General features: G+C 51.0%; 129 protein-coding genes, 1 tRNA gene and 2 pseudogenes (1 of these 132 running past the window's edge). 20 read left to right on the forward strand and 112 right to left on the reverse strand.

Annotated features, from left to right (window positions below; translation table 11 throughout):
• Entirely contained in the window at positions 1-1056 is a 1056-nt protein-coding gene (repA, locus tag HV229_RS25135; protein ID WP_181547765.1) for a replication protein RepA, read from the forward strand.
• A gap of 607 nt (positions 1057-1663) precedes the next feature.
• Here repA and HV229_RS25140 read toward each other — a convergent pair.
• From HV229_RS25140 to HV229_RS25200, 13 genes are all read right to left on the reverse strand, one after another.
• Positions 1664-1876: a hypothetical protein gene (locus HV229_RS25140; RefSeq protein WP_006812558.1), complete on the reverse strand. Its 213-nt coding sequence runs from the start codon at positions 1874-1876 to the stop codon at positions 1664-1666.
• The gene (locus HV229_RS25145) at positions 1876-2211 is read right to left on the reverse strand and encodes a hypothetical protein (RefSeq protein WP_016051670.1); all 336 of its coding nucleotides are present in this window, start codon (positions 2209-2211) and stop codon (positions 1876-1878) included. Before HV229_RS25145 ends, HV229_RS25140 begins: the two co-directional genes overlap by 1 nt.
• Positions 2208-2387 carry a hypothetical protein gene (locus HV229_RS25150; RefSeq protein ID WP_004110036.1) on the reverse strand — a complete coding sequence of 60 codons (180 nt, stop codon included), beginning with the start codon at positions 2385-2387 and terminating at the stop codon, positions 2208-2210. The genes HV229_RS25145 and HV229_RS25150 overlap by 4 nt, the downstream gene beginning before the upstream one ends.
• 40 nt (positions 2388-2427) lie before the next feature.
• Positions 2428-2703 (reverse strand): hypothetical protein, encoded by a 276-nt coding sequence (locus HV229_RS25155; protein WP_004110038.1) that lies wholly within the window; start codon positions 2701-2703, stop codon positions 2428-2430.
• A 67-nt stretch (positions 2704-2770) separates the two neighbouring features.
• The gene (locus tag HV229_RS25160; RefSeq protein WP_032655922.1) at positions 2771-3181 is read right to left on the reverse strand and encodes a hypothetical protein; all 411 of its coding nucleotides are present in this window, start codon (positions 3179-3181) and stop codon (positions 2771-2773) included.
• Positions 3165-3536, reverse strand: a complete 372-nt coding sequence (locus tag HV229_RS25165) for a DUF2591 domain-containing protein (protein WP_000801005.1) — start codon at positions 3534-3536, stop codon at positions 3165-3167. Before HV229_RS25165 ends, HV229_RS25160 begins: the two co-directional genes overlap by 17 nt.
• A 162-nt stretch (positions 3537-3698) precedes the next feature.
• A complete protein-coding gene (locus HV229_RS25170) occupies positions 3699-4529 on the reverse strand; it encodes an SPFH domain-containing protein (protein ID WP_004110049.1) in 831 nt (276 codons plus the stop codon).
• 3 nt (positions 4530-4532) lie between these two features.
• Positions 4533-4733, reverse strand: coding sequence for a hypothetical protein (locus HV229_RS25175; protein ID WP_000589750.1), 201 nt, complete (start codon positions 4731-4733; stop codon positions 4533-4535).
• A 90-nt stretch (positions 4734-4823) separates the two neighbouring features.
• Positions 4824-5900 (reverse strand): recombinase, encoded by a 1077-nt coding sequence (locus HV229_RS25180; protein WP_130715026.1) that lies wholly within the window; start codon positions 5898-5900, stop codon positions 4824-4826.
• A 2-nt stretch (positions 5901-5902) separates the two neighbouring features.
• Positions 5903-6169, reverse strand: a complete 267-nt coding sequence (locus HV229_RS25185; RefSeq protein WP_130715027.1) for a hypothetical protein — start codon at positions 6167-6169, stop codon at positions 5903-5905.
• Positions 6169-7113, reverse strand: coding sequence for a 5'-3' exonuclease H3TH domain-containing protein (locus tag HV229_RS25190; RefSeq protein ID WP_181547767.1), 945 nt, complete (start codon positions 7111-7113; stop codon positions 6169-6171). The genes HV229_RS25185 and HV229_RS25190 overlap by 1 nt, the downstream gene beginning before the upstream one ends.
• 60 nt (positions 7114-7173) lie before the next feature.
• Entirely contained in the window at positions 7174-8202 is a 1029-nt protein-coding gene (locus HV229_RS25195; RefSeq protein ID WP_131405952.1) for a regulator, read from the reverse strand.
• 119 nt (positions 8203-8321) lie between these two features.
• Positions 8322-8753, reverse strand: a complete 432-nt coding sequence (locus HV229_RS25200) for a hypothetical protein (protein WP_000102109.1) — start codon at positions 8751-8753, stop codon at positions 8322-8324.
• A gap of 158 nt (positions 8754-8911) precedes the next feature.
• On the opposite strand from HV229_RS25200, the gene HV229_RS25205 reads away from it, so the two are divergent.
• Positions 8912-9586: a hypothetical protein gene (locus tag HV229_RS25205; protein WP_047722227.1), complete on the forward strand. Its 675-nt coding sequence runs from the start codon at positions 8912-8914 to the stop codon at positions 9584-9586.
• Between the two features lie 41 nt (positions 9587-9627).
• On the opposite strand, the gene HV229_RS25210 is transcribed toward HV229_RS25205, so the two are convergent.
• Together HV229_RS25210 and HV229_RS25215 are read right to left on the reverse strand one after the other, a co-directional pair.
• Positions 9628-9927 (reverse strand): hypothetical protein, encoded by a 300-nt coding sequence (locus tag HV229_RS25210; RefSeq protein WP_181547769.1) that lies wholly within the window; start codon positions 9925-9927, stop codon positions 9628-9630.
• Positions 9928-9937: 10 nt separating this feature from the next.
• Positions 9938-10363, reverse strand: coding sequence for a hypothetical protein (locus HV229_RS25215; RefSeq protein ID WP_131405953.1), 426 nt, complete (start codon positions 10361-10363; stop codon positions 9938-9940).
• Positions 10364-10739: 376 nt separating this feature from the next.
• Between HV229_RS25215 and cspG the strand changes: the two genes are divergently transcribed.
• Positions 10740-10955 (forward strand): cold shock protein CspG, encoded by a 216-nt coding sequence (gene cspG / locus HV229_RS25220; RefSeq protein WP_130224581.1) that lies wholly within the window; start codon positions 10740-10742, stop codon positions 10953-10955.
• Between the two features lie 157 nt (positions 10956-11112).
• Here cspG and HV229_RS25225 read toward each other — a convergent pair whose 3' ends face one another.
• The 5 genes from HV229_RS25225 to HV229_RS25245 all read right to left on the reverse strand — a co-directional run bounded on the left by HV229_RS25225 (position 11113) and on the right by HV229_RS25245 (position 19290).
• A complete protein-coding gene (locus HV229_RS25225; protein WP_130715028.1) occupies positions 11113-11556 on the reverse strand; it encodes a hypothetical protein in 444 nt (147 codons plus the stop codon).
• Positions 11553-15071 (reverse strand): DNA polymerase III subunit alpha, encoded by a 3519-nt coding sequence (gene dnaE, locus HV229_RS25230; protein WP_181547771.1) that lies wholly within the window; start codon positions 15069-15071, stop codon positions 11553-11555. Before dnaE ends, HV229_RS25225 begins: the two co-directional genes overlap by 4 nt.
• Before the next feature lie 180 nt (positions 15072-15251).
• Positions 15252-16487: an AAA family ATPase gene (locus HV229_RS25235; protein WP_022649894.1), complete on the reverse strand. Its 1236-nt coding sequence runs from the start codon at positions 16485-16487 to the stop codon at positions 15252-15254.
• A gap of 96 nt (positions 16488-16583) precedes the next feature.
• Positions 16584-18968, reverse strand: a complete 2385-nt coding sequence (locus HV229_RS25240) for a porphyrin biosynthesis protein (RefSeq protein ID WP_181547773.1) — start codon at positions 18966-18968, stop codon at positions 16584-16586.
• 109 nt (positions 18969-19077) lie between these two features.
• Entirely contained in the window at positions 19078-19290 is a 213-nt protein-coding gene (locus HV229_RS25245; RefSeq protein ID WP_004110118.1) for a hypothetical protein, read from the reverse strand.
• Between the two features lie 264 nt (positions 19291-19554).
• On the opposite strand from HV229_RS25245, the gene HV229_RS25250 reads away from it, so the two are divergent.
• Positions 19555-19941, forward strand: a complete 387-nt coding sequence (locus HV229_RS25250) for a transcriptional regulator (RefSeq protein WP_000224608.1) — start codon at positions 19555-19557, stop codon at positions 19939-19941.
• Here HV229_RS25250 and HV229_RS25255 read toward each other — a convergent pair.
• Entirely contained in the window at positions 19933-21039 is a 1107-nt protein-coding gene (locus HV229_RS25255) for a site-specific integrase (RefSeq protein WP_181547776.1), read from the reverse strand. The genes HV229_RS25250 and HV229_RS25255 overlap by 9 nt on opposite strands.
• Positions 21040-21306: 267 nt before the next feature.
• Between HV229_RS25255 and HV229_RS25260 the strand changes: the two genes are divergently transcribed.
• A complete protein-coding gene (locus HV229_RS25260) occupies positions 21307-21852 on the forward strand; it encodes a hypothetical protein (RefSeq protein ID WP_061588876.1) in 546 nt (181 codons plus the stop codon).
• Entirely contained in the window at positions 21815-21961 is a 147-nt protein-coding gene (locus tag HV229_RS25265; RefSeq protein WP_167351074.1) for a hypothetical protein, read from the forward strand. Before HV229_RS25260 ends, HV229_RS25265 begins: the two co-directional genes overlap by 38 nt.
• Positions 21962-22007: 46 nt before the next feature.
• On the opposite strand, the gene HV229_RS25270 is transcribed toward HV229_RS25265, so the two are convergent.
• From HV229_RS25270 to phoH, 4 genes are read right to left on the reverse strand one after another with little or no spacing between them, the layout of a single operon-like run.
• Positions 22008-22253 carry a GrxA family glutaredoxin gene (locus tag HV229_RS25270; RefSeq protein ID WP_138656995.1) on the reverse strand — a complete coding sequence of 82 codons (246 nt, stop codon included), beginning with the start codon at positions 22251-22253 and terminating at the stop codon, positions 22008-22010.
• The gene (locus HV229_RS25275; protein ID WP_058672023.1) at positions 22253-22633 is read right to left on the reverse strand and encodes a Gp49 family protein; all 381 of its coding nucleotides are present in this window, start codon (positions 22631-22633) and stop codon (positions 22253-22255) included. The genes HV229_RS25270 and HV229_RS25275 overlap by 1 nt, the downstream gene beginning before the upstream one ends.
• A gap of 15 nt (positions 22634-22648) precedes the next feature.
• Positions 22649-22852, reverse strand: a complete 204-nt coding sequence (locus tag HV229_RS25280; protein ID WP_138656994.1) for a hypothetical protein — start codon at positions 22850-22852, stop codon at positions 22649-22651.
• A gap of 10 nt (positions 22853-22862) precedes the next feature.
• On the reverse strand, positions 22863-23636 hold the full coding sequence (gene phoH / locus HV229_RS25285) for a phosphate starvation-inducible protein PhoH (RefSeq protein WP_181547778.1): 774 nt from the start codon (positions 23634-23636) through the stop codon (positions 22863-22865).
• Between the two features lie 161 nt (positions 23637-23797).
• Here phoH and HV229_RS25290 point away from each other — a divergent pair, with 161 nt between their 5' ends.
• Together HV229_RS25290 and HV229_RS25295 are read left to right on the forward strand one after the other, a co-directional pair.
• Positions 23798-24136 (forward strand): hypothetical protein, encoded by a 339-nt coding sequence (locus HV229_RS25290; RefSeq protein WP_131087327.1) that lies wholly within the window; start codon positions 23798-23800, stop codon positions 24134-24136.
• A 31-nt stretch (positions 24137-24167) separates the two neighbouring features.
• Positions 24168-24815, forward strand: coding sequence for a hypothetical protein (locus HV229_RS25295; RefSeq protein WP_046340566.1), 648 nt, complete (start codon positions 24168-24170; stop codon positions 24813-24815).
• Positions 24816-25488: 673 nt separating this feature from the next.
• On the opposite strand, the gene HV229_RS25300 is transcribed toward HV229_RS25295, so the two are convergent.
• From HV229_RS25300 to HV229_RS25325, 7 genes are all read right to left on the reverse strand, one after another.
• Positions 25489-25563, reverse strand: a tRNA-Asn gene (locus HV229_RS25300).
• Positions 25564-26303: 740 nt separating this feature from the next.
• A complete protein-coding gene (locus HV229_RS25305; protein WP_130715035.1) occupies positions 26304-26609 on the reverse strand; it encodes a C-type natriuretic protein in 306 nt (101 codons plus the stop codon).
• 148 nt (positions 26610-26757) lie between these two features.
• Positions 26758-26970 (reverse strand): hypothetical protein, encoded by a 213-nt coding sequence (locus HV229_RS25310; protein ID WP_004110177.1) that lies wholly within the window; start codon positions 26968-26970, stop codon positions 26758-26760.
• On the reverse strand, positions 26954-27130 hold the full coding sequence (locus HV229_RS26415; RefSeq protein ID WP_100229812.1) for a hypothetical protein: 177 nt from the start codon (positions 27128-27130) through the stop codon (positions 26954-26956). Before HV229_RS26415 ends, HV229_RS25310 begins: the two co-directional genes overlap by 17 nt.
• A complete protein-coding gene (locus HV229_RS25315; protein ID WP_131405957.1) occupies positions 27130-28452 on the reverse strand; it encodes a DNA ligase in 1323 nt (440 codons plus the stop codon). The genes HV229_RS26415 and HV229_RS25315 overlap by 1 nt, the downstream gene beginning before the upstream one ends.
• Before the next feature lie 34 nt (positions 28453-28486).
• Positions 28487-28963 carry a hypothetical protein gene (locus HV229_RS25320; RefSeq protein ID WP_176691752.1) on the reverse strand — a complete coding sequence of 159 codons (477 nt, stop codon included), beginning with the start codon at positions 28961-28963 and terminating at the stop codon, positions 28487-28489.
• An 81-nt stretch (positions 28964-29044) separates the two neighbouring features.
• Positions 29045-29839, reverse strand: coding sequence for a hypothetical protein (locus tag HV229_RS25325; RefSeq protein WP_130715037.1), 795 nt, complete (start codon positions 29837-29839; stop codon positions 29045-29047).
• A 183-nt stretch (positions 29840-30022) separates the two neighbouring features.
• Between HV229_RS25325 and HV229_RS25330 the strand changes: the two genes are divergently transcribed.
• Positions 30023-31093, forward strand: a complete 1071-nt coding sequence (locus HV229_RS25330) for a hypothetical protein (protein WP_130715038.1) — start codon at positions 30023-30025, stop codon at positions 31091-31093.
• Here the strand turns inward: HV229_RS25330 and HV229_RS25335 are convergent.
• From HV229_RS25335 to HV229_RS25360, 6 genes are all read right to left on the reverse strand, one after another.
• A complete protein-coding gene (locus HV229_RS25335; RefSeq protein ID WP_233622553.1) occupies positions 31077-32261 on the reverse strand; it encodes a DNA primase in 1185 nt (394 codons plus the stop codon). The two genes, HV229_RS25330 and HV229_RS25335, sit on opposite strands and share 17 nt — an antisense overlap.
• 91 nt (positions 32262-32352) lie before the next feature.
• Positions 32353-33693 (reverse strand): DnaB-like helicase C-terminal domain-containing protein, encoded by a 1341-nt coding sequence (locus tag HV229_RS25340; RefSeq protein ID WP_181547780.1) that lies wholly within the window; start codon positions 33691-33693, stop codon positions 32353-32355.
• A 60-nt stretch (positions 33694-33753) separates the two neighbouring features.
• Positions 33754-34479, reverse strand: coding sequence for a hypothetical protein (locus HV229_RS25345; protein WP_130715040.1), 726 nt, complete (start codon positions 34477-34479; stop codon positions 33754-33756).
• Positions 34480-34670: 191 nt separating this feature from the next.
• Positions 34671-36374 carry a P-loop NTPase fold protein gene (locus tag HV229_RS25350; RefSeq protein WP_131405960.1) on the reverse strand — a complete coding sequence of 568 codons (1704 nt, stop codon included), beginning with the start codon at positions 36372-36374 and terminating at the stop codon, positions 34671-34673.
• 48 nt (positions 36375-36422) lie between these two features.
• Positions 36423-36776: a hypothetical protein gene (locus HV229_RS25355; RefSeq protein WP_160859104.1), complete on the reverse strand. Its 354-nt coding sequence runs from the start codon at positions 36774-36776 to the stop codon at positions 36423-36425.
• Between the two features lie 5 nt (positions 36777-36781).
• Positions 36782-37447 (reverse strand): AAA family ATPase, encoded by a 666-nt coding sequence (locus HV229_RS25360; protein ID WP_023315962.1) that lies wholly within the window; start codon positions 37445-37447, stop codon positions 36782-36784.
• Between the two features lie 420 nt (positions 37448-37867).
• Between HV229_RS25360 and HV229_RS25365 the strand changes: the two genes are divergently transcribed.
• Both HV229_RS25365 and HV229_RS25370 read left to right on the forward strand, forming a co-directional pair.
• Complete coding sequence (locus HV229_RS25365; RefSeq protein ID WP_016582626.1) at positions 37868-38137, forward strand: DUF1778 domain-containing protein; 270 nt, start codon at positions 37868-37870, stop codon at positions 38135-38137.
• 24 nt (positions 38138-38161) lie between these two features.
• Positions 38162-38665, forward strand: coding sequence for a GNAT family N-acetyltransferase (locus HV229_RS25370; protein WP_172754447.1), 504 nt, complete (start codon positions 38162-38164; stop codon positions 38663-38665).
• A 27-nt stretch (positions 38666-38692) separates the two neighbouring features.
• Here HV229_RS25370 and HV229_RS25375 read toward each other — a convergent pair whose 3' ends face one another.
• From HV229_RS25375 to HV229_RS25530, 32 genes and pseudogenes are all read right to left on the reverse strand, one after another.
• The gene (locus tag HV229_RS25375; protein ID WP_006812499.1) at positions 38693-38857 is read right to left on the reverse strand and encodes a hypothetical protein; all 165 of its coding nucleotides are present in this window, start codon (positions 38855-38857) and stop codon (positions 38693-38695) included.
• Positions 38850-39101: a hypothetical protein gene (locus HV229_RS25380; RefSeq protein WP_000147960.1), complete on the reverse strand. Its 252-nt coding sequence runs from the start codon at positions 39099-39101 to the stop codon at positions 38850-38852. Before HV229_RS25380 ends, HV229_RS25375 begins: the two co-directional genes overlap by 8 nt.
• Before the next feature lies 1 nt (position 39102).
• Complete coding sequence (locus tag HV229_RS25385) at positions 39103-39795, reverse strand: membrane protein (protein WP_006812500.1); 693 nt, start codon at positions 39793-39795, stop codon at positions 39103-39105.
• 13 nt (positions 39796-39808) lie between these two features.
• Positions 39809-40132, reverse strand: a complete 324-nt coding sequence (locus tag HV229_RS25390) for a hypothetical protein (protein ID WP_000064173.1) — start codon at positions 40130-40132, stop codon at positions 39809-39811.
• 74 nt (positions 40133-40206) lie between these two features.
• On the reverse strand, positions 40207-40995 hold the full coding sequence (locus HV229_RS25395) for a receptor-recognizing protein (RefSeq protein WP_181547782.1): 789 nt from the start codon (positions 40993-40995) through the stop codon (positions 40207-40209).
• Between the two features lie 64 nt (positions 40996-41059).
• The gene (locus HV229_RS25400) at positions 41060-45136 is read right to left on the reverse strand and encodes a tail fiber domain-containing protein (protein WP_181547784.1); all 4077 of its coding nucleotides are present in this window, start codon (positions 45134-45136) and stop codon (positions 41060-41062) included.
• A gap of 114 nt (positions 45137-45250) precedes the next feature.
• The gene (locus HV229_RS25405; RefSeq protein WP_233622554.1) at positions 45251-49966 is read right to left on the reverse strand and encodes a phage tail protein; all 4716 of its coding nucleotides are present in this window, start codon (positions 49964-49966) and stop codon (positions 45251-45253) included.
• A 21-nt stretch (positions 49967-49987) separates the two neighbouring features.
• Complete coding sequence (locus tag HV229_RS25410) at positions 49988-50575, reverse strand: tail assembly protein (RefSeq protein WP_023316017.1); 588 nt, start codon at positions 50573-50575, stop codon at positions 49988-49990.
• Complete coding sequence (locus HV229_RS25415; protein ID WP_071692144.1) at positions 50563-51360, reverse strand: C40 family peptidase; 798 nt, start codon at positions 51358-51360, stop codon at positions 50563-50565. Before HV229_RS25415 ends, HV229_RS25410 begins: the two co-directional genes overlap by 13 nt.
• Complete coding sequence (locus HV229_RS25420; protein WP_016051624.1) at positions 51353-52051, reverse strand: phage minor tail protein L; 699 nt, start codon at positions 52049-52051, stop codon at positions 51353-51355. Before HV229_RS25420 ends, HV229_RS25415 begins: the two co-directional genes overlap by 8 nt.
• Positions 52052-52140: 89 nt before the next feature.
• Positions 52141-52476, reverse strand: coding sequence for a phage tail protein (locus HV229_RS25425; RefSeq protein WP_000440566.1), 336 nt, complete (start codon positions 52474-52476; stop codon positions 52141-52143).
• 41 nt (positions 52477-52517) lie between these two features.
• Positions 52518-57101, reverse strand: a complete 4584-nt coding sequence (locus HV229_RS25430) for a tape measure protein (RefSeq protein ID WP_131405964.1) — start codon at positions 57099-57101, stop codon at positions 52518-52520.
• A 7-nt stretch (positions 57102-57108) separates the two neighbouring features.
• Complete coding sequence (locus HV229_RS25435) at positions 57109-57333, reverse strand: hypothetical protein (protein ID WP_000952684.1); 225 nt, start codon at positions 57331-57333, stop codon at positions 57109-57111.
• A 125-nt stretch (positions 57334-57458) separates the two neighbouring features.
• Complete coding sequence (locus HV229_RS25440; RefSeq protein WP_000163862.1) at positions 57459-57776, reverse strand: hypothetical protein; 318 nt, start codon at positions 57774-57776, stop codon at positions 57459-57461.
• 59 nt (positions 57777-57835) lie between these two features.
• On the reverse strand, positions 57836-58582 hold the full coding sequence (locus tag HV229_RS25445) for an Ig domain-containing protein (protein WP_131405965.1): 747 nt from the start codon (positions 58580-58582) through the stop codon (positions 57836-57838).
• Between the two features lie 74 nt (positions 58583-58656).
• Entirely contained in the window at positions 58657-59040 is a 384-nt protein-coding gene (locus HV229_RS25450) for a minor capsid protein (RefSeq protein ID WP_057102242.1), read from the reverse strand.
• 1 nt (position 59041) lies between these two features.
• A complete protein-coding gene (locus HV229_RS25455) occupies positions 59042-59515 on the reverse strand; it encodes a hypothetical protein (RefSeq protein ID WP_131405966.1) in 474 nt (157 codons plus the stop codon).
• Positions 59506-59850: a hypothetical protein gene (locus HV229_RS25460; protein ID WP_131405967.1), complete on the reverse strand. Its 345-nt coding sequence runs from the start codon at positions 59848-59850 to the stop codon at positions 59506-59508. The genes HV229_RS25455 and HV229_RS25460 overlap by 10 nt, the downstream gene beginning before the upstream one ends.
• 97 nt (positions 59851-59947) lie before the next feature.
• On the reverse strand, positions 59948-60781 hold the full coding sequence (locus tag HV229_RS25465; protein ID WP_000057119.1) for a hypothetical protein: 834 nt from the start codon (positions 60779-60781) through the stop codon (positions 59948-59950).
• Positions 60781-61215, reverse strand: a complete 435-nt coding sequence (locus tag HV229_RS25470) for a hypothetical protein (protein ID WP_000801184.1) — start codon at positions 61213-61215, stop codon at positions 60781-60783. The genes HV229_RS25465 and HV229_RS25470 overlap by 1 nt, the downstream gene beginning before the upstream one ends.
• Positions 61216-61258: 43 nt before the next feature.
• Complete coding sequence (locus HV229_RS25475; protein WP_131405968.1) at positions 61259-62182, reverse strand: Ig domain-containing protein; 924 nt, start codon at positions 62180-62182, stop codon at positions 61259-61261.
• 74 nt (positions 62183-62256) lie between these two features.
• Positions 62257-63132 (reverse strand): major capsid protein, encoded by an 876-nt coding sequence (locus HV229_RS25480; protein WP_006812514.1) that lies wholly within the window; start codon positions 63130-63132, stop codon positions 62257-62259.
• Between the two features lie 26 nt (positions 63133-63158).
• Positions 63159-64055, reverse strand: coding sequence for a DUF6651 domain-containing protein (locus HV229_RS25485; protein ID WP_045339224.1), 897 nt, complete (start codon positions 64053-64055; stop codon positions 63159-63161).
• Positions 64056-64077: 22 nt separating this feature from the next.
• Positions 64078-65652: a hypothetical protein gene (locus HV229_RS25490; RefSeq protein WP_131381285.1), complete on the reverse strand. Its 1575-nt coding sequence runs from the start codon at positions 65650-65652 to the stop codon at positions 64078-64080.
• 33 nt (positions 65653-65685) lie between these two features.
• Complete coding sequence (locus HV229_RS25495; RefSeq protein WP_002211787.1) at positions 65686-66942, reverse strand: phage terminase large subunit; 1257 nt, start codon at positions 66940-66942, stop codon at positions 65686-65688.
• A gap of 2 nt (positions 66943-66944) precedes the next feature.
• Positions 66945-67586 (reverse strand): hypothetical protein, encoded by a 642-nt coding sequence (locus tag HV229_RS25500; RefSeq protein ID WP_023180879.1) that lies wholly within the window; start codon positions 67584-67586, stop codon positions 66945-66947.
• Positions 67587-67781: 195 nt separating this feature from the next.
• The gene (locus tag HV229_RS25505) at positions 67782-68048 is read right to left on the reverse strand and encodes a hypothetical protein (protein WP_000176291.1); all 267 of its coding nucleotides are present in this window, start codon (positions 68046-68048) and stop codon (positions 67782-67784) included.
• A 9-nt stretch (positions 68049-68057) separates the two neighbouring features.
• The gene (locus HV229_RS25510; protein WP_002211789.1) at positions 68058-68948 is read right to left on the reverse strand and encodes a hypothetical protein; all 891 of its coding nucleotides are present in this window, start codon (positions 68946-68948) and stop codon (positions 68058-68060) included.
• A gap of 5 nt (positions 68949-68953) precedes the next feature.
• Positions 68954-69208 (reverse strand): hypothetical protein, encoded by a 255-nt coding sequence (locus HV229_RS25515; protein ID WP_131405969.1) that lies wholly within the window; start codon positions 69206-69208, stop codon positions 68954-68956.
• Complete coding sequence (locus HV229_RS25520; protein ID WP_006812519.1) at positions 69201-69839, reverse strand: ATP-binding cassette domain-containing protein; 639 nt, start codon at positions 69837-69839, stop codon at positions 69201-69203. Before HV229_RS25520 ends, HV229_RS25515 begins: the two co-directional genes overlap by 8 nt.
• The gene (locus HV229_RS25525; protein ID WP_000164561.1) at positions 69836-70504 is read right to left on the reverse strand and encodes a ParB/Srx family N-terminal domain-containing protein; all 669 of its coding nucleotides are present in this window, start codon (positions 70502-70504) and stop codon (positions 69836-69838) included. The genes HV229_RS25520 and HV229_RS25525 overlap by 4 nt, the downstream gene beginning before the upstream one ends.
• Positions 70504-71207 (reverse strand): annotated as a pseudogene (locus tag HV229_RS25530) (ParB N-terminal domain-containing protein). Before HV229_RS25530 ends, HV229_RS25525 begins: the two are co-directional and overlap by 1 nt.
• A gap of 59 nt (positions 71208-71266) precedes the next feature.
• On the opposite strand from HV229_RS25530, the gene HV229_RS25535 reads away from it, so the two are divergent.
• From HV229_RS25535 to HV229_RS25560, 6 genes are all read left to right on the forward strand, one after another.
• Positions 71267-72826, forward strand: coding sequence for a DEAD/DEAH box helicase (locus tag HV229_RS25535; protein WP_006812522.1), 1560 nt, complete (start codon positions 71267-71269; stop codon positions 72824-72826).
• Positions 72827-72828: 2 nt separating this feature from the next.
• The gene (locus HV229_RS25540; RefSeq protein WP_001291547.1) at positions 72829-73107 is read left to right on the forward strand and encodes a hypothetical protein; all 279 of its coding nucleotides are present in this window, start codon (positions 72829-72831) and stop codon (positions 73105-73107) included.
• Positions 73108-73165: 58 nt separating this feature from the next.
• Positions 73166-73588, forward strand: a complete 423-nt coding sequence (locus HV229_RS25545) for a hypothetical protein (RefSeq protein WP_131405970.1) — start codon at positions 73166-73168, stop codon at positions 73586-73588.
• A 4-nt stretch (positions 73589-73592) separates the two neighbouring features.
• Entirely contained in the window at positions 73593-74120 is a 528-nt protein-coding gene (locus HV229_RS25550; RefSeq protein ID WP_131405971.1) for a transcriptional regulator, read from the forward strand.
• 322 nt (positions 74121-74442) lie between these two features.
• Complete coding sequence (locus tag HV229_RS25555; RefSeq protein WP_000072873.1) at positions 74443-75093, forward strand: hypothetical protein; 651 nt, start codon at positions 74443-74445, stop codon at positions 75091-75093.
• 50 nt (positions 75094-75143) lie between these two features.
• A complete protein-coding gene (locus HV229_RS25560; protein ID WP_016051712.1) occupies positions 75144-75347 on the forward strand; it encodes a hypothetical protein in 204 nt (67 codons plus the stop codon).
• Here the strand turns inward: HV229_RS25560 and HV229_RS26455 are convergent.
• From HV229_RS26455 to HV229_RS26175, 7 genes are all read right to left on the reverse strand, one after another.
• Positions 75344-75466, reverse strand: a complete 123-nt coding sequence (locus tag HV229_RS26455; protein ID WP_256435245.1) for a hypothetical protein — start codon at positions 75464-75466, stop codon at positions 75344-75346. The genes HV229_RS25560 and HV229_RS26455 overlap by 4 nt on opposite strands.
• Positions 75467-75992: 526 nt before the next feature.
• Positions 75993-76475, reverse strand: a complete 483-nt coding sequence (locus HV229_RS25565; protein WP_130715053.1) for a hypothetical protein — start codon at positions 76473-76475, stop codon at positions 75993-75995.
• A gap of 205 nt (positions 76476-76680) precedes the next feature.
• Positions 76681-76962 carry a hypothetical protein gene (locus HV229_RS25570; RefSeq protein WP_023180884.1) on the reverse strand — a complete coding sequence of 94 codons (282 nt, stop codon included), beginning with the start codon at positions 76960-76962 and terminating at the stop codon, positions 76681-76683.
• 126 nt (positions 76963-77088) lie between these two features.
• Positions 77089-77484 (reverse strand): hypothetical protein, encoded by a 396-nt coding sequence (locus HV229_RS25575; protein ID WP_130715055.1) that lies wholly within the window; start codon positions 77482-77484, stop codon positions 77089-77091.
• Between the two features lie 128 nt (positions 77485-77612).
• Positions 77613-77924 carry a hypothetical protein gene (locus HV229_RS25580; RefSeq protein WP_047722183.1) on the reverse strand — a complete coding sequence of 104 codons (312 nt, stop codon included), beginning with the start codon at positions 77922-77924 and terminating at the stop codon, positions 77613-77615.
• 140 nt (positions 77925-78064) lie between these two features.
• The gene (locus tag HV229_RS25585; protein ID WP_165501443.1) at positions 78065-78280 is read right to left on the reverse strand and encodes a hypothetical protein; all 216 of its coding nucleotides are present in this window, start codon (positions 78278-78280) and stop codon (positions 78065-78067) included.
• Positions 78281-78293: 13 nt separating this feature from the next.
• On the reverse strand, positions 78294-78509 hold the full coding sequence (locus tag HV229_RS26175) for a hypothetical protein (protein ID WP_023180886.1): 216 nt from the start codon (positions 78507-78509) through the stop codon (positions 78294-78296).
• Positions 78510-78654: 145 nt separating this feature from the next.
• On the opposite strand from HV229_RS26175, the gene HV229_RS25595 reads away from it, so the two are divergent.
• Positions 78655-78897 carry a hypothetical protein gene (locus tag HV229_RS25595; protein WP_165501436.1) on the forward strand — a complete coding sequence of 81 codons (243 nt, stop codon included), beginning with the start codon at positions 78655-78657 and terminating at the stop codon, positions 78895-78897.
• A gap of 1372 nt (positions 78898-80269) precedes the next feature.
• Here HV229_RS25595 and HV229_RS25600 read toward each other — a convergent pair.
• The 4 genes from HV229_RS25600 to HV229_RS25615 all read right to left on the reverse strand — a co-directional run bounded on the left by HV229_RS25600 (position 80270) and on the right by HV229_RS25615 (position 81822).
• Complete coding sequence (locus HV229_RS25600; protein ID WP_071684153.1) at positions 80270-80830, reverse strand: hypothetical protein; 561 nt, start codon at positions 80828-80830, stop codon at positions 80270-80272.
• An 86-nt stretch (positions 80831-80916) separates the two neighbouring features.
• Positions 80917-81237 carry a hypothetical protein gene (locus HV229_RS25605; protein WP_165501437.1) on the reverse strand — a complete coding sequence of 107 codons (321 nt, stop codon included), beginning with the start codon at positions 81235-81237 and terminating at the stop codon, positions 80917-80919.
• Positions 81234-81470, reverse strand: coding sequence for a DUF1380 domain-containing protein (locus HV229_RS25610; RefSeq protein ID WP_130715059.1), 237 nt, complete (start codon positions 81468-81470; stop codon positions 81234-81236). Before HV229_RS25610 ends, HV229_RS25605 begins: the two co-directional genes overlap by 4 nt.
• 85 nt (positions 81471-81555) lie before the next feature.
• Positions 81556-81822: a hypothetical protein gene (locus HV229_RS25615; RefSeq protein WP_024144955.1), complete on the reverse strand. Its 267-nt coding sequence runs from the start codon at positions 81820-81822 to the stop codon at positions 81556-81558.
• Between the two features lie 187 nt (positions 81823-82009).
• Between HV229_RS25615 and ydfZ the strand changes: the two genes are divergently transcribed.
• Positions 82010-82213, forward strand: coding sequence for a putative selenium delivery protein YdfZ (ydfZ, locus tag HV229_RS25620; protein WP_006812537.1), 204 nt, complete (start codon positions 82010-82012; stop codon positions 82211-82213).
• A gap of 50 nt (positions 82214-82263) precedes the next feature.
• Here the strand turns inward: ydfZ and HV229_RS25625 are convergent, their stop codons facing one another.
• From HV229_RS25625 to HV229_RS25655, 7 genes are all read right to left on the reverse strand, one after another.
• Complete coding sequence (locus tag HV229_RS25625) at positions 82264-82635, reverse strand: hypothetical protein (RefSeq protein WP_000766011.1); 372 nt, start codon at positions 82633-82635, stop codon at positions 82264-82266.
• A 2-nt stretch (positions 82636-82637) separates the two neighbouring features.
• Positions 82638-82919 (reverse strand): hypothetical protein, encoded by a 282-nt coding sequence (locus HV229_RS25630; protein ID WP_023315997.1) that lies wholly within the window; start codon positions 82917-82919, stop codon positions 82638-82640.
• Entirely contained in the window at positions 82916-83605 is a 690-nt protein-coding gene (locus HV229_RS25635; RefSeq protein ID WP_130715060.1) for a hypothetical protein, read from the reverse strand. Before HV229_RS25635 ends, HV229_RS25630 begins: the two co-directional genes overlap by 4 nt.
• Positions 83606-83663: 58 nt before the next feature.
• The gene (locus HV229_RS25640) at positions 83664-85349 is read right to left on the reverse strand and encodes a class I SAM-dependent methyltransferase (RefSeq protein WP_181547763.1); all 1686 of its coding nucleotides are present in this window, start codon (positions 85347-85349) and stop codon (positions 83664-83666) included.
• 142 nt (positions 85350-85491) lie between these two features.
• A complete protein-coding gene (locus tag HV229_RS25645) occupies positions 85492-86064 on the reverse strand; it encodes a hypothetical protein (RefSeq protein WP_071692168.1) in 573 nt (190 codons plus the stop codon).
• Positions 86065-86181: 117 nt separating this feature from the next.
• Positions 86182-86370: a hypothetical protein gene (locus HV229_RS25650; protein ID WP_047055012.1), complete on the reverse strand. Its 189-nt coding sequence runs from the start codon at positions 86368-86370 to the stop codon at positions 86182-86184.
• 9 nt (positions 86371-86379) lie between these two features.
• The gene (locus tag HV229_RS25655; RefSeq protein WP_047055014.1) at positions 86380-86874 is read right to left on the reverse strand and encodes a hypothetical protein; all 495 of its coding nucleotides are present in this window, start codon (positions 86872-86874) and stop codon (positions 86380-86382) included.
• Positions 86875-87268: 394 nt separating this feature from the next.
• On the opposite strand from HV229_RS25655, the gene HV229_RS25660 reads away from it, so the two are divergent.
• Positions 87269-87871 carry a hypothetical protein gene (locus HV229_RS25660; protein ID WP_052768126.1) on the forward strand — a complete coding sequence of 201 codons (603 nt, stop codon included), beginning with the start codon at positions 87269-87271 and terminating at the stop codon, positions 87869-87871.
• A gap of 173 nt (positions 87872-88044) precedes the next feature.
• Here the strand turns inward: HV229_RS25660 and HV229_RS25665 are convergent, their stop codons facing one another.
• From HV229_RS25665 to HV229_RS25780, 24 genes and pseudogenes are all read right to left on the reverse strand, one after another.
• Positions 88045-89580: an IS66 family transposase gene (locus HV229_RS25665; protein WP_016239903.1), complete on the reverse strand. Its 1536-nt coding sequence runs from the start codon at positions 89578-89580 to the stop codon at positions 88045-88047.
• Between the two features lie 49 nt (positions 89581-89629).
• Positions 89630-89977 (reverse strand): IS66 family insertion sequence element accessory protein TnpB, encoded by a 348-nt coding sequence (gene tnpB / locus HV229_RS25670; protein ID WP_000609174.1) that lies wholly within the window; start codon positions 89975-89977, stop codon positions 89630-89632.
• A 672-nt stretch (positions 89978-90649) separates the two neighbouring features.
• Positions 90650-90793, reverse strand: a pseudogene (locus HV229_RS26535) (morphinone reductase); the annotation flags it as partial.
• A gap of 275 nt (positions 90794-91068) precedes the next feature.
• Positions 91069-92346 carry a DUF2254 domain-containing protein gene (locus tag HV229_RS25685; RefSeq protein WP_003036928.1) on the reverse strand — a complete coding sequence of 426 codons (1278 nt, stop codon included), beginning with the start codon at positions 92344-92346 and terminating at the stop codon, positions 91069-91071.
• Between the two features lie 64 nt (positions 92347-92410).
• Complete coding sequence (gene betT, locus HV229_RS25690; protein ID WP_032939120.1) at positions 92411-94408, reverse strand: choline BCCT transporter BetT; 1998 nt, start codon at positions 94406-94408, stop codon at positions 92411-92413.
• 839 nt (positions 94409-95247) lie between these two features.
• Entirely contained in the window at positions 95248-95478 is a 231-nt protein-coding gene (locus tag HV229_RS25695; RefSeq protein WP_058671987.1) for a hypothetical protein, read from the reverse strand.
• A 202-nt stretch (positions 95479-95680) separates the two neighbouring features.
• Complete coding sequence (locus tag HV229_RS25700; RefSeq protein WP_004109976.1) at positions 95681-96274, reverse strand: phage N-6-adenine-methyltransferase; 594 nt, start codon at positions 96272-96274, stop codon at positions 95681-95683.
• Positions 96275-96459: 185 nt separating this feature from the next.
• Positions 96460-97302: a hypothetical protein gene (locus tag HV229_RS25705; protein ID WP_049002214.1), complete on the reverse strand. Its 843-nt coding sequence runs from the start codon at positions 97300-97302 to the stop codon at positions 96460-96462.
• Positions 97303-97430: 128 nt separating this feature from the next.
• Complete coding sequence (locus HV229_RS25710) at positions 97431-97988, reverse strand: 3'-5' exonuclease (RefSeq protein ID WP_000208226.1); 558 nt, start codon at positions 97986-97988, stop codon at positions 97431-97433.
• A gap of 9 nt (positions 97989-97997) precedes the next feature.
• The gene (locus HV229_RS25715) at positions 97998-98417 is read right to left on the reverse strand and encodes a hypothetical protein (protein WP_004109992.1); all 420 of its coding nucleotides are present in this window, start codon (positions 98415-98417) and stop codon (positions 97998-98000) included.
• Between the two features lie 63 nt (positions 98418-98480).
• Complete coding sequence (locus HV229_RS25720) at positions 98481-99125, reverse strand: AAA family ATPase (RefSeq protein WP_000386471.1); 645 nt, start codon at positions 99123-99125, stop codon at positions 98481-98483.
• Positions 99125-99601: a dihydrofolate reductase gene (locus HV229_RS25725; RefSeq protein ID WP_048665155.1), complete on the reverse strand. Its 477-nt coding sequence runs from the start codon at positions 99599-99601 to the stop codon at positions 99125-99127. Before HV229_RS25725 ends, HV229_RS25720 begins: the two co-directional genes overlap by 1 nt.
• Positions 99598-99993: a hypothetical protein gene (locus tag HV229_RS25730; protein ID WP_160956520.1), complete on the reverse strand. Its 396-nt coding sequence runs from the start codon at positions 99991-99993 to the stop codon at positions 99598-99600. Before HV229_RS25730 ends, HV229_RS25725 begins: the two co-directional genes overlap by 4 nt.
• A 19-nt stretch (positions 99994-100012) precedes the next feature.
• Complete coding sequence (locus HV229_RS25735) at positions 100013-101116, reverse strand: thymidylate synthase (RefSeq protein ID WP_022649915.1); 1104 nt, start codon at positions 101114-101116, stop codon at positions 100013-100015.
• A gap of 189 nt (positions 101117-101305) precedes the next feature.
• The gene (locus HV229_RS25740) at positions 101306-102175 is read right to left on the reverse strand and encodes a phosphoribosyl-ATP pyrophosphohydrolase family protein (protein ID WP_047722242.1); all 870 of its coding nucleotides are present in this window, start codon (positions 102173-102175) and stop codon (positions 101306-101308) included.
• Between the two features lie 82 nt (positions 102176-102257).
• Positions 102258-103400 carry a class Ia ribonucleoside-diphosphate reductase subunit beta gene (nrdB, locus tag HV229_RS25745; RefSeq protein ID WP_058671986.1) on the reverse strand — a complete coding sequence of 381 codons (1143 nt, stop codon included), beginning with the start codon at positions 103398-103400 and terminating at the stop codon, positions 102258-102260.
• A gap of 107 nt (positions 103401-103507) precedes the next feature.
• On the reverse strand, positions 103508-105823 hold the full coding sequence (gene nrdA / locus HV229_RS25750) for a class 1a ribonucleoside-diphosphate reductase subunit alpha (protein ID WP_058671985.1): 2316 nt from the start codon (positions 105821-105823) through the stop codon (positions 103508-103510).
• Positions 105824-105900: 77 nt separating this feature from the next.
• On the reverse strand, positions 105901-106470 hold the full coding sequence (locus HV229_RS25755) for a hypothetical protein (RefSeq protein WP_002214145.1): 570 nt from the start codon (positions 106468-106470) through the stop codon (positions 105901-105903).
• Positions 106471-106481: 11 nt separating this feature from the next.
• Positions 106482-107228 carry a hypothetical protein gene (locus HV229_RS25760; RefSeq protein ID WP_006812552.1) on the reverse strand — a complete coding sequence of 249 codons (747 nt, stop codon included), beginning with the start codon at positions 107226-107228 and terminating at the stop codon, positions 106482-106484.
• Positions 107218-109134 (reverse strand): AAA family ATPase, encoded by a 1917-nt coding sequence (locus HV229_RS25765; RefSeq protein WP_058671984.1) that lies wholly within the window; start codon positions 109132-109134, stop codon positions 107218-107220. Before HV229_RS25765 ends, HV229_RS25760 begins: the two co-directional genes overlap by 11 nt.
• Positions 109131-109409: a hypothetical protein gene (locus HV229_RS26420; protein WP_230202116.1), complete on the reverse strand. Its 279-nt coding sequence runs from the start codon at positions 109407-109409 to the stop codon at positions 109131-109133. The genes HV229_RS25765 and HV229_RS26420 overlap by 4 nt, the downstream gene beginning before the upstream one ends.
• The gene (locus tag HV229_RS25770; protein ID WP_058671983.1) at positions 109364-110449 is read right to left on the reverse strand and encodes a metallophosphoesterase; all 1086 of its coding nucleotides are present in this window, start codon (positions 110447-110449) and stop codon (positions 109364-109366) included. The genes HV229_RS26420 and HV229_RS25770 overlap by 46 nt, the downstream gene beginning before the upstream one ends.
• A 175-nt stretch (positions 110450-110624) precedes the next feature.
• The gene (locus HV229_RS25775; RefSeq protein WP_058671982.1) at positions 110625-111119 is read right to left on the reverse strand and encodes a hypothetical protein; all 495 of its coding nucleotides are present in this window, start codon (positions 111117-111119) and stop codon (positions 110625-110627) included.
• 75 nt (positions 111120-111194) lie between these two features.
• Positions 111195-111830: the 3' portion of a hypothetical protein gene (locus HV229_RS25780; RefSeq protein ID WP_022649908.1), read on the reverse strand. The gene runs 9 nt beyond the window's last position; 636 of the gene's 645 nt are visible here — the last part of the coding sequence; its start codon lies off the right edge, out of view; it ends in the stop codon at positions 111195-111197.

Genomic DNA, 111830 nt, shown 5'->3' on the forward strand with positions numbered 1-111830 from the left:
ATGAGCGAAAACGGCAATAAAAACATAGCGATCGTTGAAGCATTCTCAGAAACAGACAAAAAGACAGGCGAAGTTGTTACGTTAGTTCCTAACACCAACAACACAGTTCAGCCCGTTGCTCTGATGCGTCTTGGTCTCTTCGTTCCAACGCTGAAATCGACCGCCAGGGGCAGAAAGGGGCAAATGGTCTCTATGGACGCCTCTGCTGAACTCAAACAGCTGTCTCTGGCCAAAGCTGAAGGGTACGAGGACATAAGGATCTCCGGTGTTCGTCTGGATATGGATAACGACTTCAAAACGTGGGTTGGCATCATCCACGCGTTCGCTAAGCACAAGGTTGTTGGCGACACTGTCACGTTACCGTTCGTCGAGTTCGTCAGGCTCTGTGGTATACCAACGGCCAGATCGTCAGCGAAGTTACGTAAGCGCCTGGACAGTTCTCTAACTCGTATCGCCACAAACACGATCTCATTCCGCAGTAAAGGCTCTGATGAGTATTACGTGACGCACCTTGTGCAGACAGCAAAGTACAGCACCAAGAACGACACGGTCTCTCTGCAGGCTGATCCTAAGATTTTCGAACTCTACCAGTTCGACAAAAAGGTTCTTCTGCAACTCCGGGCAATCAACGAACTCTCCAGAAAAGAATCCGCGCAGGCGCTCTACACCTTCATCGAAAGTTTGCCTCCTGACCCGGCACCAATCTCGTTGGCTCGCTTACGCGCCAGACTTAACTTAACCAGCCGCACCAACACCCAGAACGCGACAGTCAGGAAGGCGATGGAGCAGCTGCGGGAGATCGGCTATCTCGATTACACCGAAGTGAAGCGCGGCAGCTCGGTCTACTTCATCATCCACTATAGGCGGCCGAAATTACGCCCAGCACTGCCACCAACTAAAGCTGCGCCTGAAGAACCAGAAGACATCTTGCCTGGTGATGATCAGGAGGACATTATCGATGTTGTTCCTGAAGAAAAAGAGGGTGAGATGGTCATGTTGAGCAAGGAAGAACTGGCGATTCTCGAAGAGCTGCGCAAGGCAAAGGCTCGCAAATAGCCCAACCACTGTAGAGAGTAGAAAGGCTCACTATCCGCTGTAGTGAGCCTTTTGTTTATCTGAAATCCGCTAACCACTGTAGTGAGTAACAACTACCGAATAGTAACCACTGTAGGCAGTAGCGCTCAAATAACGAAATAAATGTTAGTGGTTACAAACCTAGATGAAACAAGGGCTGCGAGGTTAGTGGTCACTGGGTGACTTGTTAAATCCACTCTCTATAGTGGTTATCGTTGCTCCCTTCGCTATTGGCTATCCACTGTGGAGAGCAGAACCGGTTGGCTGGATTTACTATCCACTGTGGAGAGCAGAACCGGTTGGCTGGATTTACTATCCACTGTGGAGAGTAGATATCTGCTGAAAACAGTGAAGGTTTACTCTCCATAGTGGATACCCGCTGGAGAGCGCATTCCATCACTCTCTATAGTGGTTGTTTGCTGCGAATGAACGCCTGTTTACTCCCTACAGTGGATAGCGACGTCGATAATCTCCACTTTACTCACTACAGTGGATACCGGATGTCACGGCAGGCGTTTTACTCACTACAGTGGTTATGGGCCGGATACGCACGCGGTGAGCTGGCTACTCACCGCAGTGGTTAGGGTTATCAGTGGATTTTCTTCAGCAGACCCCAGAGTGTCCCGGCCTTCGTCGTGAGCTTACCTGTTTCCGGATCGTACATGCGCCATTCGCGACGCTGGTGGACAATGACACCGTCCTCACGTTCCAGACGTTCCAGCACGCCAGGTTGCTTAAACCCTTTGGCACGCCAGTAGCCGCTTGTTTTTTCGATTTCCAGACCTGCCAGTGTAACCGCCATCAACCAACCTCCTTGCAGTCATCGAAAAGATAGCTGGCGTTCTTCGCGTGAACGCCGTAGACATCACCTGATTTGTTGTAAACGAACTTATCTTCACCCACGCCAGACAGTTTGCCGTTACGTTTGGTGAGATAGGGGGAAGACAGGACGCGATCATCGCGCACAACATAAAACTGTTCGCCGCTGTCCACAACCATCGCGCCGTAGCTGGCTTTGACGACATTGCGGATCACGTCGTTCTTCACTTCGGCCACTGACATCTCACACTCATAGACGTGCGTGTCCGCGTAGACAGGGAGGGAGAGCAGCGCCAGAGCCAGGGCTATTTTCTTCATGCCACGACTCCTTTGATAACGCCGAATGCTGAGTCGAATACCAGCACTACGGCCAGCGCATTAACCATCGCGCCATTAACAGGCGCCAGCGCTTTACGGATTGCTCCGGTGAAGATGCAATCGAGCACAAAAGCTATCGAGACAATAAGTAATAAAGTGTCTAATACAGTTTTCATGATAGGTAGATACTAACTTATATATTTTTTGCTGTAAATATCACTCAAAAGTGCTGATGCCTAAGATACGCTCAAGATGAGCCGCGTCTTCATCGCTTACCGGCATCGTGTCGTCGACGTACCAGCAACTACCGTTGTGCCAACAAACACCGTCATCATCGACATACACAGAATCCGCATCCATGCCTGTGTACTCAACGAGATTGCGCTCAATTGCCGCTTGAATTTCTTCATCGTTCAGCCCATCACACTTGACCATGAACAACGGGTAAACGTCATAGTCGGTGCTGGCTGAAATGCGAACCAAAATCTTCATGTGTTTCTACTTGTTGGTAAGTACTTATTTATATTAATGTGCGCCATGCGGCGCACAATCATTGTGTTCAGGCTGGAGGAAAGAACTTCTCCAGCGTGCGGTCTACAGCTTTATCAATGTGCATCAGATGCCAGACGACCATATCTTTGCTTCCCAGACCGCGGGTGTAGATCACGTCGAACTTACGCCAGGCGGCGTGAAACCAGTGCGGTGTATCATCAACCGGCAGATTCTCTCCAGCCTCCTTGAAGTACTTGAGCAGCATGGCCTGTTCAGCGGTGGGCGTCGGGCCAATCTCTTCCGCGTACATTCTGATGAAACGCTGCCAGTCGGCTTCATCTTCTGAAGGTTCCGGTGCGTTCATCTCTGCAATCGCCTCACGCAGCTGCGTCGCCCATTCTGGCTCCGGGAAGCCCTGGGCAATTTCGGTATCCACTACATCCAGCGCAGCGTTGGCCGCGTCATACAGTTTCTTCATGCTTTTTCTCCTGCATTAAAAGGAACACGGTCATTGCCGCTCTGAAAGGGTTAGGGTTCTGGATCAGATGTTGTGGCGTTGAGCTATCCACCTTTCTGTGGGCCGCTCTCCACTCACCGGGCTGTCTGGCAGGAATTACACCGATTCTGTGTCGGTAAATAATGTCCCACGCATCTTCCGGATCGTTACACCAGTCGAAGGTTCCGGCTCCGTTCGGGCCGATGGCGACCACTGCTGTGTAATCGCCTTCCTGTGAGCCTTTCCAGCCATATTGTGAAATGAGCGGTCGGTGGCCGGTGGCTTCCGCGACCAGGCAGTTAATCTCAAAGTCCGTCATCTCGCTGTAATTTTTCATTCCCGATCTCCTTCTCATCCGTTGCCGAACAACTATGTGGCGTTGTCACTTTGTACTTCTACGGATGGTAATTCCGTATTAGTAACCAATTTGTTTTCTTGTTGGTGATAATACGGAAATAAAAAAGGCGTCCAAGTGGACGCCGTATCTTTGAAAAGGCTGTTACTTCAACGCGATAAACGGAGTATTAGCCCCTTCAGTCATGTACTGAGGCAACTGGCCATTCCATTTGTTGATGGCTTCCAGCTCCATGACGTTCGGGTTCTGACGCAATGCTTCACCGCGCAACTTGATGGCATCAGCTTCTGCTTGAGCACGCTTGCGGATAGCGTCGGCTTCACCTTCGGCTTGTTCACGCAGCATGTTCGCTTCTGCCTTGCGCTGCTCAACTTCCTGCTGGCGCTGGAGCGTTTTCTGGTTCGCGGTCACTTTGGCATTGATAGATTCGATGACAGTGTCCGGGTAGTCTGGTTTGCCCACCCATGACAGGCTAATAACCTCAATACCTACCGGTGACATTTCTGCCTGAATGTCTTTCAGCGCATTGTCGAGCAGAGACGCCTTGCCGCCGTCGATGAACGTGTCGGTAGTCATGCGGCTGGCCAGACGGTTCAGTGAGTCCGCAATCTTCTGGCGCAGATCAGTGTCGGTAATGTCATCAACACCTTTGCGATAGGTCTGGAATACGGTAGTTACTTTGTCGCGATTAACCAGATATGCCACACCAATTTTGTGGCCGATAGCTGTACCGTCGCTCATCTGGAATGTGAACGGCTCATCGTAGGTTTTCATCTGTTTGAAAGTGGGGAAGGTGTACAGCTCGGTATTCAGACCAGTCCACTGACGGCCAACGCCGACAACTTCACCGATACCTTTGTCTTCACCCAATTTGTTTACCTTAATGCCAACGTACCCCGGTTCCACGCGATCGCAGCCGGTCAGACCCATTGTGCAAATAGCAGCCAAAGCCACCGCCAGTAAACCTTTCTTCATTACTTACTTCTCCTTAGTTTTATTGAGTGAGTTGATATACCTTCGGCCAGCTTTTAACAAGGCAACCGGGAAGACTACAGCGATGGCAAGTCCGATAAATAAGGCCAGATCGCTTTTAGCTGAGATAAGCGATGGAACCAGTAAACCGTAGATAAAGCAGACTGATATCACCGCTGAAACAGCCATGAGATAACCCTTGATCATGTGTTTCCTTTTGTCGTTTTGGTGTAGAAATGATAAGTAAGTACTTATATATTTTCAAGTATAAAAAGGCGTCCATTGGACGCCTTGTGATTACGCTTCTTCTGTCTCTGCTGGGGACGACTCTTTCGCTCGCCGTTCGTCTATCGCCTGGAGTGCTGCGATGATTTCCGGGAGTGGCTTCTCGCGGTACATCTCGACGATCTGCGATTTGGTGTATTTCTTATCGCTAATTTCCACACGCCCGCTGGCGTTCTTGGGCAGGTATCCTTCTTCCAGCATGTACTCAACCAGCGATTCGATGACGTCCAGCCCGCGAGTCGGGTCGAAGTAGAATTTCCATGAGCATTTGCCAAACGGAGGCGCGACTTTGTTTTTAATGCACTCGGCGCCAACGTCCTGTCCGATCTTCTCTTTGCCATCCTTCATGACGGATGCACCCAGACGGATGCGCACCGACGCGTAGAACTTCGGAGAGTCGCCACCCGGAGACGTAGTCGGATCGCCAAACATCACACCAATTTTGGTACGCACCTGGTTCAAGAAGATGATGCACGCGTTGTACTTACGCGCCCAGAGCGCCAGAGTAGGGAAGTTCGCACTCGTCGCGCGCGCCAGCGCCGTGTTGTCGTTCATGTTCAGCTGATCTTTGTCCTTCGCAGTGCCTTCTGCCATCTTGTCGAACTTCTCAGCCTTCGAGTTCGGAACCATCGACGCCAGAGAGTCGGCAACGATGCAGATAGGGGCTGTTTCCGGGATAAGCTCTTCGTCGCGCACCAGCTTGAGGATTGTGCCGATCAGCTCGACGGAGTCTTCGAAGGTATCCGGCTGTTTGTAAACCCACTGGCCGTCATCTTCGTCGGCGTTCAAGCCATTCGCCACCGCAAGACCAACGTCGAAACTGTTTTCGTGGTCAAGGAACACGGCCAGACCATCCTGTTTCTGTGCTGACACCATTGCAGCCGTCGCCAAAAAGGTTTTACCGGCGCTTGGTGGCCCGAAGACTTCAACGATACGCCCACACGGAAAACCGCCGTCGTAACGTCCGGAAATGGCTTTGTTCAGTGGAGGGAAACCGGAGTCAATCCAGTGGGAGACCTTCTGGATCTCGTCATTGCTGCCGATTTTCTTTTTCAGCGCCAGTGCCAGTGCGGATTTGCCTTTTGCCATGATTAGGCTCCTTTTGATTCGTTGATTCGCTTCGAAGCAGCGGCTTCGTCAAACTTGATTGCGTCGTGGTTCAGGTGTTTGGCGACGCGAGCGATGATCTTCACGACCTGCTCGCTGACCAGCGCGAACTCGCGCTCAGTTGCAGAAATGCCAGCAGCGCCCAGAATGTTCGGCAGCGCCATCACAGCGTGCTCGCCGTGGCAGAAGACAATCTCTTTAGCCAGCATGGTTGGCGTAGTTGCCCCGCCATTAATGATGGATTTCAGCATCAGCAGTACCTCTCAAATGGCAGAACAAACACTTCCAGATCTTCCAGAAACGACCGGAAATTCAGCTCGTAACACATCTGTTCGAAGGCATTCATGTCGCGTGCGCCTTTAATCGACTCGATTTCGCTGGGTGGGAATTTTGTGTCGATAAGGTTCATCAGCATCATGTTGCGCTTAAAGGCTTCGAGCATCCGGCAGCCCGTCTTCTCGTTGAAGGCGTTCTTTGCCAGCTTGTTGAATGCCGTCTTATAGCGACCCTTATTGATGACAATGGAACCGTCGTTAATGCCGCGTACCATTGCGGCCACGCTTCCCCACTCATGAAGCAGCTCTTTCGCGCCACCATCACCAATGCCGCCGACGCCTTTGATGTTGTCCGAGTTATCGCCCTGCAACGCTTTCGCTTCCAGAAACGCGCGTGGTGTTGGCAGACCTGTCAGCTCTGCGAACTGTTCGAAGTTCATCTGCTTGTGCTTGGCATCTTCACGCAGGCTTACCCAGCTCACATTCTCGCGAACCAACTGGAGCCAGTCGCCATCGCCCGTCAGCAGGTAGATGTGATCGACGGTCGGCTGCGGAGCCAGGCGAGAGACCAGCATTCCAGCCAGGTCGTCCGCTTCTGCGTCCTTTGCAATGAGTTGGTTAACGCCCAGCGCGGTCATCATTTTCAAGATGTACGGCTTCTGGATGGCAAAGCCTTCTTTCATCTTCTTCATATCCGGGTCGTCATCGCGATTCGCTTTGTACTCCGGGTAGAAGTCGCGACGTTTGTCGCTGAATCCATCCCACAAGATCATTGGCCGGGCATGGAGAATTGAGGCGTAACGACGAACGTTCTTCACGAAGCCAAAAGCCGCCTGAACTTCCATCTCGCCGTTGTGTAATTTGTCGGATTGCTGGTGGTAATAGCCCAGGCTGTTACCGTCCACAAAGAGATAATTCACCGGTACACTCCTTCCAAAAAGTAAGGCGTCCGTAGACGCCTTACTGGTCACGTTATGGGATTACAGAGCGTCCAGTTCAGCCAGCAGGTCGTCGAGACCTTCGTCAGCTGGTGCAGATGCAGCGGCAGAAGATGCTGAAGCACTTGCAGCTGCGGCGGCTTCCGGAGCTTTAACTTCTTCCGGTTTAGTTTCCGGTTTGAACTCAGCTTCAGCGGCACGCAGGATCTCTTCATCAACCAGGCTGGTGGACTCTGGAGCCGGAGTGTGTGCTGTAGCGACAGCAGCTGCACCTTCCGTATGACCAGTGATAGAGCCAAAGCCTGGCAGTTCAGCAGCGGCTGATTTTGCAGCGGAAGAAATGGCCGGAGACGACATTGTTGCTGCCGGAGCCGCGATACCAATCAGACGACCCATAGTGCGAGCTGTAGACAGCAGACGGGTTTCGTCAGCCTGGTTCGCGTATGCGATCAGATCGTGTTGAGTAGTCCATAGCTTCTCAGGAATGTCGCCTTTGTAGACTTTACGTTTCGGGGATACGTCGTACTTGGTGTCACGACCGGAACCGGTACGCTTAATCAGGAACGCATAGCCTTCTTCTTTGCTCAGTGGGTTGCCGATATCATCCGCAATATCTTCGGACATCACTTTGCAGATATCGTCGAAGACCGTAGACGGCAGCTCAATCAGCTGGCATTTCTCTGCATCCGCAAAGTCTTCACGCGCAGACAGAACACCGTTGACCAGATAACGCGGTGTGGCACGCATACTGTTAATGCGCTCTTCCATCGCTTTATTGCCCTTAAAGCGAGCACGACCTTCCATAACCATCTCACACAGCTGGCAAGCGTGGCCGTGGGTGTGCTGTTCGCAGATGTAGGCGGTGGTTACATCTTTGCCTTCCTCATTCTGATGCTTAACGTAGTGCATACCGAAAGTCTGGAAGAACACGCCATTCGGGTCGTCCTTGTTCGGAAAAATGCGCAGATAGTTATTGCCGTCTTTCAGACGGGTCAAATCAACGTTATTGCCACGTTTAGAAGCAATATCGCCACGGGTCTTGTTAAGCAGATCAAGTAATGACTTAGACATGTATTTCTCCTTGTTGTGATTGTGGCCATTGGCGCTATGCGCGTTGGGCGTTCGTTTATTCGTGGCTCTTTCGAGCGAGAAGAATGATAGATCAGTACTTACTTACGATCTAGCATAAATTAACGGGGAGAGTGGAAACGTTCGGCGCCCAAACGTTCAATCTCCACGATAGCCATTTTGGACGCCTGGACAATCATGTCGCGGCGGTGAGAGAAGGCGGCTACAGCGTGCTTGTACAGATCTGCAATGTGCCGGGCATCGTCGAGTTTCTGGCGCTTTGCGAGGTATTGCGGGTTGGTTCTAACCTTCGCCTCCAGTACGGACTCATTAAACTTAATGCCGTTCATACTCAGGTTCTTACGCTCATTGTCGTAGATTTTCGCCTCAATCGCATCGAGAGAGAGTTTTGCATCTGCGACCTCGCGTTCTGCCCGCGCCAGCTTAGAGCCGTATTCCATCAACAGGCGCGGTTGCTGACGCCAGACTTCTTCAAGATTGTCGCGGTCGAACTCCAGATCGGACATGATTTTTTCGTAGATATCGGTGCTCATGGTATTAAGTTTCCACTTACATTGATGTGTTAATTTTATCATGAGTAATGCAGGGTGTTGCATGTTGGGGCAAAAAATGGAGGTTATACAGATCTCCTGTTTGGTACTATTGTCGCTATACAAAAATGGTGGATACCGTCCCCAAATAAGAGGCTCAAATGGCAAAGGACACGAAACCCGGCCGCGCATTAATCAGCGCCATAAAATCCGAATCTGTAGTCGAGCTTGGAAAAGAGTATGTCGAACTAGGTCTTGATGCCTTGCTTGAATCTAAGGCTCTTGAATCCATCCCCTTCGTGAATACGCTGGTCGGTGTATATAAAACGGCAGGCCATATCCGCGACCAAATCTTCACGGATAAATTAGTTCACTTTCTGAACCCTTTGTCGGAGATGACTGAATCTGAGCGTATTGAAATGACTGACCGTCTGAATGATGACGACAAGTTCGCCGGTAAAGCAGGTGCCAGTCTGATCGAAATAATTGACCGTATGGAAAGTGAGAAAAAACCAGAGTTGGTGGCATCTTTCCTCAAGGCTTTTGCCAGGGAAGATATTGATTTCAACACTTTGAGACGCTTGCTTTATGCTCTTGAAAGAGTACCTGCCTTCGATATTGAACAATTGGCTGAATTTTGCCTAAGAGGAGGGTTTAGCTCTAGATCTAATGATGACCCACTCTTGGTAGGTTATGTTAATGCTGGTTTGGCAATAAACAACGGCGCAACTGATGGTGGTTATATTATTCCGACCAAGTTATGCAAAACTTTCGTTCAGGCTGGGGCGTTAAAAGCGAAAAAACCAGAAAATGACCTTGAACAGTTTTTTCAATAAACATTAACGGAGGCCGCAATGCCTCCGTTAACTGGTTATTGTTAGTTGTTGCCCAATGAACCGGCCATTGCTGCATATTTGATTTCATCAGCAGGGATCTCCGGGTGAAGTTTGATTTGCCTGATGACATAGGCTGGGACTTCATCTCCCCAAAATTTGGCGGCGTCTTTGCAAACTTTATATGCGAAATCTCTGTGTTCAAATGCGTAGGATTTGCCGTAAGCATACTGCTGGCAGTTATAGACGTAAGCGCCGTAATCTCCATCCTTATCCGGGAAAGCACAACCTGACAGTGTGAGAATCGTAGCGGTCAGAGTCAGAGTTTTGATCATGCTTTTCATCGTTTTATCCTTAAAACTCAGGTTTCATTTGATCAGGGAATTTCTTGTATGCCGCGTAATAGCTTCCCAGCGTGTAGGCTTTCAACTGCTGCTCAGTATCAACACGACATGAGGCGTCGTAACAAGCTCCACTGATTATTCCGTATCCCGCAGCCTTCTTGTTCAGATCGGACTTTGCTTCCTCAACACTATTTTTGCCCATCGTCACTACGCATCCGGAAACAATGGCCTGGGCCTTGTGGTCGTCCATTGTTAGGATCACCGTGTTGGCCAGTTTGCTGTAACCATTGTTCTTGTACACATCGGCAGCGAACTCGCGGCATTCTGAGTAGTACGGGCTTGTTTTTATCTCGGCATAATCAGGTACCTTCATGCCGGCACAACCAACCATTCCGAAGCACATCGCTGTTATCAGCGTGTTTTTTATTCTATCCATAACCCAGGGACTCCATTTTGAAAACCAAATGATTTAATTCAGTACCATCGTTGGTGGGTGGTATGTTCCCAAATTTTCCAAAATAAACAAGATCATCCCTACAAAAACTGTGGGTCTGGAAAGGTGTTCAGTTGGAGGGAGATTGTGAGAATGGAAAAATAAATATTGCACAAAGTTTAAGGTCATGACTTAATAGTGGCGTCGGTTTGCAAGACAGACCTTATGAAAGCAGTTTTAGTAAAGCAGTCCGTAGTTCAGGTGTTATCCAACAGATTTCCCTTCTTCGTGAGTCTCCTCCTAAGTGCCCAAGTAAGTCCCACTCTATCAGACCAAATTCGCCGCGTTGTGTGGCTCTCGAATCAAGAAGGTAATATCTATGTCTAACAAAATGACTGGTTTAGTAAAATGGTTTAACGCTGATAAAGGCTTCGGCTTTATCACTCCTGCTGATGGTAGCAAAGATGTGTTCGTTCACTTCTCTGCAATCCAGAGCAATGACTTCCGTACCCTGGATGAAGGCCAGAAAGTTGAGTTCTCTATCGAGAATGGCGCTAAAGGCCCGGCAGCAGCAAACGTTGTAGCCTTAAGCTAATACACTCTGGTAATCCATTTGCTGCGATAACGAAGACGGCTTTAGCCTGAGTAGACAGAACGATGTGATTATCAGACGGTGAAAGGCTGATCTGGCGGCATTCGCCCGACCAACACGCCACCAATAAATGAAACCCGCCAATCGGCGGGTTTTTTGTTTATGCGACTTTCGTACCAAAAATGTTGGATAGCGTGACTCTGGTCTGGCGTTTCAGCCTGTACTGTCTCACATCGCCAATCTTGTTCACTTCCATAAACTCTTTGGCCACCTTCAGCACCAGCCGATTGCGGAACACTTTGAACGCCTCCAGCTGTTCCTCTGGATTATCCGATTCGTAAATCTCCAGCAGATACTGGCACGCCTTCGGATCTTGCGTTTTAAGCGCCAGCGCTCTGGCACATTTACGCAGACGACTGACTTTATCGGCACCATCCAGCCAGGCGAACGCCAGCGCCAGATCTAACGTGACCGGGCAGTCGATGATCTCCCAGAACTGCGACCGCATGGTGGCCGCAACTGCTTTATCCTGAAAATCCGCTGGGATAGCCGCCAGCGCTTGTGCAATCTTCTGTGCCTCGTTCATGGTGTTCTCTTTATTCATTTGCTAATAGTCTCCGCTACCTCTGCCAGAATTGCTTCCAGCTTTTCGCCTTCCTCTGGGCGAAAGTACAAAATGTTCGGGTTAAATCCGTAGAAAACGGTCACATCCAGCTCTGGCAGGTACTCTTTGCGTCCAACCAGGTCGGATGGTTTGCTCTTGTTGTTGAAGAGTGACGTCGCCCGGCTGCCACACGTCAGCACATAGGTCGGACGCACCAGATTGATCTCTTCACGCATAAAGTCGGTGAACTGGCCGATCTCGTCTTTGGTGTAGTCCTTTTCTTTGTCTTTCACCTTTTTGCACACGCCGGTGACGTAGAGATCGCCCATGCGCAGATCGCCTGCAGTAAGCAACTTCGCCTTAAAGTCGTCGTAGCCGTTCTCCATGAAGTAGCCGGTACGCCCATCATTGCCGTTCGCGTTGTCCAGAATGACCATGATTTTCGGCTTAATGCCAATGCTTGGGCGAATCAGGTCGTCTCCCAGACCCATTTCGGCCGCCATGCGAGTCATCAGTACATTCACTTCAGCAGAGCGCTTAGGGTTCATCTCGAACGGTCGAGAGGCTTTTACAGCGTCGATCACCAGATTGCCCATCAACTCTGCCTGGTCGCGCAGCCGTTCCGGATCTGTCGCTGGCAGACTGCCAGGCTCAATCGATGCGAACGCACCTACTTTTTGCAGTGACTCGCGTACCCGGCTGTTACACGCACGCTTCTCGACCGCCTCCTCAAATTGCTCAAGTGACTCGAATTTGCCGCCAACTTTCTCACGCGCTCTCATGATGGCTTGGCAACCATTCTCAGAACAGCCTTTCACAGCAGAGAATGGCGCATACAGAACCTGGCTGCCGTCTTCCAGCGTGCGGATCTCAATTCGGTTAGATGACACGTTAACGTCTGGTGGCAATACGCGAATGCCATAGGTCAGCGCATCCTTAACCAGCCCCTGGTGTTTATCCTCGCCCAGAATGGTGAGCGCAGCAGCGAAGAACTCAGCAGGGTAATGTGTCTTTAACCACATAGACTGATAGCTGATCAGCGAGTAGGCAACGGAGTGTGATTTGTTGAACTGATACGCACCGTTCTTCTCGAAGGCATCCCAGATCTCCTTAGCTTTCGTCTCAGACAAGCCCGGTTGTGACCCTGTAACGCGTACAGCAGCCATAGGCAATTTCACACCTGCCTCCAGCGCTTCTTCGACCGTCCGCAGTGCGCCGTCCTCACATTTGAAGTGTTCCGCGCGGTGAATACGCTGCGTGGTGCCGTCTTCCATCTCAACATCGATCCAACCACCTTGAGCCTGAACGACGAACTTCTCGCCCATGCTCTTCATCTTTTCCATATCCTTTTTACCGATCGCTTTACGCACACCATCAGCTTCGGCCATCGTGAAGCCGGCCAGCAATCGTGTCGCGTTCATCGTCTGTTCCTGATACAGAATCACGCCGTTGGTTTCCGCGGTAAGTTCGTCCAGTACCGGGTGCAGCGACTGTGGAGCCATGAAGCCTTTGGCCACGGAGACATAGTCGTCCAACATGCCTGATTGAATCGGGCCAGGTCGGAAGAGTGCGGTCGTGGCGACAACGGTTTTGAAGCTCATTGGCTCAATGCCACCGCCCAGATCTTTAAGCAGCTTGCGCATGGGGCCGGACTCCAGCTGGAATACTCCCTGCGTGTACCCTGCAGCGAACCCATCCAGAACCTTGCGATCGTCCAGTGGGATAGCATCGAGATTGATGTCTTCCCCGGTACTCTCTTTGATGTAGCGTTTCGCGCTATCCAGTAGATCGAGCGTTGCCAGACCGAGAACGTCCAGCTTAATCAACCCCATCGCCTCGCAGTAACGTTTATCGAACGCAATACAGCGAGCGTTGCCACGCAGCTCGACGGGCGTGCGCTCTACCAGTGGAACGCCAGCGACGATCATCCCCGCAGCGTGACGGCCAAAGCCACGCATCAGGCTTTGCAGCTTACACGCCGCTTTGAACGCTTCCGGGTTTTTCGTGGCGTATTTGTCCAGGCTGGCCAGTTGTTCGCGCAGCTCTTCCAGAGATAGGCTATCGTCTTCCAGGTTCTTGAACTCTTTGGATACCGCCATATCCGCAGCGTCGACACCGTAAATACGCGCAGTGTCACGCAGCGCAGAAGCGGCGCCCAGATAGGTGAAGTTCGGAATACCGGCAACGTAATCTTCGCCATAGCGTTCATTCAGATACTCGATCACCTCATGACGACGTGCCTGGCTGAAGTCCAGATCCGCATCCGGCAAGTCTAGACGTTCAGGGTTGATGAAACGCTCAAACAGAAGACCGTGACGGATAGGATCTACGTTGGTTATGCCTATGCACCACGCCACCAGAGAACCGGCAGAGGAACCACGACCAGGCCCGACAGGAATGCCAGTTTCACGGCTGTGATTCATCAGGTCGCGCACCATCAGGAAGTAGCCACAGAAGCCCAGGCGGGTCAGCGTGTCCATTTCGTACTTCAGGCGATCAACATACACACGGTGCTCAGAAGCCGGTGGGGTGTAGCCAAACTCTTTGGTAGTAAGACGCTTGCGCAGCCCCGCGACAGCCAGCTTCATCAGCGTTGCAGGTTCGTCGTCTGCCATCTTGGGCAGTGCTGGTGGCAATTCATGCCAGCGCCATGTGCAGGCTTCAATAATAGTGTCCTGCGTTGTTGAGGCCATTGCAGCTATTACCGGCACATCCATTCGAACGGAGAAGGCTTTCAGTGCTTCAAGGAGATGGCGGCGACCATTAACGGCGTTATCTCGCTGGTGGGGAATACGCAGACGATGCGGCTGGTCGATTTTGATGTTGTTCGTAACCATGTGCGCAATGTCTTTAATGTCAGCGTCGTCGACCGCTTCGTAATAAGCGGGATAGAATGCCACTGGCTCTATTTTCAGTGCGCTCGCCACTTTCATCGCCCGGACGTTAATCTGGTCGTAGAATGGGGTAGGGTGCGGATAAACCACGCTGTAGAAGTTATCGCGTCCTCCAGCTGTCACCAGCGTCCCGATAATCTTTGCGAAGTCCCGGCGCTGGAATACACTGCCAATGTCAGACGTCAGCAGGATGATGTTGCCTTTGGCATATGCGGCCGCCAGCTGGTCAAGCGCCAGACGCGGGACAAAGTAGAATTGCTCGCGCTTGTTGGCTAAGGTCATCAGTTCGCACACGTCGCGATAACCTTGCTCATTCTTTATCAGTGCCGTGAAGCAGTAGCTGCGATCACGTACCAATGATTCCATACATCCACCTGACTCTTTCGCCAGGCGGGCGCGGTGCTCGTATGTCGGATCGTCGACCACATTCAGCTTAACACCACAAATAACCGCCATGTCGTCGCCAGCGGCACGCTGCAAGGGGATCACACTGGCAATGTTCATGCTGTCAGCGGAAATGACAGCGGTGTAGCCAGCTTCTCTCGCGATTTTCACCGCGTTTTCTGCTTTTAGAGCCGACTCTCCCAGGGAGAAGTCAGTTCTGACCATCAGAGCCTTCATGTGTTTTTACCTTTCTGGTTTTCTTGATTTTGTCATTGGGGAAGCCAACGAACTTCCCATACATCGAAATCGCAACCTCTTTGGCTGACTGGTGGCACTCGGGCCTATCCGGACACGCCAGACAAGCCCGGCCAGTTTCAGACGCTGCGATAAGAGAGCCGAAACATCCTTTACGCACGATTAACCGAAGATCTTCTGAACCACTTCACGCGCTGCCTGTGCAGACGTGGATGGAAGTTTATTGATAAACGACTTTTCGATGCCGGCAGAGAAATCACCGCGCATCATTCCGATTTTTGCGGACAGCAGCAGCTCGCGAGGGCCGATTGGCTGGCTGATCAGATGCTGTTCATAACCTTCACGGACAAGATTCGCGAATTTCACCATCTTCTCGGCGTATTCGCGGATGACACCAGCCTCAGCCAGCATGTTGACTTCAGCCTTAGTGCTCATGTACTTCACGTTCGAAACAATGCCGAAGCGCGAGAAGTTCGCCGCGTTCTGGATGTTCGTACCTTGATAGAGACCCGTTTCGTCGCCAGAGCCGTTAGTGTTGCCAGTGCCAATGAAGGCAAAGCGTTTATGCGGAGTGATACGGCGCCAGTCCGGAGTTGCCTCTTTGATGATCAGCGGCTCTCCTTCAAGAACTGGCTGGTACACACCCAGAATCTGCGGGAACGCGAAGTCATATTCATCAGCGAGGTACACCCAGCCATTTTTCATAGCCAGTGCCAGCAAACCAGGCTCGAAATAGGTGGAGCCATCGCGAGCGAGGATCTGGCCTGTAACGTGCGCTTCTTCCATAGACGCCGTATGCTGGGCGCGGATCAGTGGTCGATTCAGCAGGGCGCATAGCTGCGTAGGAAGAGAAGATTTACCGGTTCCTGCATGACCCCAGAGATAGCCTGGGATTCCGATTTCCAGCATCATGAAGATGTCTTTAATCAGGTCGAAGTCGCCATACACATAGTTCTTCTTCGCTTCCGGTACGAACTCCGGATATGGCGTGTTGACGTTGACTGTCACCTGTAGTGGCTTTCCGCGTGGCGTTCCCAGCTCTTTGATCGTTACGCCAAGCAGCTCGTGCGCGGCCACCAGTTCGGTCTTGTATTCGACCGTTCCTGCGTAGCCTGGATGTGCGCTAATCTCCGCTACTTTTCCTTCGCCTGAATGCTTTTCGGCACGCTTCTCATTGAGTTTGGCCAGTGCCGTGCGAGAGATCGTTGGTTCATCCGGAAACGCAGAGGTGTACATTTTCACCACTTCGTCCACGTCCAGACCCTTCGCGGACTCAGGAATGTTCTCGCAACGGCCCATAGAGATATGGGATTTCAGGTAATGAAAGGATTTGCCACACCACTTGCAGACGATGGCTTCCGGCAAATGTTCTTCTTGCTGTAGTGCAGTAGCGGTCATGTGTTTTTCCTTACTGTTTGTCGTTCGTGGGGTATATCTTATATAAATATATTAGGCTGTATAGTAAGTGATTACTTATTTTTACAGGTAAAGCTATTACCCAAGAATGATACGAGATAGCTCAGTGACGACTGACGACCCTAACTCTTCTACGCTGTTTACCAGTGCGTAATTTTTGTAGTAACGCCGTGGTGCGTCGGTCAGAACGCCGATAGCCATCAAATCGATGTCACTCAACGTCTCAATTTCTTTGGTGACGGTTCGCAAATGCTGATGGAACCCATCGCCTGCAGCACATGGCGCCCCGTCGCTCATAACCAGCATGATCTTCTTGTCCTCCATTCGCCCTGCAAACAGAGTCGCCAGCTGCGCGACGCTCTCACCATCGACGTTATTGAGCAGGGGGAACGTCTCACACACGCAGCCCATGCGGGCGCGGATCTCTGGAGAGTTAGCTTTCTCATTCCAGTTTTTGATAATGGGCAGCATTAGCGCCTCGAAACGAGTAAACCCGCGCTTCGACATGGTTTCATAATCCGGACTACCAAACGTGGTAAAGCCGGTGATGATGTTAGGCACATTGATACGATCCAGAGCATCCGCAATGGTGTAGGCGCTGGCGAGTGCCAGTTGAATCTTCCTGCCGCCCATTGAGCCGGACAAGTCGATCACCTGCTGGACGCACGCGTTCACGGCTCTGTGGTCTTCTTTCTTGCGGAATACGCGGTCGTCGTTCATTGCCAGACGATACAGGTTCGCGCCATGTATCCGCCCACGTCTCTGGCCTGGGATAAACTGAACTCGGTTGCGGCTGGCGATAGCTCGCTCTAGGTCTTTGGCCAGAGTCGAAGAAACGCCTGCTGACAGATGTTTTTCGATTTTCAGTTCAAAGAGTTTTCTACCTTCCGGAACCATGCGGTAGCGATCGACCGGTGAGTGCATTGGGATTGCGCCGAACGTCTTTCTGGTGCGCTTTACATGCTCTTCAGCCTCATCAATCAACCCGATAAAGTCGTATGAACGATCGTATGGGCGATACTCAGAAAGTGAGGTACTCATAAGCTCTTTGCTGATGGTGGCCGACAGCGCGTCTTCGGTCATTTCGCCTGTTCCGTCTTCCATCTCGTCGAGCGCCTTGAGTGCTTCCTCCAGAGTCATTTCATCCGGAGCGGGAACAAAACCTGACTCACTGTCTTCAGGCGCTTCCGCGGCATCTTCATTTTCTTTGCCTTCGCCGTCTGTGTGATCGGCTGCGTCATCTTCCTCTTCTCCTTCTCCTTCTCCTTCTCCTTCTCCTTCGGACTCCCCGTGACCAGCATCAGAGTCTTCGCCGTCATCACTATCACCATCGCCAGCGGCGCCAGAGCCATAACCATCGGAGTCATCGGCGTCTTCGCGAATGCCATCACCAAGCGTTGGAGAGCCAGTGTCATCACTACTACCTTCGTCATCAGAATCACCTGATTCCATGCCGGCATCATCGGATTCTGGGGTGTCTCCTGATTCCTCTTCGCCTGCTTCTGTATATTTACTTTCTGTATCACTAATTTCTTTATCTTCTGTAGGTAAGTCCCTATCTACTGATTCAGGCAAATCAGAATCCCCAGACTCTTCCTCTTCTGAGGCATCATCTTCTTGTTCTTCCTTGTCGTCGTCTTCGCCTTTGGTACGCTTTGGTGCTGATTCACTATGAGTCGGTTCATCACCGGCTTCTGGGGTTTCCTCTGACTCGTCCTCACTCTTCGACGGCTTCCTAGCAGACGATTTCAGCTCTGGTAATTTGCCCTCTGGCTTGTCTTTCATATCCTGCATGATTTGGGCGATAGCAGCTGCGACCTTCACACAGTCTTCTGTGTTCGACATATTGCGAACGGCCACGTCGATCCCATGTTCTTTGAGCAAGGCTACAGGCTTATCGATGAGGTGCCAGTGTTCTTCCATAAAGTCGATGAAAGGGCTTTGGCCATCCCAGGCGCGGACGACCGGGCAAAGGAAGAATTTCAGGAACAATTCACGCTGGTTGCCGTGGCAGATTGAAACCGCCTCTGACACTTTGCCCTTGAAGTATTTGTCGATCACCAGGTTCTGTGTGGCCAGCAAATTGCGACGAGTTCCGTTGAATACCTGTCCCATTCTGCGTTCAATAAAAACGTCTTCCAGCGCGTTCCAAAGACCGGTAGACGGAGCCTTTCCTTTCTCGCGCATCTTCATTGCGACTTTCGGATCAGTAAAGAGGATATGGGCTACCTCATGGTCGAGAAAACCACGCACTGCGTTCATGAGGGTTGGCGATGCGTCGTCAGGTATAGATGGGATATTTACCAGCACTGGTTCGCCGCGCCGGTTGTAGCGGACATATGCTTCATTGCCTCGCTCTGCAACAGGTATCTGTTTACCTGAAAGCATCGCTACAACTCGTTTTACGCAGTCGCGGAAGTCCTGTACCTCTTTCAGCACAGATCTGGTCATGGCTTTGGACATGAGAATTTCCTTGTTATTAAAACAATTTGTTTTCTGATATGCGTAATTTATCACTGTACGAACAGGCGACTAAGCTGTTCGTACAGGCTTCTATCGGCAGGAATGTGTTTTAAATGGTTCTCACGGCTAGAGAGCCGCAACCAGTATTGATGAGAGTGAAATGTTTATTTTTTAGCTCAAAAGTGAAAACCGTCGTATCAACCATCTCCACGGGAAGCTCTTCGGATTCCAATTCCGTCAGGATCGTCGCCACGCCATCCAGTCCAATCGCATACGCGTGTCCAACCTCAAGGGCGGTCAATTTAGAAGTTATATTTTTCATTTCATATCATCCAACTGAACACATTTGAAAGTTTGGCAATACTACTACCTATTGTATCAATATGGAATGCGTCTATATCAGATACGTCTTACTTTTGCCTGTAAGCTAATAGTGACAAATTGCCTAAAAAACATAGTATAATAGCGGTGTTCCAGGGGCTTAGTACCTATCGAAATTAAATAGATAAGTCTTTACAACCCTGGCCTTTGCTGTAATATCAGTAAGCACTTACCAGAGATAAACAAAACACGCAAGGTTCACTACATGGCTACCAACGAAACAGAGATCAAACAAGGTCGCTACGCAGCTTACATTGACTCGTTAATCACAATCTCGCCTAAAAGTCAGGCCACCATTGCCAAAGAGGTTGGGTACAAGAACGCCAACAACCTCTCTCTCATTAAAAGTGGCAAAATCCCTCTGCCGGTAGATAAAGTTCGAGCTTTAGCTAAAGCGCTGGATGCGGACCCGGTTCGACTGATGCTGATGGTTCTGGAGGAACGCCACCCTGAGTTACTCGAATTTTTTCGCGAAGAGGGAACTGCGCCTCTCTCCGCTGATGAAAAACTTGTTCTAGAAGCGTTCCGTAACCGTTTTAACGGTCAGCAGGGCGCATCAGAAAAGGTGGTCGAGGCCATCAAGTCACTGTGAGAAATTTACACGAATAAGCTCGGTGGCTAGACGATCTCCCTTGAATTTGTGGTCTATCTCGTCTAAGTCTGTTTGATTAACGATAGATGCGATGTACGCTGAGAAATTGTTCAAGGCGTCTCGCATCTCATCCATATAATCGTGGCGATCATAGACGCGATCTATCCCTTCAAGGCTGTGGTTCATAATCTTACGAGCAACTTCCTGATTGATCCCCAGCGCGGGGAAATAACTACGCGCTGTACGTCTCAGGTCGCGTGGAGTAAATGACTCAACCTCCATCAACTCAGGTCGTTCTAGTATCCTTCTCAGTGCCTGGGCGATGGCCACCTTAGACATTGGCGTATCCACGCCCTTCTTCTTATTCGAAGGAACGAGCCACTGGCTGCCTTTCCCGTACTCGAACAACTCTTCCACGCATTGACGCATCAATGGGCTTAACGGCAGCGCGTGCTGTCTGGCTGATTTGTTTCGCGTACCTTGATTCCATACATCACGTTGAAGGTTGAACTCATCCTTTCTGGCCCGGAGCACTTCATCGGGTCGTCTGGCAGCAACAAGACAGAGCCTGGCCGCCCACTTTGTGCCTTCGCACACATTGAAGTAATCCCAGACGTTCCAGAATACCCAGACCTCGGCGTCGGTCAGCTTACGTTCGCGCGGTACTGGCTTTGCGCCACCGGCAACTCTGTTGAGCGACATATCATTCAACGGTGATGTATCAATCAGCCCCTGAAAGGCGCACCAGCTCAGGAACTGTTTCATCAGGGAGAACACACGTCTGCCTTGGACGATCTTGCCTTCCAGTATCAGCGGGTTCACCAGCTGGTTGACCAAGACCCTACTTATATCACTTACCTTTACTTCAGAGATATGCGGCATTACATGTATCAAAACACAATGAACAGCTATTTCAGGTCGACGCCTCGTTATCAGTAAAGATAAGCGAGTGAATAACATGAAGGCGGAAGAAAACGACATGTCTCCGTCGAATTTGGCGGTCGACATTGCCGACAAACCGGAAGCGCGTTCGAGGTACTCGATGGCTTCCCGAGAGGTGTTTTCTGTTGCGCGTGCTTTATCAAAGGTGTTTTTCATCGTCCACTCACTGAGTGAAGCCCTTTTACTGTATGTATAAACAGTATATTAGGCATAAGTTTTTGTATGATCAACCATAAAATAGCCTGTTTTGTACAATGATTCCATACTTAATAGGTATGGAATCATTAGAGGGCGATTTCTTTAAATCTGGAAATATTGGGGGTATCATTTTGGCCAGACCTAAAAAGAGGCATAACCATGCATATGACGGTGGGTTAGGGTACAATACGCCGACTTATACTAATAATGAGGGATTCAAGGTAGATGCACTCGCATAAGTTAGTAACCCCAGGCTTGGCTTCGCTCCCTGGCGATCTGTCCTACCTAGATATAGAGTTTGTTTTTTCAGGCAATGAAGATCGTAAAGCCCAGTACCGTTTAGTCTTCTGCCCACCTTCATTAGATCCTGTTGCCGCGGAAACCATGCACGGCATGTTGGGGGCCGATGTTTATACATTATGTGTATCCGTTGTTAGCTTTGTCGACATGATTCAACTTGACAGGGAGCAGGAACAATTACAGAATCCAGTTGTTGGCGAAGAACCAATTAACGTGTTTGCCAAACCTGAAGGTTCTTTTAGCCTTACTCTTAGTGAACTACAGTATCTTTACGGTACATTAGTTGACTTCATGATCAAAGTTGCCGACAATGAAGGCATACAAATTTTGTTCTTTGCAGCAGAACGCGAAGAACTGATAGCCACATATGAAAGATATGTGAAGAGGCTTACACGACAGCGTGGCCTAACTTACTTAAATGACGGAGCTTCCTATGCGATACGAACACAACACTACCCAAAACAAGGGTAAGATTGATTTCAAAGCGATCCATGCTAGCAAAGTCGAAATGATGAAACAGTTCATGACCGCTAAAGCTGAAGCTGAACGTAAGGGTGAAGTGGTCTTTAAACCACTGTAATCATTCGCTAGCAGTTATGAAAAGGCCCATTCGGGCCTTTTTTGTTTTATAGTGTACTCACCAACGCCGCAAATTCCTCATAACCCCCGATAGACTCACCATTTACGAACACCTGCGGTATGGTTTCCACCGGCTTGCCAACCAGGTCGCTTAACTTCTCTTTGTCGATCCCAGCAGACACAATATCGATGTATTCGTAATCACCAAAGCCGCGGCCGTGCAGCTGCTTCGCCAGCTCGACCGCACGTTTGCAGTATGAGCAATTATCCCGTCCGTAGATAACGACCTTCATCACTTCACCTCGTGCAGCTGCTGCTTGAGAAGATAGCCTTCCAGGGGCCAGATTTTGGCAATCGCGTTCTGGCGTGCAATTTTACGTCCAATCTCCGGATCAAAGTTCTCCGGGCTGGCGCACGCAGACTCGCCGGTGACGACAAAGCCGTTGCGCAGCACCAGAACGCAGAAAGTTAGAAGAGATAGCACCTCATATTCTTTTCCCAGATCGTCTTTGTTGTGCCAGATTTGCTCAACTTCTTCACCCCCCGATTTAGCTCCATCATACGCGCTAAAATAATGCTCGCTTTGAATAATGCCCTCAATGCGTTCCGGGGTAACACGCGCGGCCGTTTTGCCTTTGGCCACAATCTCTTTTTCGATATCCATATCGGTCATTTTGGTTTCCTTACGTTAAAAACGAGCGATCCGGGCACGAAGAATCAGGTCATACGCCTTCATCGTGTCCATCTGCTTAATGAGGATGATGCGGTCGACATACAGCAGGCGAGCAAACTCGTCGCCGGCAATGTACGCCTCCAGTTCTTTTATGCGGCCACACAGTTCTTCGTGTTCATCCATGACACGTTTCTGTTGTGGCAGGTACTCTTTGGTCACTGGCTTTCCCTTACTGATAGGCTTCCAGTGCGACTTTGCATAGCTCAGAACGCACGCAGTCTTCGGTCGCAAACTCAATAAGGCCAACATGGGAGGAAGATTTAAAACGCTCCAGTGCATCTTCCAGACCAGACTTAACATTGCCTGGCAGGTCGCATTGCGTCACATCTCCGTTCACAATGACGGTTACGTTCTCGCCCATACGGGTCAGGAACATTTTCATTTGTGACGCTGTAACGTTTTGCGCCTCATCCAGAATGACTACAGCGTTCTCGAACGTGCGCCCACGCATGTAAGCGAAGGGAGCAATCTCTACTTTGGCCACCTCTGGCTTTAAGCAATATTCAAGGAACGAGCCACCCAAACGCTTCTGTAACACGTCATAGACGGGACGGAAGAACGGAGCGAACTTCTCGCTCATGTCGCCCGGAAGGAAGCCCAGATCTTCTTCTGCTTGCAATACCGGACGCGTCACGATGATCTTCCCGACTTCCTTATCCAGCAGACGCTGCGCTGCGACGGCAGCAGCCAGGTAGGTCTTACCGCAACCGGCTTCACCAGTGGCGAACGTCAGAGGTTTGGTATCGAGGGAGATAAGATAGTGGGCCTGGGCCTCGTTACGAGCTTCGATGGGAGAGTTGTCGCGCTTAGGTTTTGGTGGCAGAGCAGGGGCGGCAGCCAGCTCGTCAACGATGATTGTGTCAATTTCGTAGCCGTGTATGCGTGGTTTTGACTTCAGAGCCTGACGAGCTGCGCGACGCGCCTGTTTACGTTTGTTTCCCATATTGAGTCCTTTCAAGTGAGTCACTGAAAGAACTATACCTGCAAAAATGGCATAAGGTAAGTATGTAGTTACCTATTTTTTGCGGGTGAACATTTTTGCTTTAGATTTTGATCGTTTGTAGTGTGATAATGTCTCAATTCACCACGTGCTCGGTTAACAACATGAAAATCTTGGCGACGTTAATGTCCGCTTGTGCTCTTGTCTCGCTACCAGTTGTCGCAGCCCCTATCAAATTCAATTGTGAAGGTGTATCTGTCGTTTATTCACCCCTTCAGATCCCAGTTGAAGGCGCAGAGTACAGACCTATTGGCCTAGTTGTTCGTGGGATCTCGGCTACAAATATCAGCACAGCAGTGGATTGGTCTGGAAGTGATGATGACAGTATGCAGATTATTGGGACGATAAATAATGAACCGGTCAACCTGATGTACAGACCTCTCAAGAAAAGAGTTGATTTGTATTCGGGGGCTGCCCGCTTCAAATGTGAGCAATTAGATTAACTTCGACTAGTGTGCCTGCGCTGGAGAGTTTATGTGGGATTTGTTGAGCGGATTGCCAAAGGAAACATGGGCCTTAATAGGGGCTGCGTCAGCCGTTATTGCTCCACCAATTATAGTTGGAATAAAAGAGAGCATCTTTGAATCAAAGAAGGCAAATAAGGAACGGCTCTACATGAGCGTTCAGTTAATTTTTGTGCTTGATAAATTTACCGCTGACTGTGCTCATGTCGCCTATGACGATGGTTATCCAGATGGATGCCCACCGGTAGGACATGCAGTTGCCCAAGTCCAAACCCCAACCTTCGATTTGTCGAACGTTAAAGGCGAAGCGAAGCACCTCAATGCCAATTTTATTTACAAACTCCACAAAATTGAAATTAAAAAGATACAAATAGCAGGACGACTCAGTGATGAGGCATTGTTCGACGACCCTCCTTATATGACAGCCTACTTCGAATTGAGACGACAGTTGTATGGTGAATTAGGGCTTTATACCGCGAAACTTATAAAAGAAATCTGCCGAGAATATAAAATCAAGCATGACACCTGGGGTGATGGTTGGAATCCAGAAGAAGCCATTAAACAAACCCTCGCCGCAATGAAGACCAGACGTTCAAAGGCAATAATCCGCAGTAAGCAGAGGAAGGCCCAGATGGTCATGAAAGAAATCAATAAGTGATTTTTTCATACAAAAAAGGGGCCGAAGCCCCTATCTAACAACTACTTGTTTCGTTGGCATCTCGCGAATAAAGCAAGGGCCAAAATGGTTAGAATCTGGCTCTGTAGTGGAGCCTGTAAAAACACAGTAAACATGTCAGCCATCGAAAGATTCCTCGTTTCGATTTAAGAAGCACGTTACGAGACCAAATTGACGTAGATTCATCTTAGTTGTAAGATGAACTTGTATTGACGTATCCGTTCTCGTAACGCGATATGAGGTTTTTAACGATGGCAGTCGTTAAAAACCAGAAAGAACTCCCGTTCGGGGGTTCTTTTTTTTTTGCGTAGTAGTCACTTTCCCATTGCACTTCCCTCTCGTTGTATGAAAACTCGGATTGTAGCATTTCCAATAGCTTGTTTAGAATTTGCATAGCATAGCACAACCCACATGCGCATGTAGGACTGACAGGAATTGCCCCACAACGTATAAAAAAGTTTGTGATTATCAAAGAAAAAAGGGGCCGAAGCCCCTTTGGATTATGGTTTGCGCTAAAAAAGTGTTGCTACGATGCTAAAAAGCAATGGTTAAGAACGTCTGCCGTGTCTATCACAGCGCTGAACGGTTTGGCGACATTTGCGGAGTCTTTCCGTTCGGACGGTGGTGGCGAACTCCAAACCGTTCAGCGCTGTGTTGGCGATGGTGGGTGGACTCGAACCACCGACCAGTTGATTAACAGTCAACCGCTCTACCACTGAGCTACACCATCATATTTCGCGGCGGTACTTGTTGATGGACAACCAGGAACTTTCCCGCAACTTGCACTTTACGTTAGTGCCAGACGAGGCTTGTGGCTCGCTCACATAGAGCAAAGATCTGGAATCCTTCTCGGTGGTTGACGGCCGCCAGATTCTTCGATCTTATTGGATGTATGGAATCATCCATGTTGTGGAACCAGGGGCTACATAGGCAACAATGATTTCACCAGAGGGTTAAAGAATCCTGCTTTCACAACGTTGAGGCCACTGAACCGATTTATGTTCGACCCAACATATTGATCAGTCACTACAGCTCTGTGGAATCACCTGTATGATTAAAAGAAAAACAGTGACCTCAACGTTGTGCGCTGGCTAACCAAGCCAGCCGGGTTACGTCGCCGCTTTTAACCCAAGATTAAACGACATAAGTAATGGAAATGACGTAACAGGATGGACGGTCAGCTGGCTGAAACCGGGATGATGGAATGGAATGAGGAAACCAACCGCCCATCCTGTTACTTCATCGAATAGGGCATGGGTGGTGCAACATGCCCTATCCTGCGTTCTACAATCACACTCGCTCAGTGTGTCCCATTTCGGTGACGAGGCTGGAAACTGACCTCGCTGGTGTTTGGCTTCTTAGGCTACTGCCAGGTACGTATCTTCGTTTGCAGTTATATTTAACGTTCAAACAGTCGCGTCTCAACGAAAACAAATGAATCTTATACATAACAGATAAGTAAGTAAATACTTATTTTTCTGTGACTCGTTCAGTTGCTATCTTTTTGACCAAGCTCACCTTCTGTTCCGGCGTTCTAGTGATGATGGCCGTAAAACGCTTCGCTTGAATAGTGATAGTTTCGTTCTCCTTCAGTTCGCCGTAGTGAGTCTCCAGCAGAGAACCCAGGCGCCACAGACCGTCATCTATGCGTTTATGGCTGGCAAATCTGATCAGCAGTAGCTTTACGATTAACTGACCAGTGTAAAAGGCATATCCGAAGCCGGCCGCCACAAGGTAGGTTGCCAGCCACCAGTCGAAAGAGGTCAAATTGCTCATTTCCGCACTCCCGTCTCGTGAACAACCCGATACAGACGCTTACCGATGCGAAGCGTTTTGGTTTTCAGTTCCTGCCTGACCAGGTCGCGACAGATACTGAAGCCGAGGGCCACGCCCCCAGCAAAAGATAATAGGATGTATGGAATCATTAGAACGCCCCCGCCTCAGTCAATTGCTGCAACAGTGAGTGTCCTTTTTCAGTGAGTTGATAGTTCTCCACACATCCCTTTGGCGAAACGTTAGCGACAAGATTCATGCGTTCCAGTTTGGCGCGGGTCTTTGGCTTCCAGTTAGCGTAGAACTCCTTCCACTGGCTGATTTCACGCAGAGTTTCTTTCTCCCGTTTACTTAGCATGATCATCCTTAATATCCTTCAGTGTGTACGTGATATCTACAATGCGGTAAATGCGGCCACGTCTCTGCATGACACCGGCTTTTACGTAATCGTTGATGCAGCTGGACGTAACCAGACTGCCGATAACAATGCCGACGACCAAAATTACAATCATCCAGCCGAGCATCAGTCTTTATCTCCAATACGGTCTTCGGTATCTCGCAGACATTTCGGCCACTTCAGACGTGGGTGGCGTAAGCTACCGTCTGGCGTTTTCTCATGGCAGTGAACCTCAACGATGCGTCCACGATACTTCTCCTGATTGTTCCAGATCTCGTCCAGGTACTTATGCTTGATACCGCTGGCACGAACGATGACGCCGTTCTCCAGACGAATCACTATCTTGCCCAGCGTATGCGCAAAGCCAGAGTCCGGGTCGCCTGGCTCGAAGTCGATGATTTCACCGTCTTCGGAATCCTCGTCTTTCAGCTTCCACCAGCTGCGGGTGCGTTTGAACTCGTAAACAGAATCCGGATCTTTGCCCATCTCCCCCTCTTCGTTCTCGTCCAGGCGCTTCATAAAGCGTTCGATAAAGTCTTCATGGCTATGGATGATGTAGAACGGATGCAGGTGGATATCTTGCGCGTAATCTTCCCCGCAAGTGTTGCGGAATAACGCCACCAGCATAGCCAGGCGCTCTTTCAGCTTCATGCCGGTCTTCAGGTACTCTTTGCTTTTTGCCTGAGCACGCCACTCCGGTAAGAAGAAATCGAAGATGTGGTAAACGGCACCAATGGCTGTCACGTTCTTCTTGCGAAGCGCCGACACGGACTGGTTGAACGTACCTGCAGTACCCTCACCATCGAAAAAGATGTGCTTGAAACCGGAGAGTCTGCCTCGCTCCAGCATGGCCGGTTTAAGGTGATCGAGTGACGTAATCGGATTGCCGGTACGCGTCAGGAAGTTCACCTCTTCCTCGTCAACGATGACTTCGCAGATAACCCGGAGACCATCGAGTTTGAGGCTGCCGATCATTGGCCACTTGGCCTTTGGATTTGGTTTAAATGGGTATTTGTCGCCTTTCTCCTTGTACGGAGACGCCAGCTGTACCTCAAACTTCGGAATTGGGTTTTCGAACACCTTGTTGCACAGACTGATACCGACACCGGCTTTCGGATCTTTCAGCAGGAAGCGACGAAACACGTCCTGCCCGTCAGCGCACATTGAGGCAACGAGTGATTCGACAGCAGTAACGGCCGCGTTCCCGGTCAGTTCGCGCGCCGCCAGCTTCTCCAGCAGCTCTACTACCTTCTGGTCGCTGGGTACGGACGTATCGAGTGGCTCGGCCACTTTGTACTTCTTCACACCGAATCGAATGAATGGGTTGAGCATTAGCGAGACCATGCTCTGCTCAAATCCATCAAGATTGGCCAGCGCCTCTTTCTTGGCGTTTGTTCCCATCGTTTTTATGGCATCCAGCTTGTGCTTTAGGGCGATCAGTTTTTCCATTAGTGTTTAACCTCCATCGGTCGCTCGGGAGTTTTCATGTGTTTTCTTTGGTTGCTTCTTCAATGAGTGCCGCGTACACGTCAGTGACGGGCGCCAGTGAATCGGTGGACGTGGTTTTGGGTTTGGCTGGTTCTGTTTTCTTCGTGCGTTTAACCAGACTGTTAATCGTCATGGTGTTGCGCTTCCGGGTGAGCGTTCTGGCATGGTCGTTTTGCTCTTCCACTTCTTTGATAAGCGCAGTCATATCGATGAAGTAGAGCTGTTCGCCTTTGCGGATCTCTTCGACCATCATCTTCAGCGCCTGGCATTTGCCGGCAGCAATGGCCGCAGCGCAGGACTGGAACGATGTAGCCGGGAGACGCTTCTCTTTGTAGGCGAGGATGGTGTGCTGGCAGACTGTATAGCTGCAATGAGCCTCATGGCCGTTGATCTTCACTTCCGGACAGCGCAGCGAATAACCGTTGTTTCCGGAGATAGACGGGATTTTCGACAAATCTGTTCTTGTGGACATGCTTATAACCGTAGTCGTGTACTTACTTATTGAGCGCAGTTTAAAAAAGCCCCACCAGGGGGCTAAATGGTTTATCAAGGCTTACCAGGTCGCCCAGCCAGTCATTTTGTCCTGAGCGGCTTCGAACCGGTATGGCTCCAGTAAATCGTTGGCATGGTGGACGGCGTATGATTTTGCCTCCTGTTTAATCATCGGCAGCTCGTTGGCCAGGCGTGCCACCTGCCCTGCAAAACTGGCGAGTACACCGTCACATGCCTGACCCGCGTCGACAATGATACGCACCAGGTCTAAGTCGCTACGGCACATATCGCAGATGATGCCGTATTCCACCTCACGAATGCGCTCAACGGCCTTTTTGGTATCGCCACTGACCACCAATTCCAGCAAACCAGGTGGGGTTGTCAGATCTGTTACGCGTTCGGTAACTTCAGGCAGTTCGACAATGCTCAGGAACGCCGCGATAGACGGATCATCCTCTACACCAGCCCTGCCTTTGATCGCGCGAAGAGTTGCGTCGACAATTTCCTCAAATCGTTCACCTTCATCACACACCGCCTGATTGGTGTAGACAACGCGGCCGTCGTACCATGCACCGGCACGTACTTCGACCGTTGCGTCCTTCATTTTGCGAGTGAACGCCACGAGTGCCGCGCGTTTCTGTTTAACACCAGGCAGCTCCGGGGACTCTCCAAAACGAACCCATACCCGCATGTATTTCGAGCCTTCCCCAAGAGGTGCGGTGCCCACAGACGTGGCGATGTGCTCCAGCGCAGTTTGGATCGCCTCATCGATAATCTTCTGGCGCTCTTCTGTATCAATTTCTACGCCTGATTTGTCGATAATTACGGTAACGGACTTCTGAATATCTGCTTTCATAAAGGTTCCTCAATTCCTTCGTCGCGCATATTCTTACAAAAAAATAAGTATGTATCTACTTAACAATATAGGCATTTTGTTTCGTTTATAAAAGATGCTCTTAATCCTGCCCAGTTGTAGCAGTCACGTCACTTCTATATGATTTCACTTAACTAATACGTTAAACACACAAGGCTTAGGTCTATGACAACGTTGTCCAAAAACGTGATGCAACACAGGAAGGTATTGAAAGAAACCGGTTTGGCATTTGCCAAATCTATACCGCTTGTTGGGCCTCATATTGAGGCAGCGGAAAAAATGTTCACGTTGTTCTCAGAGATAAATGCTACGACTTGTCGTGATCGATTCAACCGTTACATTATGGGCATTGGTGAAATTTGCGACGATGAGGTCGATATCTCAAGAGAACACTTTTCGGCGTTAGTCAAAAAGCTCGTGCTTGATGATGAAGACAAGAAAACAGAATACTACATCCGCTTGACGGTAAGCCTAGCCCGCAGCAGCCTTAACGACGATGAACGACTACTTTTTATTCATATATTAAGTGAATTAACCTGCTCTGATATCGATTATGCCCGCAAGCTCTACATTGCAACGAATGCTTCCATCAAAGGTTTTAAAACATCAGCATCAGCTCAAGCCAGCATCACATCACAAAAAAAAGCACTGTCTCTGCGCTCACTCAATAAGCTCATTTCTTCAGGACTTGTTTACGAGGATAGAACAGGTGAGATCAAGGCCAATCCGGGCTACAAACTAACAAGCGATTTAGAGCGTCTTTTGGGATTCATTTTCCATAGTGACGATCTACAACCTACGGCATTGTCCATTGAATCGAAAGAAGAATATGACGTCATTATTATTGACAGCGACAAGATTTACCGAGGCTCATATCCAAACATTATCTATCGTCAGCTTCGGGCTGCTGGAGTTAAAGTTTGCATAGAGAAAAGTGAAGACTGTATTGCCTACAAGCTAGCAACGCTCTTCATTTCCGTCAAAACAGGTAGCGGGTTGAACGGTCTTGGCGAGTGGATAAATTATGGCGATATTAGCGTCCTCACACATTTAGATAACAGCACTAATCGCTTTTATGAAAGTGCATTCAGGGAGACAGTCGACCGCGAGCATTTTTCACCTGGAGACGACGATTCGTCATTCGATGCAAGTAAGCTAAATAACGCACTAAATAAGGTAGCTGCGTTTGTTTTAGACCGACTATCTCCATCTATAGGAACTAAATTAAAGCCTTAATTCCCCGTACCTTGCTTTGTAGCTCCAACTGTCTGGAGTACGGCTTGGCACGATAATAGGCTTTTAGTATCTGCTCTGGCGTCGCGTCGCCGGGGTCGAGACCTTCTTCGCCCAGACAGGCCACTTTGACATTCAGTCCGATGCTGGTGAGACGTTTGGCCGCTGACATGGTGTTGCGGATCGCTTGCTTTTCGCTGTCCCACATCATGATGACGTTGCGTAATCCACGCGCCTTGAGCGTCAGGAACGCGCCTAACTGATCTTCAGCGTCCTCATTCATATTTCCGGACAAGTGCATCCCGAACGTGCCAATTGGCTCTACATAATCCCGCAGCGTCTCTTCGTCGAAGATGGCTCGCTTCACGCCCATTACGTCAAATGCCCCTTCACACACAACGACCGTTTGTTTTCCGACTGCATTGTGGCCGTTGTAGAGAAACTTACCCGACGCCGGCAGCTGCATCGGAAAGAGGTAACGGCGTTCTGCTGCACCGGTAATGTCACGCCCTTGGAAGGTCTTCATCACGCCATCCAGATCGTAAACCGGTATCAGGATGCGCATATCAAACACCTGCCCTTTGACCTGGTCTGTGTACGGATCGACGTATGCGTGCTTGCCTTCGACGCAGTAACGCAGATCAAAGTATTTGGCCAGATCCGGGGAGATATGGCGCTCCACCAGATAATCAGGAAGACGACCGTCAATGGGGAGTTCGTAATGTCGCGGGAGAGCTACTGGCCCTTCGAGTTCAACCTTGCTGGCCAGCACGACCTCTTCCTTCTTCGGCGCCCATCCTTGTGAGATCAGCGCGTTCTGGACGTACTCTTCAAAATCGCGACGGGATTTGCCGCTGTAGTGCTTGAGGAAGACCAGCTTGTTGAACTGAATCTCTTCGGGATGATCACCAGCAAAGCATTTGCCGACGCCATTGGTCAGGTTGAAATAAACCTTCCAGTTTGAGCTGCCGCATACCGGACACTCCTTGATATTCACCTCACGTCCACGAGTACTGACGCCACCACGACGGTAGATGATTCCTTCCATATCGAGCCATTGTTCAAAATCCAGCTCGGTCAGTAATTCTTTCAAGTCGCTCACGTTCTTAACCCTACTTTTTGCAGGTAATATCTCGATAAGCCTCGGTATTTGAATACCATAAAGGCTCATGTGTTTTTTCTTTTGTGGCTTTGGCAAAAGAGAAAATTTGTTCTCTTATGGAGACCGGCGTGGAGAGCGTTTCTCCACGCCTTCTTTTTTTTTAGAGGACGTCCATAATGCGTTCGATGAATCGCATTTGTTCGAGGTTCTGCTTAACGCGGATGCTTACGCCGCCTTTCTGGTTACGTGAACCAGCGAAGTACAGACGCGCTTCGCCTTTCGCTTCTTCCTCTTCCGTTTTGTTGATCGTGATAACGAGGTCAGCGATACGCACCTTCTCGATGTTGTCCGCTGCGTGCATCATTGTGGCCACCTCTGAAGCACCACCTTCCCTGTTAGTCTGCGATGCAGTGATGCCGGCAACGTTGTGTTTGTCGTACAGCGCACGCAGGTCAGTGTAGATGCTGCGAATGTTGGCGCGGTCGTCGCGGAGGTCGTAGCTGGCACGCATCAGGTCGGCGTAGTCGACCACGACCATGTCGAGGATCATGCCATTGGCTTTCATGCTGCCCAACATACGATCCAGATCTGCAGGCGACATGCTTCCGGACGGTCGTTCAACAATCCACAAGCTCCCCACGCCTTTCGTCGCGCCCAGCTCTGCCAGTTTGCGATGGACGTCGTCGCGGCGCTCCACCAGCTTGGACATTTCGGTCTCAGACAGACGGGCGTCAAAGCGATCTGACAGAATGGAGGTGTGAACTTCCAGCGACAGATACAGGACGTTGTAACCGGCAAGCGTGGCGTTGATGGAGAACTCACCCATCGCTGTCGATTTACCAGACTTCGCGAAGCCCATGAACAGCACCATTTCACGCTTTGCCCAGCCTTTCTGGTAAAGCAGCTTGTCGAGCAGCGGTAGACCCGTCGTGATGCTGTTTGGCACGTAATCGTCGGATGCTTCATACTCACGCGCCTTGTAACGCTCTGCTGATTCAGAGAAGTAATCGTAAATGCCGGTCGCTTCGTTAGAGCCGATTTGCTGGACTTTGGCCATGATTGCCATTGCGCCCTGGAAATCGCCCTTCTCTTTCATCTCAGCCGCTTTAATCAGCGCGTCGTCGAACGCTACGCTTTTGGCAAACGTCGCGACCTGGTCGACCATGTACGCCGTATCTGACAGCTTCTCCGCGAGAATCCGCTTAAACGCCTCAACGACGTCGGGGAACAGCTCTTCGCGGATCGTCTTATCGCGTTTGGCGCGTTTGAGCATGTCGAGGATGGCCGACGATGATGGTGCGCTCTTATACATTCTGTAGTAGCCCGACACCATGTTCACCAGAATGGCGTTGGCCGCATTGGAGAACTGGTTTGGCGCAACCAGATCACCGGCGCGAGTGAGAAATTCATGGTCGCGACAGAAGTAGGCTGCGAGTCGATTCTGGAAATCGTCGTCGAACTCTTCAGACAACCCTCGTCCTGTGTGGCAAAGTTCGGTCATGTGCTTTCCTTTGGTGCTTAAACAATTTGTTTTCTAATACTAAAAAAGCCAAATAGGGGATCAACAGAATCGCCGTGCTTCTTCCAGTTCTTCCGGGAAGTGCGCGTAAATCACACGCTCAGGCACGATTTCCATCAACCAGACAGCGGAGAAGATGATGCGGACGCGTTTGTCTCGGGTAATGCCACGCAGACGCTCCAGAACCCACTCAAAATAGCGTTCTTGAATCGGGTCGTCCTGCATGTCTCCCAGATGCTTAAAACTCACCAGAGAGTCATCCAGACGGGTTACAGCGCGTTTGGCTAACTTCTCTTCGAAAATCTCGATCAGCTCGGGCTGCCAGAGATGCTGGGGGCGAGGTAATTTGTCCCACAGACGGCGTGCAGCTGCGGAAAGAACGGTAGAAATAAAGTAGTCATAAGAGCAGCAGTACTGGTCGGCAAACTGGCGTGCTTTCCAGAGAGACGTTTTGTTGGCCGTCGACAGCTCCTGATACGGCACACGTTTCAAACCGGTAGTGAATTGGGCCGTCTCATAGTGCTCGCGGCCATGCGACAGCATGATGTATGAGTACTGGCGCTTGTATGCCTCAGTGAAGAGGCATGTGGCCATAAGCGGGTGCATGTCGCGGTAATCGAACCACTTTGTCTCGAACAGCTCTGCCTCATCCTTACAGCGTGACAGCCCAATATTCTCGGCCACCCACTTGTCCATGACTGTGGTGTCCCACTCGGTCATGAAGTCGTACTGGTCGTTGTTAATAGTGTTAAAGAAGATCTGGCTCATGTGCTTTGCTCGATAGGTAGTTACTTACTTATCATAATGAGCGAATCATAGCGACTGGAGACTGTTTTTGGAAGTGGAAACGGAAGGGAATGTGTCTGGGAAGTTGGCATAGAAAAAGACCTGCTCCCGTATAAATAATAATAAGTAACTTAGTATTTATATACGAAAACAGGTTCACAGAAGTATAATTTTTAAATTGTTTTAATAATATACCTTACCCTAAATTCATTTAAAGAAGACAATTTAGAAATCCTTACAAGTGCATCTTTGGCCTTTCTGGTTATCTGCTCTTGCTCACTGGTGGGATTAGTTAAGTTGTCAAATTTTAACAGACCATTTTTGACTAGATTCATCACATCTCGTTCACATGTTGTCATCCAATTGAAATAGTCATCCTCACTAAAATTATTCAAAGCATCAACATCTCTTGGGTTATAAGAATTGCCTGCACTTAGCTTAATTAGTATATCTTCTAAAGAAATCCCTTCATATTTAAGTGCAACGATTCGATTTTTAATGACACTTGACAATTTTTCAAAATTTATATGTGCATCTATTAAATCTGAATACGCTAAATTTATATCACATCTTTCGAAAAATGCATCAGTATATTTCGTAATGTAGTCGTCACAATCTTCCCCTAGAGATTCCAACATTTCCATTAAACTGGATACCCTACCCAATGGAAGATCACAAAGATTTTCTTCAAATAGCTTTTTAATTTCAGAAATAAAAACAAAATCATTCTTTGCAAAGGACCCAGTATAAATAGCCCAAACATCATTAACTTTATTATTCAATGTGATATTAGTATAATCTTTATTCTTCTTTTGGATTACTTCACCAAGATTACTTGCAGCGATTTTATAACCATGTTTTAGATGAAAGTCAATATCATCATCAAACACACCATCGCATCTATTAAAAACATCTTCGACATTACCTACAAATAGATGCACAGGTGTTTTGTTATCTACTTCATCGTCTGGAATGTAGTATGCATTTGTATTAATGAGAGTTTTGAACTCTTCGTAATCGACGTCATGAACCCCAGAATAGTAGACAAATGAAAATAAAGCTACTCTATTGACAAAGTCAGCTCTAACCTGTTCATGTGCTTCGCAAAGGTCTTTTTCATATTCTGCAAGCATATTTTTAATTTTAATTAATATCCGAATGTTTTTAATATCCAAATGCAATACAATTTCTTTTAAATATTTATAGTTTTTATCATTTTTAAAAAAAACTTTATCCAGGTTATCAATGGCCATTGGGGAAAACATAATATCTAGATCTACAATTTTCTCTCTGTACTCTGAGAATTGTTTTTCCTCTTTTGTCCCCTTGAGATTGTTTTCATTATAAACCAGTATTATTTTACAGTTTTTCTTTCGGGCTAACTCATCAATCAACCCCATGATATCCTTTATCTCTAAAGAGTTACCTTTTCTTTCTAAATCGTCAAAACAAATTACATAATCCTTTACAAACGAATATTCAACAGCCGAAACAAAATTTCCCGCTCTAAAACCTATAGACGTATTGTCGAAATATTTTATAATGAACTTAGATAATCTATTATATTTTAAACAATAACAAATTTTGGAAAGGAATTTCCCATTCACTATTTTATCTTGTTCAACAAGTGTCTGCCTATACTTTTTTTCATTTATTGGAGTCGCCAAATGAAATATTTCTTTCTTAATTTCATTTATTGAGTTTTTTCCAAAAAGAGAAATATATGAGTAAGCACTTTTATTTAGCGAATTAACATTTTTGTGATAGTACCCATTCCAAAAATGTGTTTTCCCTATCCCCCAATCACCTTTTATTACAGCAACCTTATTGTCTGAATTGAAAAAAGTGTTTAAGACTTCATCCAAATTTATCATCATTTATGCTCTATTTGACAAATGTAAAAGGCGCCTCTCAGCGCCTTTTACTTAACCTTTCTTCATCAGCTCACGCTTGATTTCATCGGTGCGCATCGTGACGTCGGCAGCGGTGATCGCCTCGTTCAGTTTCACGATGTCTTCGATTTCCTGCGGCGACTTCTCTGCCAGATGGAAAATGGCTGCGCGAATCACGTCAGAACGGGTGAACTTCTCGAAACGAGGGATGAACTTCATCATCTCCAGCAGATCGAAGTACTCGTCTTCCAGCGACATTGTGCGGCTCTTAATCTTCTCTTTCCCACGAGTCGGACGCCCCTGCGGTCTGACTGGCTGGCGCATTGGGGTGCTGCTTTTTACCGGTTCTTCCGGATCTTTGCGCTTTGCAAGGTCTCCCATTCTCATGGACATTATTCTTCCTCCAGACTCATGATGTAATCTACAAACTCTTCAAACTCGGCTTCTGCCTTCTTATCGCGTTCGGCGCCAGTCATTTCAAAGATAGAACGACCTGCCTCTTCCGCATCGTCATAAACGTTACGGTTGTACAGGTTAACCGGCGCAGCCTCGATGCCGAATGTCTCGACAATTTCTTTCGCCGCCAGAATACGTGACGCCTGGGAAGGCAGTGACGGACACTGGTTCACTACCGCGCGGATCTTCACAGTCTCGTTCACGTTGCGAACGTTGTCGATAATCGGGTCGATATCACGCAGGGATTTCAAATCACGACGCTTAGGGCGAAGCGGGATAATGATGAAGTCTGCCAGCAGCATCGCTTGTCGCTGAATTTCGGAGTCAAAACCACCCGCATCAATGACGACGTAATCGTAGCGTCCCTTCAGCGATTTGATGTGTTTGACGATGTCGTCCTGAACGTATGCGAACGGGATTAGCTCAAGATCTTCGTTCTGGCGACGGTCTTCGCACCAGCTCGTTGTGGTGCGCTGAATATCAATGTCGGTGACGTGAGTCTTCTTTTTCTTTTTAACTTTGAGGCATACCGCAATTTGCTGGGCAACGGTAGATTTGCCTGGGCCGCCTTTTGTGCCGCCAACCACAATGATCCTGGTCATTGGTGAGTTCCCTTTGCGTGAATTATTGTCGTATGAAACAACTTGTTTTCTTATATGCGATATAGCCTAAATGCCTACGGCTACGGTGTAAAGGTGAAATGATAGGCAATGCAGGGTGTTAGCTCACAGAGCAAACTAACAGTTGAATGTTTGGCCAATCAGCCTTATAGTGAATGTACGGAAAGACGCCGTACATATGACGGGTTTGACCGATAATATTATTGATGCTTGAAATGACTATATAAATACTGATCTTACTGAATAAATACCGTTTAAATTACTGTTACTAATCGCTTATATACTGACATTAAATTATTGAGTTGATACTGAAATAGCTTATATATCTGACACTTATATCATTTAATTATATCTAGACAAAGAAGTGCCTCACAGCTTGGGAAGTGAGGCCAGGAGTAAAGCATGTCAGCACTGAAAAAACAGCGCATCGATCTAAGATTAACTGACGACGACAAGAGCATGATCGAAGAAGCTGCGGCAATGACCAACCAGACTATTACTCAGTTTATGGTTGCCAGCGCCTCTGAACGTGCTGCGGAAGTGATAGAGCAACATCGCCGCTTGATTCTCAGTGAAGAGTCCTGGAATCTGGTAATGGATGCCATCAGTAACCCGCCTGCACCGAACGATAGGCTGAAACGAGCTGCCAAACGTCTACAAAGCATGGAGTAAGACGTGGCCGACCTGACCATAGAGATGTTTTCAGCACAAGCCGTATACGATTTTTCTGGCTTCGACTGCGGCGAACCATCTCTGAATGATTTCCTGCAAAACCGCCTAGTACAGCAACACAACGGGCGTATATTACGCGGCTACCTGCTTCTTACCAAAGATCCGGTGCCGAAAGTTAAGGGTTTTTACACGCTATCCGGGAGCTGTTTTGCAAGACAGACGCTACCATCGAACACCCAGAAGCGGAAAATCCCCTACGCAGATGCACCCAGCGTTACGCTTGGCCGCCTGGCAATAGATATCAGCCTACAGAAACAAGGCTACGGTGAGGTTCTCGTAACGCACGCGTTGAAGGTTGTTTATCAGGCTTCTCGCGCAGTAGGCATATACGCTTTGTTTGTGGATGCACTAAACCAAAGCGCAATGCAGTTCTATCAGAAGTTTGGATTCATCCCTTTGACGGGGGCGAATGCGAACTCGCTTTTCTACCCCACGAAAAGCATTGAAGAGCTGTTTGAAACAGAGTAAACGAAGCCCCTCAATCGAGGGGCTTTTTTAATTCAAGGCTTGTCTGTCCTGCCAGTTACACAATCGCTCTCCCATCGTGTTATGGAAGAGGATCTCACGTTCCGTCTCTTCGGTCATAAAGTCGTCGTTACTGACATAAATAGGGTTTGCTGCATCGCAGAACAGCACGCCGGAAGTCTGTGTCTTAATCACGCAGCCACTTATCATGCAGCTCGCGATGAACAGCAGAAGCATCTTTCCGCCGCACTTCATTAAGTGTCTCATTTTTGACGTCCACTGTGCTTTGAAGCCTTTTCCTGTCCTCCTGTCTGGCCTTCTCTTCGATTGCTTGCCGGGCCGCACGACCTCCCATCGTATAAGCACCGACAAGCACGAAAAGAACGGCAGCCAGAGTCATCAGAGCAAACTTCAGCTTTGAAAATAGGCTGCCGGTCATATCAGACCATCCCGTTCTGGTGTTTTCGCACCTGTGACCAGGCGATAAAGCCAGCCACCACAATGGTCGCGATACCGAAGATGATCCGAACCGTATCACCACTGGTGATGTGTCCCTGCGCCTTGTCCATTGCCGCAGAGACCTGTGGCATGACGTCGGCCAGCTGTGCCAGACCAATTCCCGCCGTAACGGTCGCACCGGCAGTTTCTTTGGTTACAGGAACAGCCTTCACGGTTTTCACCGGCTTAACGACACCAGCGCGACGTAGACCTTCCTCAATAACTTCTGCCGCATACCAGGTGTTCGGCGTTTTGAGCGGGCCACGGCCATTTTCATGACGGATAATCGCCTCCACCAGCGGACGCAGAGTGTCGTAGTCGTGCAGATCGATAATCATGTCCGGGGTCACGCCAACGGCTTTAGATACCTCGTTCACGTAAGCTACGGTGTTGTTTTCATGCGGAGGCGCCCAGCGTTCGATGACTTCGCGGATCGTATCGATGCTGGAGCCATCCTTCGCGCGGCGCTTGTCGTGGTAGGTAATGAGCGTTACTGCCAGCGCTCGAATGCCCCATACGGGATCTTTGAACGTGCAGAAACGCGGTTCGGCAGGGTTGTCAATTAACCCCTGCCACGGCGAACCTTTGTCGAGGTTGCCAGGGTTGTTATTACGAATGCCTCTCGGAGTTTTCATCCTTGATCTCCTGTTATTGCAGTCCATTCTTCACGCCATAAGCGGCCAGACCCAGCAGCAGCGCGGTAATCAGGAACGACGTTATCTTTGAGATAATGCCGCCAAAGAACCCGCTGGAGATGGCGTCTAGTCGATTAAGTAGTTTGTCCAGGTTGGAGTGCTGAATGCTGTGTTGCGAAGGCGTCATATCGCCAAAGTAGGTTTTGAGCTGGTCGTTGACCTCCTGGCCAATTTCCTCACGTAACTCCTTACCTAATTTGCCGACAACTTCACGCGCAACGATAGCGGCAATGCGCTCTACCTGCTCTGGCGTTACGCCTGCCATCTCGTTCGACATTATTTCCTCCATGAATCGTCAAATCGGGATGGCTGTTTTATACCACAAATCACCCTTACATGGTAGGTAAGTACTTACACACGAGCACCATAAATTGCACCGACTTTAGTCCATGTAGGCACGTTCCCCGTGACAGCCTTACCCGCCGCGCCACCTCCGTACATTGTCCCCAATCGTCCAGTGGCAGCGGCACCAGCAGCCCCCACATTACCTCCACTACCGCATGTGTATTGGACAGCAGTAGAGCCGATCAAATATTGAGCGCCAATCCCGGCAGCGGTTAGAGTGCCAGAAGTTGCCGCACGCGAATTTGAAGCTGGTGGCCTTGTAGTGTTTGCAACACCAAACGGGCGACCGCCCCCACCCATACCACCATCGGCTGAGTTACCGCCACCGCCACCGCCACCACCGGCAATAGCGCCGTTATTGGTTATTCTTAAACGGGTCCCAATTCCGTTGTTAATAGCAGTGCCACCGGCAGCACCGCCACCTTTAACGCCACCATTACCGCCACGGCCATAGACAGTTACACCTGCGTTGATTACCAGGCTGATATAAGAGTTGGTAAGCGAACTTGGGAAATCTAAACATGGCACGCCGCTACTGTACGACACCAGATCCCCTGTAATGGTAACAACGACTGGTGTCGCCCCCTGTGATTTTAAATAGTTGATCAGTGTGTCTTTGTTGTAGTTATGATTCGCACCGATGCTGTAATGAATTTCCGTAGAACGACCTGCTAACTGAGACATATTCCCAGCAGCAGACAATTGCACCGCAGTTCGAGCCGCGCTCATCCATCTCTGGCCGGTAACACTAACAGCCGAAGATCCAATCCAACCGGGAACACCGACAATTGGCACACCTAATCTCCTTATTCGATGTGAAAATAGATGATTGGTGGGGAAGCCCCACCAATCGCCTTGATTACATTCTCGCCTTCAGTTCACGCACTTCCTTGCGCAGCTCCTTGACGGCCTCAACCAGCATACCGATAACGCCGTTATAGTTCAGACGCAGACGAGGCTCTCCGGACTGATCGTTATGATCAACCGTTACCAGTTCAGGCTGAACATTCTGGACGTCCTGAGCGATGAGGCCGCCAGACTGCTCATACCGGTCACAGACCTGAATCTCGTACAGAACACCTTCGATCCGATCCAGCTTGTCGAGCGCTCGTTCAATCTTGCGAATATTGCGTTTGCTACGACGGTCAGAGCGGATATAAACGTCATTAAAGCTGCCATTACCGCCACAAACCCAAGTACCATCATTCTGGAGGTATGCGTTCGCATCCGTGCCGTTTGCGGTACGTGAGTTGTTGATCATGTAAAAACCAAACTGACTGTTTCCCAAGCCACCCAAGAAGAATTTGCGATCCGCGTGGTCTTGTCTCAACAACGCTTGTGCAGAGCTTGTACTTACAGCGTTCCTCCCGAAGATGACGTTCTGGTTACGCATATCTATCCACGCGCCAGAACTGCTGTTGATGGAAAAACGGTTGGCGTAAACCCACGCACTTGACGTGATGTCACCCGTTACACTCAACGGCTTAAGGCTTTGCAGCGTGCTATTAACGAACCTAAAAACATGGGCGCTATTGGCGTAAACATCCAGAATGCCATCTCCGTTCTGTTTAAAGCCGGTATCATTATCGCCAAGAACGATTGAATTACCGCCTAACCCGTTTGCAACCCCCAACCCCACACTTCCGTTGATGGTTGCCCCACCACCGATATCAATTCCGTTTGATATTGAAGCACGGCCAGTGGCATTGTTGATGGTTAAAGGACGTAAGCCATTCCAACCGCCATATGCACTGCCAGAATTGGTAAGAAGAAAATAGGTATTTGCACCGTCGTTACGGATAAAGAAACCGTAGTTTCCACTTACAGCCCTGAATTGGCCTCCATCTGTTTTTGCCGAAGTGACCTGGAGTTCCCCGGATGCAGTGATTCCGCCAGAGAGTGAACCGCCAGAAATCGGCAATGCACCGACATCAGCCGCAGTAGGTTTGAGAGCAGTGTTGTAATCTCTGCGCCAGGCAGGGGCATACGCGCTACCGTGATTAATATAGGTGAACTGAGCACAGGCAATCCCACCACCGGTCGTCGTTGTAGGCGTAGTTACTCGGATGGTCATTGCGCCTTCGGTACCTAAAACCTCGATAACTGCACCAGCAAGACAGATATTGCCGACACCTGTATCAGTGATAATTTTATTGTCGGCATATGACCAGGAACCCTTCATCATCCAGTACGGCACTTCGAAAGCACCACGCTCCTTCAGCCATGCGATAAATTCAGCGGTAGTCCAATTACCAGCCCCTGTGCTGTACGACGCGCTAAATGCTTGCGCGGCCCCAACGTCTTTCGCTGTGGGTTTGTGTGCTGTGGTGTAAACCTGTGCCCAATCAGACCAGTTTGCGTCACCGGCATCACGTCGAGATCGCACATATACCGGGGCATGAGCGCCGCTTGTTCCACTCCAACCAACTAAAAGTTCGCCCTCACCAGACGCATAAGCACCTTTCAAGTGAATAACGTTGCCGTAAGCCGTTGGATAGCTATTGTTATAGGCTTCATACATCTGAATGCCAGGCATGGCACCTTGAGTGTTCGAAGCCAGCGCATTAACTCGCCCGCGGGAAACCAACGTCGGGATAGTAATGTTGGCAGAGCCATCGAACATTACGCTGTTGATTGTCCGCGGTGTTTGCAGTTTGGTTGCAGTAGCGGCATTACCAGTGGTGTTCTGATCACCCTGAATATTCACACCAGGTAGGTTGATATCAGCCGAACCGTCAAATCTCACTCCACCGATCTGGCGTGCAGTCTGAAGTACAGTCGCAGTGCTGGCATTACCCACCAGCGAACCGGTAATAGAGCCATCCTGATCAGAAATGACGCGATGGTAGACAGTCCCTTCTACAGCGTCTTCAGGCAGCGTATCCACAACCTCAAGTACTTCCAGAGTTTCGACCACAGCACCGGCAGATTGCAGGTTGACGACCAGCTTCTGAGAGCCAGCACCGGCTTTGAGGTAAATGTCGTAATTATCGTCAGTCGTGTTAACGGTAGCTACAGTCAACACAGCCGAATCCATAGTGCGATAAGCGACCGCATTCAACGATTTCGGATCGCCTGCAGCAGTTCGCAGCACAATATCGGCCATTGCAGCAAGCCCTGGCTGCCCGGCTTCGTACCCTGCCCCGCCGATCACTTCGATGTATACGGTGCTGGTCGACTGTGGCATACGTGCCGTGGACACTTTCACCCACTTCGGCGCATCGGTAGCCATGTCCATTTCAGCCGAAGTCCCTTTCCATTTCACACTGGCAACACTGGCCTGGGCGTTCTGGGCGTACTCATAAGCCTTCGTTTCTGATTCTTTGGCATTCAGTTCAGAAGTTTTCGCCCCGGCAGCCGCATCGGTCGCCTCAGTTGCTTTCGTGGATGCCAGAGCAGCAGAGTCAGAGGCTTCTTTGGCTTTAGCTTCAGCCACTGCCATCGCTTCGGTCGCAGTCGTTGCGGAAGCAGCAGCCTCACCTGCGGATTTGGCAGCAGCTGTTGCAGATCCTTCAGCGGCGGTCTCAGCAGACTTCGCGTTGGTTTCAGAGGTTTTGGCGGCTGCGGCAGATGCCTCAGAAGCTGTCGCCTGTTCACTGGCAACGTTGGCCTTCTCTGTTGCAGTTGTGGCCGAATCGGCAGCCGCGGTAGCGGATTTGCTCGCAGCATCAGCACTGCCAGCTGCGGCAGCGGCACTTTCCACTGCGTGGGCTTCTGAGTTCTGGGCAGCCGCTTTTGATGCTTCGGCAGCCGTTGCGCTCTCCGATGCAGCTGTCTCGGACGCCTTTGCATTGGTCTCCGAAGTTTTTGCCTTCTGTTCGCTGGACGCAGCAGCATTTTTACTCGCTAAAGCGGCGTCAGCAGACTCACCTGCAGCGGTGGCGCTTTCGGAAGCGGCGTTCGCGCTGGATGCGGCAGCTGACTCGCTGGCAGCAGCAGCCTTCTGTGATGCGTCGGCGTTGGTTTCTGACGTTTTGGCAGCCGCAGCACTTGCCGCCGACTCACCGGCGCTCGAAGCAGCATGGGTTTCTGATTCCTTAGCCGCATTTTTTGAGGCCAGCGCATCAGCTGCACTGCCAGCGGCGGCCTGCTCTGAGGCAGAGGCATTGGTTTCAGAGGTTTTGGCAGCAGCAGCAGAGTCAGACGCAGCAGACGCTGAAGCAGAGGCTTCGGACGCGCTGGTCGCAGCCTGAGTTTCAGATGCTTTCGCCGCATCTTTGGATGCCGCGGCACTCGTGGCTGATTCTCCCGCTTCAGTCGCTTTGGTAGACGCTGTCGCGGCAGACGCAGCAGCTTCTACCTTGAAGCTCTCAGCATTGGTTTCAGACGTTTTGGCAGCGGAAGCGCTTGCACCGGCAGCGTTTTCTGATGCAGCAGCTGCGGCAGCACTCTGGCTTGCTTCGGTGGCTTTGGTAGACGCTGTATTGGCGCTTTCCGCAGCGGCCGCGGCACTGGCAGCAGCTTCCCTGGCCTTGTCGCCAGCGGCATTGATAACGTCGGCGTTATCCGTATACCATTTCTGGTTTGCGTTATGCTCATCGACGATCTGCGTCAGCGACTTCACGGTCACTTCCGTACCGTCTTCACGCTCAAGCGTTACCTCATCAACTGCCGTCAACCAGGTGCGCATCGTCTTCGAGTCGGCTGACATTCGGGTCATGAGCGCGGTAAAGCGTGCGCTGAACTGCGTTAAGTCGCCTTCATAGGTTGTGATGATGCGGCACGGAACGTCCGTCTGGGTCTCGCCCGTGTACGGCTCCGCGAGAATCAGGCTTGTGTCGCTGATTACACGCTTAATTTCGTACAATTTGTTGTCAGGGCCGATGACGATCATGCCCGGCAGAACGCCGTTGGCGGTCACATTCCAGTACGTGCCAGTGCCAGAAAGTGCGTCACTTCCCTGTGTAAATGTGATAGTACCTTCCCTGTACCACATATTCTCTCCTTGAAAGGACGGGCATCCATGCCCGCCATAAGTAAGTACATACCTATATTACTTGTTATAAAAACGCTTTTCTACACTGCATAAAATAACAATTAACGCATTGAGTTAGCTAATAACAATACCTGAAGTACTCTTTTTAACGACTATCACTAATAGGTCGCTGACACGAGATCGAGGCCAACCTCCACTGTTTCCTCTTGTACTTGCAGTAAATGTCAGTGTTTTGGCACCACGACCTGCAGGCATGTCAAAAATCGCATTATAACATTCCTGCTTCCCTGAACTTGTTGCCTGATAAATCAGTGACCCGTTATGAGTAACTTTAAAAGTACATTCATCCCAGACATCGTTACTCGTATTACTTTCATATGAGCTTCCCGAAAATAAAATGGGTGGAATAATTATCTGTCGGTCAAAAGATTGATCGTCATGAACAGTGACGGTCAGACTTCCGTTAGCATATAAATACTCCCCTGTTGTCGGGTTTTTAAAGTGAGGAAACTCCCTACCCGCTGCTTTAACAACATCGCCTATGATCTTTTCAGCTCTTAGCGTGCCATTAATGATACATGTGTCAGCGATAGTGACGTGGTTCAGCGTGCCAGAATTAGCATCTACATTTCCCCTGAATGTTCCGTTGCAAAACTCGGCTGTTCCATCTTTACGAATACTCCATCCGGATCTTCCTGAAACATAGTCATTTGACTGAATCACGTTGCCAATCTTGGCATTACTGATCGTCCCGTCTTTAATCCATGCTCCATTCATATAAGCAACACCGTTCTCTATGACAAACGGCGTGGTGATCTTCCCGTTTACGGAGTTTACCAGGCCAAAACGGTCTGCCTGAACCAAAAACTGCGATAGACCGGTGCTGTCGATACCCAGCGCGATACCTGCAACGTACTTCTGGCCGCCACTGGTAGACGTTTCCATCTTCAGCGTCCAGGCAGCAGAAACCTTCTTATCGGTATCAGCAATGGCCTTCGCCTGCTCCTGGATGAGAGCCGAGTTACCATCAACTTCAGCCTTAACCGTATCAATTCTCTTACCGAGAGCACCGTCAGCGTTTGCACGCGCGGTGGCTTCGGATGTGATAGCAGCGTTGATATCTTTGCCGGTCTGAGCCTGAAGATTGGTGATCTGCCCGGCCAGAGCAGAGTCGGCATCGGTACGCGCTTTCGTCTCCGTGGCAACGGCAGCCTTGATGTCCTCTGCCGTCTGAGCCTTCAGCGAACTGATCTGCGAAGCCAGAGCACCATCTGCATCGGTTCGAGCCTGGGTCTCTGCCGCAACGGCTGCTTTGATATCCTCACCAGTCTGGGCCTTCAGTTGGGTGATTTGCTTCGATAGCGCCTCATCCGCTGTGGCTCGGGCAATCTGCTCTTCAGTGAGTGCCGCGCTGATATCCCCTTCAACTTTCGCCTGCAACGTGGTGATCTGACGAGAAAGCGCTTCGTCCGCAGTCGCACGCGCCTCTTGTTCAGCAACAATGGCCGCTGAGATATCGTCGTTGAGCTGGGCTTCCAGCTTGGAGATATGCGTCGCAATAGCCTTATCAGCCTCTACGCGAGCCGTTGTCTCTTCCAGAATCGATGCCCGGATGTCCTCACCAATTTCTGCGCGGATCTCTTCCACTTTTGAGGCCATTGCAGACATATCGTCGGCAAACGTCTTCTGAGTGGTGGCGATCTTCGCGTTATTGACCATTTGCTTGTGCTGGTCTTCATCCTGACGCAGAGCGAGGTCAATATTGGTTTTGGCCAGAGCCTCGATATTGGTCGATACTTCCGCGCTGGCGCGTTCGACTTCGGCAACGGTCTTTTTCATCTCTTCGACGGCGGCAACGCTGTCATCGACGGAGGATTTCATTGCCTCAATCTGTTTGGCATTTGCCTTATCGCCTTCGACACGGGCTTCACGCTCTTCAGCAATCAGCGCGGAGGCATTGTCGAGCGCAGCGTGTGCCGCTTCCACAGCACCTGCAACGGCTTTGCCCTGCTCGGAAACGGTCTCCTGCAACTCAACCAGAGCCGCATTAGAGTCCTCAACCTGTTGCAGCGCGTCGTTGACCTTGTCCAGCGTGCCAGAGACTTCATTTTTGAGGTCGTTCTGGGCCTGTTCAAGCCGACCGCTGGTGTCTTCCAGTTTGCTGTCCAGATCGGCAACGGACTGATCAAGCTCTTTCAGGCTTTCTTCCATCTGTTTGTTGATGGCGTCGACCGCATCCTGAGAGGCTTTAGAGTCGATTTCCTCCAGCAGCTCCTGTCCCAGCTCGGAAGAGGTGATCTTCCCGGTAAGGAATGAGAGGACGTCTCGCGTCATCGCTTCCGTACCCAGATTGGAGTTCGGCGGGCTTAACATGCCACGCTTGTTCACCGCGCGAACCCAATAGTACCAGGTCTCGCTATCCCCAAGACCGGCATGGGTGAACGTGGTGCTGGCAGCCTCTGCAATCAACTTTGCCGTTTCCAGATCGTTGGTCTGGGAGGCGTACACGTTGATGTGATCGAGGTCGATTGAGTCCGGGTTGACCCAATTCAGAATCACGTTGCGGTAGTCACCAACGGCCGTCAGAGAGGTAGGAGAGCCTGGCGGCGTCATCGTACCTTTCACCTGGTAAACGGTACTGATGATGTCCGTCTTCTTGCCGCTGAACGAAACCGCATAGAGCTGAATGTCGTATTGGCCATTCTCGGCAATATTGAGGATCTCGAACTGCTCTTCGGTAACGCGTGCGGACTGCCAGTTAGAGACGTTGTTCTCATCGGAACGACGCCAGCTGATCCAATATTCCGCAGACTTACCTTCCCAGGTGGCAACGAGCTTGATTGAGAGGTTGCCCGGACTGGAGATATACGTCCCTTCCGTCACCTGCAGGTTGGTCGGCTTCGAATAAGTCGGGTCGAGAACGGTGTTGTTCTCGGGGATCAGCGTCGCGCCGTTGTCGATGGCTTCGTACTTCGATGCGTTATTCTGGACAACGGTAACGTCAAACGTCCCCTGAGCCTCGCCCTGGGCAACGTTGATAACACGCACGCGCATTGGTTCCAGATCTGGCTCGGTAATCGTCCAGACGCCATTCATAACCGGCATATCACCAGAATTGAGCGCTTTGGAGAAGGTTACTTTGGTAATGTCTTCCCCGGTCTCAAGAATATCGCGCTCAACGATTTCTCCTTCCTGATTCAAGATCCGGATGTAGCTACCAGCCTTATTCAGCGTAACCGGTGCGTCGAGAGTGATGCTGTTCTTTGTGAACGCCACAATGCGGCCAGAGTTGCGTTTACCAGCACGGTATTTGTTCTGAATCAGCACCGTTTCGCCCGGCATCAGGAAGGAAGCATCCAGCCCTGCCGTAAAGCTGATAACGTCGGACTCCATGCGTGCGGTATACAGCAGCCACAGACCGACACGATGCGCCTGGCCACGGCTTGTACAGCCGAACGCAACCACTTCGGTTTTGCGCTCGCCATAACGACGCATCGCCTCCTGGTCTTCGACGTACTCGATGTTCTGCTTGTAGCCGTCTTCCTTGTTGTTGTAGGTCACAAGAGCCACTGACGGACGGTCTTTACGCGCAGATCCCTTGTAACTGAACATGCCATCTTTGACGTTCGCGTTGGTGAACATCATGACCGGATCTGACGGACTATCCTGCATGACGTTAACCATGCCGCCAGCCCAGAAGACCATTCCGCGGAAGGCGCCAGCGATATCCTGAATCAGTCGGTACGCATCCTGACGGCTGGTGATCTGGGTGTTGATAGCGAAGCGCTTCTCTTTGCCACCGAAACCATCGTCAATCTCTTCGTCGCAGTAGCGCCCAATCTGGTAGATCTGCCCGAGGTCAATCATGGACTCAGAAACGTACTGCCCCAGGCCATAACGGGCGTTGGTAAGCAGGTCGAAGAGAATCCAGGCAGGGTTGGAAGATGACAACAGCTTGAATGTGCCATCCCATACGCCGATATAGGTGTTTGTGTGCTCGTCGTAGTTGGACGGGACTCGGATCTTAAGGCCACGCACCAGATACGAACGAGACGGCATCGAGCTGCCGAACTGCTCTGAGTTGACCTTGAGACCAACCAGCGCGGAGTTCGGGTAGTTCATCGGCGTATCAACAATCTCACCGATAGAGTCCACCCACGTATCGTTAAAGATGTACTGAGTGTTGCTGTCATCGGTCAGACGAAGCACGCGAACCTTGTAGGCACGACCTGGCTTGGGCAGTTTTAGCTCATAGCTGCGGTAGTAGACGCCCGTCTTTTTTGCCGTCAGCGTAATTTCGGAAGTGCTCTCCCCTTCTGCGATGGCGTCCTTGAAGGCATTATCGCCATTGGCAATCTGGAATTTGTAATTCACGGTCGTACCGTTGGTATCACCGGTCTTTTTGTCGATGCTACGCAGAGACGGGAACTTAAGAATGACGCGGACACGGTCTGCCTCATCGTTATCGATGGCAATCGTAACGTCGTGCATTCTTTTCAACTGGATGTTGACTGACTTCGGCGTTTCAACGAAATCGAACCCGGACATCGGCGTCTGGTCTTGTGAACCATCGCGGAAGTCCCACGTGATACCGCTAAAGTTTGGAGACCCGTCTTCGTTAAGGATTGGCAGATCATCAACGAAGATCGACTTTGCGCCATCCACCAGCCCGCCAATGACACCCTCCCCGAGCAGGTCGAGGATGGACGCCATAGCACGCGAGTTTACGGTATCGTCGGCTTCAACCGGCGTGCGGCTGGAGCCACTGCTTTTCTTACCGCCAGCACCTGCAATCAGGAGAGGCAGTCTCTTCTTCTTGAACTGTTCCATGTTCAAAAATTTCCCTTCTTACTAAAGCTGGTCGATGGTGATCGAAGAACTCACAACCTGTGAGCCGACCAGAATTTCCTCGCCATAAATGAGCTGAACCGGGTTGCCCTGGTTAGTGGTGTTTTGTGGCCCGTCGAAATAAAACGAGTTCGAGTTATCTGCCTGCCTTACGCTGTCATTGGTCGCCTGGGGCGAAATTAACTGCGAAATACCTCCCATCATTAGCGACAAGCCGAGCGGGGCCAGCGCTGGGAACCAGAATGAGGCAACCATGACGAGTGCCCCTACGACTGTCTGGAACCAACCAAAAGCCTTACCGCCACTACCGCGAGGAACCGGCGTGATGCGGATCTTCGCGATGTTGTCGGACTGCCCCATCATTTGAAACTCGCTCTCATCAACCGACCACTTATGCCCCTGCTTATTGGTGATCTGGATGTGGTAACTGTCGTAGGTCTTCATGTTGCGTTTCATCCAGGCTTTTAAGCCCGGACGGTTGGCTTCGACCAAATCCAACGCCTGTTTGGTGTTGCGCACTTTTAAATGCCAGTGGCGGCCGAAATGTCTGGCCATCGGGCCACCAAGTTGCACATGAACTAACTCAGACACGTTTCATCTCCCTTGAGTAAGTCTCTGTGACGCAGGTGGTGCGTCGTGTGTTTCTGGTACATGCCACCGTAATAAGCGCGACAGCTCAGACGGTCGATCTGGTGGTGCAGGATCATTCCGTCTCCGATGTACACCGCGCAGTGGTCAGGCATCTTTCCGTACTGAATGAAGAAGACGTCACCACGCTGGGGTTCCGTCCCCGGCGCCAGACGAACAAGCCCTTCATTGCGGTAGTTCTGATCGAGAATGTCGGTATCGCCCGTGTACCACGATGGAATATGCAGGTGCGGGTTTGGATTCAACTCGACGTTGAACTCACGCTTCAGGTAGTCGCGGCACAGCATCCAGCAGTCGAAGACACCAAACACATAGGGCCGCCCCAGATAAGGCATCTCAAAGCCGTCTGGGGTGATCACATTCATCTCACTGAAGTGAAATGGCGCATCGCCCTCGACGTTCTTCCGAACAGCCAGAATCAGCCACGGAACTTCCGTTGCCTCGCATCCGGCGCGGTCGGCGTCTGACGCTTCAGCTGATTCGTCAGTGTGGGAGTGCCAGATGGCAACCACGTCTCCCGCATCTTCCGCTGCGATAATGTCGTCAGCGTGCATAACAAACGTGTTTTCCGGGTTTTCCGACACGTTCCGGGCTTCCATGAAGCGATATTTCTCGCCAGTGGTACGTACCAGAAAGCCACACGCTTCGTTCGGGTAGCGTTTGATGGCTGTCAGATAGATTTCCTGCATAACGTCCGAACCAAGCTCAGGGAAAGCTCTATTACCCATAACGCGTTGCTCCAATGAACCCGCCAAAGTGGATTACGCCATTGGCAAAGTAGTTACGGCGTGCGTTGCATGAGTCGTAGCGTTTCGTGCAGTAATCCGCGCCTGACATGGTGGTTTGCTGGTTGTTTTTGTCGAAATAGGGGCCGGTGTAGCCGCACTCTGGACCGCGGTATTTCCACGGGCAGGTGTTTTTGATGATCTGGCGGTACGGCAGCTGCACGCCCATCAGATCGAACACACTCGACAGCTCAAACTCGACAACCTCATGGGTTTCGAGAGTCTTCTGTTCGATGAACCACATCTCATCCGGGAAGTGCTGATTTGGATCTGCGGTTGGATTCCCGTCTTTGAAGTTGGCCGCGTCGAGAAAACGCGCCAGCGTCATCTTGCGGATGATGCGACAGCCAACCAGATCGTCGTTTGCCTGAACTTCAGCGGAGACAGTTCCGGCAAAGTTGGAGACCTGGATTTTTGGACGCGGCAAAGTACCCTGACCAGTCTTATCAAAGCCTGACGCCTTGATTGGCCACGGTTCGTAGGACACGCCTTGCCAAACGACTGGCTCCATCAGTTCGTTTGTACCAGCGTGGAAAAACAGCTTGCCCCCAGAGGTGGTGTTCGACATATCAAGTTCGAACAGCTCAATGAGCGCGGAGGGCGACAAGCTCTGAATATCAGCTTTAATACCCATCGTTTCTTCCTTGAAATAAAGAGGCGCCAACATCCTGTCAGCGCCTATAGATAATAGTAAATAAGTGCTTACTTATCTAGTGGGTTGAATTATCCTTCATAAATTTGTCGGAAGGTCGCAGTGAGAACGAGATAGCCCTGGTAACGCTTCACAGTATGGCTGTCGCACACCACAACCATCTTTTTGCCACGAGGGTTCGTCCAGTAGAACGACTCAACGGCCGCGCGTGCCGTCAAAAAGTCATCGACGGCATTAATAACGTCGTAAGAGCGCGTAAATGTCAGGCTCCACTCTTCTTTAATGCGATTGAGACCTTTGGCCTGGCGCTGTTCGTAATCGTCACCGAAATTCAGCACCGTCACGTTAGGCTTCACGGTCTTTTCCGACTCGTAGTCGGGATACCAGTTAAAAGTCAGTCTTTCCATCTCACATCCTTGTGAGGCTGCCCCTTCCGGGGCAGCCGTGGTTAGTTACGTTGAGAGTTAGGGTTGAGCGAACCGCCTGGCCGCTTCTCCTGAGCGATGGTTTCAAGCGCGATCGCCTTCATGCGCTGCGCTGCCTGACTCCATGCGCCTTCGGAATTGCTGTTCTCCGAAACACTGCCGTCGCTGTTGACGTTGATCTCAATGCTGACAGGTGAGAAAACGCCGCCACCGCCGCCTTTAACACCCTCTGCGTTGAGCGTAACCGGGATGGAACGCCCATCCGGAAGCGGAACGTAGGCTTCGTTCATATCCCCTTCACCAAACAGCGCCAGCTGTGGAGAGTCAGCGATGCCACCTTTCTGGTACGCACGCAGCGGAACCACGCCGTCTTTCCCGAAAATGCCGCCTTTGGCGAACTTCGGAATTGCCGGGATGCCGCCAGTACCATCAGATGCCGATCCGGTGAGATTGTTGAACCCGGAGTTAGAGCCGGAGGAACCCGATCCGATGTTGTCGAAGCCACCACCAGCCCAGGCAGACACCAGCCCAGAGGCAATGGTAGCGCCGAAGCTCAACCACTTATTGCCAGAGCCGGACATGTTTGCTCCCAGCATGGCAAACGCGGCAGAAAGCGCCCCCGTGACAGAGCTAAGGTTCTGCATGGAGAAGATGGATGTCTTCACCGCTTTGGTTTCCGCGTCTTTGGCTTCAGTACTGGTGAACAGTCCATTCACCCAGCTGCCGATCGCGTTGGTTGCAGAGCCAATCGCGCTGGTCGTCTGCTGAGTGGTCTGCCCCAGACCGGAGACCGAGCTGGAGGTCTCTTTCGTCGCCTCACCCACGCTCTTATCGCCGTTGACCGCATTCATCCGGACGCCCTGGTTGGCAACCGCTGATGCGACACCAGAAAGCAGATTGCCGCTCTGAGAGCTGCCCGCTGCCGTCGTTCCCATCCCCAGCATGTTCATGAGAGGCAGGGTGATCTGCGTCTTCACAACCATGTTGGTGATGTCGCGGAGGATGGATTCTGCCAGGCTGGAGAAGTCCATTTTCCCCTTCATGACGAAGTCGGTCAGCGTATCCGTCATGTTGCTGAACAGGTTGCTCCAGCTGTTTTCCAGCTGATCGGCCAGATTCTCGTACTCAAGCGCCAGCTTCTGTGTCGCCGTACCCGTCTCTTTGATGAGAGCGGTGTTGCCTGCCGCCACCAGCTGGTTAATCTGCTTGGTGTAAAGCGCCACGATTTTCGGATCAGAAGCCTGGTCACGCAGATCCATCAACGCTTTCAGGTTACGGTTGTAGGTGTCGTTGAAATCGGCCACCTTCTCTTCACGAGACGGCTTGTAACCCGCGCTGATGATGGAATCGGATTCCGGCGCCCAGGTGGAGATCATCTGCTCGACGTTGCGGCGGTTGAACATCTCGCGATAGTCGTCGCTCGCGTTAGCCAGGTCAGCCAGGCGTGACTTGGCTTTGTCGATCATCTCCTGAGTGATGAACTCATTCGGTACGGCGTTGGCCAGTTCGGTCAGCGATTTGGTGGTATCGCGTAGAGACTGGTCAAACGACACGGTCGCTTTAGAGCTTTCACCCATCTGCCCCATAAGCTGATCGGCTTTATCCAGCGCTTTCTGGTAGCCGGCCGCCAGCTTACGCTGCGCATTTTCTTCCTTCCGTGCGGCACGCTGAGAAGCATTGGCAGTACGCTGCCCGGCTTTTTCCGCAGCTGCGGCGTCCTGCTCACGCGCTTTGGTTAGTGCGGCGATCGCTGCTGCACGTTCCTCGTCGCTCATTTTCTCCAGAGAGCTGGCGCTGGAGGCTTTCTGCAGGTTCAGTTGGGTTTTGAGCTGCTTCGGCCCAATGATCGGCTTACCTTCGAAGTCCAGCATCGCCGTACCGTCTGGCAACGTGCGCTGATAGGTTGCGGAGTCCATCTGGTTGCGCATGTACTGCGCCAGAGCTTTCTGGGCCGCCTTGTCGCTCGTACCAAGCCCCAAAACGGTTCCCTGGTTGGACATGACACCCTTACCAGTTTTGGCAGCGTTATCACGCTCAAACTCGGCCTGAGTCAACTCCTGAGCGACAGCTTCCAGATGCTCCTGATAGCCTCGAATACTGCCTTGTAGCTTCTGAATCTGCTCGGTATTGCCCTCTTTCTTCGCTTTTTCGAGCAGATCGTTGTAGTGGGCAATCTGCTTCTCGGTCGCGTTTTTACGGGAGGACAGTGAATCGACCAGTTTTTGCGCCGGTTCCAGGTATGACTTGTTCACCGTTTCACGGAGCGGTGCGAGAAGTTTGTTCTTCTCATCGTCAGACAGTGATTTGTCGTCATTGATTTTCTGGATCTTGTCCAGAGCCTCCTGACGTGCTTTCACAAATGTCGCAGAGAAGACCTGATTGTCGGCCCGGATTTTCTCAATCTGGGATTCTGCTGCCTCTTTAGCCAGACGTTTGGCTACAGCCCCGTCACCCAGCGCAATGGTGCCGGTAATCTTCTGGTACTCTTCCTGATTCTTCTTCAGGCGAGCCTCGATATCGGCTTTTGACTCTTTGTGAGTGACAGCGCCAACAGAGTTGGACACATAGCTCACGCTTTCGCCTGTTTTGAGCGCTCGCTGGTCTGCGATGATCTCTTTTTCGAGCTTTTCCGCACGCTCTGCCATCTGCGCACGTTTGGCCGCCGTCATCGCTTCCGGGATTTTGCGGATCTCGTCAACGACTTTTGACGTTTCGCTGCGGAGCATGGTCATATACGTGATAAGACCGGCTACAGCCACGGTAGCGACGGTGAACGCTGCACCAATGGGGTTTGCTGCGATGAACGCAGTTAGCCCAGCGAATGCCCCCTGTAACCCCGTGATCGCGCCACGGATAGCGAAGATCAGCGATGGGATTGGAGCCAGACCCATACGAGCCGCACGATTAAAGCGGGTGACAGCTGTCGCGCCCAGATTGAACGGCGCCTGGATGACAGTCGACATCGTCGCAAACGTGTTAACCATCTGCCCGGCAGTGCCAATCACGCCCATGATGCCCGCACGCATCAGTTTGAACGCCACCATAGCGGCCACTACTTTGCCCAGGTTGACAATCAACTCCTGGTTTTTCGCCAGCCACTGCGCCAGCTCACGTAAGCTGTCGATTGCGGTGGTAAGTCCGGAACCCAGCGAGTTAGCGAACGAAATGCCCTCTGCGCTATTCATGATGGAGGCCAGCTCTTTCATCCCCTTTGAGAGAGAATCCAGATAGCCCGCCTGACCGACACGATCGGCAAACAGCGTAAAGGAGGTTTGCAATTGCGCCAGCGCACCAGTGTAGGTTTGCATCATGTCTTTGGCGGCGTTTTCGTTCTCCGCACGCAGACCAACGAACATCAGCGATAGCGCCTGTTTCGCTTCCACAGTACCGGTGGAGACTGCTTTGGTCAGTTCCCCCATAGTGATACCGGCAGCGTCTGCCATCGCCTTCATCGCGTTAGGAACGGCTTCACCTAATTGCTGACGCAGTTCTTCCATCGACACGACGCCCTTACCGGACATCTGCTGGACAGCCACGGCAGCACGTTTAAGCAGCTCGCTATCGCCGCCGAAGCGTGCAACGGAGTCCACCAGTGCTTTCAGCGATCCGTCAGTAGGATCGAGACCTGCCGAGCGGAATTTAACGAAGGAATCGGTCAGCGCCTGCATCGCAAACGGGGCGTTTTGCGCCATATCCACGATGTACTGCATATCCTCTGCGGCTGCTTTACCAGGGTTGGCCTTGTCCTTGTTCAGCCCGCGCAACATGACGCGCATACGCTCCATTTCGGAGGCGGCTTCGACGATTGGCTTCTGCCAGCCAAACAGGATGTCAGTTACCGTTCTTGCCGCATCACCAATCTCGCCCAGCAGGAAAATATTGCCGCGCAGACCAGAGAACATGCCATTTTCAGCACCGCGCCCGCCGTGGCCATTTGTACCGCCACGTCGACCACCGCCACCATTACCACCGCCCTCACCGTAGCCGCTGGTGCGCACACGTACCGGCTTGCTGATCAGTTGCTGGCGGCCAATCACGGCATCCATCTGATCGCGGACTTTCTTCAGCCCCTCGGCAGCCTGGCTCGTTGTGACGCCCCAATTACTGAGACGCTTCGTCGTGGTGTTAAGGCGCGTATTCATGCCACTCACGGATGAAGAGGCTTCTTTTACTTCCGTACCGAAGCGGCTGGCGCTCTTGCCAGCGAACGTTGCCCAATCGGAAAACTCGTTGAGTTCAGACTGAACCTTGCGCAGCGATGTGGTGAGTTTATTAACGGATGAGGTGGTTGTGTCGACGCGCTCAATCAGGGTTTTGAGACCTGAGTTGAGGCTGGTAATGTTGCCTCGCGTCTTGCGCGAAACATCAGACACAAGCTCGAAGCCGGCAGCTACATCCTGTAGTTTGTCTGCCGTGGCATCGAGCTTGGACTCCAGAACGCCGATGATGCGGGAGACCGAACCCAACGAGCGTTCCAGATTGTTAATTTTCTGAGCGGGCTTTGTGGCCTGCTCCCCGAATCTGGTAAGTAGCTTACCCGCCCGGTCGATTGACGCTGTAAACTGCTTGTCTTCCAGCGACAGGATAAACTCTACGTTTTGTGACATTCCCTTGTCATCCTCTGCCAAAAATTTGCATCAGTTGCTCTTTGGCGTCAGGGTCTGCCTTATCCTTGCGTGGATCGTAGACTTTATCGGTTACGACTGGTCTTCCAATCCTGAGTTGCAAACCCTCCATGAACGCCTTCACGCCCTCGCCATCTGCCTGGGCAGCGCGAGCGACTTGCAGGTTGCGGACATCCTCTTCCGCGCGCAGACGGTCGATGTTGCGACTGAGCATCCAGAACATCGTTAGAGGGACGCCCAGCAGCTCTAATGGCGACACGGCGTAGTGAGCAACTACACGACTGAAATAGAATCCGAGATCTATCGATACGGTCTTTACCCCGGATTCATCGCGGGAAATTACTTTGCCCCTTCACCAGCCGCTTTTTCGTTCTCTTCATCAATCACTTCCATAGCGAAGGTGAAGATCTGCTGGAGCTGCGGAACAGTCAGTTTTTCCAGTACAGCGTCCGGCACGGATGGGATGACCTTGCGAACCAGGTCGGCGTAAGCAGTTACCTGCTCAACAGGCGACATGTTCTGAAGGTCTTTGCCTTCCATCTGCTTGATGGAGACGAACAGGCCAACAGTCATTTCAACGATGGGGTATTCCTGACCGCCGAACTTGATGCTTTTCTTCGGAGGCAGAATGGAGTCGAGATCGAGTAATTTGGTCATTGGTTAAAGTCCTTTTAAAAGAGAGGCTCTTCCTGAGCCTCTGCTTAGTTACGTCGCGATTATTCGGCAGAATTAACCGTTACTGCTTTGGTCGCTTTCTTGCCGCCGCTATTGCTGGTAAAGGAGATATTTGCCGAACCTTCAGCTACTCCGCGAACCAGACCAGTCTGGTCAACGGTTGCTTTCTCCTGATTGTCGGATTCCCACACACCGGTTTTATCGCCGGCATCTGCAGGGGTGATCTGGGCAGTCAGCTGCACGGTCTCACCGGCTTTAACTTCCGGAGATTCCGGAGAGATAGAGACGGTTTTAACCGGCTTTGGGCCGCTCATTTTCCCCAGCACGCCGTCGTCATCCGGGTAAGCGGTGAACTGAACGGAGAACACGCGAACATCATCAGACTGGTAGGTCATGGTGAAGTTACCTGCGGTCGCAGCTTTCGGGATGGTCAGAACGTAGTCGGTGGTATCCTGCGGGGTCAGAACCAGCTCTTTGGCTACGTCGATCAGGTTGATGCCCTGTGCGGAAGTGATGGTCACAGCGTTATCTTCTTCGCTCAGGGTAGATCCCGGCATCAGATCGACCATATTCTGCAACACAGACTCGGCCAGCGGCGCAGTGATAGTGATGTTACGACCCTGCACCAGCTCGGAGATGGTGGTCTGCCCCAGCTGGTCTACGGTGACTTTCAGAGTTTCGGTCGCAACCTCAACCTGAACACCGCCTTTGGTGTAACCCAGATCAACGCCACCAAACGACACTTTGCAGGCGCCAAGTTTGATGTTTTTTACATGGGTATTGGACATTGTTGGAAAACTCCTTTTTCCGTTAAATCAGCACCTTCATGGCGCTAATGGTAAGTATATACTTACTTATTTTATTAATTCAACAAATAGCCCGCAAATTCAATCGGGATACCCGCTTCAATTAATGAGCCTTCGTTTTTGGGATAAGTGATCGGCATAGACATTGGCCGAACCAACCGGAAGTAAACGCCCTCTGACACGGTTTCTTCGACCGGGAACATATCCATGATCTTATTGGCTTTCGCCACCGCCTTTGTGATCGTCGCATTACGCACGATGACGGTGAAAGAGTCGTGATAAAAGCCTTTCAACTCATGGTCAATAGCGATCCCCGTATTGGGATTAACCAACAGAACACCGGACTTCACATTGGCTGGCATGTAGTGACAGAAAATGTCAGCGCCGACTGTACCGATCTTCGCCTTCTGCATCAGGCTCGCAAATGCTTCAATAAACACATCAACCTCTCGTAAAACCTGCTTTCCTTGCCGCTTCTGCTATCGTCTGAGTGAACTGTTTTTCACTGATCTGTACGGCTCTCTCAAGGAACAAAGGCCCAACTCGTGGCTTCACACCAGCGACTGGCGGGTTGGTGACGCTCTTCATGCGAGAGAGATAGCCGAGACGATACTTGCCCAACTCCATGTACTCCGCATAATCGCCAACCTCAACGCCCGGATGCCCTTCGCGTGGTTTGGCTCCAAATACCGATAACTCAATACGAAGCCCGGTATAACCTTCTTTGACCACTCTCGCGAAGATCGCGCTTTCGAGTGAGCCAGTCTCCAGCGGGGCCATTGCCCGCGCAAGACGCTCAACCAGACGCGCCAGCTTCTCCATGTCACGGATGAGATAACGCTTAAAGGCTTTCTGGCTGTTATTGAGCCTGTCGCCAGCACGCTTAAACTGATGCGCGTCGTACTTCAGACCCATATGTTTGCCCCTACTTCCAGATGCCCTGGGCACCCACGCAGTCCCCAGCGACGATGCACGCTGGATACCTTCAGCTTTTGCCCCTCCAGAATGAGAACGTCATCAAGCTGTACTGCGGCCTCAAGTGGGATCACCAGAACAGCATCGAACAATTCCAGATCCGCTTTACCGCGACTGCCGGAGCTGTCCGCACGTACCGATGATTTCTCGTTACTTTGCTCAAACTTAACGACGCCGACGTTCGTCTTCCTGACGAACTGCAATTGCGCTTCACCGTAGACGTTCTTCGAACCCAGACGGTAAATCGCTATCTCTGCTTGCCATGAAATGTTCATGCACTCTCCCTGTGGTTGGCAGCCGCACTCATTACCAGGCGAAGGCGCGATTGCTCGTCTTGAGCCTTTCGACCAGAAGTAAATAATGCGACTGGCGTTACGCACGGCGAACAATCATGCGGTTATTGATGTAACTGACCAGCAGTCGCCAGGTACTGCGAGCCACATGCACATTTGCCGCTTTGCCGGTGCGGTACATATTGGTCGTTTCACCAATGGACTCAGACAGAATGCCGTCCTCGCGGGCTGCCGCTACGTCATTACCGTTAGCGATTTCGCAGGCTTCATTAACCACGGCCAGCATTAATGCCTGTTTGAAGTAGTCCGGGAACTCGTCGAATTTCTCAGGCGTCATCTGCTCCCAATCGATCAGATCGTGACGATATGCCCCGTCAGCGCCCCACGGAATGTCATAGACGTTCAGCATGTTTTGCGGGCGATCGTACCGGTCGAAGTCGATACGCAGGACTTTGCGGATTGAGAACGGCAGCGTTTTGACGCGTCTGGTGGCCTCAATGAGACGTTTGCGCATCAGCCCTTCGCCATCAGCTAACAGAGTGTCGCCGTTCAGCATATCGATAGCTTGCATCTGGGCGTCTGCGACCGTTGCGAATGACTGGCCTGGAATTGACAGCTCGAAGCTATTCAGCAGAACGTACATCTTGCGCTCTTCATGCGTCAGCCCGGATGCCACCGCTTTGACAATGACGTGTCGCAGATCGCGCTCTTTATCTGAAAGAAGGTTGTGTTCGGCCGACACGACAACCGGAATGGACATCTGCCCCTCAGTAATATCGAGAGGTTCGTTATCGACGATGATCGCACCTGCGCCATCTCTGACGGTATACGTGGCCGACTCAATATCCAGAACGTTAAATGCAAACGACAGGGAAACTGCTTCCCCGCTACGGTACGTGTCGATCTGCGCCATTACTCACCGCCCTGTGCTTTCAGGATGCCTTCGATCATTTCAACGATACCTTTGGCTTTCACGCCAATCTGGTTGCCGATCTGACGCAGACCAGCAATACCTTCACAGTCCGCAATCGACTCCAGCTCTTCACGAGTAAAGCGCTGTACCGGTTTGGCTTCCACTTCAGCCGTACCACGTTTCATTGGCACAATATCCGGGGCCGCCGTCTCGACAATGTCGTCCGCAGTTAAATCATTGCGGCTGCTGTACGCGGCAGAAGGAGATACATTTTTGCCTTCAACGGTAGTGGCACGCATGGAGGCACAAATCCGCTGCTGATCGATGAATGGCAGTTCGGCAACCGAGATGCCGTCGACAAACTGGATACCGCAGAGAATGCCCGTGTACCCCAAAAATTGAGGCTCCAATAAACGAATTTTTGCTGGTTTCATTCTTCTTCTCACTTAATGGGCGGCATCGCCGCCCATGTGTTGGTTACGCAGCCGGTGCTGCGGTCACTTCAACGGTCGCAGTGGCTTTGTGGCTACCGTCTTCCGTGGTGACTTCGATAGTGGCAGTACCTGCAGCCACACCGGTCACAAGTCCAGTTGCGCTATCAACCGTCGCGAACTCGGCATTTTTTGACGCCCAGGTTACGCGCTTATTGGTTGCGCCAGCCGGTTCGATGTTCGCGGTCAGCTGTACCGTTTTGTTGGCTTCAACGCTGGTGGTGCTCGGATCGACAGAGACGCCAGTAACAGCAACGACAGGCTCAGTGACTTCAACCGTAGCAGTAGCTTTATGGCTGCCATCCTGCGAAACCACTTCAATGGTTGCCGTACCAACGGCTACGCCAGCTACGTTACCGTTCTGGTCAACGGTCGCTTTGTCGCTATTTTTGGAAGTCCAGGTGACTCTTTTATTGGTTGCGTTTGACGGTTGTACATCAACGCGCAACTTGACCGATTTCCCCTTCTCAACAGAGGTAGAGTCTGGCGTTACCGTAACGGACTCCACGCTGACAGGCTTAACGGTCACTTCGACTGACGCAGAAAGCTGAGTCTGCTTATCGGTGGCGGTGATCTTCACTTTTCCCGGAGTCACGCCAGTAACCAGACCCGTACCGCTGACTGTGGCGACCTGGTCATTGGCCGACGTCCAGGTGAATGAATCTGCGCTTTTGCTCATGGTGATACCTGCACTAAGTTGAACGGTTTTACCCACCAATACGGACGGCGCAGCCGGTGTAATGGTGACAGACTGAGTGAACGGAATTGCCCGGAAGCAAGCCGCAAGATGATTCTGCTGGCGCTCGCTCAGAGGCTCGTTGGAGATGGAATTGGTGAATTCGGCCCGGCACATATGCCCCGTGAAATCCGCAAACGCCTCTTCCGTGATCTTCATCTTTTGTTCTGGCATTTCTCGCTCCTACAAAAAGGGTGGGCGTATAGCCCACCCCTAAATAGTAGATAATTACTTACCTACCATACTGATCAAATTTTTACGTTGGTCAGCGCGGCGATAGCCTTGTCGTGCTTGTTCGCCAGAGAGCAGTACCACTTAACGCGGGTACGGGTTGCGTCTTTGTTCTGAACAGTACCGATGTTCTCAACAACGATACCGGCGTTTTCACCGCCATACAGACCAGTCACACCGTTCTCTTCGGACAGGTGCAGGCAGTAGATGCTTGCTTTGCCAGAATCAGTCGGGATGAAGTCGTTCACGATGAACGGTACACCGTTGTGGCACAGCATCGGACGACCGAAGTTTTCCATCATGATTTCGGACGGGCCGAGGCTAACGGTACGCAGCAGAGCGCGATAAGCACGCAGGTGCTCGGAACGCATCATGATGCAGTCTGCGCCCAGATCTTTCACCGCGTCGACCAGCTCGTCGAACATGGAGAAGGTCATGGAAGCGCCTTCGATGTCGATCTTCTGATCGTCGTGCATCAGCTTCGGAATACCGTCGAACGCTTTGTTGTTGGTGCTGGAGTCGCCCAGAATCAGGTTGCGGCGGAATGCGCGAGCCAGACCTTTCACCTTCTGACGAACCTGGATTGCCAGCTGGTTGTTGGTGTCGGACATAGTGGTCGCCAGGAATTTGTCGACGTCTACGTCGCCTGCCAGGATACGCAGCTTCGCAACGTGTTCGGTGAAGGTTGCAGCGCCTTCGGTGATGGTGTCGTTCACATCAATGAAGGTTGCTTCGCTCAGGGTAGCTTCGCGGTTGTAGAGGTATGCCTTAGAATTAATCTTCATGAAAGGCAGAACAGCGAACAGGTCATCGCGATCGATGATGGTCTCGATCACACCCTGCTCAAGTTCGTTGTTAGACAGCTTTTCAGCTTCATCACGCAGTAATGGCATCTTTCATTTCCCTATGATTTAAGATGTTACTTGAGTCCGATTTTCCCCAGACCGGAGGTCAACTTATCCATAGTCGACTTGCTCTTCGGCTGGTTTACTTTGTGGGTCGGTTTGCTATTGGAACCAGCACCCTGCTTGGCTTCGCTGCGCAACAGTGCGTCAGCTTCCGGATCTGCACGCAGAATGCGCTCAATCGCGGATTCGAACGGTAACGGTTTGCCTTCACCGTCAACCAGAACTGCACGTTCTTTCTGACCGGCTGGCTTATCAAAGCCCACAACACTACCGTCTTCACCCACTTCGAAATGAGAGCCGTAGATAACGCGAGCCTTAGCCGGAGTCATCAGAACTTTGTCACGCAGGAAGGCAGAGCCGCTGAAGGAAGCGCCAACAGTCATTTCGACCAGTTGGGCCTTCAGTGCGGCGTTCTCGCTCTCCAGAGCGGAGTAGCGTTCGTCGCGCTGTGCCAGTTCAGCCTGGTGCGCTTCGATCATCTGCTTTTTCACAGCATCGAACTCACCACGGCGTTCCAGTTCAGCCTGCTCCGCCTCCCGACGTGCGGTTTCTGCGGCTTGTTCAGCTTCGAGAAGCTGGCGAGCACGCGCCGGGTCAATATCACCGTACTGAGCCAGCTGATCGGCCAATGTGCGCTCTTTCTCCTTGCGCTTCATGTTCTCTTTCAGCAGGTCAGCACCGGCTTTCTTGGACTTACGCAGTTCTGCCAGCAACTCTTCCTGAGTCATACCGGCATACTCGTCGTCGTCACCCTTCGGTTGCTCTTTTTGCTCGCCCTGTTTGCCTGGGTCTTGATTGCCCTGCTCATTGTCTCCAGCAGGAGCACCGCCACCAGCGCCTCCGCGCTCATGCGCTTCAGCTACATCCATCAGGCCACGACGGGCCATAAGCATTTGCCACAGATTCATAGAAATTCCTTTTCGTTACTTATCACTCGGTCTCTTGAGTAGATGAGTCCCCATTCCCTCGGGGTTGATCATGCCCGCTTTCTTGGGCTGTATCTTGATCATAAGTAAGTACTGACTTATTTTCAAGGGTGTTAAGATCATTTTTTGGAGGAAATTTCAAGAGATCTTTTTGAAATTCCTTCTGCATCGCATCGGAAATGTTCGGGAAGACCTTCTCGATGAGCATTTCCATCTGATGACGACGAACAGAATCAGGCGCCTGAAGCAGCGACAGTTTCTCGGCAACGGCAAACTCGTCAGTCAGACCGCGAATGTCGAAACTTTCCGGGTATGCGATCAGAGAGTGGTCTTCATCCAGTTCGACACCCATCCATTTCGCTGCCAGTTGCATCATCTGGCGCTCTGCCCTTTCGAGACGTTCTGCTTTCGTCACCAGCAGACTGTTAACGCGCTGGAAGTCGTACATCTTCGCTGCGCCCGAAGAGTTATCGATGCCCTGTGCGTTATCCTGCTTGGTTCGCTCACCTGCCACGCCAACGGAATGGTAGATCTCGTTAATCACCGTCTTAATCGTGGTGATAATCATCTGGGCCTGTTTCGGGTCCGGAGACAGGTAGAATGGCTGATTACCGCTCTCAGAGTCGAAGGTGAAGACGCGTTTTGTCCCCATTTCGAGCACTTTGGTGTGGTTTTCATCGCCCGGCAGCAATGACTGAACCGGGATCGCCAGCTGGCTGAATGTCTGATCCTGAATAATCGCGTCAAGGTTCGACAGGTAGTTGGCCACGGCGCGATCAAGATAGGCGATATCGTCAATCAACGACGGGCTGAAATACGGAGACTCGCTTTCACCAATGCAATCCACCGGGAACACCGGCACCACGCCCAGATTATGCTGGCCGCTATCCTCCAGAACGACTTTGGCCTGACGGCGACCGCTATTTCCGGAACCTTTCTTCACTTCTTCACGGAACAGATACCACTCGTTTTGCGTCCACAGACGGTAACGCTGGTATTCCTGTCCGGTTGAAGTGAACGGATCTTCGTCGTCGCGCGCGATTTCAACAATTAGCGCCCACAACATATTGCCGTCTTCATCCCAGGCAACATCAAGCAGCTGCTGCGGCGAAATCCAGTATGCGTAGGCACGCGCATCATTTTTCTTCTCGTCTGCAACAGACTCAACATCGACGTTCATCGTGCTGTCCACGACAACCCAGATACGGCCATAAATGGATGATTGCAGATCGATAGCCGCCATAAACGCATCGATGGAGGCGTTCTGGCGCGTGGCTCGCTTCCAGAAATTGCGGATCTGCTCCGGTGCTTCATCAGTGTTGCGGTGAATGACCTCTTTGAAGAGGTATTTGTTGATGAGGTTTACCACTTCGCGCGTATGGTTGAAGCGATAAGCGCGTTCCAGGCGCTCTTTGAACTCCTGATCGCCCTCTTTGAAGTAACGGAAGATATTGTCGTTGAACCAGGCACGCCCGCCAGCGTAGGTGCTGGCGAGGAAGTCCCAATGTTCTTTTTTCTTCTCATATTCAGGGTGGCGTCGTGCCACAAGGTCTTTGATTTGCTTGTCAGTCAATTCCATTTGCTTTTCCTTTCCGTTTAGGTAAGTACTTACCTATCTAGATCCGCCAAGAATAACACGATTTTTCACCGGATACCTACGATGAACCGGATAACCCAACGCATCCGCACTGTGTTCGATGCCGCCAGTCTTATCCATATCGCGTGAGCCTGGCTTGTAGATCACCTTCTCCAGCGAGTCGATGAGGTGTTTGCACTTCGGATCGATGTACAACCGGGTTTCGCCCGAGGCACTCATCAACATGCGGTTCACTGCGTTAACACGGTCTGCGATCGGCGGGTGCTTCTTCGGATAATCGACTCGAAGGAAACCTTTTTCCTTGAAGATATCGACGTCCGATTCACCGCGTGCGTGCTGGCGATACGCACCTGCCGGGTCAGGGAAGATAGTGACCTGAGACTTCCAGCGCCAGAAACGACGCTCCAGCTCATCACACACTTCAGCCGTGTTGGAAGAGAACAGCACAACCTCGTCCACGGCCCACAGCTCACCATTTGGCTGCGGCTGCAGGATGACCGATGACATAGGGTCGATGTTGAAGTCCTGACCAACCCAGATCGGCAGTTTCGGATTGAACTGGAGTGGCTTCACATGCACATTGCGGTCGAACGGGTAGTAAACGCGTCCGGACATGTTTTCGAAGCTGGCCAGGTATTCCTGCGCGAACGATTTAGGGTCCATATCGTTCTTCGCCGCTTCGATTTCCGCGCTCGGTACGAACGGAGAATCGGCCGTAACGAACTGCCAGCTCTTCCACTGCCCTTTGCGTTGCAAATCTTTGTTCTGACCGATAGTCCACAGCTTGTGGAACTCGGAGAAGCCTTTTGGCGTACCGATGATCAGCGCACCGCCACGGGTAGAGGACAGTGTCGGACGCAGTACCTTGTACCAGGTGTCAGGCTTCATATCCTGAAATTCATCGAGCACCACGAAGTGCAGTGCCACACCACGAAGCGTATCGGGCTTATCCGCACCTTTCAGCGCGATTTCAGAGCCGTTCTTCAGCACAATGGTCATCGTGGTGTCGTTTTTCTTACGAACCCATTTACGAGGCAGAACTTCCTGCAGGTCATCCCACAAGATCTGGCGAGCCATCTGGTAAGTCGGTGCGACGTACCAGACACGTTGCTTTTTCTCTTTGGCTGCCGCGCGGATGATGGTGGAGATCGACAACCGGGATTTACCCCAGCGTCGACCCGCACACACCACTTTGAAACGATGTGGTGACTGGAAGACTTGCATCTGCCCAGAATGCAGCTGTACGAGACTCAGAGACGACGGGATGGCCATAGTTAGACGCTCCCATCACTTTCATCACCAGACGCGTCAGAATCGCCCTCTGCTTCGCTCAGTGCTTCCTCTTCGAGCGACTCAAGCAGATCGTCATCAATCAGATCCGGCTCATCATCTTCCTTACGCAGCTGCGCCACCTGGGAAGGCGTAAGTTCGCCAAATACCAGGTTCGGGATTTCGTCGTCTTCGTTCTCTGCGCGATCCATACCGAGCGCTTTCGAGGATATTTCGAAGCACTTAGCGAGTGTGCCGCTGGCACGCTGGAGACTCTTCAGGTCATCTTCGATGGTTGCCAGTGGCTTGCCGTCCTTCTTGGCTGTGGCCACCTCATGCATCACCATTCGACCGAGTGCGAACGCCCAATCGTCGTAACGAGTCCGGCGCTCTTCGATTTTCTCTGCACGCGCCTTTGCACGCAGCTCTGCGTCGGATTTGAGCGACTCGCGCACCATCTTCCCAACGGAGTCCGCGCCTTTCTCTAATCCACGCTTTTTGAAATGTCTGGAGAGCGTTTCACGACGAATGCCGTACTCTTCCTCCAGCTTGGAGAGTGTGTATTCACCGGAAGTCCACTTTGCTTCGGCTTCTGCCCACTCAGCTGGCGTCAGGCGAGTTTTGCTCTCGTCTTTTTCTACAGTCATAGATCCCTCTAAAACACTCAGAGCGCATCCTTGCGCTCCTAAACAACTTGTTTAATTCTGTGCCTAACCAATTTGTTTTCTGGGTGTTTAAAACCGGGCTGGGGAGTATTCAGAGCCTGCTTCCGTATATATTTAATAAGTCACTTAGTATTTATATATACGGAAGCAGGCTCTCAAACTGGCTCCCAGACCGACTTACATCACCAGTAATTTGGCTCTGGCACGACCTAACGTGGTCAGTCCCAGCGTGCGACGGTGGTAGCCGGAATCACCGCGCTGGCGGCACATTCCTTTCTCCACCAGCCCCTTTTTCACCAGTGCGCGGATAGAGAACTGCATACTCTGTTTGGTCGTTTTGTACGGCAGCACTTCAAGCAGCTCGTCCAGATCGAGCAGATGCCCACGCTCATGGCCTAAATTGATGGTTTTGATGATGTCTTTTTGTTTGTCGGTCAACGTCATGGCAAATCCTTATGCCGGTAATGCAATTTCAAGAGGTTTATTCAAAGGCTGTTTGTCGAATGCCAGCAGTGGCAACGTGTCCGGCAGCTGACGACCAAAGTCCGGGTTTCGGTACACGCCATACAGCGGAGAGGTGAAGCTCAGGTTGTGAATGTCCTTGAGCAGCTTCACGATGCTGGCCTCGTCCACCAGGCTGTCGGCAATGTCCTGAATCGTCGTGCCACGATTACGCCCGGCTTTGGCCAGGGAACTGTTCTTGTGGTAGTCAGCGACCAAATCACGCAGCGCACGACGACGGCGAGACTCACTCATGGCGAACAGCTCTTTGACGATCGCTTCGTTGTCACCAGGGTCGGAACGGAAATGACGCTGGAAGACGCGCAACGCACTCTCGTAGCTCTTCGGACGCTCCGGACGGATGAACTGGAACCCTGCTTTCATGGCGAACGGGTTGTATTTGCTCATCGACGACTGGATCTCGATGATTGGCCGGTCGTGCATCCTGCTAACCAGGTTAATCATTCGATAGGAGACGCCGACGCCGCGGTACTGAGTGTCCACAACGGAACGGCTGATCACTGCAAAGTTGTTGTTCACGTACCGGCCCCAATACTGGTTGGCCACGGTGGTATTGGTGGTTGGCTTCAGCTTAGGAAACATGCGATGGCGAGGCGCCAGCAGCAGTTTCGGGTAAGCCATAACCACGACGCCCACCAGCCGGTCGTCCAGTTCGCAGCGATAATACGTTGGCGCGAACGGCTTACCATCCGTCTTGTAGTGCAGCGACTTCAGCGCGTGCCAGTCTTCAACCGTGCCTTTGGTAACGGTCATACGCTCCAGAAAGTCCAGATGACGCGGGAACTCTTCCGGGCGGTAGCGTTTGATGATGATGTCTGTCATGTCGATCACCTGCGCTCGATATTGGCATTGATGAAGTCCAGGCGAAGCGATTCCATCGCCCCAACCATGACGTATGGACGCCCACCGTTATGCCAGCAATCCAGAACACTGCCGTCGTTGTTAATCATCAGCAGCGCCAGGCTCTGGCTTTTGCCTTCTCTGGCGTACTGGAGTGCTTCTTCCAGCAGGCGGATGACTTCAAGGTTGTTGTTATCTGCCTCTTTCGATGGTTTCAGCTCTACGATCTTCAAATCAGGCATATTCCACCTTCACGCGTTCTTTGTAGTGCTTGGTAATCTGCATATCCGGGCGCAGCGCGTTCTTCAGGTCTTCGTGGGTCGTCGCCACCATTACCGTCGCACCAACCTTTCGAGCGGCACGCTGGAGGTTCGACGCCACAACCTGAGCGGTTACACGGTCGAGAACAGCGCCAAATTCGTCGGCTGCCCAGACTTTGGCGCCTGACTCGATCAGCTTGGCAATCTTGAGGCGGTATTTCTGGCCGTCAGACATCTCGGATGGCTTGCGCACAAAGAGATAGGCGTCATTCAATCCGGCCATAGACAGCAGCCCCAGCGCTTCGCTGGTGGTTTTGCCCAGCTGGTCGATGACGTTAACCTCATTGTCGAAGGTAAAGTCATCGATGGAGGCTACAGAAAGCCCTTCATCCTTCATCTGGCGTTGCAGTTCGCGCAGCACAACGGATTTGCCGGAACCGGATTGGCCGGTGATGTACACCACATCGCCCTGCTTCACTTCCAGCTCCAGATTGTCGTAAAGCGTCCACTCTTTTTCGTCCAGGCCAAGACCGAACGATTCGGCAATCTCCAGCGTGCGCGTGGTTTTGTTCACGCGGGTCTGAAACGATACATTGATGGTGTATTTGCTCACGCAGCCAGCTCCCCTGAAGAAACTTTCTCCGCATATGCCACGAAAGCGTCTACCCCGCTCTCTCCCGTGATTTCTTCCATGTGGGCAAGCAAATCCCCAACCACAATGGCAGAGCCAGCAGGGAGCGTTTTAAAGCCCAATACGTCGATGACGCGGACTTCTTCAGAGGCTACTTCGCGACTGATCTCGGTGTGCTCTTCTTTCTGGCGTTCCGTCTCTTCGCCCAGATCGAGCACCAGAGAGCCGGTTTCCATCTCTTCGGTCATGCTGCCGACAAGCACGTTCAGCTCGCGCTCTTCAAAACCGAAGACCTCGACGTCGCCCAGCACCAGGGATTCCAGTTCCTGCTGCAATTTGATGGCGTCGTAGTCAATACTGGCCAGGCGGTTGTCTTCCAGACGCTTCGCCTTCACTTCTTCTTCGCTCAGATCGTCGCGAACGATGACCGGCACACGCTCCAGACCAGCCAGAAGTGCCGCCTCGCGACGACCGTGGCCAGTAATGATGACGTCGTGCTTGTCGACCGTGATCGGCTGGTCAAAACCGCGCTTTTTGATGGCGGCCGCCAGGTCGCGGATCTGCTGTTCGTCATGTTTTTTGGCGTTCATCTCATACGGGATGAGTTCTGCCGGGTTTCGATAGACGATTTCAAAGTTTTTGGTCATTACATACGCTCCTTGTAGTAGTCGACCAGCCACACCAGGGCTTCCCCGGCGTTCTCCATTTCGTTACCGGTATTGATTCCCTGCTCTTTGATGATGGTTTTGATGGTGTCGGCGACGCGATCTGACGCATCAAACGTCACTTTGAAGCGCATCGTCTGGTGTTCAGCGCCGACTCGCTCGGTTTTCTCGCGTTTGTCCTCATCGACCGGCTCGTCATCGCCACGGGAGAGCGCTTCCAGCGCTTCAAGATCGATAACGGACGCTTTGGCGAGTGTTGCCGCCATTTCGTCGTCATACGGGGCGATATCGGACAACCGGTAGTCGATTTCAGACTGGATTTCTTCGATTAAGCGCTGCAAAGCGACCTGATCGTCTTCGCCGTAGCGTTCGTTATCGACGAGAGACATCTGTTTGGCCACCAGGTCGTTAATTTTGCCCACGGAGATGACGGGAACCGTTGAAATGCCCTGCTCCATCGCGGCACGCCAGCGGTGTTCGCCACCGAGGATCTCAAAAATGCCCCCGTCCAGCTCCCGCGCCAGAATTGGCTTAAAAAAGCCCAATTTTTCGATCGAGCCTTTCAGTTTTTCGAAGTTTTGCGCCCCAACGGAGTTGGTATTCCAGGGATTCGGACGCAGGTTCGCGACTTCCACCTGCAGAATCGTAATTTTCACATCCATAATTCTGATACAATCCATTGTATAAGTACTTACTTACTATAATAGCCAATTACCATACAAAAGGCACGAAGGAAAGAGGTTTATGACAGTTCGGATTGTATCGAATGCAGTCAATGCGCTGATTTCTGGCGCTGATGACAACGTGAAACGGCTCGTTCAGGAGATGTTGAGCTATGAAGTGGAGGCTGGTGACTGGAAAGGAACCAGCACGATGTTCAACTGGAGCAAAAACGCGTTCCCGGCTGGGTTTGCGAAGCCAGTTGCAGCCAACCTTCTGAAAGCTGGCATCAAATGCGTGCATGTGCGCAAGGAAAAAGCCCCCGCGCTTGGCAAGCCGAACCCGGTAGTTAACCCATTCCCGTATAACCCGGACTATGCGTATCAGGATCAGACTGTGGAAACACTGGTGCGAGAAGGGATGATGATTGCCCAGATTGCGACGGGTGGCGGTAAATCGAACGTAGCGTGTAAGGCAGCTGCTCGCATTGGTCGTATGACGCTGTTTTTAACCACGCGCTCGGTTCTGATGTTCCAGATGGCAGAGAACTTCCAGAAATCCATCGACTACCGCGCGGAGAATGGCGAGCCGTGGCTGAAAGGTCAGAAAGTTGGGGTGATTGGATCTGGTGAGTTCCAGGTCTCGCGCCATATCAACGTTGCCACGGTGCAGACCCTGGCCAGTTTTCTCGAAGAGCCACCGCGCGACGCATCACCGGAGAAAAAACAGTACCACCTGAAGCGCCGGGAACTGGTTAAGCGCTTTCTGTCCAGCGTTTCTCTGCTGATTCTGGAAGAGGCACACGAATCATCTGGTTCAAACTTCTACGATATCGCCCGGTTGTGCATCAATGCCGATTACCGTCTGGCGCTGACAGCTACGCCGTTCATGAAGGACTCGACCGAAGCAAATATGCGTCTCATGGCCGTTGCCGGTCGCATTGAGATAAAGGTAACGGAGAAATATTTGATCGATCGAGGTATTTTAGCGAAACCATACTTTCTATATCATAAAATCGCGTACACTCCAGACGAGGTGCGGATTAGGGCCGAACTTGCTTCGAAACACCTGAACTTTCGGGTTGGAATGAGTACGGCTTACCAGAAAGCCTATCAGTTAGGCATCGTTTACAATCTGGGCCGCAACGAGGCTATTGTGCGCGAAGCGTTAATGTACAAAAGTCACGGTCTGAACTGTATGACGCTGGTTCGTTTGAAGCGTCATGGTCAGATTTTGATGGAAATGATGAAGGAAAGCGGCCTGAAGGTCGATTTCATCTACGGAGAATCAAACCAGACTACCCGACAAGCAAAGCTCAACAGTCTGGCGGCAGGCAAGATAGATGTTCTGATTGGTTCAACCATTCTGGATGTTGGTGTCGACGTTCCAAGCGTAGGGGCGGTGATTCTGGGTGGTGGCGGCAAAGCCGAAGTTGAGATGCGCCAACGTGTTGGTCGCGGTCTTCGAGCCAAAAAGAATCAGGCTAACGTGTGCTTTATTACCGACTTTATCGACGTGAGCAACAAATATCTCATGTCGCATTCATATGAGCGGAAGCACATTATCGATACGACGCCTGGGTTTGCCGAGGGCGTTTTGCCGGTGGGTAGCACATTCGATTTCACTGTTTTGAATAGAGAGTAAGCATGAGCGAGAAACGCGCTATACACTGCCAGGTTCAGTTAACCGAAAAAGCAAACGACAAGCTGGAAACCTTTCAGAATCGACTGCGTGAACGCAATATTAAGCTGTCAAAGGCAGACATCATCAATCTGGTGCTGTCCAACATGACGATGGCTGATTTTGATAAGGCAGCTACGTCATTAGAGGCTTCTGCAAAGGCCCGTGAAAAGGTCATGAAGATTTACGAATCCTCTGGCATGACCAAAGAAGATCTGGCCGATATTCTCAAACGTCTCGATTAAGCATTAAGGGCGTCGCAAGACGCCTTGTTCGTTGAGTGATAAGGATTTAGTTCAAGCCATGAAACACGTTCTACTTCCACTGATTACCATCCCCGTTTTACTCCTGAGTGCATGTTCATCCCGCCCTGTGTCTGTAGCTGATGCAAAACCGGCTCCGCAGGCCAGAGTTTTCAAATACCAGACGTCTGCACCAACCACGCTGGTGGTTATGAGGGACAAAGGTATGATAGGTGCGGGCTGTGACGCATCCATCTTCATCAATGGTGAGACGGTTGCGAAACTTGAGACCGGTGAAAAAGCGACGTTCCATCTTGATGCCGGGCAATGGATTGTTGGCGCTTCACTGGAAGGCGCCGGGCTGTGCGCACTGAACCCTGCTCGTCAGGAACGCGAGACCTTCACCAAAGCTGGCGAGACGAAAGTCTTCCGGGTGTTCACCAGCAACGCAGGTGACATCGATATCCTACCAACGACACTGTGACGATATGACGAATATTACTGACATCACCTACGGGATTCCTGCAGAAGTCTGGCCGCGCGATTACACCAACGTGGAGAAGGCGCTGATGTTCTGGCGTAAGTCTCTCATTCCTGTAAGGGTCACGATGGAAGATGGTCAGGTGTTCTGCATGTACGTTCAGGGTCTCATGTCGTCGCGCAACAAAGTCGATCTTTGCCCTGCCCCGTTCGACAAAGAAAATCGTATAAGGCTCCCACTTGAGCGAATCAGTACGATTGAATCAGGTGTGACAGAAAGCATTGCGCACGATTTCACGGGTCGGACAACGGTACACCCAGACTATGTGGACAATCGGCCATCTCGCCGTGATTTCTTCAAAATTTGTCGCCAGGCTCATGAGATGCAGAAGTCTATAAGGGTCTACATGGCGGATGGCCGTGAAATTGAGGGTGTGTCTTCAGGCGTTGACGCTTGCCAGGTCACGCTCAACATGGGGGACGGTCGGAAGACAGTCGTCATGTTCGATTGGGTCGAACGGATTTTACCGTTTTAAATCTATAAGGGTAATAACCGGCTAAGTCCGGTTATTATTTTATGTGTCACTTCCCGTTATATTTATTTCCCCTAATCCCTATTCCACTTTAAATATATAAGGGTGAATGACCGAATAGGGAATTTATTTAGGCAACACCTTCGAGAAAACGCGATTTATTTCTAAGACTTTGATTTTTGTTGAAGAAAATTTTTTTCGTTCCCGTGTAAAAAACTCTTGATTTTAATTTCTGTATATCGATAATTAGTCACATCGAAAGCGAACACGCTAACGATAAACAAATAACAAATTAAGTTATCAATATTACATAAGGATTAATATCATGTCTAACGTTGCTATCTCTAAAAAATCCATCATCGACGCTGCTGTAGTTATCGCTAATGAATTACAAGTTGCAGCCAATAATGCTACTCAGACTTATAACAATCATTATCAGAATGGTACGCACACAAAAGCAGATAAAGCTAACATGCTTGCAGCGACTACCAAACTTGCATACTTCACCAACAACGTTTTAAACGCTGTTAATGATGAGAAATTAGCTGGTGTCTTTTACTACGCGATTAAAGCAAGCAAACAAGCGCCAGAAGTGTTTTTCCGCGAAGCTATGACCAATAGCTATTCACTCGAAAAATTGGTTTATCTGGTTAAATCTATCAAGTCTGGTAAATGCGTTTATTCCGTCGCTGATATGTCCGGATCTCGCGTATTCGCATTAATCGAAATGATTAATGATGAATTAGAAACATTCACAAATGGCGCTGTTTTCGATTTGATGAATGAAGCGAAAAAAGCCAACGAAATTAAATTGGACGCTGGCTACACTCAAGCCAACCAGCTGATCAATCTTTGCGAGCGTCTCGGACTGGTCGAGAAGATCAAAGGAATGGGCGCAGCGAAAAACGGATCGCAACAATATCGCTTTATCAAGAATGATTTTTATAACTATCTGGCTGATGCTTTCAAAGCGTAATTAGATGGATATAGCGCCCACTATGGGCGCTAGTTTTAAGGATAAAAATCATGATTAGTTATGACCAGATCCGCGCGGAGTATCGCGCAAAATATCGCGCTTATAAACTTGAATTAATCGACGACTTAAAAGCGCAACGTGACAAATTAAATTTTACGTTTTCTGATTTGCTTAACAGCAAAAGAGACTGTAAACGCAAACGTGAATATTTGCGCTTGTCTGAAATGATCGGAAAACTACAAAACAGCATTTAAGCAATAGCGCCCATAGTGGGCGCTTTTTTCGTTTCAAGATCCGCACACCATAACGCGCCATTGTTGGCGCGTTTTTTATTGTCTGAAGTCAGCCAAAACAGACCCAAAATAAGCGCCATAAACGCGCCAATTTAACGCGTTTTTATGTGTGGTGGTACATGCCCATTACCCACAATAAAAAACACGTTATAGCGCGTTTTACAGCGTTTTAGCGCGTGGCTTATTTTTTCGTGTCGTGGGCGTGATCGTCTGGCGATATCTGGCGACGTGATCCGCGCTATCCTTCGGGACGTGTCGGCAATATTGGCATGATCCGTGGGCGCTCGCGTATCATTGGCACGTTGGCGTGACGTGTACGCGCTTGCAGTGGTTTACCCACGGATTCACATAATCACATAGCGAAAGCTATCTGGATGGCTCAGGGGCTGAAACCCCACCAGCGCTACCCCAGCGCCCCTGCGATATTTTCTGGCAGGATTCTGGGCTTCTCCCGCTCTGTTTTCTACATAAAGGCAAACCCAGCCGTTTCCCGAAAATTCCCTGGCCGTTTCCCTTCGGTTCCCCGGACAGCCCTCTGGCCGTTTCTGAATATCCCTGCGGCAGCTGGTGGACGAAAAGAAAGGGGCGTTTCCAGCCCCTCCCCTCTTACTTGCCAGCCAGGATGTGAATGCGGTTCTTTCCGTACACCTCTTTCACGTAGTCCCCGCACGAGATACTCCACGAGTCGATTCCTGCTTCATAGATGACGTTTTTGCACTTGATGGCGTTGTTGGCGATGCGCATTCCCTCCCCCACTGCTTCCTGTTCGCTGAAGTCGAACCCGGATTCTGTTTTAACCCATAGCGCGATCTGCGTGGCGAACTCGATGAGTTTTGACTGGCAGAAGCGACCGCTGCGTACCGGGAAGATGAATACGCCAAATCCCGAGGTGGAGACATACGCTTTCTCAAATACGCGCTTATGGCGACGGTTGCAGATAATGTCATTGGTGATCTGCTGTTTCTCTTTCCCGGACAGCTCGATGGCTACATTGTCACGCCAGGCGCCCAGCACGCTTTTCTCGTTATCAGAGAACGTCACAGAAATATGGCCATGCGCAGGGGTGTTAACAGTAGCGATAAAATTCATATCATCAATCCTTTAAACAACTTGTTTTCTTGTTGATTTAATTATCGCTACGCGCATAAGGTGTCCAAGCGTTCTGTTCCGGCAGCTGGTGGCCGGCAGGGAGTCGGAGAGTTGTTCGGTAGCCTGGCGGCAAGAGGTGGGTGTTTTTAGCCTGCGGGAAACAGGATGGTCATTTAAGGCCACCAGCGTGGGTGGCCTCGTTCTCTTAGTGGAGCAAACCGACGTCGATGGTATCGCCGGAGCCATCCACGCGGATCATCAGCATGGCGAAGGCATTTAGTGGGTAGCCTGCGTGCCAGTCCGGGAAGCGGTCATCGCGCATGAAGTCGGCAATGTCATAAACGCTGTCCTCAAAGCGGAAGAAACGGGCATCACATTGTTCGTCCTGTTCAACGTGATCCATTTCCTGCTGCTCTTCCGGCGACAGGTCGAGCCAGGATTCCAGCCATACGTTTTCAGCTTTAGGGGAGATGGTGAAATCGGTCATGTGCATATCCTCCATGCGTAAACATCTTGTTTTCTTGTTGGTGTAATTATCGCAATGTGGATAAGGCAAAAAACATTTTGTTATCGGGAATAAGAAAATGGCGCGGGGTACGCGCCATTGGAGGGATTAAGCGAATACGCTTTCCGGGATGTAGTTTTCAACCGGTTCGTTGGACACGATGCGCAGACCGTATTGTCCAAGCCAGGTGTTGCTCGGGTTCAAGTAGGAGGTGTACAGCTCGTCTGCTTTCACCATCATCTTCTCAAACATCTCTTTGTTTACGCCGCGGAAATACGTTTCCAGTTTCAGCAGCATTGGTTCGGATGCGTTGCTGATGCTCTGGAAGCCTACGGTGTACACCCCATCCTCTTCTGTCCCGGTGCGGATCAGGGTGGTGGTGAGCACTTCAGTCCCGTTCGTGCTGTCACGCAGAATAGCGGTCAGTTTTGCAACTTTTCCGCCTGAGGTTGTTTCTGACGCATAGTACAAATCAAGAACCAGGTTTTCACGAATTACAGTCATTTTTGGTCTCCCTGTTGTTGACCTGATTATATTATTGTCGTAGGTAAGCACTTACAATACAGGTAAGCAAAAAAGCCCCGAAGGATGGACGGGGCTGTCGTAGGGACGACTAATCGCTTTTGCACATGTCAGGCTGTCGCCAGGAAAGAGGCACGCTGGATTTCTTGCTGGGCGACTTTGTTCGCCTCCAGTAACGCCTGTTCCAGCTCTCCTTCCGGCCAGATAATCTGTTTTGCCATCCACCCTTTCCCACTCTGGCGACGCACACTCATCACGTAACGCGCGCGGGAGCCATTGTCGAACGAGGCAATTGTCTCTTTAAACAGGCGAATGGCAGTACCGTTGGCGATGATATCGAGCAAAGTCAGTTGGCTCAGAACTGCTGGCTTCTCTTTACGTGGCTGTCCCGCGCTCAGTTTGGTAATCATCGCGTTTTTCATAACTATCTCCGTAAACAACTTGTTTTCTTGTTGGTGTAAATAATACCAGCGAGAAAACGGCTACAAAGCATAGCGTTACGGTGCTGCGCTGCCCCGGAGGTTGCAAACAGCAAAAAGCCACCGTGCTGGTGGTCTCACTCTTAATCTTCGTCGTCCGGGAACTCGATGTGTACCGCGTCCACCAGCTCCCGCTGTTCATCTTCACTGAGCAGATGCCAGATATCCTTCCCTTTGGGTGATTCCCCTTCAGCCGGGACGAACGACCACAACTTGCGGTACAACTCCGGCCCCACAGCATCCAGGCACTCAGCCAAGGAATCCTCGCTCCACACCTCAACCATCACAGGCATCTTAATCATCTCTTCACCCTCACTTCGTTTCTGACGTCGTGCAGTTCCACGCGACGGACATTGGGTTGTCCTCGATATGGAAATCAAACGTCCCTTCTCTATATCCTTCAGAGATGAGCGTCGCCACGCGACCAGCAACATCCTGGGAACGGATAACGTCATCGAGGGAGATCTCACACTCGGAGGACTCTTCCTCGCCACAGAGGGTGATGCTGATATTCAGATGCTTGTACATGTGTTTCTCCTTTGTCTAAACACGTTGTTTTCTTGTTGGTGTTATTATCGCAATAAGAAAACGGGGAAAAAGAATTCCTTAAAGGCTGATGTGCTTGTGCCGATTTATTGCTATGTATGTATCTGGCTAACTCAGAGGGAATGTGATGAGCACTAAAGACTACACAGACGGGTACTTCAGCATCGACGCCGAGAGAGGCGAGTTGCTACATGGCGGCATCACTGTCGGACGCGTCATTTTGGTTAACGGTCAGATTTACACAGAGCTGGACGATACCAGTTCAAGCGCACCTGTCGTCTCCGGCCCCTTCGGGACAAGAGAAGAGGCGCTCGATGATTTGTGGGACAACAGGGACGATGCGAATCAGGGCAGTGAGATTTTCGAATAAACGTCCTCGGCGATTTCACCACCAAAACCCGTAACCCTTTACACTAGATCTGGCTTCCCGATATGAGCGTGCGAAGCTGATCTGGTCTCAATGCTCAACTGCGGGATTCACCAATTCCCGCACTATTCAGGTGAATGAGGAAAAGGCATACTCCCGCAGCCGTCCCTCGCTCTGAACTGGGATGTACCCGTTTCCCGACCGGCAGCCAGCCTTTTCCCTGCGGCGATGCCCCCGTTCCTGAAAAGGAACATGGCCTTTTCCCTAGATGGCCCGAAGGCTGACCGAAGGGGTGGATAGGGACGTTACGGGGGATGAAAACTATGGCTTGAATTTCTACGGAGAAAGTAGCGATACCCCTCTTCCCCTTCCCACTTATACCTCCAGTTAAATCTCTACGGATTTTCTCTCCTGTGGACGTGTAAACCTTCCCCCTGATAACGCTCTATACGGCGAGTATTCCTTTGGGTGAAATGGGTGGTTTGTTCTCTCTACCGGCGTATGTGGTTTCGTTGTTCTTGAGGTGGTTCTTCTCTGTGTTTTCGTCTGGGTTGTTCTCGTCGTTTTGGTGAGTGTTCTTCTCCGTGTATAGAGTAATGGCATGTGCGCTTCTCTCTTCGTTTACGTGAAGAGATGGAAGTGTGGGTAATGGCAGTAGGGCGCTTTTGTTGTTCTCCGCATATGAAGTAATGGCGTTCCCTGCTATTCAGGAATTTGCGCTCCCTTTCGGGGTAATGGTGGGTAAACGAGATTGCGACGGTTCCTGTTCTGGTCTGGGTTTGTCCGGGGTTTCGTTCTGGCTGTTCTTCTCCGTGTATTGGGTAATGGCGTGTAGGGGTTTGCGTGCGCGAGCTGCGTTCTCGGTTGCCTGGGGAGATTAGGTGGGTGGTCTGTAGCCTGGGGCAAAGAGGTGGGTCTTTTCGGTAGCCTGACAGGAAGAGGTGGGTGTTTCCGGGATTGTGGGTAATGGCGTCTCTGGTTTTCCTGTGGGTGTGGTTAACTTGTTTTCTTGTGCCTGAAAACAACTTGTTTAGATGTCCAATATAACGCAACGGGAGCGCTTCTGAGCGTGTCTGTTTTTGGGTGGTATCACGAGTCGTTTTTGACGTTTTGGTCGCAGGGAGATGGATTCTGGTGCGTAGGATTTTGGGTATAAGAGATGGCTTGCGAAAACGTCAACTTTTTAGACCAAATCAAGGGAAAGCGTTGACTTTTCGTTGATGTGTTATTTATTTGTTTTCTTATGGGTGTAATTGGCTTAAATGCCTTGTCACGCCTGGGCTGGGGCAGGTTGGAGGGGTGGGGAAAGTGGCGATCAACGGACTCTTATAGAAATCCTCAATTTGTGACCGCCAATGTCAACGAGTTGCAGCCGCTAGTTGTTCAGATAGGCATCAGGAACGCGGACATAAAAGTTTCTGTCGCCGGTCAGTTCCAGAGTAACGTTAATGTCATTGCCGTTATCCAGCGTAGCCGTCGCTTTATAGAACTTGTCCGTCACCTTGTCCTGAATTGTCACCTTCATACATTTCGGCGCTGTGGTTCCGTTATTCTCTTTCAGAATGGTCGTTACGAGAGGACAAGCCGCTTCTTCAAGAGCAACCTCTTCCTGGTGCGGGATGCCGATAAAGATGATGCAAGCCAGCGAAGCGACAATGACGATAAACGGAATCCGACTCCCTTTTGTGATGGTCGCACGCTTCCAGAGATAGACCGGCAGGAAGAGTACGCCCCACAAAATGGCCGGTGGTTCATAGCCTGCTTCTGAGAGTGCCATTCTGTCGGCCACCAGCAAACCGATGACGGCAACACCGCCAATGACCATTGCGTAATTGAAGTACTCGTCTGGCGGTACGCCAAAGAAGAGAGGCAGGAACGCTAATATCCACGCATAAATATTTTTCAGAGGTTTTGTTTGTTGGTTCTGGGTTTCCATCACATCCATTCCATCAGATTAAAACAGTGGTCATATGTTACCAATTTTCCTCGCTTATATAACCTGATTACTCAACGGGTGGGCGATCACCAATCCCATGCAGGCAGCCCATCCACCATCTCGGCGTCGCAATCGAAGTGAACCGCGTCATAGCCGGCATCCAGTACCTTCTGAATGTTCTCGATGGTTTGCCATGTGACGCCGTAATCACGTAGCTCTTCTTTCCAGTCGTTGCCACGCATACCTGCGCGGACAATCCATCCGTACTCCGTGCCGTGTACCCAATTCAGTCCACGATCTGTTAGTGGGTCGAAACAGATATTAGGCAGACACTCAGAGTCATGCTGTGTAACGTGGGCGGTGCTGATCACCGCCGTCTTATACGATTCGGTGATTTTCAGCATCATGCCTTCTCCTTTGGAAACAGAATGTCGGCCGTGTCAGAAATGACATCCCAATTCACACCGACGCTGGCGTCATGGCACTCTTTGATTTTTCGCAAAACCTGAACGCACTGTTTGTCAGTCAGATCTGGTCGCACTTCACCTACATCTTCCTTGTGCCACATTACCATCAGCAGCGGCTCGTCTTCTGGGTAGTTCTCCAGCTTTTCGATGATGTCTTTTGCGGTTCCGAACATGATTAACTCCTTAAACAACTTGTTTTCTTGTTGGCGTTATTATCTAAAATAACAAAAGGCAGAAAACAAGATGTTTAAGGGATGATTAGGTGAGTTTGAAGTCGTCCGCATCGTCGACGAACTCCATAAATCTGGCCTCCACGCTTGAGTGCGTTATCAGAAACTCAAGACCCCTTCCAAGCGAGGTTGGTTCTTCCAGCAAAAACTCGAACCCATCTTCATGAGTCCTGCCTAACCAGTATCCGCCGCCATACTCCTTCAATCGTTGAAAGAAAACGTACTGCCCCGGTTTGAAATTTTGAAGAGTCTCGCCCCTATAAACGATCTGATAGTTTGAGTCTTTGAGTCCCATTTTTTCGCCCTCAATACTGTATATACAAACAGTAGTATTTATTACTATACCGGTCAACTTTGCGGGTTAAGGGAATAACAAGGTGGTGAAAACAATTTGTTTCGGCACTTGAGATTTTGCAAACCGCACATACATGAAAAGCGGCAATTTTTGAAACCTGATTTGACCCAAGTGAAAGGAGGAAACGATGAAGACCTATGATCGCAACCGTAACGCTATCACTACCGGCAGCCGAGTGATGGTGGCAACGAATGGTGCAACGGGAGTCATCAAGGAAATCTGCGGAGAAGGCAAATCAGAAGAACAATTACGCCGTTCTGACTGCGTGTCTATCGAAGGTGTGGAGGGTCTGTTCTGCCCAATGGATTTAGTTCGCCTGGGATTCCATTAATTTAATAATCTAGAAAACAAATTGTTTAAGGCCACTACTGTGGCCTTCATTTACTCTGCGATAAGCGATCCAATCATCGCCTGTAGCTCTCGTTCTTTTTCTTTGGCTACACGGAGTAATTCGGCATTTACATGACGTTGCAGCTTATCCATTACGCGGAACGACGGACGGCGCATGACGCTCTCGTCGATGGCTTTGGTATTCAAGCTAATAAGATGCCCGAAGTGGTTGAAGCCAGCCCCGACGAACACTTCATATAGCTGGGCATCGCGCTCAAACAGAGCGATCCCATTTCGCACCTCAAGCAGCGTTCCTTCCTCAATAAGCGTATCCAGCGCCTTATCCCAGACCGGACAAAAGCGATAATTGAAACCTTCCAGTAATGCTGTAAAAAACAGCGAAACGGCATTACCCAACTTCATAGTTACTCTTCCTTACTCCTTGCTCTGTTAGCCTGCACTTCCTTAGCCAGCTCGTAGGTAATTTTGCACGGCACAATCATCGCCCAGCCTTTTTCGTGGCTGTTAATCACCTGCTGAACATGGCCGTCTGTAATGGGCAGATCCGGCAACTGTTTAAAAACTTCCATCTGCTCATGGATATGCAGAAACCACCTTGCCAGCTCCATCTGCTCACCGCGGGTGAGGGGATTATCCAGCGGGGACTTAACAAAAGCGGAGACGCGCTCGACAGGCAGATCATTCATGCCGCGCACCTCTCTGCTTTATCCTGCAATTCGCGGACATACTCGACCAAAGAGCCGCCTGGTGGGACCTGGCATTCCTCAACTAACTGGAAGTAGATGTCTGCGGCCGCGCGTGTGTTCGAGCCTTTGTTTAGCTGCTCTTCGCGCAGCGCATCACGTTCGTTGATCAAACGAACACACTCGCCGTTACGCTGATCAACAACGGCCTCAAGTTCAGCGATACGTTCGCCTGGCGTCTTGCCTTCTTTGCGCTGGATGGTGACGGTAAACTCGCCCATTTCAGGAACGTTGTATCCCAGCTCCAGGTAATTTCTGGCGCCGCTGCGGACGAACTCACCTGCGAACATGGTGGCGAACATCGCAGAGGCCATCTCTCCTTTGAAAAGCGACTCCAGAGCTAACGGAGTGCCGGCAGACAGAGCCTCTTTTGCTGTGTCCATTGCGTCCATGAACCGGTCGAACTCATTGGCGCGTTTCTCAAGGTCTCTCCACTGCTGGCTCCAACGGCGTGCCAGATGTTCGATAAAAACCTGCGCCGATTCATCAAAGTTACCTTCGAACGTCACAAGCTCCTTGTCGATTTTGATGGTTCCGGCAGGCGTTCCTTCGTTCCCCTGTAGCACTAAATTAAATGGCAGCTTCGCCTGATTAACGCTGGCGAATGTAATTCTCGATTTTTCGCTCATGTGTTCACCTCTGATAAAGTGGCTCTATTCTTACATAAATTAGGTAAGTATTTACCTATCATTTTACGCGTTTGAAAACGTATACGCTTACAGTGATTCCGGTGTCTTCAAACTCGTCAGTAAACGACTTCCCTTTGGCATAAACGTAATTATCCAGCGTCATCCAGTTCAGAGCTGGCGCATCACCCGGCAGTACTGCCACCAGTCGCCCGCCGACTTTAAGATGCTCCAGCGCGGTCAGCGTATGCTCTCTGTGACGGCCAAGAGAGTAGGGCGGGTTCATGACGATTTTGTCGAACTGATAGCCTGCGTTGTCCTCAGACCACTTCATGAAGTCGCAGCAGACCGTATTTGTGTACCCCTTGCCAATCAGGATATCAGCGAAGAGAGGTGCGACTTCTATGCAGGTAACGTCTTCCGGATTGGCGTCGATGCAGGCCAACAGATCTCCGCGCCCGGCTTCAGGCTCCAGCAGCTTCTCACCTGACTTCAGCTCGATGGCTCTGGCAACGTACTCCGCTATCAAACGCGGGGTAGGGTAGAACTGGTGTGATTTTGTATCCGGTATTAAGCCAGTGGCCACAATCGTATTTAGCGTATGACCGATCTCATACGGGAACTGCCAGTGCTTTTTCTCCTGCACACCGCCAATGAAGTTCAGTGTGCGCTCAAGCTCTTCCACCTGTGACTTCTGTAGGTTGGAATCAGAGAAGTACCAGACGCCTTTGTCTTTGCTGAATCGCCCGTCGCGCAGCGTGGTACGAACCGGCTCGGAGATCGTCTTCTGGATTAACCCGAACTCTTTTGGTGCCGGTGTTTTGGGTGCAGTACGGCATGGCGCCGGGATTGCTGCAGGCATACTGTAAGCCAGCACCTCATTCAGCTTCCAGGCCACGTCAGGATGTATTTCAAAGTGAACGTTGCCGTTCTTGAACATCTTCACGCGCATCAGGTTTCCGTCGACATTCATCCAGTCACCGGTCTGGCAGTCGTTTGCCCGGTACGCAGCTGATAGCATCTCAGTTGTGCGGTTGATGGTGATGAACTCTTTGTGCGCGAAGAAATGAAGCATGACGCGCAGGTCGTCGATGTAGTCCTCTTTCCGGTAGTTCACGCTCACGCTGTCCCGCCAGAACTCGGAAATGAAGTTGGCGATGATCAGACGCTCGCTAAAGCCGTTCGTCTTATTGGTCTTGTGGGCAGGACTCAGCGCCTTAAACAAGCCATACACGCGCTCAGAGAGATATTTGTGCCTGTCATTCAGCAGATTGAGCATCGTGGGGATGACCGTTTCTGCTTTGAACTCCGGCACGCCAACGAACTCCTTAACCTTCATCTGGTAGCCGGTTCTGTCAGTCCTGATGGTTTCCTGTTTGCCTTCGATGAACTGCTCACGCCACTCGTCGCGGCGGGAAGCTGGCATGATCAGCAGAACGTTTGTCATATCCGTGACCTTCTTCCAGTACTCGGCCCAGATATTCTGTTTCACCCATTCAAGGTCGACCTTGTCCAGCCAGGCTCTGTTAAAGCGTGTGCGCTCGTCATCCGGCCGGTGGTTGAGTCGCAGTAGGCGGTTAATCATGTTGTGGCGTTCATCGCCATAAATGAAGTCGTGAACCTGATGCATGAATGCGATCTCTTTCTCGCACTCGGCCACAATTTCGTGGATGACGTTCATTTCCTGCCGGTAGTCGATATCAGTGTTTGGGGTGATAGCGTCAATGATAGAAAGAGCTGTATTCATGATTGCACCATTAAACAAATTGTTTTCTTGTTGGTGTTATTTTCCCAAACTAGAAAAGGCGTAAAAGCAGCATTCACAGGCGTTGCAGCTGATTTAAGGCGTAAAAATGGGGGGCTTTCGCCCCCTGTCGGCAGGTGAGAAATTAGTGGTGTACGTGCTGCGTTTTGTGCGGCTGTTTGTTCAGGTCGTGGCGATGCGTAAGCTCGCGCATCATGTCTTCAAGACGACTCTTGGTGTCGTCAAGCTGGTCGGCCATTGCCCCCAGCAGCTGGCGAACGGCCATCGGATCGTCGCTGTTCAGCTCAGGCATTTTGAACCCAGACTGTGAAGACATCAGTTTGAAAGCGGCCAGCAACATCGCCAGAGAAGACTTCAACCCGGCGATTTCACGATCTTTGCTGGCGTTGGTTTCATCTGCCTTGACTGAATCCGGTGAGCACTTCGGCTTGCTTACCATTTCCAGAGTTGCCTGAAGTTTGTCGGCGCGTTCTTTCTCTTCCAGATACGCTTCGCCGAAATGACGCGCCAGCATCACAATTTCAATAGGATCATCAATCATGCTAGAGAACTTGAGAGCGCTGAAAAGGCGGTCGATAGGGGAGGCGTAGTCTTCGTGACCAACCACAAGACCCATGATCTCAACCAGTTCGGCCGCACCAACTTTTTTAATCACGCTTTCAACTTTGGCATTAGTTTTTTTGCATTTTTCGCACATGTGTTTTTTCCTTATGTTTTTAAACAAGTTGTTTTCTAGATGGCGTTATTATGGCGTGACTGAAAAGGTGGGCAAACGCTACGTAAAGGCGGACGCCCACGCTGAAGGTCTTCATTGTTAAAAAAATCCGAGAATGCTACCCACCGGAACAACGAAAATTCCCACGACACGCGCAAGTGTCATTCCGGCATCAAACTGAAGATCGCCACCGTTCACGAGTTTCACCAGATTCATGATCCAGCCACCAAGCAGAAAAATGGCGAAGCCAACAATCATCTCGATGACTTTCTGGAAGCTCCATTTCATGCAATAGCCTCAGTCACAGCAGAAGGAAGATCCGGAGTTGCAGGTCGAGCTGGAATCGTGTCCAGCAGCATCCCATCCAGAGAGACAGGGGGTCGTTCTGGCAGTGGTGTCGTCTGCAGGGTTGTAGTGGAAGTAGTTGTGTCCGGTATCAACAGACTCTGACCGGCTGGTACGGCTACCGCTGCCAGGGTTGCTAAAATTACTCCGTAGGCCATTGGCTTCAGTCGATTTCGTTGAAAATTTTCCATGAGAACTGTCCTTGTGTGCCTGGGATTCACGCAACACACGAGAGGCGACGGAATCACGCACCTTCTCCATGCCTACTGTCGCGCCCAGATTTGCTATGGCGGTAGCTTGCGCATCAATGCGCTTCTCCAGCTCAAACACTCGTTCTTCCAGTTCCGCAAGGCGTGCAGAAACACAACCGCTAAACAGCTCGGCCAGAACCAGGCGAATTGAACGGGGACGTTTATTGAAAGAAGTGAAAGGCGTTTGACGTGCCATTTGGATTCCATTCAGTGTCAGAAAGAGTTGCGGCTGGCCAAGCCAGCCGCCTTTTGGCGTTCCATCCTAGAACAGTACCTAACCGGTACTTCGTCATCCTGACGAACGGTAAGATACCTGATTTAAAATGATAGGTAAATACTTACCTATCATTTTGTGACAAAAATCCAATGTCACGCTTGTGAGGCATATCGGCTGCGGAGTAGGCGGCGATCAGAGCAGGCCGTTCAATAGATCTGCTTTGAGAGAGGATTGGACCAAGCCCTAGATAACGAGAGAGCACGGTGCTAATACCCAAGACGACAACAGACGAGTTCATGGCAACATTTTGGAAGGTATCTTCGTATCATGATGTGGTTAAATAGACACAATTTAACCCAATGGAATTTTAGCCATGCTAACCTTCTGGCACGAATATTCAGATCTCATCTCCGCATTTTTAGCGGCTCTTTTAGGTGGCTGTTTCACGATGAAAGGAGTGACAGCTCAGGTGAAACAGCAGGCAAAACAGCAGGCAACAGCGGCCAGAGAGAAGCGTATAACAACGCTATTGGGTGTCAGAGAGGAAATAGACTCACTGATTAAGTTGTATAAGGCCAGAATTGAAGAGGAAATCAAACAATACGACCGGAACTCACCGTTCGATAACATTTTCCCCATTACTCAAAACTACTTCACTTTCTATGAAGCTAACTCGGCATCTCTACCTGAAGTTCATAGAGAAACACTATCAAAAATTGTGGCTTTTTATACAAGCGCAAGAAGCCTAATTGATTCCTATCGCGGTAATAATGCCCTTATCGAAAGGCTGGACTCCACGCAGGTTGCCAGTGACATTACTGGCAACAAAGAGCATCTTGCACACCTGAAAAGATACACAATCCTAGCCACAGAGTACGGCCGCGGATTAATGATGATTCATGAAGAGGTCATGCTGCGCTATAAACAGGTTATAGAAGCCATCGATGGTGAAATCTCGCAGCTACAATGCAGTTAGTACTACAGCCTGTCCGCTTATGGCGCGTAGCGGACTAGCTCATTGGGCAGAAGGTCCGCTCTGAGCGAAAAGCGGACGCCCGCATAGCGTAAACAGGCGTCTGATATTTTGATATGGATTGATGACTTAACCGTAAGCGTGCAGTGAGAACCGTATTGACGAAGTGAAGCTGGTCAGGCAGGCAGAGTAACCCGCCACGGGAGCAGAGCACCCACCCGGTTCACAGGCCAGTCGGCGATGACATCAAGTACATAATGCAGATAGCGTTCCGGATCCACGCCGTTTAATTTGCACGTCCCGATAAGACTGTACAGTGACGCACCGCGCTCACCACCATGATCCGAGCCGAAGAACAGCCAGTTTTTTCTCCCCAGACTGACCCGTCGTAGGGCGTTTTCGGCAATGTTATTATCCACCTCCACCCAGCCATCTTCTGCATAGCGGATCAGCGCCGGCCACTGGTTCAGCGCATACCCGAACGCCTTCGCCAGTTCTGAGTGCCTTGAGAGGGTTTTCTGTTTCTCCCGCAGCCACCCCTCCAGTGACGCCAGCAGCGGCAGCACTTTTTGGTGCCGGACTGCCTGCCGTTCCTCTGCTCTTTTACCTCTGAGCTCCGACTCGATGGCATACAGCTCGCCGATCCGTTTCAGCGCCTCCTCCGTCAGGGCTGACGGGGTACGGACGTGAACATCGTGGATTTTTCGGCGGGCATGGGCCCAGCACGCGGCTTCCTTTATATGGCCGTCGCGGTAGAGCTCGTTGAACCCGGCGTAGGCATCAGCCTGCAGTACGCCACTGAAGCCTGCAAGATGGGTCTGAGGGTGGATACCTTTTCTGTCCGGGCTGTAAGCGAACCACACTGCGGGGGCCAGCGCTGATCCGGCGTTGCGGTCGTCTCGAACGTACGTCCATAAGCGCCCGGTCTTCGTCTTCTTATTGCCCGGCAACAGCACCGGGACAGGCGTATCGTCAGCATGGAGTTTGCCGTCGGTCAGGACATAGTGCTGAAGGGCTTCATCCAGCGGTGCCAGCAGACGACAACACGCATCCACCCAGCCCGACAGTACAGAACGACTCAACACTACACCCTGGCGGGCATAGATCTCCGACTGGCGATACAGCGGTGTGTGCTCTGCATACTTTGAGGTCAGCACTCGGGCCAGCAGCCCCGGTCCGGCGATCCCCCGTTCGATGGGGCGCGAAGGAGCCGGGGCCTGAACGATGCGATCGCACCGACGGCAGGCATGCTTTTCACGGACTGTCCGGATAACCCGGAAGGCGCTGCGCATCAGCTCCAGCTGTTCGGCGGCATCCTCACCCAGGTAACTCAGCGAACCACCGCACTCCGGGCAACACGGCTCAGTCGGCAGCAGCCGCTTCTCATCCCGTGGGAGTGACTCAGGGAACGGTTTGCGGGTGCGGGTCTGACGCAGCGGGCGCTGCACTGCCGGGTCATCCACCCGGCCGGTCAGCGTATCGCTTTCCTGCTGCAGCAGGTTCAGGTCAGCTTCCATTTGCGCGATACGGCGGGATACCTTTTCGGAACGACTGCCGAAGTTCATCCGGCGCAGCTTATCCAGTTGCGCCTGCAGATGGTCTATTTCGCGTTCCCGGTTGCTCAGCTTTTCCTGCAGGGCGTGGATCAACGCTTCCTGTTCGGCCAGGCGCTGTTTCAGCAGAAGGATGTCGTCAGAAGAGGTGTCGTTCATAAGCCTGTATTTTACCAGGCTTATTCTGCGACAACCAGGATAAAGAGCGCTACAACATGGTCAGGGATGTCAGTAACCGCTTTGGCTGTCGCCAGTCGATACCTTCCATCAGCATCGCCAGTTGCGCCGGCGTCAGGAACACTTTGCCATCGCGGGCTGAGGGCCAGGCGAAGCGACCACGTTCCAGTCGCTTTGTCAGCAGGCACAGACCATCGCCGGTGGACCAGAGCAGTTTTACCTGACTGCCGCTGCGTCCCCGGAAGATGAAGACGTGGCCGGACATCGGGTCATCTTTCAGCGCGGTCTGCACCTTTGCGGCGAGGCCATTGAAGCCGTTGCGCATATCGGTGATACCGGCAACCAGCCAGATTTTTGTGCCTGCGGGAAGATTTATCATACCGGCCCCCGCATCAGTTCGCGCAGGACAGTGCTCATGAGTTCAGCAGAGGGATGAGTCAGTGTTATTTCTCCTCCCCGACATTTTATGTGGCAGGTAGCGGGAGGAGAGCAGGATGGTAGTTCGAAGGTTGGGAGAGAAGAGCCCGCCTGAAGCTGCACGGGTATCAGGGCAGGAAGCGACGATGAGTTTTTTCGGGGCCGACAGACCCGCCCTTCACGCTGCCAGAGCCTTATCCATTTAAAGAGCAGGTTATCATTGACGTCATGTTTCCGGGCCAGTGCGGCAATACTGCCTTCTTCTTCAAGAGCCAGCCTGACCAGTTCCATTTTGAATTCAGGGGAATAGTGTTTCCGGGGAAGTCTTTCTTTAGCGCGCATGAGGTGTCCACCTGCAAAATAAGTGGGTGCTTAAGTTACAGGATCCTGGATTCGGGACCAGACGGTACTCAGACGACGCTTACACTTAACCCCTTCCCCGCTTCGTCAATGACTTTCTCGTCATTATCTTTGGTAAATGATCCTTTTGCCTTTCCGGTAGAATACTCAGCATTATTTCTGAAGAGCGGCAAAGACGAGTGCCTTGCCATGAGTTCACCATAATTTCATCTGCGCCCGTGCGGCGAACCAGATCCCTGAGCCCGTCACGGACGACCTCCGGTTTGCCCCATACGGATTCACGCAGCTGATAATATTTTGCGGTCAGTTCATCAGCGGTATCACTAGTCATTGCCCGTGAGCGGGTCATGGGGGCCATAACGACGCGGTTTACCAGGTCAGTATCACCGGTCTGAAACGGGGTAAATAATTTTTCCATTTTTATCTCCTTTGCTGGAGGAAATATGATGGTCTCAGCTACGGAATAAAAAAACAGTAGTCTGTTCCGAACTGAGTAGACATAATTTCTACATTTAGTGTTCTCCTGGTATTAAACCGAAATATTTGATTGTAGGCGATGTCTTACGTAGAGATAAAGCCTGCTGCAAAAGTGATGAAGACTCAGTATGTTCTCTTCTAATACAAAGCAGACGCCCATTCTCATGCAGACGCTTTGTTCTTGTCTCGCTAGCAACCAAATCGCTTGCTCCACAACTATGATTGCTTATTAGCGTTTTCATCAAAAAACAAATCAAAATAAATTGATTTTATGAATTCTCTATCGGAGTCTATATGGTCAGCGCGATTTGCATGCTCTAATGTTTCAATTGCCAGAGTGTGCGCGGCATCAGCAAACATCTCAGGCCAACCCGTACTCAGCATAGATAGCCCTTTGAGCACTCTTATCTGAATCTCTCTCATACTGGCACCATCGCGTGCGACAGGTGAGAAAAAGTCTTCCAGGAGATCGTTGTTCTGAAGTGGCGCAACGTGTACTGAAGGATAGGTCACTTCAATTTCATGAGACTTATTCTGCGCGTAAGCAGAAAGTATACGAACACCTCTGCCAATGACATCGATTGCGGTTCCAGGATCGTTCACTGCGGGTGAAAGGGCTCTGCAGGCTATTTCGGCCATGACGCTAAGACAAAATCGGGGATCCTGAGCAAATGAACGCACATCCGAGACAATGATCGTCTCAAGTAAATCGGCGCAGATTGATGACTCCTGGCCCTGACTCAGGTACAAAGCTGGCATGGACGGATGAATGAAACTGCCTGGTTGCGCCACAAGGTATACATGACGAGGATCATTGGCCAGCAGCTTGCTGAGTTTCTCCATATCAATATATTCAACATAGCCAATCTTCTTCGGATAAACTGCAACCGTTCCTTTCGGCTGTTCATAGCTCTCAAGCCATGGATATCCGCCGAGACAGGGATTTCTGGCTCTCGCAATAAATGTTTCGATGGCCGCCTGTTCTACTTTTGCTGTTGTCTCACCGACCCTCCCCAGAGAGGTCAAATGCTGTATCCAACGAAGCAATGTGATGAGGATGAGGGCAATGACAACGAGTGTGACAATGAATAAAATGACTCTTCCCCTTTCTCCGTAGGCTCCCATATTGAGGGCAATAATTCCTACCAGACTGAAGAGAAAGGAACCAATGAAGGTGGCCAGTACATTTTGTGTGGTTACGTCTTCCACAACTAAACGCGTTGCTCTGGGAGTAACATTAGTAGTGGCTGAACCGTAGGCTGTGACCATGATACTCAGCGAAAATGTGGTCACTGCCAGCATACTCGATGCCAGTATGTTCAGAATGTTATCAACTGCTTCCGCACCAACCTTCACTGAAACCGACTCAGGAATCATTGATTTAAAAAGAATAGATAAAAGAGCCGTTATTATCGCGACAATTGCGAATAACGTAGCTCTGAACCAGAGTTTCTTAAATGTTTGCTTCAGAATCCATTGCCAGCGTGAAATCATTCTGCATTCCCTCGTATTGCGGTCGGGATAAATAATTGCCGCCCCCTAGGACGGCATTTTGCTATCAACGAACCAGGTGCAGGAAGTGCAGGTGTTTTTCGTACTGGTCCAGTATGTCATTAATCAACTGTTCCTGATTCCAGCCCATCACATCATAATTTTGACCGCCTTCTTTGAGATAAACCTCAGCGCGATAATATCGATGTTGGTCAGTCTGCTGCTCATCATTATCCATTGCGGCGAGCGCGAAGGTGGGTGAGCTATACCCGCGAAGCCTCACTTCATATATAAAATTCAGCTCGTTGCCCAAATCCACTTCAAGACGAATACGATCGTCGGCTGCGTCACTAATGTGGCTTATCGTCCCCTGCTTGTTCAGTTCTTCCTGAACCAGCGTCATGGCAGGCTGGATAATGTCGTCCATAAAACGTTTCACAAGAGATCGTTTCGGCAGATACGCGATATTGCGTAACCTTCTCTGCCAGGGAATTGGGTTACGTGCAGCCGTAGGAGCAATAGTCGCCATGCTCAGGCTTTCACGCTTAGTCAAATCTCGACGCAGGGCTTTTAACAGCCCGTATATGGATATCAGCAAGATCACGGAGAAGGGTAATGCACTTGCTATTGTCACCGTTTGCAGCGCGCTCAGCCCTCCCGCAAGGAGAAGCGCAATTGCAACAACTCCCATGAGCGATGCCCAGAAGATTCGCTGCCAGACGGGTGTGTTTGCCACCCCACCTGATGCCAGAGTATCTACAACCATTGCCCCCGAGTCAGCAGATGTGACAAAGAAGACGATGACCATAGCCATTGCAATAAATGACAGCACGGAGGAGAACGGGAAATGCTCCAGGAAATTGAACAAGGCCAGCGAGACATCCTGTTGGACGGTATTGGCGAGATCGGTCGCCCCCTGGTTCATAATGAGATAGATTGCGCTGTTACCAAACACCGTCATCCACATGAGCGTAAAGCCGGCCGGAACAAACAGCACGCCGGTGACAAATTCGCGAATGGTTCGGCCGCGTGAGACCCGTGCGATAAACATCCCCACAAATGGCGACCATGAAAGCCACCATCCCCAGTACAGTAATGTCCAGCCCCCCAGCCAGTTGCTCGACTTAGGTTCATATGCGTAAAGATTGAACGTTTTACTCACCAGTTCCGAAAGATAACCGCCGGTATTTTCCACAAATGACTTCAGCAGAAGCACAGTTGGCCCCAGACACAGGACCAGCGCCAGGAGCAACAACGCGAGGCCCAAATTGAGCTCAGACAGGATACGTATTCCCTTGTCTAGGCCGGTCACCACAGAAATCGTCGCTAACCCCGTGATGGCCACGATCAGAATGACCTGCACCGTTTCATTAATGGGCACCCCGAATAGGTGGTTCAAACCGGCATTCACCTGCAAAACACCGTAACCCAGCGATGTTGCAACGCCAAAGACCGTACCTATAACGGCAAAAATATCAACCGCATGGCCTATAGGTCCGTATATGCGATCGCCAATAATGGGATAGAGTGCAGAACGCAGCGTTAAAGGTAGACCGTGGCGGTAACTGAAAAAGGCCAGAATCAGCGCTACAATGGCATAGATTGCCCAGGCATGCAGACCCCAGTGGAAGAAGGTCAGCCGCATTGCTTCCTTCGCTGCCGCAACAGTCTCTGGGGCGCCAACGGGAGGTGAGAGATAATGCATCACCGGTTCAGCAACGCCAAAGAACATCAGGCCGATCCCCATCCCTGCCGAAAAAAGCATCGCAAACCAGGAGTGATAGCTGAAATCAGGTTGCGCATGGTCCGGACCCAGCTTGATATCACCGTAGCGTGAGAGTCCCAGAAACGTGACACTCAATAAAATCAGGGCCACAGCAAGGATGTAGAACCAGCTTGCATTCGTGAAGATTTGTTGCTGAAGTAGTTTGAAATTTTTGTCAGCAACATCCGGGAATGCAGCGGCAAAAGCGACAAGAAGAAAAATTAACAAAGCAGATGTAAAGAATACAGCTTTGTTAATCTGGCTGTGACACTTCTTTGGGATTGTTTCATTTTCACTCATAATCATTTATTCCATTGATTTAAATCCGTATTGGATAATGCTTACCACCTCTTACAGAGTAGCAAAATTCAACTGACTATGCGGCGTGAATCGAGCACATGGTGTGATGAGTGCCGATACAAATCATCCTATAATCGAAGGAGTTCTTTGTTAATCAGCCTGCCACTTCTTGGGTATTTAATTTGCATATTCTGTACCAGAGCTGGGATATACGTTAAGTGAAGTATATTAGACACGAATTACCAGCTTCTGCTTTTGGCACATTGAAGACATTACGATGGGCGATTTTTCCCCTCACGCGTGTGCGTAAATATTAAAATTTTTTCTAGAAAAGAAAAACTTACTTCCCAGAACAGGTTTTAATAAAACCTGAACTGAACGAACGAAGTGAGTGAAGTTCACCTCGAACGAAGTGAGAGGTTGTCTTTTCAGGTAATACTCTCCCAGGGAGGTGAGTACAAAATTCCCTCACCAACCTGGTCGTTACATAACCTGAAAAGTTATGACCTAAGTCTACTGCCAGCTTAGGCTTGGGAAGTTATGGATGACAGCACCCCAGAACCGAGATCTTCCCACACTTTATGAAGGGGAGTACTGGATTCAACCTCTCGAAACACTCCAGACTCGACAATCATAAAGTGACCCTTCTCTCTGCCCACTTTGGTTCCCCCTTCCCCAACCCCTAAACGGTGCTGGTTCTACGCTGGTAGTGAGCTTTTTTAAACCTGACGCCAGTGACGCTATCCCCCACCCATCAGGTCGAGCTGCCGGAATCAATCCGGAAAGCGGGTAGATTTTATCACTGGCGATCTGCGTTTTAAATGGTAAGTACTTACCGATTATTTCGATTGATTATTTTCTCGACCATGAAGCTGGACGTTCAGGGCAAACACCTCATTGATGAGTTCCCCTAACAGCTGCTCGACCAGCTCTTTGTGCTCACCTGAGTGAAGGCACTTGAGCGACCATTCGTAGAGACTGAAAGCCTTATCGCGATCTTTCATCATGTCGCGTACTTTGGTCAGAAAATCGCTCTCAACGAGCGCTACGACGTTCGTCGGGTATACCATGATAGTTTTCCTTACTGTGGTTCATAAAATCGATTCTAGAGCGTCTGGAGAGGGGTTCCAGTGGGTTCTGGAGGTGTAAAACGGTCTGGGAGTTGTTTGGAAATCACGTCTTAAAAAGCCTGCGTCTGTATATATTAATAATTAGTACTTAGTTATTTATATATACGGAAGCAGGTTCTCAAACTAACTCCCAGACTGGTGTTTACGCTGCCTTTTTACGTGGTCTCTTCTTCCTGACAACATTGGCAGGATCATAACCACCCAGCTTTTTCATCACCGCCAGCGGTATCTTGCTGATGGTGTGCCCAGCTTCCTGACAGTAGCCACGGAAGATAAGCAACATGCTACCACCAGGGTTGATGTTCACCTCCACCAGCCCAAGTTCAACATCCGGCTCAACGAACGCCACGCGGCCGCCAGACAAGATGACGGTTTCGTTGGCGCATTCAGCCGCACGCTCGTACCACTGCGTATCGAGGGATTGTGGTATCAACATGACTGTCGTCACTCCACGCGCCTGCTCGCGAATGGCTGCGTCTATCCAGGGGGTGATTTTGGAGTAGGGCGGGTTAAGGAACGCCACAGTGCCAGGTTCTCCCCAGCTGCACTTGAGCGCATCACGCTCAACACCGATAAAGTTCGGCAGGAGGGCATTATCTTTGTTGCAGGCGACGTCCACATCGAACTTTACGCCTATGTAACGTTGGATGGCGACAAACAACCACTGCGGTGTGCGCCAAAGGTCGCGAAGAGAGGCATCACGCTCTCGCTTTTTGATTTTTTCGGCTGCGATCATTACTTTGTTCTGATAGGTAAACACTTACCTATCTTTTCATTTAATCCAACGGATAGCAAACAAAGAAGAACGCGCCAGATCCGCAAACGGGAAGCTCTCTGGCGCGTTTTATCGATGCTGGGTATGCGATTAGCTTACCCAGCGTCCTAAAGCTCTCAGGGGGCTTTAGATCGGGTAGGGGAACATCATCCAATGGAATACTCCGCTATGAATTTTTTGACGATCGGCGACTCTTTATTAAGGGTTAGATTTCCACCTTCCCTGGTGGCAATGCCAGTAGCTGGAAACACAGCCATCATCTGGCCAGCCTGAGTCGAAGCGGTGTTGAGCGGATATGGTTTTTCCGGGTTGCTCATTAGCGCCAGTTTAATGCTATTGCTGGTCGCCGTGTTCGCGTCAAGGATATGGCGCATTGCGATTACCGTGTAGACGCTGATTTCCGGCCCACCACTAAACCAGTTCAAAAGGTTTAAGATCTTGTCTTTCGCTTTGACTGGCGCCCCTTCGAATGCGGCAGTAAAGCTCTCACTTTCCAGACCGGCTGTCGCATAGAACGATTCGTCCTTACCTTCCAGCGTGAAGCGAGGTTTGGCCGGTGTACGCTCTGATTTTGCCTTCTGGCGTTTTGGCTGCTCTTCTTCAGGTTTAGGCTCTGACGCCACTGAAGGTAAAGGGGTTGGATCTGTACCGGTAGTCTCAGTACTTCGAGCGTCAAGTTCAGGCGCTGTCTCGTTCACTATCTCCGCAACAAGGTCACGCTCTGGTTCCTCGACCTTCACCGATTCGTGCTCAATCTCAAGTTCTTCCAGAACGCTACTCAGATCGCCGGTAGAGCTGGCATTCATGACTTCATCCGCCACCGCCTCGACTGGTTTTGCGATTGCATCATCCAGACCAGAGAGAAGATCGTCTATCTCGTCGACCCCGCTCATTTTCGCAGCTTTCTGAACTGGTTCGTCGAGAGATTGCAGCATTGCAGTCAGTTCGTCCAGGTCATCGTTTTTAACAGTGTTTGTAACTGCGCTCATTTTTAACTCCTTATGTTTTCGTTGGTGCGTTTCCGCGTTTTGGTTGAGCGTATTTTGGCAAAACCTATCAGGCGGAAAAGTCATAATTACAGGCAGTTAGAAGAACTGAAGGCAAAGAAAAAGCGCCATCAGGCGCTTTCGAATGGGAGTTTGAAGAAGCCGTATTTCTCTCGGGCTTTGAAGAAACACTGCATCATCAGGTCAGTATCGTAGAGAGCGCTGTGGGCCTTCTCACGGTCGTAAGTGAACCCAAGTGAGAACGCCAGCTCTTCCAGGCGTGGGCGCTTCCCATCCTCGGTAGCCCACAAGCCATCCAGCATGGAGTCAACCAGAGGGATATCTGGCAATTTCACCCCATAGCTACCGAACTCGTGGCGAATGAACGGAAGGTCAAAAGCCTCTCCGTTATGGGCGACTAACGCGCTACATGCGCCCATGTACGCAGCAATCTTGCCTGCGTGGTCAGCCAGTAGCGGTTCCGTCGCCAGATCTTCCAGTGAAATGCCATGCACTGCCTGCGCCTTCGGATCTATGCTTCGACGCGGGTTGAAGCGCATCTCAAGGCTGTCGATGTGCTTCTGGGTTTCCAGTTCATAACGGGTTATCGCGATTTCGATAATTTTGTGGCCGGATGTGAAGTCCAGCCCTGTGGACTCAATATCGACGCCACCGACAATCGTGGTCATTCGTACTCCTTACAGCTTCTTCGCGCCTTTCAGCAGTGCGCCACGCACAAACTGAGCAGCCTTTTTCAGTGCGTCCTCGCCACTTTCGCAGACGACCGGCTCGCGCCATTCGCCCGTTGATGTGTTGAGGATCTGGATTTGGTTGGTCTCCAGGCAAACGGACACGTACAGAACCGTACCGCCTGAGAGTTTGAGGTGCATAGGAAACAGAGGGCGCTTGGTGCCGCCATTGAACTGCGACATCGCCACATTGATGGCTTCGCCAACCTCTTCCCCAACAAGCCCTTGAACGGACTCAAACACTGCGCGGATAGCCAGACGTGCTTCACGTTCACTCATCAAAGAGCGGGATTGTTCGTCAGCAATGCGGATCAGTGCTTCAATCGCTTTACGATCTAATTCATCCGAGAGGGGAAGTTCGTCTATCATTCTGTTTTTCCTCGATTCATTTCGCGTGTCTTATTGTCACACTGCCCAACAGGGGAGCAACATTCAGTGGAAGGTCACTCGTCCTGTTATACGGCGCTCGATGTTTTCAGCGGCTCTGTCCAGCACTCGCAATACCGATCTGGCTCGCGCTTCAACCGTGCGGCACTTTTCAGAAATAACGAACACCTGCAGATCGCCGGTTTGGGGAAGCGTGTTGATTTTCGTCAGCTCACCGCACATAAGTGCATCGATGCGAGCAACATAGAGACGGTCAAGCGATCCTCGCTGGGGACGCGCGAGATCTTTGCTGGAAAGCTCAACGCCCGGGCGAAGACCCGCGATAGCATTGAAGTTGGAAATGGCCGCTTTGTGGCAAAACTGCTCAATGTCGAGAGCCAGCTCGATGCAGCGGTCTTCGTTGGTCTGGCCGACCAGGTCAAGCGTATAAGCCATGACATCGGCTGGCGTGCGGTCGATAACAAAACCTTCAACGCCGCGGGTGATCATCTCGATGTGTCTGGCAATCTCCATCTGAACCTGAAGACGTTCGTAAAGGGGCAAACGCTCGCCAACCTTCACCCCCAGACTGCTCATCAGCTTGCCAACGCCGGCATCCACATACGGAATGCCATAATGCGCATCGATGTACCTTGCCAGGGTTGTTTTTCCACTGCCCTGTGCGCCAGTGATTCCAATCCGGTAATCCATTACGACCTTCTGTATACGATCTGCAAAAAGCCAGACTCATCCTCATTTGCACGTTGGGTATAAGCCGTTTCGACTGGTACGAACCCTAAAGAACGCATCATTGGCGCCGGGAAGAACGCATCCGCGCCCGGCACATCCACGCCAATATGCGACAGCCAGATCTCTTCTACGTGTGGCATAAAGAGCGAGTAAATCTGCCCGCCACCAATCACCCAGACCGGATCTGGTAGTCTCAAAACGTCATCGATGCCAGCGGGGTAGAACCCATTGGGGATATAGCCACGAGAGCGCGTCAAAACGAGGTTATGGCGCTCTGGCAGCGGGCGTTTAAGACTTTCCATCGTCTTACGTCCCATCACGACAGTGGCGTTTTTGGTGAGTTGTTTGAACAGTTTCAGATCGGTCGGGCAACGCCAGGGAAGTTCGTTGCCAATGCCGATTTCATAGTTGCGGCCGACAGCTGCAATCATCTTCATTGGCTTACCTCATAGATGGTTGGTCGCTGGTGAGAATCTGCCAGCGCAGAACGCAGACGCGGATCGTGAACCAGTGCGGCGATAAGTAAGTCGCCTTTGTGCTCTGCCAGCGTGCGCTTGATATGGGTTTCAAAACTGACACCGCGCGGAACCAGGTGGAGCCAGTCATAATCAATGCCGAAGTCCTTCAGCCAGCGTTTGGTTGGGCCTTCGAGCGCTTCCGGACGACTACTGATAAGCACCACTTCAGCACCGGAGCGAGCAAAACCACGCAACATGCGGCTGGTGGGAAAGATGAGTTCATCACCGGCAATGAGAGCGCCTGCATCCGCATCAGGCACTGCTTTGCGATGGCTGGCTCTCGCCAGCACACCTTCAATTTCACACAACACATACATCCCTCTGGCCATATCACACCGCCACTGGAACCTTGATCCACGGAAGAGGGCTGTAGCCGCACACCTGCACACCTTCCCATTTGAAGTCGTCCAGTTCGGCCCATTCATGCGGGAAGATGACAACCGGGTCGGACTCTTTGGGCGGCTCGCGCTTCATCAGTTCCTCAACGCCTTCCATGTGGTTGTCGTAGAGATGAACGTCAAAGCCAAAATGCACGAATGCGCCAGCCATGTGGCCGGTGATCTTCGCGAGGAAGTGGGTGAGAATGCCGTAACCGGCGATGTTGAACGGCATACCAACAAAGGTATCGACGCTGCGCTGCACCAGGCATGAGTTCAGAATGCGTTTCGGGATGCCCAGCTCGTCCAGCATGTTCTCAGTAATGCCGCCATCTCTTTCCAGAAGACACAGCATCTGGGTGTAAATGGACTCGTGGCCGTGGCGGTTGTGCTGAATGCCAATATCGGTGGCCATCGTCAGTCGGGTCTCAAAGTCCAGCTCGCGACTCCACAGTGAAAACACGAAATGGCATGGCGGCAGCTTCATATCTTCCAGTTCGCCAACATTCCAGGCATTCAGCAGGATGCGACGATCTGTCGGGTTGGTGCGAAGCGTGTGAACGATACGCTGTAGCTGGTCGATTTCACGGGACAACACAACGCGATCTTCGCTTACGCCCAGATACCCCTCGACCTTGTACCCGCGCTCACGGAACGTGTCGATTTTGCTCAAATACTCGCTATGGCTCACGATGCGGGTGTCTTCCCACCGACGCCATTGCTTGCCATAGACCGGGCCTAAATCGCCATTTTCATCAGCCCAGGCATCCCAGATTTTGACGCCATTGTCTTTCAGGAACTGGATGTTGCCCGTTCCTTTGAGATACCACTCCAGCTCAACCAGTAACGGCTTCAGATTGACGGCTTTTCCGGAGATAAGTGGAACAGAGCCGCCCGTCAGCATGTAGTAGGAAGGGACATATGAAACGCTTTTTGTGCCGGTTCCGGTGCGATCACCAGCGTGAACGCCAGTGTTGAGCACCGTTTCAACCACTTTGGCATACGAACCACTGGCAAACTGACCGTTCGTAAAGTCTCGATTCAGTAGGATAGACAAAATCAACCTCACACAAGATAAGTAAGTACATACACATTATTTTATACAAGTTTATCTGTCAGAAGTGTGTAAGGCTAGGAGGGGAGTAAAAAAAATGGTGGCTCTTAGGCCACCATTGCAATGAGCAATTAAGAACTTGGACAATAAAACACGCCAAGGCAATATATAATGATAAGTAGATACTTACAATTATTTTTTTACCATCTCGTAAAGAGATGATGATTTCGCCTTCTCAACAAAGCGAGTCAGATCCACATCGCTGTAGGTCGGGGATTTGAGGATCTTGCCATCAGAAATTCTGAAGCCAATCATCATGTCAGTCCCTTCAGCATGGCGGAAGCCCAGGTCTTCCTTGTCGTATTTGCAATTCTCTACCGCCACACGACGCTCTTCGGCGTCAGCCGGCCACAGCTTGGTCATGTTGGAGCGATGGATTTCTGCCACCAGCTCAACAATATCGATACCGAGAAAATCAGCCAGGCGGTAGGTCATCATGCAGGCAACGTAGATTTTGTTCATCACGCGGCGCAGCTCCTGCACCAATTCGGAATCGCTTATCGGCTTCGCTTCTAGTTTGTCAGCCAGCGCATTCAGCATTAATGCAGCTTCTTTTGCTTCTTCAAACGGGATGGCCATATCGTCAAAGACCGTGTTGCCCGGAACCATGATGGTGTGGATGAAGCGATCAACACTCTGCTCTTGGGTGTAGTAGCTCATGCCCGTAGAGATTCCGCCTTTGATGGCCACCATTGTGCCGACGCCCACGTAAAGGAAGTCAGCCATCGCGTCCAGCAGTGCCGTCATATCCCCATTTTTGGCTGCCGGGATGCCCTCGGTAACAGCTTCTTCGTGGATCAGCTTGGCACGCAGACGCAGTAATGCCGGATCTGGAATGGCACGGCGTGGGTGCTGAAACAGTGTGTGGAACTGGTCAACCATCAGGTAGATGCTTTCCGTTGCCTTGCCAAAACCAGGATTCAACTCGTAAGGCTCTGGCTTAAATCCCACGAGTTTGTCTGCGGCAAGTTTCAGATGATCGGTCAGTTTCGTAAATTTCATGTCTTCTTTCTTTCCTTTGGACTTCATTTGATACGTCAATTGTGACCCAGCAGCGCCAGGCCACAAAGTGGTTAAACTCGGCTTAAAGGTCTGCGAACTGGCTCAGGCCGGAGCGATCGACAGCGGAGTCAATCTGGCCAACGAGGTAGTTGCTTTGTTCAGCTTCCTGCGGAGCGATCTGCAGGGTGTCTGACAGCAGCCATTTGTTCATCCATACCAGTGGATCGTCTTTGATTTCCGGGAACAGCGGTCGCAGCCCAAGACGACGCATTGCCAGGTTGGTGCGGTATTTCACATAGCTTTTGAGGATGTCGGCATTCAAGCCAATCATTGCGCCGTCTTTAAACAGATAGTCAGCCCAGCGCATTTCCTGCCCGGCCACGTCCATCATGGTCTGATAGATGAAGCTCTCTTCTTCTGCGGCAATCATCTTCCACATCAGACCTTCACGACCGGTACGCATAAAGCGGATCATGCGTTCAGTACCTTCGCAATGCAGAGCCTCGTCGCGCGCGATGAAGCGCATGATCTTCGTGTTGCCCTCCAGCAGCTTCCGCTCACCAAAGGCGAACGTACATGCAAAGCTCACGTAGAAGCGAATCGCCTCCAGTGCATTCACTGACACCAGTGTGCGGAACAGCTGGCGCTGGAGAGGGTAGGGCTTGCCATCAAACTCGCTGACATACAGCCGTTCAAATTCGTCTTCGCCAAGATGCTGGCGAGCGCAGGTCATTTCGTACAGTCTGTCATATTCGCTTGAGATGCTTACAGCCCGGCTGATGATCTCTTCGTCCGTGACGATGCCGTCGAAAACGATGCTCGGGTCATCCACCATACCGCGGATAATGTGGGTATAGCTGCGGCTGTGAATCGTCTCAGAGAACGACCAGGTCTCAACCCATGTCTCCAGCTCAGGAATGGAGATCAGCGGCAGTAGTGTTGCGTTTGGACTGCGACCCTGAACGGAATCCAACAGCGTCTGGTAACGCAGGTTGCTCAGAAAAATATGGCGTTCGTGCTCTTGCAGCTTGGTATTGAAGTCGATGCGGTCAGTGGTAATGTCGACTTCTTCAGGGCGCCAGAAGAACGAGAGTTGTTTCTCAATCAGCTTTTCGAAGTCACGGTACTTTTGCTGATCGTAGCGTGCTACGTTGACAGACTGGCCGAGGAACATAGGTTCCTTCGTTGCGTCGTTAGCGCCCAAACGGAAAGTAGAATAAGTCATGTGTTTCCCTCTGAATGTTATCGAGTGGCTTTAAACAAATTGTTATCTTATTGGTTTAAATAAGGTGCTCAACTCAATGAAAAGGTGGGGATTTCTCCCCACGCTCATCAGATTTTGCACGCGCCATCGCACTCATCTTCTGGCTCAACAACCTCCGCAGCGGAAGGTTCTGACACCTGATCGTCGTCATCACGCTTACCTGCGCCATCACGCGTGTTGTGGTAATAAAGCGTCTTCACACCTTGCTGATACGCAAACAGCAGATCCTCCAGCAGCTTCATCATTGGAACCTTGTCGCCAGGGAAGCGAGTCGGGTCGTAGTTGGTGTTCGCAGAGATGGCCTGATCGAAGAACTTCTGAATGATGGCCACCTTAGTCAGATAGCCGCGGTTATCAGGCATATCCCACAGGTACTCGTACTGGTCTTTCAGTTGCGCGAAGTCCGGAACGACCATCTTCACGATGCCGTCTTTGGAAGACTTCACGGACACCGGGCCGCGGGGCGGCTCAATACCATTGGTGGAGTTGGTGATCTGGCTGGACGTCTCACACGGCATTTGAGCGGTCAGAGTGGAGTTACGCAGACCATGCTCACGGATACGGCCACGCAGTTCTTCCCACGGCATTTTCAGCTCGAAAGAGGTCTCCGGGTTGGTATCCAGCGTTTTGCGATAGTGGTCGACTGGCAGCTGGCCCTGTGCATATTTGGTGTGGGAGAACCAGTCACATGCACCTTTCGCTTCGGCCAGTCGGCAGCTCGCATCGAGCAGGTAGTACTGAATGGCTTCGAAGGTCTCATGTACCAACTGGTTGCCCGCAGCGTCAGAGTAGTTAAAGCCGTTCTTCGCCAGATAGTAGGCAAAGTTGGTCACGCCAATACCCAGACTACGACGAGCTTTAGCCGGGATTTCTGCAGCAGCCATCGGGTAGTCCTGATAGTCGAGCAGAGAGTCCAGTGCCGCCACAGCGTAAAACGCCACGTCTTTCAGTGAGTCCAGCGTGCGGATCGCGCCCAGGTTGAACGCAGACAGGGTGCAAAGCGCGATTTCCCCGTTCGGATCGTCAGTGAACGCCAGTGGCTTGGTCGGTAGCGTGATCTCCATGCAGAGATTGGACTGGTGTACCGGTGCAATTTCCGGAACGAATGCGCCGTGATCGTTCATGTGGTCGACGTTGGCAATGTAAACACGACCAGTGGAGGCACGCTCCTGCATCAGCGTAGAGAACAGGTCGACGGCCGGGATAGATTTCTTACGGATGCTCTCGTCGGCCTCGTACTTCAGGTACAGCTCTTCGAACTTGTCCTGATCAACAAAGAACGCGTCGTACAGTCCCGGCACATCGTGTGGGCTGAACAGCGTAATGTTTTCGTTGCGCACCAGGCGGCGATACATCAGACGGTTAATCATCACGCCATAGTCGAGATGACGAACGCGGTTCTCTTCAATGCCACGGTTGTTTTTCAGCACCAGCAGACTTTCAACTTCCAGATGCCAGATCGGATAGAACGCTGTAGCAGCGCCGCCGCGAACACCGCCCTGAGAGCAGGATTTCACCGCCGTCTGGAAGTGCTTTAGGAATGGAATAACACCTGTGTGGGTGGCCTCGCCATTGCGGATCTCACTTCCCAGCGCACGCAGACGCCCAAAGCCAATACCAATGCCCGCGCGACGTGACACGTAGTCAATGATTGCGGAAGACGCAGCGCTAATCCCTTTCAGACTATCAGCAGCTTCAATCAGCACGCAGCTGGAGAACTGGCGAGTAGGGGTGCGCACGCCGGCCATAATTGGCGTTGGCAGAGACAGCTTGAATGTACTGGTCACATCGTAGAAGCCTTTAACCATCTCCAGACGCGTCTTACCGGCGTAGCCATCTTCCCAATTCTGGAACAGGCACATGCCGACCAGCATGTAGAGTTGCTGTGGCCCTTCGTAGATAGCGCCAGTTACACGGTTTTGAACGAGATACTTGCTCGCCAGCTGCACGGTTGCGGCATAGCCGAAGTATTCGTCGCGCTTAGGCTTGATGTACACGCCCAGCTCGGCAATTTCTTCCTGAGAGTAGTACTTGAGAAGGTCTTCATCGTAAACGCCACGGCTGACGTTGCTGACGATGTGATTGTAGAAATTCGGGTAGTCATACTGCCCGAAGGCGTCCTTGCGGATCTTGAACAGGCTCAGTCGCGCGGCAACCTGCGAGTAGTTCGGGGTTTCCGGAGAGATCAGATCGGCAGCGGACTTCACCAGCGCTTCATGCAGCTGGCAGGTGGTCATTCCGTCGAAAATGCTGGCAGCGGCGCCCATAGCGACAGCAGACGCGCTAACGTTGCGAATGTTTTCGACTCCCCACATCACAACGCGGTTGTATTTTTCCTCTGACAACGGCTCTGTGGAACCGTTACGTTTTACGATGCTTATCATGTATCACCCAATAAAAAAGGCCACTAAATATAGTGGCCTCATGTTAATAGATAAGCACTTACCTATCAATTACCGACTTATAAAATTCCCGCAAGAACATCGCGAACCTGACGGAATTGATCAGTTTGCATACCTGTGTAAATCGACGCGACAGCGTCCGCAAGGTGCTCGTTTTTATTCACCAGCACTTCCTTACCAGATTGCTTCCGGCGCAACCACGGGGCGTTTGGCTGCTTCTGCGTAGCCCACTGAATGATCTCTTCCTTCGACGTGGTCAGCTTATTCCCAACATAGTGCTTAATCTCGTTTGGCGTGACCTGTATCAGTGGCTTATCCACGCACGCCAGTACGCCAATGCAGATGCCGTATGAGGTTTGTGCGCGACTGGACTGGCTACCAACCGGCAACTCGCAAAACACCATATGAGCCTGCTCGATTATGGGCTTGGCGGTACGCCAGATTTCGTTAGCGCGGCGCAGATCGTCGCTGTTTACGCGAACCGTCTTCTTGTTGCCACCAGCTTTGGTTTCCACCAATGTCAGGCCATGAATGTCCAGCTTATCCGTTTCCAGATCCAGCGTGCCAATCGCCAGGCCAAAGTTGCTCATTGAAGGGTCGACGCCGACCACACGAATGGTTTTACTCATTTTTGGTCTCCTTACCACGTAGCCCAGGTTGGGCATTCCATTAGTTTCTGTTCAAGTGTCTTCTCCGGCTCGCGAGTTGGCGGCTTCGGAATGTCGCTAACAACATGAATGCTATCGTTGGTTAGAACGCCTGCCGCAATATCTGCATCAATCATGCTCTGGCCGATGAAATGTCGCATGATGTCGATCAGATGGCGTGCAGCCGTTTCATTCGCGCTGAATACATGGGGGAGAAGAACTTCAATAACCGCTACTTCACATCCCTCCTCGTAAAAGCAAAGTTTCGCCCGCTTTGAGATTGGCGCGTGCCGATCATAGTCAACAGAGAAGCTGGCGAAGGCAGCACCCGGCATTGCAACGTGATCTGCGCGTGCGTTAGCGTGTCGAATCAGATTAGTGAATGCGGTGCTGATGTGCGTCTCCATCGCATTGAAGAGCGCATTTTCTTGGATGTTCAGCGTTCCGGTTTCAGGAATCACAACGAATCCCGGCCCAGAATGTGGGAGATATCCACCTTCCGTAAATGGATTAATAAGGATCGGCGCAGTGCTTCCTGACGGCAGCATAGACAAACTCGGCATCAACGGAGTCGATGACAACAGACTGGTTAATACCGAGAACTGGTCGTCATTGATGTTTTCGTTTTTCCACAAAAGTGCAGGCGCAGCTGCTTTTGCCGTATGGTGGTTTATCAGCTTTATAGACTGCATCACGGCAAACATCTGCAAAAACTGCGTTCGGCTCAAGTTAAACGACATAGCTGCGACCCTCTTTGACTTCGACTGTGATGGTTTCCCGGAACCACGATTTCATCTCTTTGTGGGAAATGATCATCACTGTGCCGCGTTCACGCGCTTTGGCTTCCAGAATCCCCATGAGACGCTCCAGACCGGCAGTGTCGAGCGCGTCGTCAATTTCATCCCCGATAAACAGCTCGATATTCTTACTGGCGCGACTGGCAACCAGATCCTGCAAAGCAAGAGAGCACGCAATGCGTACCTTACGCTTCTCGCCACCAGACAACGTCTGGAAGGATTTGCTGGAGCCTGTTTTGGTTACGCTGATATTGAATTTGTCGCGATACTCGCCTTTCTTTGTTGTCTCCATTGTCGACCATTCGGCAACGATATTGCCGTCCGACAGCGTGTTGAGATACTCCGCAGTCCTGATGTTCAGGAAAGGCGTAACAGAAGTCAGGATGTGTGAACGCACGCCAGCTGGGGAGTAAACCTGGCGAGCTTTCTCCAGCAACAGAGCCTGTTCCTGAATGCTTTTTAACTCTTTTTTAAGTACTGCATGATTAGATTTATTGGCAGCCAGGTTGTCTTCATGGCGCTTAATGACAGCCAGAAATGGGTTTACCTCTGCCATGATGCGATTCACGTCAGTACGCGCCCGCGCCACCATCGCTTCGACGGCCACAACTTCACGTTCTCGATGACGCAGCGCACTTAGCTCATTGGTCAGGCGTTCGATTCTGGCGATGATTTCTGAGACGTCGGGTGTGGCTGCGACCAGTGCAGACTCGATGCCGAGCGCTTTCTCAAGACGAGCTTTGTGTTGAGCCACTGCCGCTGCTGATGCCTGCGCCTGGCCGATCTCATTACGCGCTTGTTCAATGAAACTCTCCTTCACGGTGGACAAATCTTCTTCGCAGTAGGGCTTTCCGCACGTAACACAAGGCGCCCCGACCTTTGTGCTGACCTCTTCTGCTTTGGTTTTAAACGAACGAGCACGGTTCATGGACTCGTTCTGTGCCGCTTCTGAAGTGCGGATGCTTGAGCGGATCTCCGTAATCGCACCGCGCACCTTCAGCAGTTTGGCGTCATGCTCTTCTTTGGAGGCCAGCTTGCTGCGTTCGCCAGCAATCGCGTTTTCCGTATCCCGGATCTGTTCCGGCAGCGAGCGAATTTCCATCACGACTTCAGACAGTGTTACCTCCGCGCCAGCCAAATCGAATCGAGCCTTGTCCAGACGTTCGCCGCGATCGCGCTCCCAGCTATCAGAGGACGCTTTGGCCGCCTCAATCTCTGACTGTGCGGTCTCGATAAGCGTGAGACAGGCGTCCATTTTGGATTTGGTAACATCCATACGTGCGGCAGCTGCGTTGGCTCGCTCGCGAGCAATTGCATAGGCTCGCGTTAACCGGTCGACGCCAGCGGCTTCTTCAACGATGGTTTTGAGGTTCTTGTCGGACATACCCGGCAGATCTGGCATTGCTTCCTGACTGGCGTAGATGGACGCCATGAACACCTCTTTCGATGCACCAATCAGGCGTTCAACGAACTCCTGCGTCAGTGTGTCTTTGCCTTTGGTCATATCACCGTCTTCGCCACGGACGATCAGCCGGTTCTTGAACTCTTTGTGTTTGCGGTGGCGAATGATGGCGTAACGCTTTCCTTCATCCTCAACAGTCACCATCACGCGACAGTTTTTCTCGTGGCCTGTAGACAACACGTCGTCACCTTTAACGCCATGCGCAGTTTCGCCATACAGACACCACATCAGGCTGTTCATCAAAGTCGATTTGCCCGCGCCATTGCTGGCAGCAGAGGAGTCGCCACTGTTAACACCCTGAATGAGCACCAGACCGCGTTGGTCTAACTCAACTTCGGCGCTGGCTAACGCCATGAAGTTCTCAACCTGGAGCTTTAGAAATTTCATACAATGCCTCTAACTTTTTGATTCAAATGCTGGCCTTTTCGCAGTTGAAACTCCGTGTGGGCTGGGAAAGATCTGCGTTTCAGTACGCCTTGTTTGCTCAGTCTTCCCAGATAAAACGCCACAGGGTTTCCGTCAGGTGGGTAGGGCTTGTGGAACATCACCGTCTGGCCTCGTTCAAGTCTTTTCATCGTGGAGATGAAGTCCCGAAAGCTCCCAGAATGGCTCGTACTCACACTGCCTCCGCACTCTCCGCTTCGGTCAGGATCTCCTGACACAGCATGTCCAGCTTGCTCAGGTCGAAGCCGCCGTCAGTGTCGTGAACGATCTTGCAGTACGCCGCGACGGACTCGCCCAGGCTGTCTATTTTGCTGGTCTCCGCAGTACTGGCAGTGCCTTCCATCATCGATGCCTTGCGGATGAAGTTGCAGACGACACCCTTAGCGCCCATTGTTTTCAGGACGTTCTGGAGTTTGATGCCTTCTTCATCGCTCTCAACAACGGCACGAAAGCGCACGTAGTTACCGCGAATTTGGTCGTCTTCCACATCGTCCTCAAGGTTGACGAACTTGGGTGCGGAGGTTTCGTGGTGGGTGAATGTGCCGTCAGGGTTGACGATCATGAAGCCAGCCAGAGAGCCAACATCGCCCCAATTCTGGTGCGTCAGCGCCCCGATGCTAACCACTCCAGGCAGCACTTCTTTGTGGTTGTGGTAGTGTCCGGACAGCAACAAACGGAAGCCGATATCTTTCAGTTCCTGTGCGTCGATGCCGACATCAGGCATGGTGGGGATCGCTTTGTTGATCGAGGTATGCACAACGACATCGTGGTTGTCGCCATCCAGCCCGGAACGCAGTGTTTTGAGGTCGCTGATAAGCTCTGCGTGGTTATTGCGCCAGCTAATCAGGTGGACGGTAACGTCGCCCATTTTGATGGAGTGAGAGCGTTTGCCGCAGACGATTTCCACACCGATTGAGCGCAGAGAGGCCGCTGCATTGGCGCTGTATACGGAATCGTTGGTTTCGAGGTCGTGGTTGCCGGCCAGCATGACCACTTCGAGGCCCAACTCTTTGATGATCCACTCGTAAGTTTCGGTCACGAAATGCAGGACGGAAGGCGATATAGCACCACGAACATGGAAAGTATCACCAGCCACCAGCATGTGCTTGCAGCCCGCAGCTTTCATGGCTTTGGCAGCTTCTTTCGTGGCGTCCAGTTGGATCTCCAGTCGAGAGTTCAGCCCGTCAGCGTTTGTTGTCGCAAAAGCATCCCAACGATGATAATGGGGATCTGATATCACCCCGTATGGCAATGTCATGTGTCTTTTCCTTTGTGGTTATTTTGATACAGATGTTAAGCGTGTTTGAGAGGCGAACAACCCAGACAACACGGCACAGAAGAAAATCTACAGGCACATGATTATGACAAGATATATAAGTAAATACCTACTTATTTTTATGGTGGTGACAATATCTCAACCGTATGGGGGCTTATTACTTCGGATCGCGAAACAGCATCTGCGTGCCTTTGGGGGACGTGTCAAAAAGGAGAAAACCTCTGCGTTTTAGCATGTCGGCCATTTGCGAGGATTTGACATAGCACTTCGCCATCATCGGCTGGATCGGGTTTGAATCGATCATGTCGGACACCAGCATTGACCCATAGCCTTTCCCGCGTAGCTCTTTGACGATACTGACGGCACGGAGTTCAAGTCGTGGCGCACCGGTTGGATCGAGTGCGGCACAGAGCCAGATTAGCCCTGCTTTTTTGTCATCAGAACGGCGCAGCAGGATGTAGATATAATGCCCGGAGTATTGGCCCTGCTCGTTCGTCTTGATGGCTAGCCTGGTCTGCTTCTCAAAGGTTTTACCCCCCTTTGATGTGAGGATCTCTTCGTAGAAGTGACCCTTGCGTGCGCCGTCTTCGAACTCACCCATGATAAATGGCATGTCTGCCACAGTTGCTGCCCTTGAATAAAATTCACTCATGTATTAATCCCTAAAGCTCTCAGTGTCTTTCTAAGACACCATATTTTATGCCCCGGTAAAACCATGAGTTTACGTTTAAAACGTCTCAGGGGGCTTCTGACGCGCTACGCTGATGTCGATTACCCCAGCTTTTGGGCGAGGGTCGACAAGATTCAACTCTTCAGCGCTGTGATACTCCGTATCGAACTCCCGATCGACATGGCGAATGTAGATGGCCGTGAGAAGGCTGTCGTCGTTCAGGAAGTGTCCGTAGGATTTGCGGATCACTTCGCCAACCTTCTCGATCTTCTCCCCACCCATGCAAAGATGGTTAAACCGGCTATGTTTCCGCAGCATCTCATCCACCGGGCCGGAGTAGACCTTATCGACTCTCCCGAACCGGATGATATTTCCAGTATCAGCCTCAACCAGACAAACGAGCTTGCCAGGTTCGACCCGGTCTCGCCATGTTACACCAGAGCGCAGTGTGTTGAAGTAGGGAGCGTCTAATCCGATGATCGGTTTACGAAATGCCAGCAGTGGCACGTAACGTATGCAACTGTTCAGGTGGAAGTGCGCACCGGCGTCGTGGAGTTTGAGCCGGGTTTCGTTAATCGGGCACTTCGACGCAATGCCACACAGGTCGCAGAGCAACTTCTGTTTGTTCAGGCTAGTGTTCGATTCAATGGTGTAGGAGCCATCTTCAAGACGGCGAACCCAGCGCGTGCGTTT

The organism is Citrobacter sp. RHBSTW-00524 (assembly GCF_013747755.1).
Classification (GTDB): Bacteria; Pseudomonadota; Gammaproteobacteria; order Enterobacterales; family Enterobacteriaceae; genus Citrobacter; species Citrobacter braakii.

Coding starts and splice junctions, on each gene's coding strand:
- repA (WP_181547765.1), top strand. CDS start 1: ATGAGCGAAAACGGCAATAAAAACATAGCGATCGTTGAAGCATTCTCA.
- HV229_RS25140 (WP_006812558.1), bottom strand. CDS start 1,876: ATGGCGGTTACACTGGCAGGTCTGGAAATCGAAAAAACAAGCGGCTAC.
- HV229_RS25145 (WP_016051670.1), bottom strand. CDS start 2,211: ATGAAGAAAATAGCCCTGGCTCTGGCGCTGCTCTCCCTCCCTGTCTAC.
- HV229_RS25150 (WP_004110036.1), bottom strand. CDS start 2,387: ATGAAAACTGTATTAGACACTTTATTACTTATTGTCTCGATAGCTTTT.
- HV229_RS25155 (WP_004110038.1), bottom strand. CDS start 2,703: ATGAAGATTTTGGTTCGCATTTCAGCCAGCACCGACTATGACGTTTAC.
- HV229_RS25160 (WP_032655922.1), bottom strand. CDS start 3,181: ATGAAGAAACTGTATGACGCGGCCAACGCTGCGCTGGATGTAGTGGAT.
- HV229_RS25165 (WP_000801005.1), bottom strand. CDS start 3,536: ATGAAAAATTACAGCGAGATGACGGACTTTGAGATTAACTGCCTGGTC.
- HV229_RS25170 (WP_004110049.1), bottom strand. CDS start 4,529: ATGAAGAAAGGTTTACTGGCGGTGGCTTTGGCTGCTATTTGCACAATG.
- HV229_RS25175 (WP_000589750.1), bottom strand. CDS start 4,733: ATGATCAAGGGTTATCTCATGGCTGTTTCAGCGGTGATATCAGTCTGC.
- HV229_RS25180 (WP_130715026.1), bottom strand. CDS start 5,900: ATGGCAAAAGGCAAATCCGCACTGGCACTGGCGCTGAAAAAGAAAATC.
- HV229_RS25185 (WP_130715027.1), bottom strand. CDS start 6,169: ATGCTGAAATCCATCATTAATGGCGGGGCAACTACGCCAACCATGCTG.
- HV229_RS25195 (WP_131405952.1), bottom strand. CDS start 8,202: ATGTCTAAGTCATTACTTGATCTGCTTAACAAGACCCGTGGCGATATT.
- HV229_RS25200 (WP_000102109.1), bottom strand. CDS start 8,753: ATGAGCACCGATATCTACGAAAAAATCATGTCCGATCTGGAGTTCGAC.
- HV229_RS25205 (WP_047722227.1), top strand. CDS start 8,912: ATGGCAAAGGACACGAAACCCGGCCGCGCATTAATCAGCGCCATAAAA.
- HV229_RS25210 (WP_181547769.1), bottom strand. CDS start 9,927: ATGAAAAGCATGATCAAAACTCTGACTCTGACCGCTACGATTCTCACA.
- HV229_RS25215 (WP_131405953.1), bottom strand. CDS start 10,363: ATGGATAGAATAAAAAACACGCTGATAACAGCGATGTGCTTCGGAATG.
- cspG (WP_130224581.1), top strand. CDS start 10,740: ATGTCTAACAAAATGACTGGTTTAGTAAAATGGTTTAACGCTGATAAA.
- HV229_RS25225 (WP_130715028.1), bottom strand. CDS start 11,556: ATGAATAAAGAGAACACCATGAACGAGGCACAGAAGATTGCACAAGCG.
- dnaE (WP_181547771.1), bottom strand. CDS start 15,071: ATGAAGGCTCTGATGGTCAGAACTGACTTCTCCCTGGGAGAGTCGGCT.
- HV229_RS25235 (WP_022649894.1), bottom strand. CDS start 16,487: ATGACCGCTACTGCACTACAGCAAGAAGAACATTTGCCGGAAGCCATC.
- HV229_RS25240 (WP_181547773.1), bottom strand. CDS start 18,968: ATGTCCAAAGCCATGACCAGATCTGTGCTGAAAGAGGTACAGGACTTC.
- HV229_RS25245 (WP_004110118.1), bottom strand. CDS start 19,290: ATGAAAAATATAACTTCTAAATTGACCGCCCTTGAGGTTGGACACGCG.
- HV229_RS25250 (WP_000224608.1), top strand. CDS start 19,555: ATGGCTACCAACGAAACAGAGATCAAACAAGGTCGCTACGCAGCTTAC.
- HV229_RS25255 (WP_181547776.1), bottom strand. CDS start 21,039: ATGAAAAACACCTTTGATAAAGCACGCGCAACAGAAAACACCTCTCGG.
- HV229_RS25260 (WP_061588876.1), top strand. CDS start 21,307: ATGCACTCGCATAAGTTAGTAACCCCAGGCTTGGCTTCGCTCCCTGGC.
- HV229_RS25265 (WP_167351074.1), top strand. CDS start 21,815: ATGCGATACGAACACAACACTACCCAAAACAAGGGTAAGATTGATTTC.
- HV229_RS25270 (WP_138656995.1), bottom strand. CDS start 22,253: ATGAAGGTCGTTATCTACGGACGGGATAATTGCTCATACTGCAAACGT.
- HV229_RS25275 (WP_058672023.1), bottom strand. CDS start 22,633: ATGACCGATATGGATATCGAAAAAGAGATTGTGGCCAAAGGCAAAACG.
- phoH (WP_181547778.1), bottom strand. CDS start 23,636: ATGGGAAACAAACGTAAACAGGCGCGTCGCGCAGCTCGTCAGGCTCTG.
- HV229_RS25290 (WP_131087327.1), top strand. CDS start 23,798: ATGAAAATCTTGGCGACGTTAATGTCCGCTTGTGCTCTTGTCTCGCTA.
- HV229_RS25295 (WP_046340566.1), top strand. CDS start 24,168: ATGTGGGATTTGTTGAGCGGATTGCCAAAGGAAACATGGGCCTTAATA.
- HV229_RS25305 (WP_130715035.1), bottom strand. CDS start 26,609: ATGAGCAATTTGACCTCTTTCGACTGGTGGCTGGCAACCTACCTTGTG.
- HV229_RS25310 (WP_004110177.1), bottom strand. CDS start 26,970: ATGATCATGCTAAGTAAACGGGAGAAAGAAACTCTGCGTGAAATCAGC.
- HV229_RS26415 (WP_100229812.1), bottom strand. CDS start 27,130: ATGCTCGGCTGGATGATTGTAATTTTGGTCGTCGGCATTGTTATCGGC.
- HV229_RS25315 (WP_131405957.1), bottom strand. CDS start 28,452: ATGGAAAAACTGATCGCCCTAAAGCACAAGCTGGATGCCATAAAAACG.
- HV229_RS25320 (WP_176691752.1), bottom strand. CDS start 28,963: ATGTCCACAAGAACAGATTTGTCGAAAATCCCGTCTATCTCCGGAAAC.
- HV229_RS25325 (WP_130715037.1), bottom strand. CDS start 29,839: ATGAAAGCAGATATTCAGAAGTCCGTTACCGTAATTATCGACAAATCA.
- HV229_RS25330 (WP_130715038.1), top strand. CDS start 30,023: ATGACAACGTTGTCCAAAAACGTGATGCAACACAGGAAGGTATTGAAA.
- HV229_RS25335 (WP_233622553.1), bottom strand. CDS start 32,261: ATGAGCCTTTATGGTATTCAAATACCGAGGCTTATCGAGATATTACCT.
- HV229_RS25340 (WP_181547780.1), bottom strand. CDS start 33,693: ATGACCGAACTTTGCCACACAGGACGAGGGTTGTCTGAAGAGTTCGAC.
- HV229_RS25345 (WP_130715040.1), bottom strand. CDS start 34,479: ATGAGCCAGATCTTCTTTAACACTATTAACAACGACCAGTACGACTTC.
- HV229_RS25350 (WP_131405960.1), bottom strand. CDS start 36,374: ATGATGATAAATTTGGATGAAGTCTTAAACACTTTTTTCAATTCAGAC.
- HV229_RS25355 (WP_160859104.1), bottom strand. CDS start 36,776: ATGAGAATGGGAGACCTTGCAAAGCGCAAAGATCCGGAAGAACCGGTA.
- HV229_RS25360 (WP_023315962.1), bottom strand. CDS start 37,447: ATGACCAGGATCATTGTGGTTGGCGGCACAAAAGGCGGCCCAGGCAAA.
- HV229_RS25365 (WP_016582626.1), top strand. CDS start 37,868: ATGTCAGCACTGAAAAAACAGCGCATCGATCTAAGATTAACTGACGAC.
- HV229_RS25370 (WP_172754447.1), top strand. CDS start 38,162: ATGTTTTCAGCACAAGCCGTATACGATTTTTCTGGCTTCGACTGCGGC.
- HV229_RS25380 (WP_000147960.1), bottom strand. CDS start 39,101: ATGACCGGCAGCCTATTTTCAAAGCTGAAGTTTGCTCTGATGACTCTG.
- HV229_RS25385 (WP_006812500.1), bottom strand. CDS start 39,795: ATGAAAACTCCGAGAGGCATTCGTAATAACAACCCTGGCAACCTCGAC.
- HV229_RS25390 (WP_000064173.1), bottom strand. CDS start 40,132: ATGTCGAACGAGATGGCAGGCGTAACGCCAGAGCAGGTAGAGCGCATT.
- HV229_RS25400 (WP_181547784.1), bottom strand. CDS start 45,136: ATGTGGTACAGGGAAGGTACTATCACATTTACACAGGGAAGTGACGCA.
- HV229_RS25405 (WP_233622554.1), bottom strand. CDS start 49,966: ATGGAACAGTTCAAGAAGAAGAGACTGCCTCTCCTGATTGCAGGTGCT.
- HV229_RS25415 (WP_071692144.1), bottom strand. CDS start 51,360: ATGGGTAATAGAGCTTTCCCTGAGCTTGGTTCGGACGTTATGCAGGAA.
- HV229_RS25420 (WP_016051624.1), bottom strand. CDS start 52,051: ATGGGTATTAAAGCTGATATTCAGAGCTTGTCGCCCTCCGCGCTCATT.
- HV229_RS25425 (WP_000440566.1), bottom strand. CDS start 52,476: ATGGAAAGACTGACTTTTAACTGGTATCCCGACTACGAGTCGGAAAAG.
- HV229_RS25430 (WP_131405964.1), bottom strand. CDS start 57,101: ATGTCACAAAACGTAGAGTTTATCCTGTCGCTGGAAGACAAGCAGTTT.
- HV229_RS25435 (WP_000952684.1), bottom strand. CDS start 57,333: ATGCTCAGTCGCAACATCGACCGTCTGCGCGCGGAAGAGGATGTCCGC.
- HV229_RS25440 (WP_000163862.1), bottom strand. CDS start 57,776: ATGACCAAATTACTCGATCTCGACTCCATTCTGCCTCCGAAGAAAAGC.
- HV229_RS25445 (WP_131405965.1), bottom strand. CDS start 58,582: ATGTCCAATACCCATGTAAAAAACATCAAACTTGGCGCCTGCAAAGTG.
- HV229_RS25455 (WP_131405966.1), bottom strand. CDS start 59,515: ATGGGTCTGAAGTACGACGCGCATCAGTTTAAGCGTGCTGGCGACAGG.
- HV229_RS25460 (WP_131405967.1), bottom strand. CDS start 59,850: ATGAACATTTCATGGCAAGCAGAGATAGCGATTTACCGTCTGGGTTCG.
- HV229_RS25465 (WP_000057119.1), bottom strand. CDS start 60,781: ATGGCGCAGATCGACACGTACCGTAGCGGGGAAGCAGTTTCCCTGTCG.
- HV229_RS25470 (WP_000801184.1), bottom strand. CDS start 61,215: ATGAAACCAGCAAAAATTCGTTTATTGGAGCCTCAATTTTTGGGGTAC.
- HV229_RS25475 (WP_131405968.1), bottom strand. CDS start 62,182: ATGCCAGAACAAAAGATGAAGATCACGGAAGAGGCGTTTGCGGATTTC.
- HV229_RS25480 (WP_006812514.1), bottom strand. CDS start 63,132: ATGCCATTACTGCGTGATGAAGCTGAAAAGCTGTCTAACAACGAACTT.
- HV229_RS25485 (WP_045339224.1), bottom strand. CDS start 64,055: ATGAATCTGTGGCAAATGCTTATGGCCCGTCGTGGCCTGATGGATGTA.
- HV229_RS25490 (WP_131381285.1), bottom strand. CDS start 65,652: ATGGAATTGACTGACAAGCAAATCAAAGACCTTGTGGCACGACGCCAC.
- HV229_RS25495 (WP_002211787.1), bottom strand. CDS start 66,942: ATGGCCATCCCGTCGTCTCTGAGTCTCGTACAGCTGCATTCTGGGCAG.
- HV229_RS25500 (WP_023180879.1), bottom strand. CDS start 67,586: ATGACTGTAGAAAAAGACGAGAGCAAAACTCGCCTGACGCCAGCTGAG.
- HV229_RS25505 (WP_000176291.1), bottom strand. CDS start 68,048: ATGACGTTGACCGACAAACAAAAAGACATCATCAAAACCATCAATTTA.
- HV229_RS25510 (WP_002211789.1), bottom strand. CDS start 68,948: ATGACAGACATCATCATCAAACGCTACCGCCCGGAAGAGTTCCCGCGT.
- HV229_RS25515 (WP_131405969.1), bottom strand. CDS start 69,208: ATGCCTGATTTGAAGATCGTAGAGCTGAAACCATCGAAAGAGGCAGAT.
- HV229_RS25525 (WP_000164561.1), bottom strand. CDS start 70,504: ATGACCAAAAACTTTGAAATCGTCTATCGAAACCCGGCAGAACTCATC.
- HV229_RS25535 (WP_006812522.1), top strand. CDS start 71,267: ATGACAGTTCGGATTGTATCGAATGCAGTCAATGCGCTGATTTCTGGC.
- HV229_RS25540 (WP_001291547.1), top strand. CDS start 72,829: ATGAGCGAGAAACGCGCTATACACTGCCAGGTTCAGTTAACCGAAAAA.
- HV229_RS25545 (WP_131405970.1), top strand. CDS start 73,166: ATGAAACACGTTCTACTTCCACTGATTACCATCCCCGTTTTACTCCTG.
- HV229_RS25550 (WP_131405971.1), top strand. CDS start 73,593: ATGACGAATATTACTGACATCACCTACGGGATTCCTGCAGAAGTCTGG.
- HV229_RS25555 (WP_000072873.1), top strand. CDS start 74,443: ATGTCTAACGTTGCTATCTCTAAAAAATCCATCATCGACGCTGCTGTA.
- HV229_RS25560 (WP_016051712.1), top strand. CDS start 75,144: ATGATTAGTTATGACCAGATCCGCGCGGAGTATCGCGCAAAATATCGC.
- HV229_RS26455 (WP_256435245.1), bottom strand. CDS start 75,466: ATGGCGCTTATTTTGGGTCTGTTTTGGCTGACTTCAGACAATAAAAAA.
- HV229_RS25565 (WP_130715053.1), bottom strand. CDS start 76,475: ATGAATTTTATCGCTACTGTTAACACCCCTGCGCATGGCCATATTTCT.
- HV229_RS25570 (WP_023180884.1), bottom strand. CDS start 76,962: ATGACCGATTTCACCATCTCCCCTAAAGCTGAAAACGTATGGCTGGAA.
- HV229_RS25575 (WP_130715055.1), bottom strand. CDS start 77,484: ATGACTGTAATTCGTGAAAACCTGGTTCTTGATTTGTACTATGCGTCA.
- HV229_RS25580 (WP_047722183.1), bottom strand. CDS start 77,924: ATGAAAAACGCGATGATTACCAAACTGAGCGCGGGACAGCCACGTAAA.
- HV229_RS26175 (WP_023180886.1), bottom strand. CDS start 78,509: ATGTACAAGCATCTGAATATCAGCATCACCCTCTGTGGCGAGGAAGAG.
- HV229_RS25595 (WP_165501436.1), top strand. CDS start 78,655: ATGAGCACTAAAGACTACACAGACGGGTACTTCAGCATCGACGCCGAG.
- HV229_RS25600 (WP_071684153.1), bottom strand. CDS start 80,830: ATGGAAACCCAGAACCAACAAACAAAACCTCTGAAAAATATTTATGCG.
- HV229_RS25605 (WP_165501437.1), bottom strand. CDS start 81,237: ATGATGCTGAAAATCACCGAATCGTATAAGACGGCGGTGATCAGCACC.
- HV229_RS25610 (WP_130715059.1), bottom strand. CDS start 81,470: ATGTTCGGAACCGCAAAAGACATCATCGAAAAGCTGGAGAACTACCCA.
- HV229_RS25615 (WP_024144955.1), bottom strand. CDS start 81,822: ATGGGACTCAAAGACTCAAACTATCAGATCGTTTATAGGGGCGAGACT.
- ydfZ (WP_006812537.1), top strand. CDS start 82,010: ATGAAGACCTATGATCGCAACCGTAACGCTATCACTACCGGCAGCCGA.
- HV229_RS25625 (WP_000766011.1), bottom strand. CDS start 82,635: ATGAAGTTGGGTAATGCCGTTTCGCTGTTTTTTACAGCATTACTGGAA.
- HV229_RS25630 (WP_023315997.1), bottom strand. CDS start 82,919: ATGAATGATCTGCCTGTCGAGCGCGTCTCCGCTTTTGTTAAGTCCCCG.
- HV229_RS25635 (WP_130715060.1), bottom strand. CDS start 83,605: ATGAGCGAAAAATCGAGAATTACATTCGCCAGCGTTAATCAGGCGAAG.
- HV229_RS25640 (WP_181547763.1), bottom strand. CDS start 85,349: ATGAATACAGCTCTTTCTATCATTGACGCTATCACCCCAAACACTGAT.
- HV229_RS25645 (WP_071692168.1), bottom strand. CDS start 86,064: ATGTGCGAAAAATGCAAAAAAACTAATGCCAAAGTTGAAAGCGTGATT.
- HV229_RS25650 (WP_047055012.1), bottom strand. CDS start 86,370: ATGAAATGGAGCTTCCAGAAAGTCATCGAGATGATTGTTGGCTTCGCC.
- HV229_RS25655 (WP_047055014.1), bottom strand. CDS start 86,874: ATGGCACGTCAAACGCCTTTCACTTCTTTCAATAAACGTCCCCGTTCA.
- HV229_RS25660 (WP_052768126.1), top strand. CDS start 87,269: ATGCTAACCTTCTGGCACGAATATTCAGATCTCATCTCCGCATTTTTA.
- HV229_RS25665 (WP_016239903.1), bottom strand. CDS start 89,580: ATGAACGACACCTCTTCTGACGACATCCTTCTGCTGAAACAGCGCCTG.
- tnpB (WP_000609174.1), bottom strand. CDS start 89,977: ATGATAAATCTTCCCGCAGGCACAAAAATCTGGCTGGTTGCCGGTATC.
- HV229_RS25685 (WP_003036928.1), bottom strand. CDS start 92,346: ATGATTTCACGCTGGCAATGGATTCTGAAGCAAACATTTAAGAAACTC.
- betT (WP_032939120.1), bottom strand. CDS start 94,408: ATGAGTGAAAATGAAACAATCCCAAAGAAGTGTCACAGCCAGATTAAC.
- HV229_RS25695 (WP_058671987.1), bottom strand. CDS start 95,478: ATGGTATACCCGACGAACGTCGTAGCGCTCGTTGAGAGCGATTTTCTG.
- HV229_RS25700 (WP_004109976.1), bottom strand. CDS start 96,274: ATGATCGCAGCCGAAAAAATCAAAAAGCGAGAGCGTGATGCCTCTCTT.
- HV229_RS25705 (WP_049002214.1), bottom strand. CDS start 97,302: ATGAGCGCAGTTACAAACACTGTTAAAAACGATGACCTGGACGAACTG.
- HV229_RS25710 (WP_000208226.1), bottom strand. CDS start 97,988: ATGACCACGATTGTCGGTGGCGTCGATATTGAGTCCACAGGGCTGGAC.
- HV229_RS25715 (WP_004109992.1), bottom strand. CDS start 98,417: ATGATAGACGAACTTCCCCTCTCGGATGAATTAGATCGTAAAGCGATT.
- HV229_RS25720 (WP_000386471.1), bottom strand. CDS start 99,125: ATGGATTACCGGATTGGAATCACTGGCGCACAGGGCAGTGGAAAAACA.
- HV229_RS25725 (WP_048665155.1), bottom strand. CDS start 99,601: ATGAAGATGATTGCAGCTGTCGGCCGCAACTATGAAATCGGCATTGGC.
- HV229_RS25740 (WP_047722242.1), bottom strand. CDS start 102,175: ATGAAATTTACGAAACTGACCGATCATCTGAAACTTGCCGCAGACAAA.
- nrdB (WP_058671986.1), bottom strand. CDS start 103,400: ATGACTTATTCTACTTTCCGTTTGGGCGCTAACGACGCAACGAAGGAA.
- nrdA (WP_058671985.1), bottom strand. CDS start 105,823: ATGATAAGCATCGTAAAACGTAACGGTTCCACAGAGCCGTTGTCAGAG.
- HV229_RS25755 (WP_002214145.1), bottom strand. CDS start 106,470: ATGAGTAAAACCATTCGTGTGGTCGGCGTCGACCCTTCAATGAGCAAC.
- HV229_RS25760 (WP_006812552.1), bottom strand. CDS start 107,228: ATGTCGTTTAACTTGAGCCGAACGCAGTTTTTGCAGATGTTTGCCGTG.
- HV229_RS25765 (WP_058671984.1), bottom strand. CDS start 109,134: ATGAAATTTCTAAAGCTCCAGGTTGAGAACTTCATGGCGTTAGCCAGC.
- HV229_RS25770 (WP_058671983.1), bottom strand. CDS start 110,449: ATGACATTGCCATACGGGGTGATATCAGATCCCCATTATCATCGTTGG.
- HV229_RS25775 (WP_058671982.1), bottom strand. CDS start 111,119: ATGAGTGAATTTTATTCAAGGGCAGCAACTGTGGCAGACATGCCATTT.